81 protein-coding genes, 1 pseudogene and 3 riboswitches are annotated in these 112,346 nt (G+C 53.8%); of the genes and pseudogenes, 59 read left to right on the forward strand and 23 right to left on the reverse strand.

Going from position 1 to position 112,346, the window contains the following annotated elements; translation table 11 throughout:
- Nucleotides 1-700 precede the first annotated feature (700 nt).
- The 10 genes from AC5S16_RS21480 to AC5S16_RS21525 all read left to right on the forward strand — a co-directional run bounded on the left by AC5S16_RS21480 (nt 701) and on the right by AC5S16_RS21525 (nt 15,507).
- Nucleotides 701-4,108 (forward strand): TonB-dependent receptor, encoded by a 3,408-nt coding sequence (locus tag AC5S16_RS21480; protein ID WP_493932168.1) that lies wholly within the window; start codon nt 701-703, stop codon nt 4,106-4,108.
- A gap of 352 nt (nt 4,109-4,460) precedes the next feature.
- Nucleotides 4,461-6,878, forward strand: a complete 2,418-nt coding sequence (gene mnmG, locus AC5S16_RS21485; RefSeq protein ID WP_493932169.1) for a tRNA uridine-5-carboxymethylaminomethyl(34) synthesis enzyme MnmG — start codon at nt 4,461-4,463, stop codon at nt 6,876-6,878.
- Between the two features lie 147 nt (nt 6,879-7,025).
- Nucleotides 7,026-7,292 carry a UBP-type zinc finger domain-containing protein gene (locus AC5S16_RS21490; protein WP_493932170.1) on the forward strand — a complete coding sequence of 89 codons (267 nt, stop codon included), beginning with the start codon at nt 7,026-7,028 and terminating at the stop codon, nt 7,290-7,292.
- A gap of 9 nt (nt 7,293-7,301) precedes the next feature.
- Nucleotides 7,302-7,958, forward strand: coding sequence for a CDGSH iron-sulfur domain-containing protein (locus AC5S16_RS21495; protein ID WP_493932171.1), 657 nt, complete (start codon nt 7,302-7,304; stop codon nt 7,956-7,958).
- Between the two features lie 54 nt (nt 7,959-8,012).
- Entirely contained in the window at nt 8,013-9,368 is a 1,356-nt protein-coding gene (locus AC5S16_RS21500; RefSeq protein ID WP_493932172.1) for a pyridoxal phosphate-dependent decarboxylase family protein, read from the forward strand.
- Nucleotides 9,320-10,264, forward strand: coding sequence for an aldose epimerase (locus AC5S16_RS21505; protein WP_493932173.1), 945 nt, complete (start codon nt 9,320-9,322; stop codon nt 10,262-10,264). The genes AC5S16_RS21500 and AC5S16_RS21505 overlap by 49 nt, the downstream gene beginning before the upstream one ends.
- Before the next feature lie 35 nt (nt 10,265-10,299).
- Nucleotides 10,300-11,496: a galactokinase gene (gene galK / locus AC5S16_RS21510; RefSeq protein ID WP_493932174.1), complete on the forward strand. Its 1,197-nt coding sequence runs from the start codon at nt 10,300-10,302 to the stop codon at nt 11,494-11,496.
- Between the two features lie 533 nt (nt 11,497-12,029).
- Complete coding sequence (glgP, locus tag AC5S16_RS21515) at nt 12,030-13,784, forward strand: alpha-glucan family phosphorylase (RefSeq protein ID WP_493932175.1); 1,755 nt, start codon at nt 12,030-12,032, stop codon at nt 13,782-13,784.
- 30 nt (nt 13,785-13,814) lie between these two features.
- Complete coding sequence (locus AC5S16_RS21520) at nt 13,815-14,114, forward strand: hypothetical protein (RefSeq protein ID WP_493932176.1); 300 nt, start codon at nt 13,815-13,817, stop codon at nt 14,112-14,114.
- 265 nt (nt 14,115-14,379) lie between these two features.
- Nucleotides 14,380-15,507 (forward strand): glycoside hydrolase family 18 protein, encoded by a 1,128-nt coding sequence (locus AC5S16_RS21525; protein WP_493932177.1) that lies wholly within the window; start codon nt 14,380-14,382, stop codon nt 15,505-15,507.
- A gap of 174 nt (nt 15,508-15,681) precedes the next feature.
- Here the strand turns inward: AC5S16_RS21525 and AC5S16_RS21530 are convergent, their stop codons facing one another.
- Entirely contained in the window at nt 15,682-16,623 is a 942-nt protein-coding gene (locus AC5S16_RS21530) for a nucleoside hydrolase (RefSeq protein WP_493932178.1), read from the reverse strand.
- Nucleotides 16,624-16,768: 145 nt separating this feature from the next.
- On the opposite strand from AC5S16_RS21530, the gene AC5S16_RS21535 reads away from it, so the two are divergent.
- Complete coding sequence (locus AC5S16_RS21535) at nt 16,769-18,010, forward strand: DUF5009 domain-containing protein (protein WP_493932179.1); 1,242 nt, start codon at nt 16,769-16,771, stop codon at nt 18,008-18,010.
- 27 nt (nt 18,011-18,037) lie between these two features.
- On the opposite strand, the gene AC5S16_RS21540 is transcribed toward AC5S16_RS21535, so the two are convergent.
- The 5 genes from AC5S16_RS21540 to fdhD form a co-directional block, all read right to left on the reverse strand.
- A complete protein-coding gene (locus AC5S16_RS21540; protein ID WP_493932180.1) occupies nt 18,038-18,727 on the reverse strand; it encodes a DUF4386 domain-containing protein in 690 nt (229 codons plus the stop codon).
- Nucleotides 18,728-19,750: 1,023 nt separating this feature from the next.
- The gene (locus tag AC5S16_RS21545; protein ID WP_493932181.1) at nt 19,751-20,950 is read right to left on the reverse strand and encodes an L-lactate MFS transporter; all 1,200 of its coding nucleotides are present in this window, start codon (nt 20,948-20,950) and stop codon (nt 19,751-19,753) included.
- Nucleotides 20,951-21,054: 104 nt separating this feature from the next.
- Complete coding sequence (locus AC5S16_RS21550) at nt 21,055-22,305, reverse strand: cupin domain-containing protein (protein ID WP_493932182.1); 1,251 nt, start codon at nt 22,303-22,305, stop codon at nt 21,055-21,057.
- A gap of 197 nt (nt 22,306-22,502) precedes the next feature.
- The gene (locus AC5S16_RS21555; RefSeq protein ID WP_493932183.1) at nt 22,503-22,886 is read right to left on the reverse strand and encodes a DUF7009 family protein; all 384 of its coding nucleotides are present in this window, start codon (nt 22,884-22,886) and stop codon (nt 22,503-22,505) included.
- Nucleotides 22,883-23,785 (reverse strand): formate dehydrogenase accessory sulfurtransferase FdhD, encoded by a 903-nt coding sequence (gene fdhD, locus AC5S16_RS21560; protein ID WP_493932184.1) that lies wholly within the window; start codon nt 23,783-23,785, stop codon nt 22,883-22,885. Before fdhD ends, AC5S16_RS21555 begins: the two co-directional genes overlap by 4 nt.
- 313 nt (nt 23,786-24,098) lie before the next feature.
- Here fdhD and fdhF point away from each other — a divergent pair, with 313 nt between their 5' ends.
- Complete coding sequence (gene fdhF / locus AC5S16_RS21565; RefSeq protein WP_493932185.1) at nt 24,099-27,104, forward strand: formate dehydrogenase subunit alpha; 3,006 nt, start codon at nt 24,099-24,101, stop codon at nt 27,102-27,104.
- Between the two features lie 13 nt (nt 27,105-27,117).
- Nucleotides 27,118-27,564: a helical membrane plugin domain-containing protein gene (locus AC5S16_RS21570; RefSeq protein ID WP_493932186.1), complete on the forward strand. Its 447-nt coding sequence runs from the start codon at nt 27,118-27,120 to the stop codon at nt 27,562-27,564.
- 8 nt (nt 27,565-27,572) lie between these two features.
- Here the strand turns inward: AC5S16_RS21570 and AC5S16_RS21575 are convergent, their stop codons facing one another.
- Nucleotides 27,573-28,487 carry a helix-turn-helix domain-containing protein gene (locus AC5S16_RS21575; protein WP_493932187.1) on the reverse strand — a complete coding sequence of 305 codons (915 nt, stop codon included), beginning with the start codon at nt 28,485-28,487 and terminating at the stop codon, nt 27,573-27,575.
- Nucleotides 28,488-28,724: 237 nt separating this feature from the next.
- Between AC5S16_RS21575 and AC5S16_RS21580 the strand changes: the two genes are divergently transcribed.
- The 4 genes from AC5S16_RS21580 (at nt 28,725) to AC5S16_RS21595 (ending at nt 34,953) form a co-directional block, all read left to right on the forward strand.
- Nucleotides 28,725-29,102, forward strand: coding sequence for a hypothetical protein (locus AC5S16_RS21580; protein WP_493932188.1), 378 nt, complete (start codon nt 28,725-28,727; stop codon nt 29,100-29,102).
- A 108-nt stretch (nt 29,103-29,210) separates the two neighbouring features.
- The gene (locus AC5S16_RS21585; RefSeq protein ID WP_493932189.1) at nt 29,211-30,428 is read left to right on the forward strand and encodes an efflux RND transporter periplasmic adaptor subunit; all 1,218 of its coding nucleotides are present in this window, start codon (nt 29,211-29,213) and stop codon (nt 30,426-30,428) included.
- Complete coding sequence (locus AC5S16_RS21590; protein WP_493932190.1) at nt 30,428-33,595, forward strand: efflux RND transporter permease subunit; 3,168 nt, start codon at nt 30,428-30,430, stop codon at nt 33,593-33,595. Before AC5S16_RS21585 ends, AC5S16_RS21590 begins: the two co-directional genes overlap by 1 nt.
- A 2-nt stretch (nt 33,596-33,597) precedes the next feature.
- Complete coding sequence (locus AC5S16_RS21595) at nt 33,598-34,953, forward strand: TolC family protein (RefSeq protein WP_493932191.1); 1,356 nt, start codon at nt 33,598-33,600, stop codon at nt 34,951-34,953.
- A 79-nt stretch (nt 34,954-35,032) separates the two neighbouring features.
- Here AC5S16_RS21595 and AC5S16_RS21600 read toward each other — a convergent pair whose 3' ends face one another.
- Nucleotides 35,033-35,605: a CGNR zinc finger domain-containing protein gene (locus AC5S16_RS21600; protein WP_493932192.1), complete on the reverse strand. Its 573-nt coding sequence runs from the start codon at nt 35,603-35,605 to the stop codon at nt 35,033-35,035.
- A gap of 178 nt (nt 35,606-35,783) precedes the next feature.
- Here AC5S16_RS21600 and AC5S16_RS21605 point away from each other — a divergent pair, with 178 nt between their 5' ends.
- The 16 genes from AC5S16_RS21605 (at nt 35,784) to AC5S16_RS21680 (ending at nt 55,774) form a co-directional block, all read left to right on the forward strand.
- On the forward strand, nt 35,784-37,943 hold the full coding sequence (locus tag AC5S16_RS21605) for a sigma-54-dependent Fis family transcriptional regulator (protein WP_493932193.1): 2,160 nt from the start codon (nt 35,784-35,786) through the stop codon (nt 37,941-37,943).
- Nucleotides 37,944-38,187: 244 nt separating this feature from the next.
- Nucleotides 38,188-39,459 (forward strand): ergothioneine biosynthesis protein EgtB, encoded by a 1,272-nt coding sequence (gene egtB / locus AC5S16_RS21610; RefSeq protein WP_493932194.1) that lies wholly within the window; start codon nt 38,188-38,190, stop codon nt 39,457-39,459.
- 66 nt (nt 39,460-39,525) lie between these two features.
- A complete protein-coding gene (locus AC5S16_RS21615; RefSeq protein WP_493932195.1) occupies nt 39,526-40,023 on the forward strand; it encodes a DoxX family protein in 498 nt (165 codons plus the stop codon).
- 263 nt (nt 40,024-40,286) lie between these two features.
- Nucleotides 40,287-41,219: an alpha/beta fold hydrolase gene (locus tag AC5S16_RS21620; protein WP_493932196.1), complete on the forward strand. Its 933-nt coding sequence runs from the start codon at nt 40,287-40,289 to the stop codon at nt 41,217-41,219.
- 11 nt (nt 41,220-41,230) lie between these two features.
- Nucleotides 41,231-42,607 (forward strand): LLM class flavin-dependent oxidoreductase, encoded by a 1,377-nt coding sequence (locus tag AC5S16_RS21625; protein ID WP_493932247.1) that lies wholly within the window; start codon nt 41,231-41,233, stop codon nt 42,605-42,607.
- A 47-nt stretch (nt 42,608-42,654) separates the two neighbouring features.
- Nucleotides 42,655-43,200, forward strand: a complete 546-nt coding sequence (locus tag AC5S16_RS21630) for a flavin reductase family protein (RefSeq protein WP_493932197.1) — start codon at nt 42,655-42,657, stop codon at nt 43,198-43,200.
- Nucleotides 43,201-43,229: 29 nt separating this feature from the next.
- Complete coding sequence (locus AC5S16_RS21635) at nt 43,230-44,174, forward strand: alpha/beta fold hydrolase (RefSeq protein ID WP_493932198.1); 945 nt, start codon at nt 43,230-43,232, stop codon at nt 44,172-44,174.
- Nucleotides 44,171-44,887 carry an alpha/beta fold hydrolase gene (locus AC5S16_RS21640; RefSeq protein ID WP_493932199.1) on the forward strand — a complete coding sequence of 239 codons (717 nt, stop codon included), beginning with the start codon at nt 44,171-44,173 and terminating at the stop codon, nt 44,885-44,887. The genes AC5S16_RS21635 and AC5S16_RS21640 overlap by 4 nt, the downstream gene beginning before the upstream one ends.
- On the forward strand, nt 44,884-45,657 hold the full coding sequence (locus tag AC5S16_RS21645; RefSeq protein ID WP_493932200.1) for an SDR family oxidoreductase: 774 nt from the start codon (nt 44,884-44,886) through the stop codon (nt 45,655-45,657). Before AC5S16_RS21640 ends, AC5S16_RS21645 begins: the two co-directional genes overlap by 4 nt.
- Nucleotides 45,632-46,384, forward strand: coding sequence for a TMEM175 family protein (locus AC5S16_RS21650; RefSeq protein WP_493932201.1), 753 nt, complete (start codon nt 45,632-45,634; stop codon nt 46,382-46,384). Before AC5S16_RS21645 ends, AC5S16_RS21650 begins: the two co-directional genes overlap by 26 nt.
- Nucleotides 46,385-46,464: 80 nt before the next feature.
- Nucleotides 46,465-47,040, forward strand: a complete 576-nt coding sequence (locus AC5S16_RS21655) for a DUF417 family protein (protein WP_493932202.1) — start codon at nt 46,465-46,467, stop codon at nt 47,038-47,040.
- A 23-nt stretch (nt 47,041-47,063) separates the two neighbouring features.
- The gene (locus AC5S16_RS21660) at nt 47,064-48,464 is read left to right on the forward strand and encodes a dihydrolipoyl dehydrogenase family protein (protein ID WP_493932203.1); all 1,401 of its coding nucleotides are present in this window, start codon (nt 47,064-47,066) and stop codon (nt 48,462-48,464) included.
- 78 nt (nt 48,465-48,542) lie between these two features.
- A complete protein-coding gene (locus AC5S16_RS21665) occupies nt 48,543-50,306 on the forward strand; it encodes an MOSC domain-containing protein (protein ID WP_493932204.1) in 1,764 nt (587 codons plus the stop codon).
- 279 nt (nt 50,307-50,585) lie between these two features.
- Nucleotides 50,586-53,654: a TonB-dependent receptor gene (locus tag AC5S16_RS21670; protein WP_493932205.1), complete on the forward strand. Its 3,069-nt coding sequence runs from the start codon at nt 50,586-50,588 to the stop codon at nt 53,652-53,654.
- Between the two features lie 497 nt (nt 53,655-54,151).
- Nucleotides 54,152-54,874: a class I SAM-dependent methyltransferase gene (locus AC5S16_RS21675; RefSeq protein WP_493932206.1), complete on the forward strand. Its 723-nt coding sequence runs from the start codon at nt 54,152-54,154 to the stop codon at nt 54,872-54,874.
- Between the two features lie 162 nt (nt 54,875-55,036).
- A complete protein-coding gene (locus AC5S16_RS21680) occupies nt 55,037-55,774 on the forward strand; it encodes a hypothetical protein (protein ID WP_493932207.1) in 738 nt (245 codons plus the stop codon).
- 146 nt (nt 55,775-55,920) lie between these two features.
- Here AC5S16_RS21680 and AC5S16_RS21685 read toward each other — a convergent pair whose 3' ends face one another.
- Genes AC5S16_RS21685 through AC5S16_RS21695 form a run of 3 tightly spaced genes read right to left on the reverse strand, consistent with a single transcriptional unit; the run spans nt 55,921 to nt 60,629 of the window.
- The gene (locus AC5S16_RS21685; protein ID WP_493932208.1) at nt 55,921-56,871 is read right to left on the reverse strand and encodes a metallophosphoesterase family protein; all 951 of its coding nucleotides are present in this window, start codon (nt 56,869-56,871) and stop codon (nt 55,921-55,923) included.
- A gap of 15 nt (nt 56,872-56,886) precedes the next feature.
- Complete coding sequence (locus AC5S16_RS21690) at nt 56,887-60,246, reverse strand: TonB-dependent receptor (RefSeq protein WP_493932209.1); 3,360 nt, start codon at nt 60,244-60,246, stop codon at nt 56,887-56,889.
- Nucleotides 60,243-60,629 (reverse strand): hypothetical protein, encoded by a 387-nt coding sequence (locus AC5S16_RS21695; protein WP_493932210.1) that lies wholly within the window; start codon nt 60,627-60,629, stop codon nt 60,243-60,245. The genes AC5S16_RS21690 and AC5S16_RS21695 overlap by 4 nt, the downstream gene beginning before the upstream one ends.
- 226 nt (nt 60,630-60,855) lie before the next feature.
- Between AC5S16_RS21695 and AC5S16_RS21700 the strand changes: the two genes are divergently transcribed.
- The 18 genes from AC5S16_RS21700 (at nt 60,856) to AC5S16_RS21785 (ending at nt 81,611) form a co-directional block, all read left to right on the forward strand.
- Nucleotides 60,856-62,202 carry an alkaline phosphatase family protein gene (locus AC5S16_RS21700; protein ID WP_493932211.1) on the forward strand — a complete coding sequence of 449 codons (1,347 nt, stop codon included), beginning with the start codon at nt 60,856-60,858 and terminating at the stop codon, nt 62,200-62,202.
- A gap of 568 nt (nt 62,203-62,770) precedes the next feature.
- Nucleotides 62,771-63,991, forward strand: coding sequence for a glycosyl hydrolase family 18 protein (locus AC5S16_RS21705; RefSeq protein ID WP_493932212.1), 1,221 nt, complete (start codon nt 62,771-62,773; stop codon nt 63,989-63,991).
- Nucleotides 63,992-64,369: 378 nt separating this feature from the next.
- A riboswitch (Fluoride riboswitch) is annotated at nt 64,370-64,455 on the forward strand.
- Nucleotides 64,456-64,514: 59 nt separating this feature from the next.
- The gene (locus AC5S16_RS21710; protein WP_493932213.1) at nt 64,515-65,723 is read left to right on the forward strand and encodes a cation:proton antiporter; all 1,209 of its coding nucleotides are present in this window, start codon (nt 64,515-64,517) and stop codon (nt 65,721-65,723) included.
- Nucleotides 65,720-66,154 (forward strand): universal stress protein, encoded by a 435-nt coding sequence (locus tag AC5S16_RS21715; RefSeq protein WP_493932214.1) that lies wholly within the window; start codon nt 65,720-65,722, stop codon nt 66,152-66,154. Before AC5S16_RS21710 ends, AC5S16_RS21715 begins: the two co-directional genes overlap by 4 nt.
- Before the next feature lie 36 nt (nt 66,155-66,190).
- A complete protein-coding gene (eno, locus tag AC5S16_RS21720) occupies nt 66,191-67,498 on the forward strand; it encodes a phosphopyruvate hydratase (protein WP_493932215.1) in 1,308 nt (435 codons plus the stop codon).
- Between the two features lie 3 nt (nt 67,499-67,501).
- A riboswitch (Fluoride riboswitch) is annotated at nt 67,502-67,564 on the forward strand.
- Between the two features lie 17 nt (nt 67,565-67,581).
- A complete protein-coding gene (locus tag AC5S16_RS21725) occupies nt 67,582-69,666 on the forward strand; it encodes a dynamin family protein (RefSeq protein WP_493932216.1) in 2,085 nt (694 codons plus the stop codon).
- Between the two features lie 13 nt (nt 69,667-69,679).
- Nucleotides 69,680-70,057 (forward strand): fluoride efflux transporter CrcB, encoded by a 378-nt coding sequence (crcB, locus tag AC5S16_RS21730; RefSeq protein ID WP_493932217.1) that lies wholly within the window; start codon nt 69,680-69,682, stop codon nt 70,055-70,057.
- Nucleotides 70,054-70,614, forward strand: a complete 561-nt coding sequence (locus AC5S16_RS21735; protein ID WP_493932218.1) for a hypothetical protein — start codon at nt 70,054-70,056, stop codon at nt 70,612-70,614. Before crcB ends, AC5S16_RS21735 begins: the two co-directional genes overlap by 4 nt.
- 22 nt (nt 70,615-70,636) lie before the next feature.
- Entirely contained in the window at nt 70,637-71,350 is a 714-nt protein-coding gene (locus AC5S16_RS21740) for a DUF190 domain-containing protein (protein WP_493932219.1), read from the forward strand.
- Nucleotides 71,347-71,682: a DUF190 domain-containing protein gene (locus tag AC5S16_RS21745; protein ID WP_493932220.1), complete on the forward strand. Its 336-nt coding sequence runs from the start codon at nt 71,347-71,349 to the stop codon at nt 71,680-71,682. Before AC5S16_RS21740 ends, AC5S16_RS21745 begins: the two co-directional genes overlap by 4 nt.
- Nucleotides 71,683-71,686: 4 nt before the next feature.
- Entirely contained in the window at nt 71,687-73,405 is a 1,719-nt protein-coding gene (locus tag AC5S16_RS21750; RefSeq protein WP_493932221.1) for a dynamin family protein, read from the forward strand.
- Nucleotides 73,406-73,520: 115 nt separating this feature from the next.
- Nucleotides 73,521-75,152 (forward strand): MutS-related protein, encoded by a 1,632-nt coding sequence (locus tag AC5S16_RS21755; protein ID WP_493932222.1) that lies wholly within the window; start codon nt 73,521-73,523, stop codon nt 75,150-75,152.
- 133 nt (nt 75,153-75,285) lie between these two features.
- Nucleotides 75,286-76,692, forward strand: coding sequence for a MutS-related protein (locus AC5S16_RS21760; RefSeq protein WP_493932223.1), 1,407 nt, complete (start codon nt 75,286-75,288; stop codon nt 76,690-76,692).
- Nucleotides 76,693-76,772: 80 nt separating this feature from the next.
- Nucleotides 76,773-76,842, forward strand: a riboswitch (Fluoride riboswitch).
- A gap of 49 nt (nt 76,843-76,891) precedes the next feature.
- Nucleotides 76,892-77,446, forward strand: coding sequence for an inorganic diphosphatase (locus AC5S16_RS21765; RefSeq protein WP_493932224.1), 555 nt, complete (start codon nt 76,892-76,894; stop codon nt 77,444-77,446).
- 118 nt (nt 77,447-77,564) lie between these two features.
- Nucleotides 77,565-78,206: a P-loop NTPase family protein gene (locus AC5S16_RS21770; protein ID WP_493932225.1), complete on the forward strand. Its 642-nt coding sequence runs from the start codon at nt 77,565-77,567 to the stop codon at nt 78,204-78,206.
- Between the two features lie 15 nt (nt 78,207-78,221).
- Nucleotides 78,222-78,941: a metallophosphoesterase family protein gene (locus tag AC5S16_RS21775; protein ID WP_493932226.1), complete on the forward strand. Its 720-nt coding sequence runs from the start codon at nt 78,222-78,224 to the stop codon at nt 78,939-78,941.
- Nucleotide 78,942: 1 nt separating this feature from the next.
- A complete protein-coding gene (locus AC5S16_RS21780; RefSeq protein WP_493932227.1) occupies nt 78,943-79,914 on the forward strand; it encodes a HEAT repeat domain-containing protein in 972 nt (323 codons plus the stop codon).
- A 2-nt stretch (nt 79,915-79,916) separates the two neighbouring features.
- Complete coding sequence (locus AC5S16_RS21785) at nt 79,917-81,611, forward strand: dynamin family protein (RefSeq protein WP_493932228.1); 1,695 nt, start codon at nt 79,917-79,919, stop codon at nt 81,609-81,611.
- Between the two features lie 123 nt (nt 81,612-81,734).
- On the opposite strand, the gene AC5S16_RS21790 is transcribed toward AC5S16_RS21785, so the two are convergent.
- Nucleotides 81,735-83,069, reverse strand: coding sequence for a hypothetical protein (locus tag AC5S16_RS21790; protein WP_493932229.1), 1,335 nt, complete (start codon nt 83,067-83,069; stop codon nt 81,735-81,737).
- 351 nt (nt 83,070-83,420) lie between these two features.
- Between AC5S16_RS21790 and AC5S16_RS21795 the strand changes: the two genes are divergently transcribed.
- Nucleotides 83,421-86,588 carry an outer membrane beta-barrel protein gene (locus AC5S16_RS21795; protein ID WP_493932230.1) on the forward strand — a complete coding sequence of 1,056 codons (3,168 nt, stop codon included), beginning with the start codon at nt 83,421-83,423 and terminating at the stop codon, nt 86,586-86,588.
- Between the two features lie 254 nt (nt 86,589-86,842).
- Here the strand turns inward: AC5S16_RS21795 and AC5S16_RS21800 are convergent, their stop codons facing one another.
- The 4 genes from AC5S16_RS21800 to AC5S16_RS21815 all read right to left on the reverse strand — a co-directional run bounded on the left by AC5S16_RS21800 (nt 86,843) and on the right by AC5S16_RS21815 (nt 91,963).
- Nucleotides 86,843-87,331 (reverse strand): hypothetical protein, encoded by a 489-nt coding sequence (locus tag AC5S16_RS21800; RefSeq protein WP_493932231.1) that lies wholly within the window; start codon nt 87,329-87,331, stop codon nt 86,843-86,845.
- On the reverse strand, nt 87,328-89,577 hold the full coding sequence (locus AC5S16_RS21805; protein ID WP_493932232.1) for a tetratricopeptide repeat protein: 2,250 nt from the start codon (nt 89,575-89,577) through the stop codon (nt 87,328-87,330). Before AC5S16_RS21805 ends, AC5S16_RS21800 begins: the two co-directional genes overlap by 4 nt.
- 24 nt (nt 89,578-89,601) lie before the next feature.
- Nucleotides 89,602-91,536: a CRTAC1 family protein gene (locus AC5S16_RS21810; protein WP_493932233.1), complete on the reverse strand. Its 1,935-nt coding sequence runs from the start codon at nt 91,534-91,536 to the stop codon at nt 89,602-89,604.
- A gap of 136 nt (nt 91,537-91,672) precedes the next feature.
- Nucleotides 91,673-91,963 (reverse strand): hypothetical protein, encoded by a 291-nt coding sequence (locus AC5S16_RS21815; RefSeq protein WP_493932234.1) that lies wholly within the window; start codon nt 91,961-91,963, stop codon nt 91,673-91,675.
- A 354-nt stretch (nt 91,964-92,317) separates the two neighbouring features.
- On the opposite strand from AC5S16_RS21815, the gene AC5S16_RS21820 reads away from it, so the two are divergent.
- The 4 genes from AC5S16_RS21820 to AC5S16_RS21835 are packed head-to-tail and all read left to right on the forward strand — an operon-like array spanning nt 92,318 to nt 98,550.
- The gene (locus AC5S16_RS21820; RefSeq protein ID WP_493932235.1) at nt 92,318-95,617 is read left to right on the forward strand and encodes a TonB-dependent receptor; all 3,300 of its coding nucleotides are present in this window, start codon (nt 92,318-92,320) and stop codon (nt 95,615-95,617) included.
- A 9-nt stretch (nt 95,618-95,626) separates the two neighbouring features.
- Nucleotides 95,627-96,913 carry an MFS transporter gene (locus AC5S16_RS21825; RefSeq protein ID WP_493932236.1) on the forward strand — a complete coding sequence of 429 codons (1,287 nt, stop codon included), beginning with the start codon at nt 95,627-95,629 and terminating at the stop codon, nt 96,911-96,913.
- A gap of 22 nt (nt 96,914-96,935) precedes the next feature.
- Nucleotides 96,936-97,484: a carboxymuconolactone decarboxylase family protein gene (locus AC5S16_RS21830; protein WP_493932237.1), complete on the forward strand. Its 549-nt coding sequence runs from the start codon at nt 96,936-96,938 to the stop codon at nt 97,482-97,484.
- A 22-nt stretch (nt 97,485-97,506) separates the two neighbouring features.
- Nucleotides 97,507-98,550 carry a 4Fe-4S dicluster domain-containing protein gene (locus AC5S16_RS21835; RefSeq protein ID WP_493932238.1) on the forward strand — a complete coding sequence of 348 codons (1,044 nt, stop codon included), beginning with the start codon at nt 97,507-97,509 and terminating at the stop codon, nt 98,548-98,550.
- Between the two features lie 57 nt (nt 98,551-98,607).
- Here the strand turns inward: AC5S16_RS21835 and AC5S16_RS21840 are convergent, their stop codons facing one another.
- Nucleotides 98,608-100,854, reverse strand: a complete 2,247-nt coding sequence (locus AC5S16_RS21840; RefSeq protein ID WP_493932239.1) for a hypothetical protein — start codon at nt 100,852-100,854, stop codon at nt 98,608-98,610.
- Nucleotides 100,855-101,380: 526 nt separating this feature from the next.
- Here AC5S16_RS21840 and AC5S16_RS21845 point away from each other — a divergent pair.
- A complete protein-coding gene (locus AC5S16_RS21845; protein WP_493932240.1) occupies nt 101,381-104,386 on the forward strand; it encodes a TonB-dependent receptor in 3,006 nt (1,001 codons plus the stop codon).
- A gap of 85 nt (nt 104,387-104,471) precedes the next feature.
- Nucleotides 104,472-105,593 carry a glycerophosphodiester phosphodiesterase family protein gene (locus AC5S16_RS21850; protein ID WP_493932241.1) on the forward strand — a complete coding sequence of 374 codons (1,122 nt, stop codon included), beginning with the start codon at nt 104,472-104,474 and terminating at the stop codon, nt 105,591-105,593.
- A gap of 679 nt (nt 105,594-106,272) precedes the next feature.
- On the opposite strand, the gene AC5S16_RS21855 is transcribed toward AC5S16_RS21850, so the two are convergent.
- From AC5S16_RS21855 to AC5S16_RS21880, 6 genes and pseudogenes are all read right to left on the reverse strand, one after another.
- On the reverse strand, nt 106,273-106,701 hold the full coding sequence (locus AC5S16_RS21855; protein ID WP_493932242.1) for an MGMT family protein: 429 nt from the start codon (nt 106,699-106,701) through the stop codon (nt 106,273-106,275).
- 21 nt (nt 106,702-106,722) lie between these two features.
- On the reverse strand, nt 106,723-107,007 hold the full coding sequence (locus AC5S16_RS21860; protein WP_493932243.1) for a methylated-DNA--[protein]-cysteine S-methyltransferase: 285 nt from the start codon (nt 107,005-107,007) through the stop codon (nt 106,723-106,725).
- A gap of 52 nt (nt 107,008-107,059) precedes the next feature.
- Nucleotides 107,060-107,224: pseudogene (locus AC5S16_RS21865) on the reverse strand (methylated-DNA--[protein]-cysteine S-methyltransferase); the annotation flags it as partial.
- Between the two features lie 242 nt (nt 107,225-107,466).
- The gene (locus AC5S16_RS21870) at nt 107,467-108,435 is read right to left on the reverse strand and encodes a ComEC/Rec2 family competence protein (RefSeq protein WP_493932244.1); all 969 of its coding nucleotides are present in this window, start codon (nt 108,433-108,435) and stop codon (nt 107,467-107,469) included.
- 101 nt (nt 108,436-108,536) lie between these two features.
- Nucleotides 108,537-108,884 (reverse strand): sigma factor, encoded by a 348-nt coding sequence (locus tag AC5S16_RS21875; protein WP_493932245.1) that lies wholly within the window; start codon nt 108,882-108,884, stop codon nt 108,537-108,539.
- Between the two features lie 998 nt (nt 108,885-109,882).
- Nucleotides 109,883-110,446, reverse strand: a complete 564-nt coding sequence (locus tag AC5S16_RS21880) for a TetR/AcrR family transcriptional regulator (RefSeq protein WP_493932246.1) — start codon at nt 110,444-110,446, stop codon at nt 109,883-109,885.
- A 254-nt stretch (nt 110,447-110,700) separates the two neighbouring features.
- On the opposite strand from AC5S16_RS21880, the gene AC5S16_RS21885 reads away from it, so the two are divergent.
- The gene (locus AC5S16_RS21885; RefSeq protein ID WP_493932248.1) at nt 110,701-111,969 is read left to right on the forward strand and encodes an amidase; all 1,269 of its coding nucleotides are present in this window, start codon (nt 110,701-110,703) and stop codon (nt 111,967-111,969) included.
- The last annotated feature ends 377 nt before the right edge of the window (nt 111,970-112,346 follow it).

The raw sequence follows: 112,346 nt of genomic DNA on the forward strand, positions 1-112,346 counted from the left end.
GCAGTCGAAGGACCCGCAGCATAAACTGCACCCAGCCGCGCGCTGTCATCCTGAGCGAAGACGCGCACAAGCGCGTCGCAGTCGAAGGACCCGCAGCATAAACTGCACCCAGCCGCGCGCTGTCATCCTGAGCGAAGACGCGCACAAGCGCGTCGCAGTCGAAGGACCCGCAGCATAAACTGCACCCAGCCGCGCGCTGTCATCCTGAGCGAAGACGCGCACAAGCGCGTCGCAGTCGAAGGACCCGCAGCATAAACTGCACCCAGCCGCGCGCTGTCATCCTGAGCGAAGACGCGCACAAGCGCGTCGCAGTCGAAGGACCCGCAGCATAAACTGCACCCAGCCGCGCGCTGTCATCCTGAGCGAAGACGCGCACAAGCGCGTCGCAGTCGAAGGACCCGCAGCATAAACTGCACCCAGCCGCGCGCTGTCATCCTGAGCGAAGACGCGCACAAGCGCGTCGCAGTCGAAGGACCCGCAGCACAGCTGCGTCCCCGTCGCGCGAAGCGCATCCTTCCCCTTTAAGGTTTTCTTAAGGTTTTACAGCCCTGTAACCCAACTATGGGAAGCTGGATACTGGCTGGTTTCGGTTTTAAAGCGTTCTGCGTGGTCTCCCTGAGCGCCCGGACAGCAAAAACAAATTGCGCGTCTGCCCCCACAGGCGCCCGTTAAATCGCAACCTTTTTAGGAGAGTCCAGTTATGCTACAACGTCTTCGCCGGGGCGCTCTCGCTGCCCTGTGTCTGTTTGCCTGCGCATTTGCCTTGTTACCCGCAGCCTCCGCGCAGAGCACCACAGAAGGAGCCATCGCCGGAACCATTGTCGATTCGAGCGATGCTTCCGTCGGCAAAGCTGCCGTCAACATCCACAATGACGCTACCAACGCCGAATTCAAGGTAACCGCTGATGACAGCGGATACTTCAAGGCGCCGCTCGTGCCTCCAGGCACTTACACCGTCACCATCACTGCATCCGGATTCAACGATCTCCGTCTCACCTCAGTCCTTGTGACAGTTGGCCAGCTCACCACGCTGCAGCCGCGTCTTGCCGTCGGTTCGGTATCGAGCACTGTCACCGTTTCCGGGGCTGCGCCGATCATCAATACTGAATCGCCCGACTTCACCTCCAACATGTCCCTGCAGACCATCAACAACCTGCCCGTGAACGGGCGCCGCTGGTCTGATCTCACCCTGCTCACTCCCGGCGTTGTTGCCGACGCGAACGGATTCGGACTCCTCAGCATTCGCGGCATCAGCCCCCTGCTCAACAACGTCCAGATCGACGGCGCCGACGACAACCAGGCCTACTTCTCCGAGGAGCGCGGCCGCACCCGTGAAGGCTACTCCACGCCGCAGGTCGCTGTGCAGGAGTTCCAGGTTAATACCGGCGTTTATTCGGCTGAATATGGACGTGCCCTTGGCGGCGTCATCAACTCCGTCACCAAGAGCGGCTCCAACCAGCTTCACGGCCAGCTTTACTTCTATGACCGTGACAACGACTGGGGCGCGAAGAATCCCTTCACCAAGCTGACCACCTTCGACTCCTCCACTGGTACGACCTCCACCATCCAGTACAAGCCCAAGGACTGGCGCAAGCAGTGGGGCTTCGGCGTAGGCGGCCCGCTCATCAAGGACAAGCTCTTCTGGTTCTATACCTATGACGGATTCCGCCGTAATTTCCCCGGTACCGCCGTCGCCTCCAACCCCGGAGCCTTCTTCCAGGCCCCTGACGCTGAAGTTCCCAGCGGCTTCAGCTGCTCCACCATCATCTCCACGCAAGGCAAGACCGCTCCCAAGAACCCCGTTGATGCTCAGGTCTGCGTTCTCCAGGCCCGCCTCGGGCTGCCCAGCTACGCGGCTGCCGTGAGCCTCTATAACACCGATCTCTCTGCGGTCGCGACGAACCTTGGCCCTGTCCGCCGCACCGGCGACCAGACCATCAACATGCCCAAGATCGACTGGCAGATCAACGAAAAGAACCATGCCAGCTTCATCTACAATCGCCTGCGCTGGGATTCTCCCGGCGGTGTGCAGACACAGGCCACCAACACCTATGGCATTGACGGCTTCGGCAACGACTTCGTTAAGCTCGACTATGGCCTTGCCAAGCTCGACTCGGTCTTTACCGCAAGCCTCGCCAATGAAGTCCGCTATCAGTACGGTCGTGAATTGAATGACGAGAGCTCACAGCCGCTCAGCGCTTATGACGCACAGTTCGTGAACTCAACGTCATTTCAAGGTCTGCCGCCGACCATCTCGCTGCAAAGCTCGAACGGCTTCAGCAGCGGTGTCCAATATTACGCATTCCGTCCCGCGTTTCCCGACGAGCGTAAGTGGCAAATCGCCGATACCCTGAGCTGGATCCATGGCAGGCATGCTTTCAAGTTCGGTGGTGATGTAGTCCACAACTACGACTTCATCAACACCCTCGGCCTTGCTTCCAGCACGCCTAACGGCAGCTTCAGCTATACCTATCTCGGTAACTTCTTTGCCGATCTGGCACAGCCCAGCGGAACCTGCGGCGCAAGTGCTAGCGAGTACAATACCGGCACCTTCCCCTGCTACTCCACTTTCAGCCAGAATTTCGGCCAGGCAATTTTCAATCTCAACACTGTCGACTACGGCTTTTTCGGGCAGGATGACTGGAAGATTCTCCCGCGGCTGACTCTCAACCTCGGCCTGCGCTGGGACTACCAGAGCATCCCGGGCCCCTACAAAAATCTGCAGCAGACCGTCGGGTCCTATTCGCCCATTCCGCAGATGCTCGAGCATCCGTCCGACAAGAATAACTTCGGACCGCGCGTCGGCTTTGCCTGGGACGCCTTTGGCAGGGGCACGACTGTTCTGCGCGGCGGCTTCGGCATGTACTACGGCCGCATCGTCAACAACATCATCACGACTGCCTACTCCTCGACCGGATCTCCGAACTCCCAGTTCTCGGCCAGCTTCAGGAACAACCAGGGTGGCCCGCTGTTCCCGCAGATCATGCCGACCAGCTTTACGCCGACAACTCTGGCGGCCGCGTCCGTGCAATACCTCGACAACCATCTGCAGAACCCGCAGGCCATGGAATACGACCTGACTCTGCAGCAGCAGGTCGGTTCGCAGACCGTGTTCTCGCTCAGCTACCTTGGCACGCAGAGCCGAGAGCTGACGAACTTCGTCAATACGAACCTCATCAACACGCCGGCCCAGAACAACAACACCAATACCTGTTCCAACGCCTTTGACTGCGGCTATACCACTGTCAACTTTGCCATTCAGCCTGACAGCACCGGTAACTGCGGACCGCTGCAGTGCGGAAGCGTCTATCCGACAAAGGTCTATAACGGCTACGCCAATCCCAAGTTCGCTGCCATCACTGATGTTGTCAGCAACATCAACGCCAGCTACAACGCTCTCGTAGCCGAGATCAACAACCAGTCCTCGCGCTACGTGACCTTCGACGCCTCTTACACCTGGTCTCACTCGCTTGATTTCAATCAGAACCAGTCGACCCAGGCATCGACCAATCAGCCCCTCGATCCCAACTCAAGCCTGAGCTCTCAATACGGAAACTCGAGCTTCAACGTGCCCAACCGCTTCGTAGGCTATGCCTTCGTCAAATACCCGAATTATTTTCGGGGATGGCAGCATTACCTCGCAGACGGCTGGAGGCTCAACCCGCTGGTTCAGCTGCAGAACGGCCTGCCTTACAGCGCCACGACCAGCAGCTTCCCCAACGGCACGTCGCCCGGGTCAGGCTGGAACGGGGCTGGCGGCAGCCCATCATACCTCCCGGTCTTGGGCCGCAATACCTATACCTACCGCCGCGCAGCCGTTTTTGATCTGCGCGCTGAAAAGGACTTCACTTTCAATGAGAAGTACAACCTCGAGTTGATTGGCGAGTGCTTCAATGTCTTCAACCATGAGAACGTTACTGGCGTGAACACGTTGGGTTACACCTTCGGCAGCTCAGCCACGGGCACCTCCGGAAGCAGCTACACCGGACCGCAGACCTACACCACGCCGCTGACCTATAACCCGTCGTTCGGGACTGTAACGAACGTCAATAGCAACTATGCCTACAGCCCGCGCCAGGTGCAGATAGCACTCCGCCTGGAATTCTAAGTGCAAACCTGAACACCGGATACCCACCCTGCCACAACAGGGTGGGTTTTCTTTTTCTACGTCTTGCTCGGAATATCACACCACTTTCCAGTTGCCGTCATTCTGACGACCGAAGGAAGAATCCATGCGAAGACAAGAGAACCACGGCTGCAGAAAGCTTTCTTCCGTAAACCCCGCTGTCAAGCCACCAAATCCCTGAAAATCCAAATAAATTTGACATGTTCCCCGCGTCGAACTGCTATCCTGAAACAGGGGCAAACTCACCTGAAACCTGAGCACTGAGCCCTGTATCAGATTCCCGCTAAATGCTTGAAAATAAGGAATCGATAAGGATCCCAGGGAAGTTACGACTGTGCCCTTCACTGAACAGTACGATGTCGTCGTCGTAGGAGCCGGACACGCCGGCTGCGAGGCGGCTATGGCTGCGGCCCGTATGGGTCTGCGCACCGCCCTGTTCACCCTGAACCTCGATCTCATCGCCCAGATGTCTTGCAACCCGGCCATCGGAGGCATTGCCAAGGGCCATCTTGTCCGCGAAGTCGACGCCCTCGGCGGCATCATGGGAGAAGTAGCCGACGCCGTAGGCATCCAGTTCCGCCTCCTCAACACTTCCCGCGGCCCGGCCGTCTGGTCCCCTCGCGCCCAGTGCGACAAGCAGCAATACCGAATCAAGATGCGGGAAGCCCTCGAATCCCAGCCCAACCTCTTCATCAAGCAAGCCGAAGTCGCCGACGTCGTCTTCGAGCAACCTTCCAGGGATTGTCATTCCGAGCGGAGCGCAGAGTGCGCAGCCGAGGAACCTGCAGTTTTAAACGATGTCATCCTGAACAAAGCGAAGCGGAGTGAAGGACCTGCTTTTCTAAACGATGTCATCCTCAACGAAGACGCGCCTAAGCGCATCGCAGTCGAAGGATTAGCGGCATCTCAAAATAACGATGTCATCCTGAGCGAAGTGACCAACGGGAACGCAGTCGAAGGACCCGCAGCGCAAGCTGCGTCCCAGTCGCGCGAAGCGCATCCTTCCGAGCCCTCAACTTCACGCCGAGCAATCGGCGTGAAGTTAAGAGACAACCGCATCGTCCACGCCAGTGCCGTCATCATCACCACCGGAACTTTCCTCAACGGCCTCATCCACTGCGGCGAGGAGAACTACCCTGCAGGACGCAGCGGCGAGCCGCCCTCCGTCCTGCTCGGCGAAGCCCTGAAGCGCCTCGGCCTGCGCGGCTGCCGCCTCAAGACCGGAACACCCCCGCGCCTCGATGGCCGCACCATCGACTGGAGCCGCTTCGAAGCCCAGCCCGGCGACGCCGACCCGACGCCCTTCAGCTTCCGGACAAAGGAAATCAAGCAGCGCCAGATCTCCTGCCACATCGCCTACACCACGCCCGAGACGCTGCGCCTCATCCGGGAGAACGTCTCGCGCTCGCCCATGTACTCCGGCCAGATCACAGCCACCGGCCCGCGCTACTGCCCGTCGATCGAGGACAAGGTCGTCAAGTTCCCCGACAAGGAACAGCACCAGTTCTTCCTCGAGCCCGAAGGCCTCAATACCCACGAAGTCTATGTCAACGGCATGTCCACTTCGCTGCCCATGGACGTCCAGTGGCAGATCGTCCACTCCATCCCCGGCCTCGAGAACGCCGAGATGCTCCGCCCCGGATACGCCATCGAGTACGACGCCATCGACCCCACCGAGCTCGACCGCAGCCTGCGCGTCAAGAAGTTCGAAGGCCTCTACCTCGCCGGCCAGATCAACGGCACATCCGGCTATGAGGAAGCCGCCTGCCAGGGCCTGATGGCCGGCATCAACGCCGCTTTGTATGTAAAGCAGGAAAAGCCCTTCACCCTCGACCGCACCGAGGCCTACACCGGCATCCTGATCGATGACCTCATCAGCAAGGGCACTAACGAGCCCTACCGCATGTTCACCTCGCGCGCCGAATTCCGCCTGCACCTGCGCATCGACAACGCCGACCGCCGCCTCACGCCCTACGGCCGCCGTCTCGGCCTCATCAGCAATGAAGCCTGGCAGGACTACGAAGCCAAGCAGGCCCGCGCCGTGGCCCTCGAAAAGCTGCTGTCTACAAAGAAGGCCAGCCTCGAGCGCCTGGCAAATCTGCTCCCGGAACTTGCCGCCCAATTGGGCAACATCGCCGGGCAGACCTGGGCCCAGCTCCTGAAGCGCCCCGAAGTCTCCATCGAAAAACTCTTCCCTGCAATCCAGGAAGACCTGGCTGATCCCATCTTCGCAAACTGGCTCACCCCCGAATTGTCATCTCGGCCGGAACCGGGGTCCCCAGGCTGGGGTGGTGAAGCGGAGGGACCTGCAGTTCCAGCGATTCGCCAGGAGCCAGACACGCTTATAGCTTCCAACAGTCTTGTGCAGCAAGACCCGGTAGAAGCGCCGGCCTTCAGGCCGGTGAAATCAGGCGCGAATGACAAAGGGCCTTCAGGCCCGGCGCTCTCAGCCCAAATCCGCAACGAGCTCAAATCCGTAGAAACCGAAATCAAATACTCCGGCTACCTCGACCAGCAGAAGAAAGCCATTGAAAAACTGAAGAAGGCCGAAGAGCGCATCATCCCCGGCTGGTTCGACTACCAGAACGTCAGCGGCCTCTCCCGCGAGATGCAGGAGAAGCTCATGCGCGTCCGCCCACAGACCATCGGCCAGGCCAGCCGCATCCCCGGCGTAACCCCCGCAGCGCTCTCGCTCATCAACGTCTACATCGAAATCCAGGCCAAACGAGTCCTCGTCCAGACCACAAATTAGAAACATGGGTGCCCCAGGTTCGCGGAGCTAACCTGGGATATTCGCAGGACGAGAGACTCAGACTAACTCCTGAAGAGAAATCTCGGAAGTTCGACACTCCCGCACCCATTGATGCACAATGACAGGTCAAGACAACGGAGGTAACTGATGGCGCAATCATCCTGTCCCCACGTAAAAGACCACGAAAAGAGCGTAAAGCCCAACACCAAAGGCTGCGAAGAGTGCCTCAAGACCGGAGACACCTGGGTCCATCTGCGCATGTGTAAGGAGTGCGGCCACGTCGGCTGCTGCGACTCCTCGAAAAACCGCCACGCCCGCGCCCACTTCCAAACGACCCAGCATCCAATCATCCAATCCGCCGAGAAAGGTGAAAACTGGCGCTGGTGCTACATCGATGAAGTCTATCTGACCTAGGGGCCCCTCATGAGCAAAGTCAGGGAGTACGAAGGCAACGACATCACCATCCTCTACGACGTGGCCCGCTGCTATCACGCCGAAGAATGCATCCACGGAGCCCCTGGCATCTTCCAGAAAGATGCCCGCCCCTGGGTCCAGCCCAATGGAGAGAGCGCCGAACACGCAGCCTCGGTAATCCAGCGCTGCCCCACCGGGGCCCTGCATTACCGCGCCAAAGATGAATCTCTGAACGAAAAACCGCAGGCGGAAAACACCGTCACCGTCACCGCCAACGGCCCTCTGCTTGCTCACGGCCACCTCGAAATCGCCCTGCCGGAAGGCCCTCTCGACGAGACACGCGCCGCCTTCTGCCGTTGCGGGGCCTCCAACAATAAGCCCTTCTGCGATGGCTCCCATGCCCGCGTCGGATTCACCGACCCCGGTCCGAAAGCAGCCCCGAAATCAGCAGCAGGCCCCCCAGCCGCAGCGTCATCCGACGGCAAGCTCGCCGTCACGCCTGCTCCTAACGGCCCCTTGCTCGCCTCCGGAAGCATGACCATCAGGAACTCCGCCGGAGAGGTTGCAACGCGCATGCAGCAGGCCACCGCCTTCTGCCGCTGCGGAGCATCCGCCAGCAAGCCCTTCTGCGACGGCTCCCACGCCAGCATCGGGTTCACCGGCTGACGAAAACAGACCAGGGCTCGCAGAACGCGAGGTGCGAGGTATCCTGTTTCTCGGATGAATCAGGATCAGGCGCTCGAACTCCTCTCTGAAGCTCTACCCGCGCTGCAGAAAACTTTCTCCAACCTGCCCGCCATAAAACCCGAGCCCGGAATCGACACCATGCGTGCCGTGCTCACTCAGCTCACCGAACGCATGGCCGAGGAGTACCCGCTCTTCCATCCCCTGTATGCCGGCCAGATGCTCAAGCCGCCGCATCCCATCGCGCGCGCCGTCTACGCCATGGCCATGTGGATCAATCCCAACAACCACGCGCTCGACGGAGGCCTCTCCAGCTCGCGCCTCGAGGTCGAAGCCGTGCGCGAAATCGCCGCCATGTTCGGCTGGAAAGAATATCTCGGCCACCTCACCAGCGGAGGCACCGTCGCAAACCTCGAAGCCCTATGGGTCGCGGGCCGGCTCGCCCCCGGCAAGAAGATCGCCGCCTCTGAAAACGCGCACTACACCCACAGCCGCATCAGCGGCGTGCTCGCCCTGCCGTTCGCCAGCATCCCCGCCGACACGCGCGGCCGCATGGACATTGCCGCTCTCGAATCCGCCCTCAAGACCAGAGAAATTGGAACCGTCGTAGTTACATTAGGCACAACCCTCATGGGCGCCATCGATCCGCTGGCCGAAATCCTCGATCTCCGCAAAAAATACAGCTTCCGCGTCCACGTCGATGCAGCCTACGGCGGTTACTACAAGCTCGTATCGAACCTCGCTTCTGACGCCGCCCGCGCCTTTGCAGGAATCCACGAAGCCGACTCCATCGTCATCGACCCGCACAAGCACGGCCTCCAGCCCTACGGATGTGGCTCAATCCTCTTCCGCGACCCAGCCGTGGGCCGCTTCTACAAGCACGACTCACCCTACACCTACTTCACTTCCGACGAGTTGCACCTGGGCGAGATCAGCCTCGAATGCTCGCGCGCCGGAGCCGCAGCCGCAGCCCTCTGGGCCACGCAGAAACTGCTTCCCCTCGTACCGGAAGGCGAATTCGCCGAGCGCCTTGCCCGCAGCCGGAAGGCTGCCTTAAGCGTCTATGAAAAATTAGTCGAAGATTCGCGTTTTCTCCCCGGACCGGAGCCGGAACTGGATATTCTGATATGGGCAATGAAAGCGCATACATTGGAGGAATCCTCGCGCCTCGCCAAGACCGTCTTCGACCTTGCAGCAGAAGAAGACCTGCATCTGGCCCTGGCACAGATTCCAGCCGCTTACTTCGGCCCTCATGTTTGGCCCGACGCGCAGCCGGAAAGCAAAGTCACCTGCCTGCGCTCTGTACTGATGAAACCCGAACACCTGGAGTGGGTAGACGAGATATGGCAGAGATTGAGCAGGGCAGCAGCAAAGGCGAGCCGGCGACCGTAGTACTGGGAAACAACTTCCTCCGCGTAACCGTGCTGCCTGAACTCGGCGGAAAGATCGCATCCATTCAGCTGAAGCCGGATAACGCGGAGCTCCTGCAGCAACCGCTCCGGCCCTATGCCCCGCGCACCCGCTACATGCGCTTCGATGCAGGAGACGCCAGCGGCTGGGACGAATGCCTCCCCTCCGTAGCGGCAATAGAAGGCGAACCCCGCATCCCCGATCACGGCGATTTCTGGCAGATCGAGTGGCAGGTAGTTTCACTGAGCATACAATCCGCAACTCTCTCAGCCGATGGCTTCAGCCTCCCGCTGCGCTTTATCAAAGCGCTTCATCTTGAAGAGAATAGGCTCCGCATCGCCTACAGCGTCGAGAACACCGGCGATCAGCCAGTCGAATACATCTGGTCCGCACACCCGCTCTTCGCAGTCGACCCTGAAGACCGCATCGTGCTTCCTCCTTCGGTAAAAGAAGTCACCGTCGAAGGTTCTGCAGCAAACCGTCTCGGCCCCGCAGGAACAAAGCATCCATGGCCGCAAGCAATGTTGAACGGCACTTCATCCGATCTGAGCATCGCCGGCAAACTCACCGATGGCATTGGTGACAAGCTTTTTGCCGTAGCCCCCGCCGAAGGCTGGTGCGCCATCGAGCGAAAGCAATTAGGCCATCGCATCACCCTCCATTTCGATCCCGGAATCTCCACGCACCTCGGGCTCTGGATCTGCTATGGAGGATGGCCCGAAAACCAGCCGAATCGGCAGTACTGTGTGGCGCTTGAGCCCTGCAGTGCCATCGGCGACTCGCTGGCGATAGCCGCAAAAGAGGGCCGCGCACGGTCACTGGCTCCCGGCGCCAGAGATAACTGGGAACTAACCTTCGAAGTAAGTGGTGTACATTAAAACTATCGCCTGCTTTTATTCGAAAAGGCCCACCAATGAAAGATGTAAGCGGTATCAGGAAAAATCACGAAGAGCGGTTTCAGGCAACGCCCGAAATCTTTGCCGCGCCAGGCCGTGTGAACCTTATCGGCGAACATACTGATTACGCCGACGGCTTCGTGATGCCGGCCGCCATCGATTTCGCTACCCTGGCCGCAATTTCCCCGCGTCCAACGGCTTCTTCGATCACAGACCGTCAGGTAGCCATCTATTCCATCAACTTCAATGAAGGCATCACCCGCAGTCTCGACGAAGTCGGCACGCACGGCACGCATCATTGGAGCGACTACCCCCTGGGCGTGCTCTCCATCCTTCAGCAGGAAGGCATCGACGTGCCTGGATTCAATCTCACGCTCGACGGCGACGTTCCGCTCGGCGCAGGCCTGAGCTCCTCTGCCTCAATTGAAGTTGCAAGCATGCTTGCCATGCTGTACATCGCCAAAGCCTCTTTGCCGCTTGAAAAAATCGCCCTCCTCTGCCAGCGCGCTGAGAATGACTACGTCGGCGCTCCCTGCGGCATCATGGACCAGTTTGTCTCCTGCTGCGGCGCCGCTGACCGCGCCCTTCTGCTCGACTGCCGCAGCCTCGCCTACCGCCTCGCCCCCATCCCGAAGCATCTGAGCCTCGTCATCGCGAACACCATGGTGAAGCATTCGCACGCCGGTGGAGAATATGGAATTCGCCGCGCGGAAGTCGAAGAGGGAACCAGGATCCTGCAGCAGCATCGTCCGGAGATTCGCCTCCTGCGTGACGCGACAGTCGAAGATCTAGAAAAGTGGGGCCACGAAATGCCCCCCAATGTGCTCAAGCGCAGCCGTCACATCATTACGGAAAATACGCGCACCGTCGCCGCCGCCGATGCTCTTGAAGCCAACGATCTCTCAACGCTCGGCCGCCTGATGGCCGAAGCACATGCCAGCTATCGCGACGACTTTGAAGCCAGCGTAAAGGAAGCCGACATTATGGTGGAGCTGGCCATAAAGCTTCCGGGCTGCATAGGCGCGCGCCTCACCGGAGGAGGCTTCGGCGGATGCACCATCAACCTCGTCGAGTCGTCACAAGCGCAGGCATTTGCAACAGCGCTGGCCAATGACTACGAGAACGCAACCGGCATTCATCCGGAAATTTACTTGAGCCACGCATCCGCTGGCGCGCACGCAGTCGAAGAACCAGCGAAGATCGATAACCGCTGACTCTTGATCCAAAACATGTTTTTTGGGGTAGAAGAACATGTTTTTTGGGTAGAAGCACCGGCCTTTTAGGCCGGTGAATACGAATCGAAGATGAGGGGCTTCAGCCCCGATTTCATGTACGCGCGCCATCCGTCATTCTGACGACCGCGGCGGGGTCTACAACGCACGCGGTGTTCGCGCGGTACGGTAAGTAGCCCGCGGTTCGCGTGATGGATGATTGAGACGGGGACGAATAACTTCTCCGAACGCCTTGCGGAAGCAAGGCCCGGTAGAAGCACCGGCCTTTAGGCCGGTGAATACGAATCGAAGATGAGGGGCTTCAGCCCCGGAACCGCATGAACACATGAACCACACCGCTGTTTCCCCTCTGGAAAAAATTTCAATCAACACTTGGTAAAATTTCTTCACTGTCCTTATGTGCTCTGGCCTGTTAGCAGCCGAAAGAAGAAAAATCGCATCCATTTAAAAAACATCTGCCAGCAGACTGAACGTAACCATATCCACGCCCGGGTCGATAAGGGAGTTGAGGCTGAATGAGCGTTTCATCATATCGGATTCATCCATCACAGAATTCACGCATTGCATACTTCTCCATGGAGATCGCAGTCACGCCCTGGATGCCCACCTACAGCGGTGGCCTCGGCGTGCTCGCAGGTGACACTCTGCGCTCCGCTGCGGACATGGGCCTGCCGCTCGTCGCCGTCACCCTCGCGCACCGCAAAGGCTACTTCCGCCAGCATCTTGACGCGACCGGCGTGCAGACCGAAGAAGCGCTGCCGTGGCATCCGGAAGAAAAGCTCGTTGCCGAATCTCCCATCGTGACTGTAAACATCGAAGACCGCGATGTTGCCGTGCGCGCATGGCGCTATGAGCTCGAAGGCGCGACCGGTCACAGAATTCTCATTTACTTCCTTGATACCGACCTTGAGCAGAACGACCCTCAGGATCGCACCTTGACCGATACGCTCTACGGCGGCGACGGCGACCATCGTCTCTGCCAGGAAATTGTTCTCGGTATCGGCGGCGTCCGCATTCTCGATGCGCTCGGATACAACGCCGCCGTCTATCACATGAATGAAGGCCATGCCGCGCTGCTGACCGTCGCGCTGCTGGAAGACCAGTTGCGCGGCGCCACTCTCGCCTCCGCCGGCCCGCAGGACATCGAAGCCGTGCGCGAGCGTTGCGTTTTCACCACGCACACTCCCGTGCCCGCCGGCCACGACCGCTTCTCCATCGAACAGGCCTACCGCATCCTGGGCCACGAGCGCTCAACATTTCTCGAGCAGAACAAGTGCACCCACGAAGGCCTGCTCAACATGACCTACATTGCGCTCGCCTTTTCGCGTTTCGTGAATGGCGTAGCTATGCAGCACGCCAAGGTCTCGCGCGCCATGTTCCCCGAGTACGACATCCGGGCCATTACCAACGGCGTGCACGCCGCCACCTGGACTGCATCTTCCTTCCAGTCCACTTATGACCGGCACATACCGACATGGCGTCTCGATAACGTCAAGCTGCGCTATGCCATCGACATTCCTGAAGAAGAGATTCTCGAGGCGCATAACACCACCAAGCAGCGCCTCATCGAAGAAATCGCAGCGCGCACCGGCGCCCAGCTCGATCTCGGCAAATTCACCATCGGATTCGCCCGACGCGCCGCGACCTACAAACGCGCCGATCTCCTGTTCACCGACCCCGACCGTCTCGCGCAGATCGCGCACCAGCACGGCGGCCTGCAGATTGTTTACAGCGGCAAGGCGCATCCCGCCGATGAGCCCGGCAAAGCAAAAATCCGCCATGTCATCGAGCTCGCGCACCAGTTGAGCTCCGATGAGCTGCGCATCGTCTATCTCGAGAATTACGAATGGGAGCTCGGCGCGCTGCTCACCAGTGGCGTCGATGTCTGGCTCAACACACCCAAGCGCCCCTATGAAGCCTCCGGCACCAGCGGCATGAAGGCCGCGCTCAACGGCGTGCCCAGCCTGAGCATTCTTGATGGATGGTGGATCGAAGGCTGGATCGAAGGCGTCACCGGATGGGCCATCGAAGACAACGACGATGAAACCGATGAAGCCGGTTCGCTCTACAACCAGCTCGAACACACGCTGCTGCCGCTCTACTATCAGCAGCCCCAGCAATGGCGGCGTATCATGCGCTCCACCATTGCCCTCAACGGCTCCTTCTTTAACACGCAGCGCATGCTCGAGCAGTATGTGGTGAACGCCTACTTCCCGGAAAAGCCGGTAGGCAAGCCAGTTGAAGTACTGGAGCCCGCCCTGGCACAATAGCTGTTTTGATTTCTCCACAACGCTTCCTCTTTGAAGAAGCAACAAAACAGCCGCATTTCGTGTCTTTATAAGATGAACAAGGAGTATGCGATGGAACAGGACAAGATCGAGAAATTTTCCATGGCCGAGCTCTCACGCCTGCGCAACGAACTGATGCAGTCAGGAATTGACTCCCGTCAGGCCGCTGAGCTCGTCACGTCCTTTCTCACCATACACGGCTACGGTGTTGACGCCCAGCTCGTCCCCGACGTTCTCCCCCGCATCGAGCAGGCAGGCTGCTCCGTAGACTGCATCCAGGCCGAACTCGAACGCGTCGCCCTGGTCATGTAACCCCAAAAAAGAGTTGTCATCCTGACCGATAAAAGAAGCGACGAAAATTAGCTTCTTATCCTGAGCGATTAAATTAGGGTTGTCATCCTGAGCGGAGACGCGCACAAGCGCGTCGCAGTCGAAGAACCTGCTTTTCGCCAGTTCCTCCACAACAATGGGTGCCCAGGTTCGCGAATCGGGGTCCCCGGCACGCGCGATTTTCGCGTGCTGGGGTGAGAAGCTAACCTGGGGTTTTTATAATGAACCTCATCTGAGGATTCACACCTTGAACACAGCGCGTCGTCTTTTTTATAGCGCCTTCTGCCTCGCACTCTTACTCCTCCACCACATCGCATCAGCCGAGACAAACCAGGTCATCGCCTACGTCTTCCCCCAGAACCGGGTACTCCAGCCAGGCGAGATCGCCGCGCAGAAACTCACCCGCATCAACTACGCCTTCGCCAATATCCAGGACGGCAAAATCATCGAAGGCTTCCCCACCGACCCACAGAACTTCGCCGTACTCGAAGCCCTCAAGCAGCAGAACCACTCGCTCACCGTGCTCGTCTCCGTTGGCGGATGGCTCTGGTCAGGAAACTTCTCCGGTATGGCTCTGACCAAGGAAAGCCGCGCTACATTCATTGAGAGCGCAGTCGCCTTCATCCACCGCTATCACCTCGACGGACTCGACGTCGACTGGGAATACCCCGGCATGCCCGGCGCCACCAACAACTTCCGCCCCGAAGACCAGCAGAACTATACCCTGCTGATGAAAGAACTGCGCGAGCGCTTCAACAGCGAAGAAAAGAAGCTGCATCGTCACCTCTATCTCTCTGTCGCTGCCGGCAGCCAGTCCTCATTCCTCGCGCATACCGAGATGGAGAAAGTCGCGCAATACCTCGACACCGTCAACCTGATGGCCTACGACTACTACGAGCCCGGCTCTGAAAAGACCACCGGAAACCACGCGCCGCTCTTCACCAATCCCGCCGACCCCAGGAAAGCTTCCGCCGACGAGTCCGTGAGCGAATACGAGCAGGCCCGAGTCCCCGCCGCAAAGATCGTCCTCGGCGTGCCCTTCTACGGCCACATCTGGGGGGAAGTCCCCGCTATCAACCACGGCCTCTTCCAGCCCGGACAGCAGGTCCCGAACGCCTTCGCCCACTACGGCAATATCTCCGCCACCATGCTGGGCCACGGATTCACGCGCTATTGGGACACATCCTCCTCCGTGCCCTACCTCTACAACGCGGAAACCAAAACCTTCGTCACCTACGAAGACCCTGAATCACTCCAGGCAAAATGCAAATACATCCATGAACACAAACTCGCCGGCATCATGTTCTGGGAGTACACCGCCGACCCCACCGGCACTCTGCTGGACACCATCCACACCCACTGCCTCCAGCACTAAATGGTTAGTGATACCCAACAAGATTTGTCATCCTGAGCGCAGCGAAGGACCTGCTTTTCTGCTTGTTCTTCCGTAACTCCCGATGCCCCAGAGACTGCGAAATGAACAGCACGAAGGGTGTAAAGGACTTTGTTTAGCGAACCTTGGCGCTCTTCGCGCCTTGGCGGTAGATTTTCACTTCCCCAAAACCGCAGGAATATAAAAATGAAAGAACCGGTCTGCATCCGATTCAAGACACACATTCGCGTTCGGCTTGCCTTCCACCACGCGCGTATACCCCTTGTCATCCACCTCAATCCGCACCGGCTTTGTCGGACAAAGGTTAGGCTCAATCACCGAAGCCACCGCCATCGCGTCATACAGCGTAGGCGTGGGACTTCCCGTCGACGCTGACCACTCGTGAGTCAAACCCATCAGCGCATTGGTGACATGCGTGTCCTGGCTGAACAGCACACTCCGCAGCACCTCATCCAGTTTCAGCTGCGTTGAATCAAGCGGCATCACATCCAGCGGAACGCCCGCCGCAAACAGCTTCTTCGCCGAAGCAACATCGCTCTCGATGTTGTATTCCGCATCCGGGCCATGATTCGGCAGGTACCCAAGGTCGCCATATCCGCGCCGTATCGAGCCGCCCATAATCACAACCCTCTTCAGCTTGCGAAACGTCTCCGGATCCTTATCGATCAGCGCTCCCACCGTGCTGAACGGCGAAACCGAAATCAGCGTAATCTCTCCCGGATTGCGCCGTATCTCGCCTAGAATAAAATCCACCGCATCCGGCCAGCCTTTTTCAGGCTCGGGAAATCCCTTCGCCCAGCGCTCCTGCGTAAAAACCGACACCGCATGCGTCTTCGGCCCGGCAGCCACCGGAACATCCTCATGTCCCGTTTCTTTCAGGAAGCGGGCAATCAGCCGCGCGCGCAGGTCAGTATTGCCCCACGCCGCCGTCACGCCTAACACATGCAATTTCGGCGACGACAGAGCCAGCGCCAGCGCATAGGCATCATCCACGTCATCGCCAATGTCGGTATCAAAAATCACCTTCTGCGCAAAAGCGCTGCTGCAAATCAATGCGCTCATCATCGCCAATGCCACACATAAAAAAACGTTCTTCATCGAACCGGCTCCCGTTCCACCACAACAATCGGTCTTTTCATGAATACAGCCTGCTCAAAATCGCCTCTGCGAAACTCTGTGCTCTCTGTGGTAAATGTAGTAAAACTTTGTTCAATCTCTTCTGCCGGCTGGAAAGCAGCCCACCATGAGCACAACCATCAACTCCCCATCCCGTGAAGCCACTTCCACCTTACCGGAAACCTCCGCGCCCGCGCGCATCGCCTCCATTGACATCTTCCGCGGACTCACCATGGCCGTCATGATCTTCGTCAACGATCTCGACAGCGTGCACGGTCTGCCCTGGTGGACCTACCATGCTCCCGCAAAGATTGACGCCATGACCTACGTCGACATGGTCTTCCCCTTCTTCCTCTTCATCGTCGGCATCGCCATGCCGCTCGCCATCGCGCGCCGTCTCAAAAAGAACCCATCCATCCTTTCGCTCTGGGCCCACATCCTCGAGCGCTCCTTCAGCCTTCTCGTGCTCGGCCTCATCCTCGCCAATGCCAGAAAATTCGATCGCTTCAACGGCAGCGTATGGGCGCTCATCGGCCTTACGGGCGGTGTCCTGTTTCTCGGCGTTTACACCGGCAAGGGCATCAGCCCAAAGATGCTGCGCATACTCAAAGTGACCGGCCTCGTGCTCGTCGCCCTCATGTTCGCCATCTACCACCGCACAACTCCCACAGGCCAGGGCGCATGGATCAATTTCTCTTACCCGGAGATCCTCGGCCTCATCGCCTGCACCTATCTCGCCGTTTCCATCCTCTACGTCCCCACGCATAAATGGAAATGGGCGCCGGCAGTCTGCTTCGCCGCCCTGATCGCCCTGTGCGCTTTCTCAACAGCGAAATATATCGACTTCCCCCGCCACATTCCCATTTACTTCTGGCCCTTCGGAAATGGAGCCCTGGCCTCCATCACCATGGCCGGCGTAGTCACATCGCAAATTTTCTTTGCCGAGCCATCAGGAGAGCAGTCCTCAACCAGAAAAAGATTCGCCGCCGCCCTCGCCTTCGCTATAGTTGCATTCGTCGCCGGCTATCTCCTCACGCCGCTCGGCATTTCGAAGATACGCGCCACGCCCACCTGGTCGCTTTACTGTATCGGAGCAGCGGTTCTGATCTTCGCCGCCCTCTACTGGATCTGCGATCTGAGGAAGCACACAGCCTGGGCCTTCTTCGTCCGCTCAGCCGGATCCAACACCCTGCTCACCTACCTGGCGCCCGACTTCTACTACTTCTTCACCTTCGCCACCGGTCTCACCTGGCTTGAAACCCGCTTCAACCACGGATGGCCCGGCATAGTCCGCGCCCTCGCCTTCACACTATGCATGCTGGCCGTCGTCGCCGCCCTGACCCGAGCCAAAATAAAACTCCAGCTTTAATGTGTAGGCTTCATGCACCGAACAAAATCAAACTGTAGAAGTGGGGATCGCTCCGCGGACCAGCAGCCATAGCATGAAGAGCATTTCGGCAAGCTGGATGGGACTGAGCCAGCGCGACACGAACGCCTGGTATTGCGGGAAAACCAAAGAGGTAAAACTGTTCCCCAGATAGGCGAAGCAGGCAATCATCAGCAGGACACCGAGAAAGCGCGGCAGGAAGCCGGAGCGGTAAACCAACATGCCGAGAGGAAACAGCCAGAGCCCCCAGAAGATGCCGGCGATGTCGAAACCATATCCGCGCAGATGGAGAAACAGAATGGCCAGCGCGTTGCGCCGCGGCTCATCGAGGTCGGAGAGAAAGTCGCCTCCACGCGCGAGCAACAGGGCAGCGACAGAGTTCAGTTCATTGAGGAATGCAATAGGAACCGCGACCAGAATCAGGACGAGCATGCAAAGAGCATGCCGCCGATTGACCTGCTTGAGCAGGTGATAGAGAGCTAAAGCCACGAAGACAAATGTGGCCTGCCCCGCGAGATCGGCAACAATGCCGAGACGGAAAAGAGACTCGGAAGCGGCGATATTGCGTGCCGTGGCGACGGCATTGCCGTGCACGATGATGCGGCTGGGAACGTAGAGCAGCGCAAAAAAGCCTGGAATTGACCCGAGCAGGTACAACAAGCCTGCAACTCGACCAGGATTGCGAGTGAGTCTTATCAAGAACCGTATCTCCGATGCAAGAAGGATACGGTGTCGGCTGTTCAAAAGTGCCAAACCGGACAAACAAAGGCTTCTCCTGGCCGGGTGCCCCATGTTCGCGCCCGATTTTGGGCGCTAACGTGGGGTAGTTCGCCTCGGTAGCCACCGAATTCCAGCTTGTCATTCTGACCCTGACCCTGAACAAAGTGAAGGGGAAGGGGAAGGACCTGCTTTTCGCCTCGATAGCCGCTACCTGGGTGCCCCATACTGTGGGATCTGGGATGCTGGACTTGAACCCAACGCTATTCTTAAGTCTCAATCCCCAATTAAGTTGTCATCCTGAGCGAAGCGAAGGATCCATGCATAAGCATCGAGCGCCACAACATCCAGCAGCTTTCAGCCACGAATATCCTGGCATCCCATGTCATCCTGAGCGAAGTCGAAGGACCCGCACGAACAACGTTCGTGCGCTTTTTGCCTTGCGCAGCAAGGCCCCTCTGGTTCTCTGCGTTCAGAGCCTGCCCTGAGCGCAGCCGAAGGGTGATGAAAAATTCCTGGCGAATTCCTGGCGACCTTAGCGTCTTGGCGGTAGATTTGTTTTCCTCGAAAGGCAGAAACTCCTGTCAAGCCTCCCCAAAAGTAACAAATCCTCACAACTAATAGAAAAACAATCAGATACAGGCCAAAGAAAGTTGGCGTACTATTACCGCCCAAAATGCTATCCTGAAATTAAGAAGAGAAAAAGAAAAGCGCCTCCTGAGATAGGGGCGCTTTTCCATTTTCCGGGAGGCAGCACCCGGGCTCTCTCTTCAACCATCACGCGACGTTTTGTGTGATGGGATCCCTGTTTTCTGTGCCCTGAGCCCTGTACTGCGCCCTGAAGAAGGTAATACCCAAAATAGATTACCCTCTAAATATTTGAAAACACTGGAGTAGTGTACAAGCAATAGAAGAATCAATCACTTAGCAGGGGGTAACCCCTCCGTAAGTTATTGAAAACAAACAAACCCATCTGCTACATAGGAGGAGGGGGGTACCCCCCATCTACCCCTGTCTCGCCGGAGGCCGCACAATCAGCGGCAGCAGGATCGACACCAGCACAATCCCGGCCAGAGCATGGAACCCGCTCGCGTAGCTCCCCGAGCTCTGCCGCATATGGGCCACCAGCAGGGGCCCAAAGGCGCTGGCAAAGCCCCACGCCGTCAGCATCAGCCCATAAATCGAGCCCACATTCTTCGACCCGAAGTAGTCCGCTGCAAATGCCGGCATCGTCCCGAACCCGCCGCCGTAGCACATCAGGATGACAAAGGCCACGCCCGTCAGCACCGGAACAGAGGCGATCCCCGGCAGCAGCCAGAAGAGCGCCACCTGAAGGACGAACATCGTGATGAAGGTAAAGCGCCGGGTGATCGCATCCGAGACAAACGCCCAGAAGACCCTCCCCACCGCATTGCCGATGCTCACGATGCCGACCATGCCCGCAGCCACAACCACCGTAACCTTGGCCAGCTCCTGGAAGACCGGGGACTCCTGCGAGATCAGTGAAATGCCCGCCGACGTATTCAGGAACAGGATCAGCCACAGCGCCCACCATTGCCAGGTCTTGAGCGCCTCGCCCACCGTGTAGTCCTTGACCGAGCGTTCAGAAGTCTGCCGCGCTGAAGGCGTCCAGCCGGCAGGCAGCCATCCCTCGGCCGGGTTCTGCATGAACCAGGCCATCACCACGCCGATCACCAGGTAGGCGATGCCGAGATAGCGGAAGGTCGCCATCACCCCGCTGGCCTGAATCAGACGCGTCGCCGTCGGCGCCACCACCAGCGCGCCGGCCCCAAAGCCGCCCACGGCTACGCCAGTGATCAGGCCTCTGCGGTCAGGGAACCACTTCACCAGCACCGCAATCGGAACGATGTACGCAAACCCCAGCCCGATGCCGCCGATGAAACCATAGCTCGCATAAAGCCACCAGAGGTTGTGGCCGGCAAAGCCGGCCAGGAGAGTCCCCAGGCCGTAAAGAAACGCGCCCGTCACCGCCACCGTGCGCGGCCCCACCCGCTTCATCCACAGGCCGCCAAAATACGACGCAAAGCCCAGCGTGAGAATGCAGATGGTGAACGTCAGCGTCACCTCGGAAATGGTCCATTCAAATTGCTTGGTTAAAGGAGTGCGGAAGACGCTCCACGCATAGACTGAGCCTAGAACAACCTGCAGTATGACGCCGGCAAGGGCGATACCCCAACGTTTCATGAATTAACCTCAAAAAGTCCCAGCAGACAGCAAAACTGCCCGCTGGATGATGAACAGATCAGGAAAAGTGGATACCTGTCAACACGAGTATCCATCCAGTAAAGCTACTCAGGTGTAATGACGGTTTCTCGTTTGGAGATCTTATGGAGGAAGTCCTCACCCGTCCCCAGGTGCTGATCGACCAGGCGGGATGGCGTGTGCGCCAGCCACTCGCCCAGCGAGATGTCCTCATAATTCGGCGTCGGAAACACCTCAAGGAAGACCAGGTCTTCATCCCCAGTGTTTTCGATAAAGTGAGGAGCGGATTTCTCAATATAGCCAACATCGCCCGCCTCGAAATCCATCGTGCGGGCACGGCCTCCGGCAGCAAACACGCACATGCGGCCTTTGCCCTTCACGTAGTACTGCCACTCATCCTCGTTAGGATGCCAATGCAGCTCACGCAGGCCACCCGGTTTGAGCGTAACAATGGCCGCAGCAATATTGGTGGCAGGAAAATTCTTGGCATCCACGATCTTCACTTCGCCGCCCTTGGTCACTTTGCTTGGCTGCATCCGGTCAGTAAAAAAGGCAAATGAGTTGGGCAGCGGGCCGTTGACGGCTTCGACCTCCCGCTTCTCTTCCTCCAGAGACCGCGGCAGGTCACGCTTGAAGATAAATAGCTCCTTCGGCGGAACCCTGGCGAAGGTCGAGGCCGGCACATTGAAGTTCTTCGCCAGCACTTCCTTTTCTGTGTGGTGCAACCAGTCCGTCAGCAGAAAGGTCTCGAATTCATTGAAGTTGCCGTCGTCAAAGACAAGCAGGAAGAAGGCCCCGTCATCGCCAACACCTTGGATCGAATGCGGGATGCCGCCCGGAAAGAGCCAGAGGTCTCCGGCTTTCACATCCTCCACAAAGCCGCGTCCATGCTGGTCAACCGCCGTAATGCGGGCCTTCCCGTCGATCATGAAGGCCCACTCCGCGCCGACGTGCCAGTGCAGTTCACGAACGCCGCCTTTGATGAGCCGCATCTGTACGCCAGCCATCTTCTTCGAGACCCCAAGATCGCGGACCGTTACCTGGCGCGTCCAGCCGCCTTCTTCAATGCGCTTGTGGCTGAAGGAAAATGGATATTTAAAAGGAGGCTGGCCGCCCGAATCCGTTTCTGGTGACCAGTTCGATGAAGGATTCTGGTCATCCAGCACTCTGTTCTTAGGGCCCGGCTCCGATTCATTCGGCTGACTGTGGTCCGTTGAGCGGATCTGCTTCGCTTCCTGTGCAGAAGCTACAGACAATCCCGTTGCCGCAATCAAAGCCGCTGAGCCGCCTCCTAGAAATCTGCGCCGGTTGACCAGATTTTGCTTCTCATCCGACATGGTTTCTTCCTTTCAACCCAATATGTAACTGTAGACATTATCAGGACGCGGCAGCTCCATCACCTTCGCCATGGAGCAGGGTACAGTGAGGCTTATAAATCCGAGGTCGAGATTGACCCTTCGCTGTTTTAAAGTTCTGGAAATCGAACAGACCTGCCGATCCCAAGGCACCTGAAAAGTAGATCAGCATCTTTTCTTCAACAGACTCTGCCTGCATGCGGATTCGCAAAAGTATCCGCATTGTCTTCATCACCGCGGTCCAGGCAGGCAAAGTCCTTTTCGACGATGACTTCCATAGGAGAGGTAGCGCCGCGGTTCAGGCTGGCGTAAACACCCACCTGGTTTTCGTCGCTCCACGCTCTTATCTGTTCTGGAGAAAGAAAAACAGTGATTTTCTGTGAGTGATAGTGGACACTTACGGGCTCCGCCTGGGATCTGGGAGCCAGCGTATAACTCAGGATTTCTTCCGGGCTGGAGCCGAAGTAAATAGTTTCTTCTATCTCATGCCCGGAAATTAAGCGGTCAAGCTCCGAGCGCGTCACCCGCAACCGTAATGAGTTTCCCTTGATTCGTAACTTCATGCTGCCTCTCCCATGCGGACATGCTCTGCACCGTGATAAATGTTGAAGCGGTTGTCCCGCAGAAAACCAATCAGAGCTATATCAAACTCCTTCGCTACCTGCACAGCAAGGCTCGATGGAGCGCCGACAGCAACAACCATCGGCAATCCGGCCATCACGGCTTTCTGTAACAGCTCAAAGCTGGCGCGCCCTGAAAGCAGGAGCAAGTTGTCATGCAGCGGAGTCCGGTCCGCAAGAAACTCCGCGCCCAGCAACTTATCGACAGCATTGTGACGGCCTACATCTTCGCGCAATGAGCGGAGTTTCCCCTCAGTATCGAAAAGACCGGCTCCATGGAGTCCGCCCGTCTTATCAAAAACAGACTGAGCATGGCGCAATGCATCCGGTAACTTATAAAGAGTCTCTGCCGCAATCGAAATAGTGTTCTTATAGCGCGGCGGGCAGACTGAATGTAAAGCCAGAAGTGATGCCTTGCCACAGATACCGCAGCTTGAAGTGGTATAGAAGTTCCGCTCCAGGCTGGAGATATTTACTTCCACATCGGGAGCAAGTTCTACCTGCACCGTATTCAATCTGGCAGTAGATGACTCCGATGCTGTCCTGCTTTCCATCTCTGCCTTATCAGCAACATTCCGTATCTCCACAATATCGACCGCATCCCGAATCACGCCCTCGGTTAATAGAAAGCCCGCAGCTAATTCGGAATCATGCCCAGGTGTCCGCATAGTAACGGTGATGGCCCGTAATGTCCGGGCCTTGGATGGCCCATAGAGCAGCTGGATTTCGAGCGGCTCTTCGATTGCTACAGCATCGCCTGCCCGCATGGAAGTGAGTCCTTCCACTCTCTTGATAGCAATATCAAGAAAAGGTCGGCTTATTTCAGATTGGGTCCCGCTCATGATGACTCTCACCGATACAACTGTTTTACAGAGGTGGAAATTTCCCAATTCTCGACCGGTTTAGACAACCGGAAAATTTCAAAATTTTTCGTGCAAATTGAATATGTACACTGCGTTGGCACCTTTCGGATAGGCCGGAATCTGTTTCAAAGCTTGTCTTTCTTAAATCAATATGTATTTTTCAAAAAAAAGCGCGAAAAATCACAAATAATAGGTAGGTTGTTTCGAGAAACTGGAAGGTTGCCATGGCAAAGATGTAAGTTACATACGACGAAATAAGGAAGTGTTCCGCTGAACAGAAGGGCTGGGAAAAATGAGCTTGACGGTGAGCGTACTTGAGACAAAGCGGGAAGAAGCACAGGCGGAAACAAAAATTTCCATCAATGGCGAGTTGGTAACCGCCAAAGAGGGCGAACTGGTCCTCGAAGCAGTGCTCCGCAGCAAAGAGATTCCACACATCTGCTACCACTCTGAATTGATGGGTCCTATCCAGACCTGTGACACCTGTATGGTCGAGGTAGATGGTGAGTTGGTCCGCTCCTGCGGCAAAAAAATCGCTCCGGGAATGCAGATCACCACTGACTCCAAACGGGCTGTGGATGCGCGCGCTGAAGCCTTCGATGTGATACTCGGCAATCACATGCTCTACTGCACGGTATGCGACAACAACAATGAGAACTGCCGCGTCCACAATACCGCGCTCGCGTTGAATGTCCAGCACCAGGAACACCCCTTCAAGCCCAAGCCGTATGAAGTGGACATGTCCAATCCCTTCTACCGTTACGATCCCAGCCAGTGCATTCTTTGCGGCCAGTGCGTACAGGCCTGCCAGAATGTGCAGGTCAACGAAACGCTTTCGATCGGCTGGGAGCTCGATCATCCACGCATCCTCTGGGACGGAGGCATGCAGATCGGCGGTTCCAGCTGCGTCTCCTGCGGACACTGCGTTACTGTCTGCCCATGCAATGCCTTGATGGAAAAATCCATGCTTGGCGAAGCGGGATACCTCACTTCATTGCCGAAAACAGCGCTCGACAAGATGATCGACGTAGTCAAAGCCGTCGAGCCTGAAATCGGCTATGGCGCCATCATGGAGGTCTCGCAGACCGAAGCGAAAATGCGTGAAGAGCGCGTCAAGAAGACCAAGACCGTCTGCACTTATTGCGGCGTAGGATGCAGCTATGATGTCTGGACCAAGGACCGCAAGATTCTCAAGATCGTGCCAATGCATGGAGAATCCAATGCGATCTCCACCTGCGTGAAAGGCAAGTTCGGCTGGGACTACGTCAACCACAAAGACCGCTTGCAGAAGCCGCTGATCCGCGAAGGCAGCACCTTCCGCGAAGCCAGCTGGGAAGAAGCGCTCACCCTGGTTGTCGAGAAGCTCGGCGGCATTAAGCAGCAGTATGGCCCTGACTCCATCAGCGTAATTGTCTCTTCCAAGGCGACCAACGAAGATGGCTACCTCATGCAGAAGTTTGCGCGCGCTGTCATCGGCACCAACAACGTCGATAACTGCGCCCGCTACTGCCAGTCGCCTGCGACCATCGGGCTCTTCCGCACAGTGGGATACGGCGGCGATTCCGGTTCCATCGAAGACATCGCAAAGTCTGCGCTGATCATAGTCGTAGGCAGCAACACCGCAGAAAGCCATCCTGTGCTGGCGACGCGCGTTAAGCGCGCCCACAAGCTCTTCGGCCAGCGACTGATCGTAGCCGATCCGCGTGAACACGAAATGGCGCGTCGCGCTGATATTCACTTCCGTCCTCGCCCAGGTACTGATCTCGTCTGGCTCTCAGCGATGAGCCGCTACATGTTCGACCATGGCCATGCGAAGCTCGATTTCCTTGAACAGTGGGTGAACAGCATCGAAGAGTACAAGCAAAGCCTGGCCCTCTTCACCATGGAGTATGCCTCGCGCATCTGCGGAGTGCCGCTCGAAACACTCGAGCAGGTCGCTGAAGAAATTGCCAAGGCAGACAGCATGTGCGTGCTGTGGGCCATGGGCATCACGCAGCACACCATGGGCTCGGATTCCTCGACGGCCATCTCCAATCTGCTGCTGACGACGGGCAACTACATGCGTCCTGGTTGCGGCGCCTATCCTCTGCGTGGACACAACAACGTGCAGGGCGCCAGCGATATCGGCGGCATGCCCAACAACTATCCCGGCTATCAGGCTGTAACCGATCCCGAGGTTCGCGCAAAATTCGAAAAGGTCTGGGCTGTTCCGCTTTCCCCAGACAAGGGTCTCGATAACCATCAGATGGTGGATGCCATCTATGCCGGCAAGCTGCGCGCTATGTATCTCGCCGGTGAAGACATGATCTCGGCCGACTCAAACGCGAACCACGTAGCCGGCGCTTTTGAGAAGCTCGACTTTTTCGTAGTGCAGGATATCTTCTTCAGCGAGACCTGCCGTTACGCCGACGTGGTTCTGCCCGCTGCGCCTGCCGTAGAGAAAGACGGCACATTCACCAGCACCGAGCGCCGCGTTCAGCGCCTCTATCAGGCGCTTCCGGAACTGGGTGACAGCCGCGCCGACTGGAAGATCACGCAGGAGATCGCCAACCGCATGGGCGCAAGCTGGAACTACCAGCATCCATCCGAAATCATGGATGAGATGGCGTCGCTCACTCCGCTTTATGGAGGTGTTTCCTTTGAGCGTCTCGAAGGATATAAGACCCTGCAATGGCCGGTAGCTCCTGATGGAACCGATTCGCCGATTCTCTATCTTGACGGTTTCGCCTTCCCCGACAAGAAAGCGCGTTTCTATCCGCTTACATTCCATGAGCCACAGGAGCAGCCAGATGCTGATTTCGATCTCTTCCTGAATAATGGTCGCCTGCTCGAGCACTTCCACGAAGGCAACATGACATTTCGTGTCTCCGGCATTCATGAAGAAACACCCGAGCGTTTCCTCGAAGTTTCTGAAGAACTGGCTAAAGAGCGCCAGCTTGAATCGGGCCAGTGGGTGCGTGTTAGCAGCCGCCATGGTTCGCTCGTGATTAAAGTCCTCGTCACCACCCGCGTTCTTGGCAAGCAGGTATACCTGCCTCATCTTTCACAGGAAGGCCCGATCAATGTCCTCACTGGTTCGCATACTGATCCCGCGACCAATACACCCGGATTCAAGGAAACCGCAGTCCGCATCCAATTGTTGCCGAAGAAGGGAAGCAATCCGCTCAAGCCGCTGAACTTCCGTTACTCCGGCAAGCCCACTCCGCAAAACGGAGTAGAAGTTGAGCGCAAATGGAAGCGCGCCGACTATCGCATGCCCGGCTCGCAAAAGCTGGTCCAGATTCAGACGAAACATTAAGAGGAAGATCCCTATGGCAGTCGCCGTCGATTTCAGAACGTTCCATCCGGTAGATTCACGGGAAGACCTCATTCGCCGAGTGCAGGAAGCTCCCGCCGAGCATGCAGAGGCCATCCTCGCTGCCTATGACCTGCTCCAGCAACTGCATGAGAAGAATGTCCTTCAGCTTCTCACCGGACTTCTCTCTGCCGGCGATACCGTAGTGAATCACGTCGTGGATCTCATCTCTTCGAAGGAAGCAGTCTCGGCGCTGCGCGTTCTTCTCATCCTGGGCAACACTCTTAAATCTGTCGACCCATATAAGATTCACGCCGCGCTGAATAAGGCGAATGAGAAAGCGCCATCCTTGCTGGCCTTGGGGAAGCAGGCTACCTCAGAAGAGGCAAGACGTGGGATGGCCGCTGGACTGGCACTCTTAAATGTCTTTGGAGAAGCTCTGGCCCAAAAAAAGTCAGAATGAACAGCTGCCTATAGCTGGCGTCTGTACTGCCCAGGAGTAATCCCGCAGAAGCGGCGGAACGTCGTCGTAAACTGGCTCTGGTCCTGAAAGCCGCATCGCTGCGATATCTCAAGCAGCGTCAGTTCACGCTGTTCGAGCAGCTTCCTCGCGCGCTCCAGCCGCAAGCGAATAACATACTTGTGCGGAGTCACCCCTATTGTCTGCCGAAAGAGTGCAAGAAAATAATTAGGGCTGATCTCAACCACGCGCGCCAACTCTTCAAGCGAAAGCGCAGCGCTTAGATGCTCCTGAATATAGGAGCGAATCTTTTTCTCCCGCGCCGGTCCCAGCCCTCCGCGATATACCGGCAGATTGCCGAAAGACTGACTGTATTTCCGTACCAGATGCGTTGCTGTCAACGTAGCCATCGATTGCGCATACAGCTCATTTACTGTTCCGGCCTTCATTTCCTGATAAAGAGACTTGCCCAGTTCCACCAGAAACGGATCCCGTACCAACAGTGATGGAATCAGCTGCTGCTGCGCATCCTCGCGACTGTTCTCAACCATCGAGCGGAAGAACACATCATTCAGATAAAGATGAATCAGAGGAGCGCGGCGATCGAAATGGATCACGTGCTGCACTCCGGGTGGAACAATCCAGACCGTATCGCCATACATCTCGCGCTTTTCCTGGCTGCCGCCCGTACCTTCCCATTCGCCCCGCACCTGGGCCGGGCCGGTCGCAACTGTAATCTGCGTACAGTTATGAGTATGGTTTTCCCAGATGGAGCGATGCTGCTCTGCGATGTAAATACTGTAGTTGTCGTATTCCTGCCATTTATGGCCTGGAGAAGGCCCCGGATGCAGACCAACCAGGAAATGCCTGGTGTCATTTTCTGGAATTATGTGCGGCGGTTCTGTACTGTGCTCGACGTAAGCCATGCTACGGCTAAAGGGAATTACTTCCTTTAAAAATTATAGTTCACAGCAGAATAAATGGCTGTATCCGCTCGAGTAGCTGGAGACTGAATCGAGCACCAACCCGACATTTGAGCCCTTAAACAACATGTAATTAAGGCAGTTTAGGCAACACGGGTGGCGCCTTAAAACTTTGAAAACCGCTGATTGCTACAATAGAAATACGCTCGATTTTTTTCTACGAACCTGCTGATGACCGACATGCCCGCAAAACAGAAGCTTTCTATCTGGCTATTGGCTGGATTGCTCTACCTTGTGTGCGCGGTTTTTGCCTGGGGATTGCAATACAAGCTGTCTCTCTATCAGCATGCCGACGGTTCTACTGATGTTCCAGCAGCAAAGCTCTTGACCGGTGCCGATAAGTCTTCTGTGCAGCGCAGTGTGCAACAGAATGCACACAATCCTTATCTGGGACAACCACCTGTTCTCTTGCTTTCAATTGCCCTGTTTTTGTCTCTGAGATTCTCCGCAATCTATAGAGCGTTGCAATTCTCTTTCGCAACAGAACTCTGTACTGTTCCCGGGAAACTCTCCTGGCGTCATCCATTTTTCTTCCGTCCCCCTCCAGTTCTCTTCTAATCAATCCAGCTTTTTCAAGACAGTGATTGAACACTGTCGCGGCATGCGCCAGAAATGGCAGTGCGCCGATTTATCCAAATTTTCATGACATGACAGGATTGAACGTCGATGAGCCATCGCCTTCGTCTGGGTCCAGGAGTGATACTGGGCCTGATTCTCGCTCTGCCGGGATGCCGCAGAACTACTCCTGCAACAGCATCAACCATCCCAAATGCCGCAGTAGTCACAGTAATGCGCGGCGATCTGGCAAGCCATCTCACCGTGGCTGGACAGCTTCAGCCTTACCAGGAAGTAGACCTGCACGCAAAGGTTTCCGGATATATCCGCCAGATTCGCGTCGATATTGGCGATCGTGTAAGGAAAGATGAGGTCCTGGCCATCCTTGAGGTGCCGGAACTCGACGCACAGTTGCAAGGCGCACAGGCTTCTGTAAGGCACAGCCAGGCAGAGATTCTCCGCATGCAGGACGAGGTGAAACAAGCTGAATCTTCACATGCGGCACTGCATGCGGCGTATCAGCGACTCTCACAAGCTTCTAAAGCAAGACCGGGATTAATTGCAGAACAGGAGCTGGATGATGCTCTGGCCAAAGACCAGGCGTCGGAGGCGCAGGTAAGTGCTGCAAAGTCGGCTCTCGAAGCAGCTCACCAGCAGCTTGACGTGTCACAGGCCGACAGCACCCGTGTAAAAACGCTGGCCGGTTATTCAACCATCACTGCGCCATTTACTGGCGTGATCACGATGCGCTATGCCGATACCGGAGCGCTGATTCAGGCCGGCACCAGCTCAGCTACACAGTCAATGCCTGTCGTGCGCATTGCCCAGAGCGACTTGCTGCGTCTGCGAATGCCTGTGCCTGAGTCCGATGTTCCATACATTGAGCCCGGCGGAGAAGTGCAGATACATATTGACGCAACGGGAAAGACATTTACCGGAAAGGTTGTGCGCTTTACGCGCTCCCTCGACAGCTCAACACGCACCATGTTGACGGAGGTCGACATCCCGAACCCCACACTTTCACTTAGCCCCGGCATGTACGCCGAGACAACCATCCAGTTGCAGCAACGCAAAGGCATCTTGATCTTGCCCGCGCAGGCCGTGATTCAGAATGGTGACCACGCTCATGTGCTGGCTTTGAACGCGCAAAACCAGGTGGAACAGCGCACCGTAACGATAGGACTTCAGGCTCCTGATCAAACTGAAATCACGAGTGGACTCGAAGAAGGGGATCGTGTAATTGCATCTGGACAATCAAACTATCAGTCTGGACAGACTGTTCATCCAAAACTCATCTCGCCCATCACGATGAAGGAGGACAGCAACTAATGTCCTCCTTTGCGATCAAGTATCCATTCTTCATCCTGATGATGTGCCTCATCATCATTGTTGTCGGTGTGACCGCGGTAACGCGCATGCCGGTCGATCTGTTCCCTGAGGTCAACATTCCCGTAGTAGTTGTGGCCACATTTTATGCTGGTATGCCTCCGCAGCAGATCGAATCAGACATTACTAACACATACGAGCGCTTCTTTACCCTGGGCAGCAACATCGACCACATCGAATCGCGCTCTCTCCCGGGCGTCAGTCTCATCAAGATTTACTTCCAGCCCGGAACAGACGCAAATACCGCCACCAGCAATATCTCAAACCTGGCTATGGCCAATCTCCGCCGCTTGCCGCCAGGAACACTGCCACCGGTAGTGTTGAAATTCGATGCGTCGAATTTGCCTGTATGCCTTATCACGCTGAAGGGCAAAGGGCTGAACGAAACTCAGCTGAAAGACCTGGCACAATTCACCGTGCGCAATCAGGTTGCAAATGTACCCGGAGCATCCGTGCCTCAGCCATATGGCGGACGCTACCGGCAAATCATGGTCTATGTCGATCCTGTAAAGCTGGAGGCTCACCAGATGAGCGTCATGGATGTGGTCGATGCTCTCAACGCATCAAATCTCATCCTGCCGGCCGGTGACGTACGCATAGGTCCTAAAGATTACAACATCTACGCGAACAGTCAGGTGCCTATTGTGGATCAGATCAACGATCTGCCGCTCAAAACGGTAGGCAATGCATCGGTGATGGTAGCAGACATAGGCAAGGCTCTTGACGCTGGACAGCTGCAGACAAATATTGTTCGTGTGGATGGACAGCACTCCGTCTATATCCCAATCCTGAAGCAGGGCGGCAACTCAAACACCATTACGATTGTTGATGGAATCAAGGAAGCAGTCTCTCACCTGCTTGACATCCCCGAAGCGCTGAAAACAGACGTGGTCTTCGACCAATCTGTATTCGTAAAAATAGCGGTCAAGAATGTGATCAACGAAGGTGCGATTGGCCTCTGTCTGACTACCATCATGATTCTGCTGTTTCTGGGAAATGTGCGGGCTACCATCGCCGTACTGATATCCATTCCCACTTCGTGCCTCGCAGCATTTCTCGCGCTTAATCTTGGAGGCACTTCAATCAACACGATGGTGCTTGGCGGGCTTGCACTGGCTCTCTCTCGATTGATCGATAATTCAGTTGTGGTGCTCGAGAACATCTTCCGGCACATGGAGATGGGCGAGCCACCTGCAACCGCTGGAGAACGCGGTGGAAAAGAGGTGCAGTTAGCTGTGCTGGCAGCAACGGTGAGCACATCCATAGTCTTCTTTCCCGTTGTGCTTCTTTATGGAGTCAGCAAATATCTGTTCACGGCTTTGGCCCTGGCCGTCGTGCTGGCCCTGTTTGCTTCTTACCTTGTGGCGATGACTGTCGTGCCACTCTTCTGCGCGCGCTTCATAACGCTCGACCCTGAGCATATGCATGCAAGCCATCAAGAGATCGAAAAAGATCTTTCGCCTTCTATCGATACCTCAAAAAAGCACAATGTCTTTCGCCAGATAGTGTCTGGTTTTAACCACCTCTTCTCCAGACTGCAGGAGACATACGATAGCGCTATTACGAAATGCCTGGCACGTCCAGTGTTGGTCATTTTGATTTTCTCTGTATTTGTCGGACTGAGCTTTGCCCTTTATCCGTTGCTGGGGAAGGCCTTCTTTCCCAGAACAGATCCGGGACAGTTCGTTCTTAACATCAAAGTTCCCGCCGGAACCCGCATCGAATTGACCGATGTGTATGTCGGCCGAATCGAGCAGGATATTCGCAGCATTGTTTCTCCGCATGATCTGAATATGATCGTTTCCAATATCGGGATCACGCCTGATCTATCAGCCATCTATACCTCGAATTCAGGCATGCATACTGCTTTTATCCAGGTGAGCTTGAAAGAAGATCACAAGGTTGGCAGCTATGCCTACATGGAGAAAGTAAGGCGGAAACTTGCTGAAGACTTTCCAGAAGTGAATACCTATTTCCAGGCTGGTGGCCTCGTTGATTCCGTAGTAAATCAAGGCAAACCTGCTCCGATCGACATTCAGGTGAGCGGCAACGATCTGGACAAAAGCTATAAGTTCGCACAGGACCTCGCCAGGAAACTTCGCCGTCTGAACTCGGTCAGTGATGTCCTTGTTCCTCAGGATCTCGACTATCCCGGAATTGAACTGAACATTGATCGCGAGCATGCGGCGCTCGCAGGCATTACCCCGAAAAGTGTTGTGGACAACGTCATTACCGCTTTAACTTCCAACGGCATGATCGAGCCAAGTTACTGGATCGATCCAAAAACCGGCAACAGCTACATGCTCACCGTGCAGTATCCGGAGCAGCAGATTCAAACCATGACAGATTTCAAACAGATTCCACTGCGCTCGCCGGCAAATAACAACACGACCCCGCTCGAATCTGTTGCCAGCGTAACGCCAATCAATACGCCGACAGAAGTGGACCACTATCAACTACGCCGTCTCTTCGATGTCTTCGTATTGCCGCGCACGGAAGACCTTTCAAAAGCCAACAATGACGTGCATGGCGTCCTTTCGAAAGTTCAGAAGCCCCGGGGAGTCATTTTGACTGTGACCGGAGCCGTGCGTGACATGCAGGCGTCTTTTTCAAGCTTTGGAGTCGGTCTCTTACTGTCAGTAGTTCTTGTTTATCTCATCCTGATGGCGCAATTCGCTTCTTTCTCCGATCCATTCGTCATCCTGCTGGCTGTGCCTCCTGGATTATCCGGTGTACTAATTTTCCTGCTGCTGACAGGCACAACTCTGAACGTAATGTCTTTGATGGGTGTAGTCATGATGACCGGAATTGTTGTCTCCGACAGCATCCTGATCGTGGAATTCACCGGCACTCTACGCAAGGATGGCTTGCCGCTGCGTGAAGCCTTGGCCACAGCCTGCAAAGTAAGGCTGCGGCCAATCCTGATGACAACTCTTGCCACTGTGCTTGGCTTAATTCCCATGGCGCTCGCCCTTGAGCCAGGCAGTGAGCAATATGCACCACTGGCAAGAGCGATTCTCGGCGGCCTTACTGTCTCAGGCATAGTGACAGTTTTTCTCGTTCCCTCGGCCTATTTGTTAGTCCACCGCAAAGAAGAAGGGAGGGCATAAGAATGCGTCGATTTCTTTTTCTTGCAATGTGCTTAGCCGTACCTTCCGCAGTAGCGCAGACGGCGTTGCCCTCTGCGCCTCCAGTCTCACTCTCATTCAACGCGCAGGTGCAGAATCAATCCGCGAGCCAGCCCATACAACTCACACGTGAACAGGCCGAGCAGATCGCGCTCAAAAACAATCCGCGTGTCAGCGTGGCACAACTACTGGCTCTTACGCAGCATGAGGTAGTGCGTGAGACGCGTTCCGCGATGATGCCGTCTATGTCCGGAAATCTTACTGCAGTCGAAGCCAACGAGGGCAGCCGCATTTCTTCAGGAACACTGACAGCATCGCGTCTCCTCGAACATGCAGGACTGGGCGTGCAGTTAAGTCAACTCATCACTGATTTTGGCAGAACGAACAATCTCATCTCTTCTTCAAAGCTTCTGGAGAAATCACAGCAAGCCAATGCTGAAGCCACGCGCCAGCAGATTGTTCTGGCAACAGACTTCACTTTCTATAACACCCTTGAAGCGCAGGCAACATTGAATATTGCTAAACAGACCGTGAACGCGCGCCAGGACGTAGCTGACCAGGTAAGCCAGCTGGCGAAGAGCAATCTGAAATCGGATCTTGATCTGAGTTTTGCGCAGGTAAATCTTTCTCAGGCAAAACTGTTGCAGCTGGAAGCACAAAGCAATTATGAAAGCGCAATCGCAAGTCTGACCACTGTCCTTGGATCAGATGCGCAGCAACACTATGAACTCATAGACGATACCACTAATCTGCCTTCCGCTCCGTTAGATGAAAGTTCACTCGAGGCAGAGGCACGGCAGCAGCGTCCTGATTTACAGGCGCTCAGCCTTAAGCATCAGTCTGATCTAAAGTTTGCGCGCGCACAACGCGAGCAGTTGCTGCCGACCTTCAGCGCACTGGGCACTGTGGGCAAAACCCCGATCGGCTCAAGCCAATACTTTGACAGCAACTGGTATGGCGCGATCGGTGGAAACATCAGCATTCCCATCTTCAACGGATTCCGCTACACAGCGGAGGCCAATGAGGCCGATTTCCAGGCAAAAGCCTCGGCAGAACAGACACGCGATCTTACCAACCAGATTGTGCGTGACGTGCGCACGGCATGGCTCAAGGCAAATACCGCATATCAAAAAGTAGTTGTAGGCCAGGAGCTTCTGCGCGAAGCAAACATGGGTCTCGATCTGGCGCAGACACGCTACCACCTCGGATTAAGCTCCATTGTCGAACTCAGCCAGGCCCAACTACAACAAACAGAAGCCGCCATAGGAGACGCCAACGCACGCTATCAATATCAGTTCGCGCTTGCGACTCTCAACTTCCAGATCGGAGCGCACCCATGATATCGACCACGATGTAGGTCGACTCAAGGCGAAAGACTCTGCGACGGTCCTCGCGAAGCAATTCTGATAAGCTCTCAACTCATCGACTAAAAGATTGCTGGTTACGGCGGCGTGCTCGATAAGCTGCTACCTTATAGCGGTTTCCACATATTTCCATACTGCACCAACGGCGGCGATGTGACTTGGTCTGATCAAAGAACCAAAACAGGCAGGTTTTATCTTCACAGTGTTTTACTAAATCGAAATCCGCTGTTGCGAGCAATTCAGCAGCCGCTTCTGCAATCGGCGCCAGGATGGACTCTGCCGCCTCCTGTCGTCTCACTGTGTCAATTGCCAGCCTATTTGATTTGCTCCATATCAACTGCGAATAGCTCGGACTGGCCGCCAAAAAGCTATTGAGTACGGAAGGATTTCCCAATCTACCCGTTTTCCGCTTTTCAACAAGAGCTCGAATGCTTTCTCGCAATTTTCGTGCGGAGGGCAGCAGTCCCACGGACCTTGTTTTGCGATCGATTGTTGAGAGGGGAAATCCAGCTTGCTTGAGCCAGCTGAGCACATCCTCATCGCTTTGCAGGACGTCCACAATACCTTCACTTACTCTCATTCGAGTATTCAGAAAATCCAGGACAGGATGGCCTGCTAGAAAAAGCACGCGAAGTTTTCCGGATTCTCTCAGACTCACAGTTTGCGCTCGTAATTCATATCGAGTGAACTGTAACTGGAAAAACTATTGTTGACAAGTGTCGCAGGTAGATTCCACACTACCACTAGAACCCTCCGCACGAGTGGCACGTTCTCCTTTACGGAGTGGCGTTAAGAAAGGAGAACCGATGGAGTCAACAACACCATCCCCGCAACTGATATTGAGCACAAAGGACTCACTGCATGAGTCGGGTCTGTTTTCCTCTGAATCCGTTCTTAACATTCTCCGGTTGATCTTTGCAGGAGCTCCGTTAGCTGAGGTGCTTGCAATCATTGCTCAACTGGTCGAATCCCGGGGTAACGGTACATTATGCACCATCTGGCTTCCGACCGATGACGGAAGCCAGCTTTATTGCGCCGCAGCTCCCGGTCTTCCAGGATTCAGCGCCTCTGTTGGGTCAATGCTTATCGGGCCCCAAGGGGGGTCCTGCGGCACAGCTGTTTATCGAAGAGAGCCAATATATGTGACCGACATCCTCAATGACCCCGTCTGGGATCATTATCGTCACCTGCTTTTGCCTTACGGAATTCGTGCAGTGTGGTCGCGTCCTTTGTTTACGAGCGATGGTGAAGTACTCGGGACTTTCGCGATTCATTATCGCGAAGCACGCAGCCCTGGTGCGACTGACCTGGAGTTGATTGAGAACGCCAGCCACATCGCGGGAATCGCAATTGAACGTCATCTCAACGAAGAAAGATTGCGGCATGAGCGTGACAGGCTCCGCCTGATTCTGGAAATTACAAACAGCATGAGCTCAAAGCTAAACCTCCGTCAATTAGTGGAGACACTTTCAACTGATTTGTTGAGTGTAACGCGATGTGATTTCTGCGCTTTGCTTCTGCCCGATGCTGATAGTGGCGAACTACGGCTGACTACTCTGTACAACCCGGAAGCGCGAGGTTCTCTGAGCGATGGAACGATCATACCAATTCACGGTTCGATCTGTGGCAAAGCTTTCTGGACCGGCAAGACGCAACATTTCGATAGCTTTGAAGATGTACGCTACGACCCCGAGAGCTTCGGCAACAGCGTAGGTCGACGTTTCTATCAATGTGTTATGGATGAAGGTCTGATGTCGGGGTGCGATCTCCCGCTTATCGGCAGAAGTCGCGTGGTGGGAGTGTTGGCAGCGCTAAAGAGGTCAAAGAGAGCGTTTGACAAAGAGGATGTCGCCTTTCTCGAGCAGGTTGCCCGTCAGGTAGCTATCGCGGTCGAAAACGCATTGGACTACGAAAGGGCGATAGTAGACCGGGATAAAGAGGCGAAACAAAGACTTTATCTCGAGGAAGAAATTCGCTCTGAGTTTGGGGCAATTGTCGGAGAGAGCCCCGCCTTGAAAACTGCGTTGGACATGGTGTCCATCGTGGCGCCTACAGATTCAAGTGTGCTGATCCTGGGCGAGACTGGAACCGGCAAGGAGCTGATTGCACGTGCAATCCACAATCTGAGCAGCCGCAGGGAACGGGCTTTTGTCAAATTGAATTGCGCAGCGATCCCACTCGGGCTTCTCGAAAGTGAGCTGTTCGGACATGAAAAAGGAGCATTTACCGGAGCCATCGCGCAAAAAACAGGACGCTTTGAACTCGCGAACAAGGGCACGCTCTTTCTTGATGAAGTCGGCGACATTCCTTTGGAACTTCAGGCGAAATTACTGCGAGTCCTGCAGGAACAGGAGTTCGAGAGGCTCGGAAGTAACCATACCCGCAAAGTAGACGTTCGCGTGATCGCAGCGACCCACCGTGATTTGGCGTCTATGGTGAAGCAGACGACATTTCGCGAAGACCTGTACTATCGGCTGAAAGTATTTCCGATCCACGTCCCCCCGCTGCGGCAACGAACTGAGGACATTCCGAAACTGGCCTGGCACTTCACCAAACTCTATGCCCGGCGAATGAACAAGAAGATTGATGACATTCCCTCAGACACGATGGACGCGCTGGTGCGATACCGCTGGCCAGGAAACGTTCGTGAGTTGCAGAACTTTATCGAGCGAGCGGTCATTCTTTCTCCGCACACGGTCTTGCGCGCGCCAATCTCCGAGCTGGAACTGTTCCGTACTCACAAGGCATTAAATATGCCAATGACGGGACTTGATGAAGTAGAACGCGACCATATCCTCCGTGCGCTCGAGGCAAGCAATTGGATTGTAGGTGGTCGGAATGGTGCTGCAGAACGATTAGGAATGAAACGCACATCCCTGGTTTACAGAATGCGCAAGCTTCGCATAAGCCGACCCGCGGGCTCCTCATTAAATGATGTCGTTGGCAATCGCGCACCCAAAGACTAGGCCTCGCGACAATGATGGCGACAAGAACCCGCCAGTGACGGACATCAGTCACAAATCCGTCACTCGTAACGCAACAATGTTCGCGCTTCTGAAATCCCATCTTCCAACAGCAGAATCACTTACATCTTGTTTCTTACTACGTTTCGAGGTGGGCCTTTTGGCAGGCTGTTTGCCTGCAAGTGTCTATGACGAGAAATTCTTAGCTTAATGTTTGCGTTAGAGTCTCGGTGCATGGAATAAGGCAATGTCTACTCTCTCTGCTCTCATCTTGAAATACCAGGCTGTACGCTCCGTGACGTCTTCTCTTGTCGCTAATCTATCTGCTGAGGATCAGATGGTTCAATCATGCCCAGAGGCCAGCCCCGTCAAATGGCATCAGGCGCATACTACATGGTTCTTCGAGACGTTCGTGCTGCGGCCATTCTTCGCAGACTACAAACCCTTTCGCGAAGAATTTCATCGCCTCTTCAACAGCTACTACATCTTGCTCGGTGAGGAGATTCCCGAGAAGAAATTGCGTGCTTCCTTTTCCCGCCCTTCACTCGACCAGGTCCTGGCCTTCCGTGCGCACGTCGACTCTGCGATGGAAAAATTCTTCACTCGTTCCATGGATGAGGAATCGTCGCGACGCATTGTTCTAGGACTGAACCACGAGCAGCAACACCAAGAACTGGCACTGACCGATATTAAGCACGCATTTTTCTCCAACCCATTGCGTCCTTCGTATGAGGCAACTGCACTTCCGGAAAATAGCCATCATCCAATCCCCAAGCTCAAATGGCACAGCTTCGATGGAGGCCAGACTGAAATTGGTCATCCGTTGCACACGGACAATCATCTCGATTTTTGCTTTGATAACGAAACGCCTCGCCACAAGGTTTACCTAGAGCCCTTCCAGATTGCAAACCGCAAAGTCACGTGTCGTGAGTATCTGGAGTTTATGTCGGATAACGGATATATGCACCCGGAGCTCTGGCTTTCAGACGGTTGGAATGAGGTAAGAGAGCTGGGTTGGCAAGCGCCGCTCTATTGGGAACGTGATGCCGATGATGAGACTGGCTGGCGGATCTTCACGCTGCGAGGTTGGCATGGACTATCCATGTTGCTTGATACACCTGTATGTCACATAAGCTTCTTCGAAGCCGATGCTTTCGCACGCTGGCGCGGTTGCCGCCTTCCGACAGAAGCAGAATGGGAGTCCGTGGCGATGCAGGCTCCATCGCATGGGAATCTACTCGACACGGGCAGGTTGCATCCTGCAATCGCAAAAGGTGATGATGTTGACCAACTTTTTGGAGACTGTTGGGAGTGGACTGCCAGTCCTTACACCGGTTATCCGGGATATAAGCCTCTCTCCGGCGCACTGGGTGAATACAACGGAAAGTTTATGTCCGGTCAGGTGATTTTGCGTGGCGGATCCTGCGCCACACCTGCGGATCATGTGCGCGCTACCTATCGCAATTTCTTTCAACCGGAAACGCGTTGGCAATTCACTGGAATGCGTTTGGCAATCTGAAATGGCTACATACGAACGAGGCAATCAGAATGCTCTCCGCGATTCAGGCTTCGAAATCAGGGAGACATGGAAGGATTAGGCACGAACCGCACTTCAGGAGCGCAGTTGTTTGCTATGTTTAGCCGGATGAAATCTACCACTTGGGCTCCTGTTCCATTGCGCCTTATCGTTGGATTTGGTTTCATGGAGCACGGCTATGCCAAGCTTCTCAAAGGACCGGAGATGTTTGCCTCTATCCTCCATGTTTTGAATGTACCTGTCCCACACTTGATGGCGTGGTTAACCATTCTGATTGAATTGCTGGGAGGCTTCGCTGTATTGCTCGGCACATTTGTTCCATTGGTCAGCATGCCGATGGCCGCCGTGCTGCTAGTAGCCATGTTTAGTGTGCACTGGCGCTACGGTTTCAGTTCGATCAAGCTCGCAGCGGTAACTCCGGAAGGACCCAGTTTCGGACCGCCCGGATACGAATGTGATTTGCTCTACCTGGCATGCTTGGTTGCGCTGGTGCTATCGGGTCCTGGTCCGCTTTCCCTCAATGGAATCTTCTCGCGAAAGCATTGACCACATACTGCGCAAATCCACCACGTAAAAGCGCGACGAACATCGCGACCAACTTCCGCCAGTGTTAGCCATCCGTCGCACCTTTTGTCAGGTGATAGTGGTGCCTGCCTCTCCTGTGGAATTGATCCTGCACACTGAGAAGAAGTTAGCTCCAGCGGCGGCCACGGAGTGGAAATCGGTGTTTGGCATTGCGCTTGCACTCAAATGCGCAGCGTTCGTTGCTCGCCGCGGGATGACGGACGACGAACAGGAGTGAAGTTGTCATGAGCTCTCTTAGTCCAACACAAAATCGTCCGGAAACATCGACGATTCATGGAAGGATCGTCCGATATCGCGCTGTCGATATTGACGGGATCAGAATCTTCTATCGCGAAGCCGGTGTGGAAGACTCACCAGCACTTCTCCTGTTACATGGATTCCCGACAGCCAGCTATATGTTCCGTGATCTGATCCCGCGGCTCGCTGACCGCTTCCGGTTGGTAGCACCCGACCTGCCTGGCTTTGGGCAATCGGACATGCCCTCCCGCGATAATTTCCAATATACATTCGACAACCTGGCCCAAATCATCGATCAGTTTACTGAGGCGATTGGCTTATCCCAATTCGCCCTGTACATCTTTGACTATGGCGCGCCAGTCGGACTGCGCATTGCCTTGAAACACCCGGAACGAATAACTGCGATCATTTCACAAAACGGCAATGCATATGAAGAAGGACTGAGCTCAGGATGGAGCTCACTCCGAGAATATTGGAAAAAACCTACAAAAAAGGGACGGGAGGCGCTTCGTAGCACATTCACGTCGGAGGCAACACTCTATCAATATACGCAAGGTGTGGCGGATACATCTCTGGTATCGCCGGATGGACTGGCTCTCGACAATTTCTATCTTGCACGCCCCGGCGCTCACGAAGTGCAACTCGATCTGTTCCTCGATTACGCAAGCAATGTCGCTCTCTATCCGAAATTCCAAAACTACTTTCGAGAACACAAACCGCCGCTGCTTGCCGTGTGGGGACGCAATGATCCTTATTTCCTGCCAGCAGGAGCCCAGGCATTCAAGCGCGACATTCCGGATGCCCAGGTACACCTGTTTGATACCGGGCATTTTGCCTTAGAGACGCACGGCGCAGAAATTGCAACGGCGATTGCCTTATTCGAACCACTTCGCCAGTTGCTGGAAGGAGCCTTGTGGTGAATCGCCCGCCCATGATTCTCAGTGCCTTCTTCTTTAATCCGCAAGGAGACCATCGCATGTCATGGCGTCACCCACGTGCGCCTGGCCATGAGATCTTCAGCCTGGAATACTATCGCCAGTTAGCTATCGCTGCTGAAAATGCATTGATGGATATCGTCTTCATTGCGGATCATGTGGCCATCTGGGACAGCTTTCAAAGCACGGTTTCCCATTACGCAAACGCTCGACTGGAGCCCATTACACTCCTCTCCGCACTTGCTGCCGCCACAAAGCATATCGGTTTAATTGGAACTGCCTCAAGCTCCTACAGCGAGCCTTACAACCTGGCGCGCGCGTTTGCATCGCTCGATCATCTCAGTAATGGGCGAGCAGGCTGGAACGTAGTGACCTCTGGGATGAACGAGGAGGCGCTCAATTTCGGCAAAGATGGCAACATCGAACACGCAATTCGATATGAACGCGCAGCCGAATTCCTGGATACGGCCAAGGCTCTTTGGGACAGTTGGGAAGACGATGCCATCCTGATGGATAAGGCATCGGGATATTTCGCCGATCCTGCGCGAGTCCATCGAATCGATCACTCTGACAACTACTTTAAGGTACGCGGCCCGCTGAACGTCCCTCGCCCAATCCAGGGTCATCCTGTCATTGTTCAGGCAGGCTCTTCAGAAGACGGCAAGAATCTGGCGGCCGCCCATGCTGATCTTCATTTTTCACTTGTCCGCAGCATCGAAGAAGGCAGGCAATACCGGCAGGATTTAAACGAACGATTGGCAAAAACTGGTCGCACTCCCGACAGTTTCAAGATCCTTCCAGGAATTGTCCCTATTGTCGCGGAGTCGGTGTCTGCTGCTCGTGAAAAACAGGAGCAGCTTGAAGCACTGATGCCGATACAAATCGGAGTCGATCTCCTGTCTAGCTGGTGCGGCGTCGATCTTTCGAAGTTTCCGCCCGATGGTCCATTGCCGCCACTCCCGGCAGAAGAAACGTTTGATGGCCAGCGTACAAACCTTGCCAGGGTCAGAGCATTTGCCGAGCAAGGCCTGACAATCAGACAGACTGCGCAGAAAATTTCCCATGCGGGAACGGCTCCCCTGATGTTAGGCACTCCCGGGGAAATTGCAGATCAACTTGAAGCATGGTTCACCGCAGGCGCTGCGGACGGCTTCAACCTGATGTTCCAACTCATACCGGAAGATTGGACGAACTTTGCCAGCCTGGTTGTTCCCGAATTACAGCGGCGCGGTTTCGTCCGTAAGGAATACGGAATGGGTACTTTGCGCGAAAGGCTCGGTCTATCCCGTCCCGCCAATCGGTTTGCCGCAAGCAAAGCAACTGAGGATATGAGGCGAGAAAAATCCGGCCAGCTTGTTTCGAGCGCCAATTAACTGAATTCACGAACAGTAGTTCTAACGCGCAATAAAAAGGTGTGGCTATGTCAGATGCCTTGAACATCTGTGCCGCTGTTCCGGCGGATCGCATTCAGCGTGAAGTGACGGTCGATTGTTTTCGCCGGGCGATGCGAGAACTGGCCGGAGGTGTCGCCGTCGTCACAGTTGGGCTGGGTCGGGACCGTACCGGATTCACGGCAACCTCTGTGGAATCACTATCAATTGAGCCGCCTCGTCTGCTCTTAAGTGTGAATGAGGATTCATCTTCATGGAAGCAGCTGCAAAAACGCCCATATTTCGGCGTAAATATCCTTGGATCCAATCATCAAGGCCTTGCCGACCAGTTTGCAGGTCGGGGTGGCCTCGAAGGTGAGGGCCGCTATCTAGGAGCAAATTGGATCAACCTTTCGAGTGACGGTGCGGCGATTCTCTCAGATGCACTCGTCGGCGCTGATTGCATAGTCGAGGAAGTTCTGCCGCGATATGGCCACGCAATCATCATCGGTCGGGTAAGAGCCATCCTGCTCCACGCTGATGGGCTGCCGCTGGTGTATTGGCAAGGCACCTACCAGCAGATCGCCAACACATAACCAGATCAGCTAAAGTGAGGAGAAGATTAATGAGTCAAATTCTTTCAGCACAAACAGCAGATAACGCCACAATCTCTGTGCCTGTGACATCCATCCATAAAGTTGAAGCAGACGGAATCCAGGTCTTTTATCGAGCAGCAGGCAACCCGAGTGCTCCAGTAGTTCTCTTGTTGCATGGTTTCCCAACATCATCCTTCATGTTCCGTGATCTCATTCCACGCCTCGCTGATCAGTACCGCGTAATCGCGCCGGATCTGCCTGGATTCGGATTCACGGAAGTCCCGGAAGGACGAAAGTATATGTATTCATTCGACGCGTTAGCTGGCACGATCCAGGCCTTCACAGATGCGCTCAATCTCAAACGCTATGCAATCTATGTGTTTGACTATGGAGCCCCAACAGGTTTCCGCCTCGCAATGCGTCATCCGGAACGAGTGACAGCCATCGTTTCGCAGAACGGAAATGCATACGAGGAAGGTCTCGGCGATGCGTGGGGGCCAATCAGAACCTATTGGTCTGCACCCACAGTGGAGAACAGAGAAGTACTCCGGCAAAATATTCTGACTTTCGAAGGAACTCGCTGGCAGTACACGCACGGCGTAGGCAATCCGGAATCCGTTGCGCCTGAATCGTACACCTTGGATACAGCGTTGCTGGAACGGCCGGGAAACAAAGAGATTCAGCTCGATCTGTTCCTGGACTATGCATCGAACGTGAAACTCTATCCGAAGTTCCAGGAGTATTTCCGGAAATCGAAGCCGCCATTGCTGGCGATCTGGGGCAAGAACGATCCATTCTTCATCCCTCCCGGCGCCGAAGCCTATCGAAAAGATCTGCCGAATGCACAGGTCAAATTCTTGGACACAGGCCACTTTGCCATTGAGACACATGCAGTCGAAATTGCCGCCGCAATGAAAGAATTCCTCGATGCGAATGATGTTCTCCAACTTGCGGATAAGGTGGCTGCACGATGAGTTCTCCTGTTCGAAGTGCTACGGTTGTGTTGGTTCATGGCGCATGGGCTGACGGATCGTGTTGGAACAACGTCATTCTGCCCTTGCGAAACCATGGGCTGCACGTCATCACGGCACCCATTCCTCTTGCATCGCTTACCGATGACGCCGCCGCTCTTCGGCGAGTGATCGAGAGGACGGCTGGGCCAGTCATTCTCGTCGGGCATGCATATGCTGGCGCAGTGATCGCTGCAGCTCATGATGATCGGGTGAAGGCGCTGGTGTTCGTAGCAGCACTGGCGCCAGATGAAGGTGAAACAGTCGCAGATGTTTTCTATCGCACTACCCCGCACCCGAAAGCTCCAAAGCTGAAACCAGACGTGCACGGGATCATCTGGATGCCAGAGGAGGGCTTTGGCGACGCGGTTGCTCACAAGGCCTCGCCTGACCAACTTGCCATCATAGCTGCAGTGCAGAGGCCAATTGCAGTGAATTGTATTCAGGAGAAAGCACCGACGCCTGCATGGAAGACGACCCCATCGTGGTATTTCATCGCTGAAGAAGATCGCATGATCACTGCGGAAAACCAGCGTTTTATGGCTGACCGGATGGGCGCAGCCATCCGGTCGCACGCCGTAGACCACACCCCGATGCACACCGCCCCGAATCTAGTGATTGATGTTGTTTTGGAAGCTGCACAAAAACAATCTGGAAATGAGTTGAGGAACCTGTGAACAACAGTTCTGTTGCTATCGTAACCGGCGCAAGCCAGGGAATCGGCCGCGCGACTGCTTTGCGGTTAGCGCGCGATTTCTCTGCTGTCGTGCTGGCTGCGAGAAATAAGGATGAGTTGCAGAGAACGGCTGCAGCCGTCGATGCTGCGGGTGCAGAGTCGCTGGTCTGCGCTCTCGACCTGCGCGAGCCTCGGTCTGCGGAAGTCCTCGTCAAAAATACCCTTGATCATTTCGGCAGAATCGATGCCTTGTTGAATATTGCCGGGGCTGTGCCACAAATTGATTTGTTTGAAATGACCGACGCGCAATGGGACGACGGTGCCGCTCTCAAGCTCCACGGTGCGCGTCGGCTGACCATCCAAGCCTGGGACGCATTGAAAGCTTCAAATGGCTCCGTCGTTCTGATCTCCGGAAGTGCTGCTCTCGATCCGAAACCTGGGTTTGCAGCGGTCGCTGCTATTAATGCCGCGATTATCGCACTCGCAAAAGCATTCGCAGAACAGGGCATCAAGGACGGCGTACAAGTCAACAGCGTTGTTCCAGGAGCTGTCATGACAGGCCGCAGGCAGGTTTTTTTTGAGAAGTGGGCGCCTGCTCACAACCTGACCGTGGAAGAAGCAATGAAGAAGTTCCCGGAAGAAGCCGGCATCGCTCGTTTCGGCAAACCGGAAGAGATTGCCGACCTGATGGCTTATATGGTGTCACCTGCAGCGAAGTGGATGACAGGAGCTTCTGTGCGAATGGATGGCGGCGAAATTAAAGGCGTCTGATTTTGCAGCTGGTGTGCTGAAAAAGCGAATGTCAGGAGTAAGTATGCCTCGACGAAAAGCGACTATAGACCGGCTGGCAATGTTTTCAGACGGAGTATTTGCAGTAATCATCACGATCATGGTTCTGGAATTGAAACCGCCTGAGCACCCCACGTTTGCAGCCCTCCTGCCATTATGGCCGACTGCGCTGAGCTATGTGGTGAGCTACACATTCATCGCAATTGTCTGGCTCAATCATCATCATCTCCTGCACTTCACCGATGAGCCGACACCACATCTCATCTGGATCAATTTTGCGCATTTGTTCGCGGTATCCCTCGTGCCTTTTACAACGGCATGGGTTGCTGATACGCGTTTAGCGGCAGTCCCTGTCTTTGTATACGCAGCTGTGTTTGTCCTCGTCGAATTGGCCTACCTTCGATTTGAGCATCACGCCCTGGCTCATGCGGTAGTTGAGGAGATCTCGCACCGCGCCCGTCGGCTCGCAAAAATACGCTCATTCATTGCCTTTGGGCTCTTTCTCATTGCTATGCTCGTATCGCTCAAGTTCCCCCTGTGGGGCTTTGGATTAGTGTGCTGTGCAGTCCTGCTTTATCTGCAACCGGAGCCTCCGGGCACACGCACAGTTGCGGAAACGGACGATTCGTCCTCCCCAGAAGAGACAGGCCCATCAACAGCAGTAAATACCTCCGTTCGGAAGGTACTGGAAACATCATCAAAGAGATGAATTCCGGCCTCCAGAATGAAAGTACCCAATCGGTAGATCAACGATGCAGATACATCGACCACAGTAAGGGGAAGTAAATTATGAGTCAGACTCTATCAGGACAAGCAACTAATGCAGAGAAACAAGACTTGATTTCTTCTGCTGACCTCTCCCCAAAAGCCAAAAGCAGCTTAACCAAATTGGCCGCATGGGTAAATGATCAAAATCTTCCTTTTCTAGTCACTAGTATCGGCATGATTATGATGCTCCTTTGGGCTGGCTCTTACAAGATGACCGCTCCCGGCGCCGAAGGTATAGTTCCTCTGGTTTCTAACAGCCCATTGATCAGCTGGCACTTTAAATTGTTCGGTCCATATGTAGGCTCGGACTTAATCGGTCTTACCGAGATCACTACCGCCCTGTTGTTTATCGCAGGCTATTTGAAACCTAAAGCCGGTATAGTTGGCAGCCTCGTCGCAACAGTCATGTTCTTTACAACCAGCACCATGCTCGTAACTACTCCCGGAGCGATTATTACCGTTCACGGAATACAGCACATGAGGTATATGAGTTTTTTGGGCCTTTTCCTTTTCAAAGATGTCATATCTCTCGGAGTATCTTTTTACCTGATCAGCTATTTCGGTAAGAAAGCCATTTTTTCTGAAAACCAAAGCTGATAACTGCAAGGAGTACAGCATATATGAATCTTCAAGGAGAACCGGAAGCTTACGATTTCCTCATTCTTGGTAGTGGCGCCGGCGCGAAACTACTCGCCTGGACATTCGCAGGACGAGGTCAGCGTGTCGCGGTTGTAGAGCGCAAGTATGTTGGCGGATCCTGTCCGAACATTGCATGTCTGCCAAGCAAGAATGTCATTCATACGGCGCAGTTCGCGCACGACGTTCGCCGCAGCGAGGAGTTCGGAGTCAGCATCGACGGCTTCCACATCAATATGCCTGCTGTAAGAGATCGAAAACGCAGAATGGTCCAGGGACTCATAGACACGCATCTCGCTCTCTATAAAGAAAGCGGAGCGGAACTGATTATGGCATCAGGGAGATTTGTAGGACCAAAGCTACTTGAGGCCACGCTGCCGGACGGAACAAAACGATTGCTGACCGGCAAGAATGTGGTGATCGGCACAGGCACACATGCAGCCATCGATAGCATTCCCGGACTTGCATTTGCAAATCCTCTGACCCACGTCGAGGCCCTGGAACTCGATGTCGTGCCCGAGCACATGATCGTTCTCGGAGGTGGCTATGTCGGACTTGAGTTCGCACAGGCAATACGCCGATTCGGCAGCAAAGTCACAATCATAGATCGTAATCATCAGGTGATTCATCATGAAGATAACGACGTTGCCGAGGGCTTGCAGAGCCTCTTTCAGGATGAAGGAATAGATCTGGTTTTGAACGCCAAGGTGAAAAGCGTCTCCGGAGCATCGGGACAATCGATATGCCTCACTCTCGAGCAAAACGGGGCTGAGAGGACCGTGGAGGGCACACATCTTTTAATCGCAGCCGGACGCGTGCCGAACACAAAAGATATCGGCCTGGAACTCACGGGGGTGGAGCTGACAGAGCGCGGATATATCAAAGTAAATGAACGTCTGGAAACGAGTGCTCCAGGCGTGTGGGCAGTAGGTGAGGTCGCGGGAAGCCCGCAATTCACGCACATTAGCGAGGATGACTTTCGCGTCGTCCGCGACAATCTGCTCGGCAGAAACCGGGTGACTACCGGCAGACAGGTACCCTTCTGCCTCTTTACAGATCCGGAATTCGCACGCATTGGAATGACCGAAAAAGAAGCGAAAGCAAAGAGAATTGCCTACCGCCTTTTTAAGACCCCAATGGCGGCCGTGCTGCGGGCGCGTAGCCTAATGGAGACGCGTGGATTCCTGAAGTGCCTGGTAGAGCGAGACAGTGATAGCATCCTCGGGTTCGCGGCTTTCGGCGTTGGCGCAGGAGAAATTATGGCATGTGTGCAAATCGCGATGCTCGGCGGGATGCCTTACACCGCGCTCCGAGAAGCAGTCCTGGCACATCCGACAATCCCGGAAGGATTAATCGCTCTGTTTTCCACTGCTGCATCTTCATAAGTACTCAGCGAGATCAGGCTCTCTTGCATTCAGTTTTGATTGCGAGTATTCCCTTCGAATCAGCAAAACGAGGAGCCCATGTCGAAACTCCTGTCAGTCAATGTCGGCCTTCCACGCGAAATCGAATGGCAGGGCAAGCTGGTCCGCACGGCAATTTGGAAGCGATCCGTACCCCGCCGAGTCTTCGCCCGGCGACTGAATTTAGATGGTGACGGCCAGGCAGATCTCAAGGGGCATGGAGGTGAGCAGCGCGCTGTGATGGTCTATCAGCTCGAAGCCTATCGCCATTGGGAATCCCATCTCGGCCGAAATGATTTTGAGTATGGACAATTTGGAGAGAATTTCACCGTCGACGGCCTGCTTGACGATGAGGTCTGTATTGGAGACCGTTACAGAATCGGCAGCGCAGTTTTCGAGGTGACACAACCACGCGTCACCTGCTATCGGGTTGGGATTCGAATGAATAATCCTCAGATGCCGGCCCTGCTTGTCACACATCGGAGGCCAGGGTTCTATTTTCGCGTGCTCGAAGAGGGGGATGTCGGCGCCGGGGATGAAATTCAGAAAATTGCTAACGGCCCGGGAAGGATCACGGTCGCTGAAATTGATTCACTGTTGTATCTACCGAATCACGACTCCAGCCGCATCGTAATTGCAACAGGTATTCCTGCACTGAGCCCAGGATGGAGAGACTCTCTTGAGGCATTGCGCAAAGCAAACGAAAGCGGACTTCACGATGGAAATGCCGGGCTCACTCCTGTAACTTCATCGCCGCCCGCATGGAACGGCTTCCGAAAACTGAGAGTAACGGTAGTTCATCAAGAGACGAGCGAAGTAACGTCGATCATGCTGAGATCGATGGATGGGGCGCCTCTTCCTGCCGCGCTGCCTGGTCAGTATCTTGTGCTACGCCTCTACCCGGACAAATATTCCCAGCCTGTAGTGCGTAGCTATTCCATTTCTGGCCCTTCGGATTCCGGTGTCTATCGCATCAGCATAAAGCGAGGTACAGGTCCAGGCAGCGTGTATCTTGCGGACTCCACACAGATCGATGATCTATTTGAGACCAGTGCGCCGCGCGGCAACTTCATACTGCAATCCGGTATGCGACCGGTCGTGCTACTGAGCGCTGGAATTGGCGTAACCCCGGTGCTTTCGATATTGCACGCCCTCGCATCCGCGAGTGCCGAACCTTCTCGAGAAGTGTGGTGGATTCATGGCGCGCGTAACGCAAGAGAGCATGCTTTTGCCAAAGAGGCCCGTACCCTTTTGGATGCGATTCCCATGAGTCATTCGGTGATCATATATAGCAAGCCAGACTCAACCGATCGGCTCGGCACAAACTTTGATATAGAGGGACACTTGGATTTTGCGAGCCTGCAGAAGCTTGGCATTCCTACTGAAGCTGACTTCTATTTATGCGGCCCCACAAGGTTTCTAGCGGATATGAATCGTGACCTGGCGTCGTTGGGAGTTCAGCAGGCTTCAGTACATCAGGAGGTTTTCGGACCTGCCGACTCCATCAATCCGGGCATAGCGAAAGCAGAAGCGAAGATTCCGCATCTTCCCGCTCATTCTTCAGGTAAAGGACCTCTCGTGTCCTTCACCCGAAGCGGCCTGGCCGTCCCGTGGGACAACCGGTTCAGAAGCTTGCTGGAGCTGGCCGAGGCATGCGATGTTCCGGTGAAATGGTCCTGTCGCACCGGTGTATGCCATATGTGTGAATGCGGACTTCTCAATGGCACTCTTCGATACGCACCCGAGCCGCTCGACCGGCCTGCAGAAGGCAACGCTTTGATCTGCTGCTCCATACCAGAAATACAAGTCGACTTAGACCTGTAATTCCGCAACGGATAAGAAAAGCATATTCCACCACCGAATCTGACCGGTGCAATAGATGAACGATCTTTGCTTTGTAACCAAGAGATAACAATTGGTTGCTACAAATTATTCTGACATTTTTTAAAGGGCCCTGTTTCTATAGGTCTCCTTGTTTACCGTTTCCTTCACAATTTCACTCTGGCCAATCTCTTCACATTGGTACAAGGGATTTGAGGTGCCGTGGTCATAGGACGCGGCAGGTGTTATTTGCTCGAAAGTTGATTTTTACCTGGAGTTAGCATGCATCTTAAGTTGAAAAATAATCTCCCATCCATCGAGACCCCTTTTGCGCACCGCGGCTTTTGTATTTTGATTGGTTTCAGCGTCGGCATCCTTTTTACTGGTATTTCCCAGGCGCAGGTCGACCGTAGCGGATTAAGCGGCACGATCACAGATTCCTCTGGACGTCTCCTGCCGGAGACGCACATTACGGCAGTGCAGAATTCCACGCAGTTGAAGCGCGAGACGGTATCGCGTTCCAACGGAAGCTACAGCATTCCCGAACTGCCGGTTGGCACATATACGATTACCTTCGATCATGCCGGTTTCAAAAGTATGACGTTTGTCGATGTCGAAGAAGTAATCGGGAGAACGCGCACTCTGAATGCGACGCTGCATGTATCGGGCAGCGAAGAACACGTGAATGTTTCGTCCAGTTCTGAACAGATGGATACGAGCAGCGATGCGCTCGGCGGGCGTATTGAAAGGAAGCAGGCACAAGAGTTGCCGCTCAACGGACGCAACTGGGCCTCGCTGACAGCGCTCGTGCCTGGTGCAGTGGATACCGGAGGCAGCAATCAACGATCGATTCGCTTTGCAGGACGAGGCCGCGACGATGACAACTTCACCTACGACGGCATCGACGCGACCAACGTTATCAATCAGGCGCAACAGCCCTATGTGCGTCTTTCCATCCCTCTGGACACCATCGAAGAATTTCGTATTGACGCAATGCTGGCGACCGCCGAGGCCGGCGGAACAGGAGGGCCGCAGCTGGCCGTCATCTCGCCTTCAGGTACGAATCAATGGCATGCGCGCGCCTTTGAGTATCTGCGCAACAACGTCTTTGACGCCCAGCAGCCTGTGCCAGTCACAACCGCGCCGCAACCGCCACTTCGCTTGAACCAATTCGGCGGGTCGCTAGGCGGCCCTGTTGTGCGCGGAAGAACGTTTTTCTTTCTCGCCTATGAAGGCTACCGCCAACGCTGGGGATTTCCGCTGAGCGGCTATGTGCCGAGCAGCGCGTTCCGCGCCCAGGCTCTGAAAGATTCGCCAATGCTGGCGCCGATTGTGAATGCTTTCCCGGTGGGCCAGGCGCCGACCAGCGACCCCAATGTGGATCAATTCTTAAGCGAAGGAACACAGGCGGTCAACGAGAACTCGGCTATGGTGCGATTCGACCAGCGCTTCTCCGAGAAAACCACGGGGTTTGTGCGCTTTAACTTCGACCGCGCGGTCAATACGCAGCCATTGGCGAGTTCAGGCCAATATCTTGAGGATCTACAGCAGCTGACATCAGCTCCAGTCAATGGCACCATCGAGTTGCTGCATGTCTTCAATCCCAGCCTGGTGAATGAGTTCAAGTTCGGATTCAACCGCAGTACAGCCAACACGATCGACATCAATCATACAGGCATCCCCTATGCAGTTTCGGTTTCGAACTTCACCACGCTGAACAATAACCGTGTCAGCATAGGCGTGGGCAACTCGTTTTCAGAAATCGACAACTTGACCTGGAGCAAAGGCCGGCAAACAATCAAGGCAGGGGTAGAAATCCGGCGGATTCAACTGAACCAGGGGAACACCGAAGCCGGAACAATCGCCTTCGCTTCGACAGAAGCGTTTGATGCGAACCAGGTGAGCACAGCGAGCCTGAATGGTACTTTGCCCGTCAATGGCCTGCGCAAAACTCAATATTTCGGCTATGTTCAGGATGAATTCAAATGGACCCCGAGCTTCAACTTGAACCTTGGTGTGCGCTATAGCTTCTTCAACATATTTCATGAGGTACTAGGCCGCGCAAACCCATTTGATTTCCCTACCTGCGGACCGCAGGGATTCTGCGGCGTCGGCGCTAGCTTCGGCCAGCCTAACTATGGCGACATCGACCCGCGAGTAGCATTTGCGTGGGCTCCCACAAAAGACGGAAAGACCGTGGTTCGCGCGGGATTTGGAATCTATCACGAAGACGGGCAGCTGGACGATCAGAACCTGCCCATCAGCAATGAGGTTTTCGCATATTCACTGTCAAACAAAACAACTCCAAATCTCAGCTATCCGATCGACCCATTTCTTTCTACTACGCAGGGGATTATTTCGCCGCGCAATGACGACAGGCTGCGTAAAGACACCTATGTAGAGCAATGGGGCCTTTCTGTGCAACGCGAACTGCCGGCGGACCTTGTAGGCACTATCTCGTATGTCGGCAGCAGAGGTGTGTATTTGTTGGCGCTCTCGGAAGTGAATGTTGTTAATCCGCTCACGGGAACTCGTCCATATCCGGATTTCGGCATGGTGAGCTGGCGCGGCAATCACGATAGCAGTGAGTACCAGGGATTTTCAGCAGCGATAAAGCGGTCGTTCTCGCGTGGACTTCTGCTGTCGGCAAATTACATGTTGTCGCATGAGATCGACGACGGCTCAAATGGTAGTGGTGACGGTGACTCGCTTGTGCCGCAGAATGTGGCCTGTTCGGCGTGCGAATGGGCCAGCGGCATCTGGGATGTGCGCCATGTTGTAAATGCCAATGCTATTTATCAATTGCCTTTCGGTACGGGCAAACCATATCTGAACCAGCCTGGGATCCTGAATAGGATCTTTGGTTCCTGGCAGTTGAGTTCGGTGGCGGTAGCTCGCACCGGTTTTCCGATCAATGTGCTGGTCAACCGCTCCGCGTCCAGCGTGCCCGACGGCAACACCAACAGTCAGCGTCCCAATCTGGTGCCAGGCGTATCACTGACGCCCCCTGGCGGCAAGAGAATTGGGCAGTGGATCAATCCGGCAGCGTTCGCCACGCCTGCTCCGGGAACATTCGGAAACGCGCCGCGAAACATTGGCCAGGGTCCCGGCGCCTGGCAGGTCGACTTCGGCGTGGCCAAGCAGATTCCTTTGTCTGACAGCGTGAGGGTTCAGTTCCGTTCGGAGTTCTTCAACATATTCAATCATCCGCAGTACGGGCTGCCGCAGTCCACCTTCGGTGCTACCGGCTTCGGTAGCATCATCCAGACAGTAAACACCACAACCCCTGTAAGCCCCGTAGGATCGGGAACGCCGCGAGAAATACAATTCGCATTACGATTTGAATTCTAATGCTGTCGACTCTATGAGGCGTAGCAGAGGAGACTGCCTCGTACATTTAAACGCGATTGCAAACAGGAAAGAAAGCAAAGCTGATGCATGGCCGCCTGCGAACCTGCCTTAGTCTTCTTTCTCTCAACGCTGATGGCCACCGCGCGGAGCGTGTGGAAATTAGCTCTCTCGTTAAGAAGAACTTTGATCGATCTTAACCATGGGATCATTCGTTGTCCGAAGTGCGCACGGCTGACACTGCCCGATATACTAAGGTTACCTACACTTGGCGGGTCGTCTCACTAAGCATAGACACGGGACGTGCCGTCAGACGCGTAATGAGCGGCTCAGCAAGTGAGTTGACTGTCGCGTTACTCAACACCATACGCTTAGACTCAGGTCCGTGACGTCGACCTCACGGTGTGGCTCAAAAGCGAGGTGCGGACGACGACGGCTTAGACTTTTTACGCTTCTCGATGGCCTCGCGCTGAGTCAGGTGGACTCGACTGGAGACTCGAATGGATGCGTTGTGCAACATAACAGGTTCCGATCTCATTTTGTTCTTTCGCTCGTTGATCTCGAATCCTCGCCGTGTTTCCGCAATAACTCCGTCCGGAAAGAGACTCGCGCAGATCATGACACGCGAAATCTTTCCGGGACACGGTCCCATCCTCGAACTGGGTCCCGGAACAGGTGTCTTTACACGCGCCTTGCTGGCCCAGGGGATCAAGGAAGCCGACCTGACCCTCGTCGAATGGGGCTCCGATTTTGCTGCAGCGCTCAAGCAGCGGTTTCCTCGCGCAGAAGTCATCGCGATGGATGCCGTGAGGATCGAAGAATCCGGATTATTCAAAAACGCCCCCTTTGGTACCGTTATTAGCGGGCTGCCGATTTTATCGATGTCCCCGGCTGCAATGATTAGCATCGTGGGCGGCGCGTTCGGTGTGCTCAGACGCGGTGGTACGTTCTATCAATTCACGTATGGTCCGGGCTGCCCTGTCCCTCGCCATATCCTGGCTCGTCTTGGTCTCAAGGCTGTCCGCATTGGCGGGACGTTACGCAACTTGCCGCCGGCAAGCGTCTACAAAATCACACGCCGCAATCCGCTATTGATGCCAGCCCCTTATAGATATCCGTGTAATCGGATAGATAAAGAGACGGCTGCGCGTGCCGCGGTTCTCGCAGCTAGAAGCCTCGCGATTGAGACAAGTCATCATAATTACTTGGCATTCAGACGGTAACAGTGAAGTTCCACCTTCGAATAATTTTTGTAGTGAAACTGATAAAGATGACCTCGTTCAGGGGCATGCATCGGTGCGCAATCAGCTGAAAAGGACGCGGATAGACATCCCTGCTCGGCAGACGTTCATGATTTCTTTACATGCCGCTGATAGGCTCGGAGCATGGTGAACCGGCAGGAAATACGCGAGCATGTAACCCGATTGCTCGATTCCGAGCAGTTCGTCACTTCGCGGAGTGTAGCTAAACTGCTCGCATTCTGTGTCGATGCTGCTCTGGCAGGCAACGAGGAGACTCTTAAGGAGACGACAATTGGCGTTTTCTGTTTCGGACGCTCTCCCGGCTACGACACGAAACAGGATCCCATTGTCCGAGTCACTGCCCGCCGTCTACGGAACAAACTGGAACTCTTTTACGGGAATCAAGGAGCAAACGACGGACTTCAGATTATGCTCCCCAAGGGCACGTATATTCCCAGATTTCATCATCGGTCGAATCAGGCTGCAATCGCAGAGTTGTCGCCCGACGCAAAGTCGATGATTCCCGATCCTCTGCCTGCGGCAGATGCAAAGCCCGGCTCAATTCAGAAGGTTCCTGTTGAGACCCAACTTCGTGTGATCACAGGAAGCAGTTGGCTCAGACCCGCGATCTGGAGCTTTCTGGTCTTCCTATTGATGACTTCCGGCGCTGTCATCCTGACGCGTTTTCACCAGGACGTGAAAGACGTAGCACCCCAGGACAATCCCTCGCATCTGAATTCATTGGCTGCGGATTCGAGCGTTGAACCTGGAGCCCCGGGCACCGAGAGACAGAAGGCCGCAGCGTCAAGCGAAAAGTCCCATGTGCATCCGATTGAGGTCAGCACCGATGATATGGTGGCCTCCGTCGAGCCTCGTCTATAACGGTCCCACCTCATAGCAGATTGTCTGGCGGCTGTTCTGCATCCACGCCGAACCTGCGTGCTCGCAGCACCTGGAAGATAACCTCGCAGGTTGCGATCTGAGTGCTCGTTGCCCCCCAAAAACGGGACTGGGATGGAGATAAAGAATTAGACAGAGTGATAGGGCTTGCTATAGTGCGTGGCCCATTCCACGAGATCCGAGTTCAGAAAGCGCCATGTGCCATGATCAGGATCGATTTCGAGAAGCATGTAGGCGTTAGGATCGTAGCGAGTTGCGGCCATGATGTAGTGCTGCGGACCATAAGTATGTGCAAAGTCGATCCACTTGTGCAGGTGACCGCTGACGACAAGCTGAATCGTGTCCTGGTAACGCCGCAGAAGAGGATACAGTCCGTAGTCGCGGAATTCCGTGGGCTGGACAGTGATGAGTGGATAGTGCACGAAGACGAAGGTGGGCTTGTGCTGCCGGAGTTGGTCTTCGAACCAGTGCAGGTGTTCTTCGCCGAATGATCCGATGTTGGGATTGAAGTCCGCGGAGGAGTGGTCCTGCGTGCTGCCAAGAAAATTGTTCAGATGAATGAACTTGTAGCCTTTGTAGTCGAGGACCGAATAGGGGTCGGTGTGGAACTTGGCTTTGAAGAGACGATGACTCGTCTCGCGCGGCACTCGCTTCACATCATAGTCGTGATTGCCGAAGCCTAGGTGAACAGGCATGTGGAAGGCATCAGTGATGGTTTTGGCATTGTCGAGCCGCGTGGTGTTCTGGAAGTAGAAGTCATAGTCAGTCGAAGGGTAGTTGTGGAAGTAATCGCCGATGAGGAAGACCTGCTCAATAGCGGGCGAGAGGGAGTTGATGAAGTCGCGTGCGGAGATGAGGCGCGGCGTGGTGACGAGGATGCTTTCGTTGTCCTCGACACCGTTCTCGCTGCCTTTGACGTAGAAGTTATCGATGATGTGGGTATCGGCGATGAGCGCAATGTAGAAGCGGCGTCCGCCCGCATGCGATGCAACCTCACGCGCCCAGAGCGAGCGCGTGAGGTTAGCAATTGCAGCAGCAGCGGTGAGCGATCCGAACTGGCGTCGCGTTATAAGAGTCATAAGTAGAACTTTCCCCTAGAAGCTGAGCTTACCGGCTACCTGTAACTGGCGTGGCGGCAGGTTACTGGTGATGGAGCCAAAGTTACTGTTGCTGGCATTGGAGTTTGGAGCCGAGTAGTTGACGTGGTTGAAGATGTTGAAGGCTTCGCCGCGAAGATCAAAGGACGAGCGCTCGTTCCACAGGCGGAAGCTTTTGTGCAGGCCGAGATCAAGCTGGTTGAAGGTTGGGGAACGCAGCGAGTTGCGGCTTGCGTTTCCGTAGGCTTCATCCGCACTGGTCGGAACCGTAACAGCAGCAGAGCTGAGATAGCCATTCAGAGCCGTGGCTGTTTTGGTCCATTTGCTGGACGGATTGACCGGATTGCCCGAAACATTGGGGCGCTGATTCAGCAAAGGGCTGAGCTGGTACGCAGCTGAAGGGCTGTAGATCAGGTTGACCGGCTGGCCGCTTGTATCCGTATTGATGGCGGTAAGCTGCCAGCCTCCGATTACGGCATCGAGACCGCGAGACATGTGGCTGCCGAACTGGCGCCCGATGCCGAACGGGAGATCCCATACGACGCTCAGAGTCTCATTGATTGGCTGGTTGTAAGCGGATTGGCCGCGTTCGCCATTGAGATTTGCGAGGTTCACACGAGAGTTGTCGTTGTTGGGCGTGTCGAGGTGGCCCGATGCATTGTCAATGGCTCGAGACCACGTAAAGGAATTCAACACGTAAAGGCCGCCTGAGAAGCGATGTTCGAGCTTCGTCTGCAGAGCGTTATAGCTGAGGAAGCCTGCCGGGATCGATTCTTCGATGGTGGTGAAGCTCGCAATCGGACGACGAGCCTGGACGCTGAGCGTGCCTCCGGCTGCATTGGCTCTTGCCTGGTTGTAGTCGGCAAGCACCCAGATGTGTACGCCGTGTTCGCCCAAGTAGGAGACTGTGAACACGGTGTCCTTCGCGATCTCGCGCTGTACGTCAAGATGCCATGACTGTACATATCCGGTAGGAATGTCCTTGGGAATGTATCTGCTTTGTGCCAGCAAAGTACTGAAATTGCTGGCGTCGACAAAGTTGCTTGGGTAGCCTTGCGCCACGGTGCGGAAGCAGTTGTTGTAGGCATCGCCCGTGCATTGCTGCTGCGTTGTGCCGGTAAAGGCAAAAGGAGCAACCTGGTTGACTGTGGAGTTGATGATGTAGGGTCCGTTGTAGGCCAGCAGGTTTTCGCCGCCCTCACGATTGTACTGATCGAAGCTGAGGCCATAGGCAGCGCGGATGACCGTTTTTGGATCGACCTGATAAGCGATGCCAAAACGAGGCGCAAAGTCGAGTTTCGGAGTGTGGACCAGGGCGCGATTGTAGAGCGAGCCGCCGGAAGCCTGAACGAGTTGATTTGTATCCGGATCGAAGTTGGCCAGATGGTTTCCATCCACATACTGCGGCGTGACGAGCTCATAACGCAGGCCCATGTTGACAGTCAGATTCGGAAACAACTTCCAGTCATCCTGGATGTAGAAATAATCCATAAGCTGGTGATAGTTGACGATGCGGTAGTTGTTGAGCTGGTAGCTGTCACGCGCGCCGGTCAGGAAGTCGGTCAGGTAAGCAGCCTGCGCCGCACCGGCATCACTGGTTCCACCACCGTTTTGGCTGAAGCCCTGGTTGAAGGTCTCACCGCCATACACCGGGTTGAAGTCATCAATCTCGGTATTGATCGACAGGAATTCCCAGCCGTATTTCATGCTGTGACGTCCCTTGAGCCATGAATAGTTGACCTTGGGGTTGATCACGAACGGATTCTGGAACTGTGGGTTCGAGGTCTGTGCGCCCCATGCGTTGAAACCTTTTACGCTCTCGGAGCTGAGACGACGGATAACGGACTTGTCAGTTGGAAGGCCAGGGATGCCCGCTTCCGTATTCAGACTCTCTTGGCCGGCCAGATACGGTGTTTTGCCGCCTTGCGTCCACGTAAACCCGATGCGGGCGTCGAGCGTCTGTGTGGGGGTAAAGGCATGGGTGACGCCAGCTGCAATCTGTTTGTTATAAGCGTGAATGGTGCCATTGCCGCCGTCACCTGCGTCGCCGGGAATAGAAGTGGCGTCAACGATGTTGCCCTGATGTTCGCTGTAACGACCGAAGATTGTCGTCTTGTCACTCATGATGTAGTCAAGACGCCCATCGCCCTTGTCATCCGTCAGGGTTGCACGCGGAAACGAAGCATAGTTATTGGAGAAGCCAGGAACGTTGGGAGAAGGAAGAGCGCCAATCACCAGTTTGGCCAGAGGAGTCCAATCGGAGGTGGGCACAACACCATTCGCATATACCGTGCCGGTAACAGGGTTACGCAGCGGAACAGGTGTGCCGGAGGTTGTTTGGAAGATGCCCTGGCGCTGCAAGGCATTAGGAATGGTTGCCGTGGTGTAGGTAGCCTGCACCTGGCGGTTGCCTTCGTAATCGGCAAAAAAGAAAAGTTTGTCCTTCAGAATAGGTCCGCCAATAGCTCCACCAAACTGGTTCCGGATCAGCATGGACTTCTGCGCCTGGCCTGTGACCGCATTTGTCGGCGCCGCGAAGGGGCCGATGGCATTAAAAATCGTGTTGCGGTGGTATTCCCATACCTTGCCGTGAAGCTCATTGGTTCCGCTATTGATGGACACATTGATGACAGCGCCCGAAGCGCGGCCATACTCGGCGCTATAGTTGTTTGTCTCCGAGCGGAACTGGTTAATGGCGTCAGGCGAAGGAGGAATCGCCTGGTTGGAAAAGCCCTGGTTGGAAGTGCCATAGGCGTTGTTGTCCAGACCGTCGAGCAGAAAGTTATTGAACTCGGAGCGCTGGCCGTTGACGTTGAACGAGGCATCACGGCTGGTGACGGACTGGTTTTCAAGGGTATTGCGGCGTACGCCCGGAACCAGAGCCATCAGGTCGCCGTAGGCGCGTCCGTTGAGCGGCAGGTCCTGTACCTGTGTCTGGGAGATTGTAGTGCCGTTGCTGCTGGTCTCTGTTTCAAGCTGCGTGGCTGCGCCGGAGACGGTCACTGTCTCAGAGACACTGCCCGCTTTGAGGGCCACGTCCACACGCTGGCGGGTGTTGACGTCGACGGCGAACGGATCAGTAACAGAGTCGTTAAAGCCGTTGGCCGTAGCCGATATCTTGTACCGGCCTACGTGCACATCGGGAAACTGGAAATGGCCCTGGTCATCTGTTTGCGTTGAAACGGCAGCGCCAGTTGCGATGTTGGTCAGTGTGACTGTGCTGCCAAGAACCGGGGCTCCGCTGGTGTCGCGGACGAAACCAAGAACCGCCGAAGTTTCAAATTGTGCGAAACTGAGCGCTCCTTGAAACCATAGAACGACAGCTATGGCCAGAATGAATAAGGACTTGCCTCTCATAATTTCTCACTCCAAAAAGTTATTTTTGCTGTTGGTCGGAAATATTTCCCTATGATCGAACCGGCGTTAGCTTGCCCAAATGCCTTTAAGCAAACTGCCATTGTCAAAAGAAAACGCAAATCGCTGTTCGGGATTTTCATCCCCAAATGTGAACCCGCGATTCGGTTTGCATTTCTGGTCTCCTGAATCTGCGCAAAAGGGGAGTCGGCAATATTCTCAGAAATGCGTCTTGCAGGTGTTTCATACTCTTTGTATAACCTCTCGGCTGGCCAAACACCCGTATCAATGGGATACAAAGGGAGTCGCGCTGCCTCTTTTCTGTTGCAATGACAAAAAAATAAAAATATTTGTAACAATCGGAATGGCAGATGATAATCCCACACGGCTTCTTCCCGTGTGCATTCATCTGTTCTTCACATAGCCTCGTTAAACTTAATTTCACAAACTGGTGCACACGTTGCGACGCTCACAGGCCGCTCCTTTGGAGCGTGAATTGTTGTTCTGGGTTCGTTATGTTCACCAACCCGTTGGCTCCCTGTGTTCTCTCGGGTTCCATTACCTTATGTCCGCTCAGGTCTGAAAATACAGGACATGAGAAAGTGAGTCGGCATGAGGCTGGTGGTACTTGTACTGATTGCGGTCTTTTCTCTGCTTCCCCTGCAGGCACAGCATCGCAAAGTTGTCATGATTTCCATCGACGGGCTTCGGGGCGTCGAACTGGCATCTGTCCCAACCCTGAACTGGGATCTTCCCAACCTGACTGAGATCGTGACTCGGGGTGCTGTTTCAGAGGGAATGATCGGCGTCTTGCCTACGGTAACGGCTCCTAGTACTGCTTCGATTGTTACGGGCGTGTCTCCTGCTGTTCATGGAATTCCTACCAATTTTCTCTTCGATCCCGAGCACAAGATGACCACCGATGACAGTGGAAATGAGTATGCGGAGCTCATCCACGTGCCGACTTTATGGACTCTCGCTCATGCAGCTGGCCTGCGAACTGGCAGTGCGTATTGGCCGACCACGATTGGAGCTCCAATCGACGCGGATTTTCCCAACCACGCACCCATGAAGAATGACCGTGACCGGATGATCTACCGGGCCATCAGCACCCCAGGACTCGTAGCCGAATATGAAAAAAAATATGGTGACCTGCCTGTTGGAGCCAGAGCCTTCGACGACCACGTCGTCACCCAGATGGCCCTCTTCCTGCTGCAGTCGCGAAAGCCCGATTTCCTGCTCGTCTACTTTCAGGACTTTGACCATGCCGAGCATAGATATGGTCCGGATAGTCCCGAAGCAATCCAGGCTCTGAAAAGTATCGACACCGATATCGGGATATTGCGGAAAGCCATCGCAGCGGCCGGATTCGAAAAGCAGACAGATATAGTGATTGTGAGCGATCACGGATTTTTGCCGCTGAGTCAGTCATTCCACCCTAACGCGGTACTGGCGAGCCTGAAGCTGTTGGGCCCAAAGGGGCACCCGGAGCAGTGGCGGGTCACTTCCTTCGGTGGTGGAGGGTCCTTCGGCCTGGTGGTCCACGATCCTAATGACCATGCGGCAATGGATCTTGCCACCAAAACTTTTCAAAAGCTCAAACAGCAAGGCTCCTACGGAATCGACCAGATCTTTGATCGCCAACAGCTGAAAACCGCAAAGGGATATGCCACTTCGTTTCTGGCAATCGGCATGAAATCGGGATTCTCAGCTGATGGCGGCAACGATAGCCCCTGGATAACGCCTGCGCAGGGAAAAGGTGCGCACGGCTATCCACCCGGTCCGAAAAATATGGATGCGGCGTTTGCCGTAATTGGACCCGGAATCCCACATTTGCGTCTACCCAGAGCTCATATTGTCGACGTGGCCCCGACCGTCGCTGCACTTCTCGGACTACGGATGACAAACGTTGAAGGAACCAACATATTATCCGTAGACAGCAAGAATGCCATGAAATAGCCCGTCCCGATTCACGCATTGAATCACGAGTAGTCGATTCAATTGCTCGATATACCAGGAAAAGCATGGCGAGGCAGGATGCCTAATGGGCGACCCTATTTCCAGTAGAACGTCGCCATGATAGCAATAGGGGTCTGAAAATAAGCGTAACGGTATTTTTATACGATCAATTGTCTTATTGATAACAATAAAGCTGTATAGACTGGTCTACAACTTTTCTATTGCATAGGCTCATGCCGGTCATGCAAAGTCATTGGCGATCGAAATAGCAAATACTTCTCGTTGAAAAACTGATAACAGAGCCTTCGAGAACCTGCTCTGTGACTCCTTAGAACGTTGATTGCGCCGATAGGTATCTTCGGTTGCTTCTTTCTTTTGACATTTTCCCTTCTGCTTTAGCAGTGGTTTTTTCGCATGCATATGTGGCAAAGACGATTGCCCTCTGCAAGCCTGCGCGTTTTCTGTGCTCCTCATCTGTGGAATCGCTTGACCTATAGGACAACTCTTGCTTGCACAGAGTTAATTTCGACGTGCTGTATCCGCGACTGCAATCACAAAGGAGAATTGTATGTTTCAGCTCAATCTCAGGATGTTCAGCAAGTTCTTCTATCAATTTCTCTGCGTGGCAGGACTTTTGCTTGTCACCTCACTTCCAGGCAGATCTTTCGCGCAAACAGCTTGTTATACCGCCTGGAGCGCCAGTCAGGTTTATACAGGCGGACAGACTGCCAGTTACAACGGTGAGAATTACACCGCAGACTACTGGACGCAGAACCAGAATCCATCGACAAATAGCGGCCCGGTGGGAAGTGGTGAACCATGGATTCCGGACGGAAGCTGCAACTCTTCTTCCAATCCACCACCGCCACCTCCGCCGCCTCCTGGTTCAACAGCAAATCTTTTTGCTCCCTACGTAGATATGAGCCTTACGGCGGATGAAAATCTGGTAAGCATACAGCAACAAGCCGGATTCAACGCAGTAACGCTGGCTTTTCTTGACAGCACAGGTGGCTGCTCAGCGGGTTGGGGAGGGCTCGGAGGTACATTGCCAACGGATAATCTCCCTAATGGGACCTCTATTCAAAGCATTGTGCAAAGTTTGCAAAGCTCCGGCGTTCAGGTCATCATCTCTTTTGGCGGAGCAAATGGTTCCGAACCCGCGCTCAATTGCACAGACGCGTCGCAACTGCAGGCAATCTATCAATCCGTGATTGATCGCTATAACGTCACGATGCTTGACTTCGATATTGAAGGTGGAGCTGTGTCTAATCAAGCTTCCATCACGCTTCGCGATCAGGCACTTGTTGGCTTGAAGGCCGCAAATCCCAATCTCGTCATTTCCTACACATTGCCGGTATTGCCAACGGGTCTCATTGCTTCGGGTGTGAATATCCTGAACAGCGCAAAGGCTGATGGTCTTGCACTGGATGTAGTCAATGTCATGGCCATGGACTATGGATCATCGTCAGACAACGGAGGACAGATGGGGCTGGATGCGACGGACGCGGCAGCTGCAACTGAGTCTCAGATTCAGGCAGCCGGTCTCTCCGCAAAGGTGGGTGTCACGCCAATGGTTGGCGTGAATGATACGAATACTGAGATTTTCCAGCTTAGTGATGCACAAACATTGTTAAATTTCGCCAATGCAAATAGCTACATCGGACGACTCTCTATGTGGTCTCTTGCCCGCGATAACGGCAATTGTGCAGGACAAGGATATGCGTCTCCTACTTGCAGTGGAATTTCGCAGTCGCAATATCAGTTCTCGCAGATCTTTGAGCCTTTCTGAGCCTGGGATCAAAATGTGGAGCTACGACCACTGGCCGGAGCTCCACAAGCGAGTCGAACCAATCATGTCTGCTGTAGTACCAGCAGCCACAACACTTCGCATAGCTGACGGCCCCCGTCAAAAAGATGGGAAGAGATGTTTCTCTGGGTGCTGAGTACAAAATCTGTGCCAGAACTTTGAAGCCGAAATGGAATTATTTACCTCCCTGCCGCAACGGAGAGGAATCCCTTTAGGACATCGATTGCACGGTGGAATCTGCCTTAAACCAGGAATAAATTCGGCGATTTGCACCAGGTAAGACGATGGCATCCTCTTCGATACCTCTGAAGCATGCTTGCGGAAACTTGACATTTAGATTCATTAGGTGTGAGATGTTGGTGTTGTTGCGGTGAAGGAGTTCACCCTTAACCGCTGCCCATCAAAAACATTTCCATAAATGGGCAGATGATGACTCCTAACAGGGAATCCTGTTGCGGAGTCATGTCCTCGACGCGATCCCTCATCAAATTGGAGTTTTGAGTCCATGACGAATACATGGGTTCTTTCCGCTTTATGGGTAGGCCTCGCGCTCGTTGCGACACTGCTCGCTATCTGGTTTCGCGTTTCGACCGCGTTGTCGGAAATCGTTGTCGGCACTGTTGCGCAACTGATCATCGGCGCTGTCTTTGGCCGCGGCGGGTTGCTCGGCAATACTGAATGGATCTCCTTTCTGGCCGGAACTGGGGCCATTGTGCTCACGTTCCTGGCTGGAGCAGAACTCGATCCAACTATTTTCCGCAGCAAGTGGCGAGAAGCCCTGATTATCGGGCTGACTGGCTTCTTCGGGCCATTTCTCGGTTGCACCCTCATCGCGCATTTTTTGTTGCATTGGTCGCTGATGGCGAGCTGGCTCTGCGGAGTCGCGCTCTCGACAACTTCAGTCGCCGTCGTCTATGCCGTGATGCTGGAACTTGGCTTTAATACAACTGAGTATGGCAAGGCGATTCTGGCCGCATGTTTTGTCAATGACCTCGGAACTGTCATCGCGTTGGGACTCATCTTTTCCCCATTCACGCTCAAGACTCTGGCCTTTGTCATTATCAGTGTTATTGTCTTCGCAATCCTGCCTTTTCTGACGCCGTGGTTTTTCCGCAAGTACGGCGGACGCGTTTCAGAACTTGAAGCCAAATATCTGCTGTTTCTGCTTTTCGCGCTTGGTGGGCTGGCGCTATGGGCAGGAAGCGAAGCCGTGCTTCCCGCTTATCTGATAGGAATGGTGCTGGCAGGCACTGTGGGCAAGGACCACGCATTGATTCGCAGGTTGAGAACGCTCACCTTCGGATTCCTTACACCGTTCTACTTCATCCGTGCAGGTTCGTTTGTCTCTGTGCCTGCATTGCTTGCCGGCCCGGTCGTTTTGCTCGTTCTTTTCTTCGCCAAGATGTTGACCAAGGTGGCGGCTGTATTGCCTGCTGTCCGAGGACATCGATACGAAGGTTCCGCCGGGATCTACTACACGCTGATGATGTCGACCGGGCTGACTTTCGGAACAATTTCCGCCCTGTTTGGACTGAATCACAAGATCATCACGCAGGCCCAGTATTCTTATGTCGTCGGCACAGTCATTGGGAGCGCGGTGATTCCAACTTTGATTGCCAATATGTTCTTCCTGCCAAGGCATCTTCTTCCCAAGAAACATGAAGAGAGCAAGTCGAAGCAAGCATTGCAGCAGCCAGTGGAGTCCGAGCTATGACAGATGCAAAGCAAGTATTCAAAACTATTCTGGTCGCCTATGACGGTTCTCCTCAGGCGCAACGGGCCACAGACACCGCATTTTCCCTGGCGCAAGCAATGCAATCGAAAGTGCTCATCTTTGCCGTGATCCGTCCGCCTGAGCCGGCAGCCCGCGCCGAATTGAATGCAATTCTTGAGGCTGCCCGCGAGCATTATGAGCAGAGCTTTGCTCATTTGCGAGAACGGGCAAGAAATGCAGGCGTAGAACTTGAGACAGAAATTGAGGTTGGGCATCCTGCGGAGCACATCGTGCACCGGGCTGAGCAGATGGAAGCGACTTTAATCGTGATGGGAAGACGCGGCATCTCCGCGTTTCAACGCTGGATGCTCGGATCGATTTCCGAGCGAGTACTTCGTTATGCGCACTGCCCCGTCATGGTTGTGCATTGAAGTAAGGGATAACTACGACTTCAGGAGAGTCTGAACATGGCAGAAATTCAAAAGCTCGAAGCATTGGAGATCCTCGATTCCCGCGGGAACCCAACCCTGGCCGTGACAGTTACGCTGAATAGCGGTATTCAGGCAACAGCCAAGATTCCATCAGGAGCATCGACAGGCAAGCATGAGGCTGTCGAATTGCGCGACGGCGACAAAACCCGGTATGGCGGCAAGGGCGTACTGAAGGCGTGTTCCCATGTCGAGAATGAGATACAAAAGGGCGTGCGCGGCATGGACCCGAGCGAGCAGGAAGTCTTCGATCGTAAGCTGTGCTTGCTTGATGGCACACCGAACAAATCACGCTTTGGCGCGAACGCAATTCTAGGGGTTTCGCTGGCTGCTGCGCGCGCAGCAGCTCTTGATCGCGGTATTCCGCTGTATGCGCATCTGGCTGCGAATTCAGATTTCCTTTTGCCGACGCCGATGTTGAACGTTTTGAATGGCGGACGCCATGCTGACAATAACGTGGATTTTCAGGAGTTCATGATCTCTCCAATCGGCGCCCCGTCCTTCTCTGAAGGTCTGCGATCTGCGGTAGAAACATTCCACTCTCTCAAAGCCATTCTGCAATTGAAGGGTTATAGCACAGCGGTAGGTGATGAAGGTGGTTTTGCTCCTGAGCTGCAATCGAATGAAGAAGCAATTGAACTCATTCTCGAAGCTATCCACAAGGCAGGTTATAAGTCCGGTGAAGATATTGCGGTGATGCTTGATCCTGCTGCCAGTGAATTCTTTGAAGACGGTGTGTATGTCTTCCGCAAGTCAGACCAGAGCCGCCGGTCGCCGGCAGAGTTGGTTGCGTTGTGGAGGGACTGGCTCAAGCGCTATCCGGAAATATGGTCACTGGAGGACGGCATCGGCGAGGAAGACCGCACGGGATGGCAACAGATAACGAAGGACCTGGGTGATGAAATTCAGTTGGTCGGTGACGATAATTTTGTGACGAATCCCGATCTCTTCCGCCAGGGAATCAAGGACGGGATTGCCAATGCAATTCTCATCAAGCTGAACCAGATTGGCACCGTTTCTGAAACGCTCGAATGCATCGCCATTGCGAAGGAACACGGCTACGGCGCAGTAATCTCGCACCGCTCTGGTGAGACAGACGATACGAGCATTGCCGATTTAGCTGTAGCGACCGGAGTTGGCCAGATCAAGACAGGATCGGCGAGCCGGGGGGAGCGTATCGCAAAATACAATCGGTTATTGGAAATTGAAAAAGAACTCGGGGCGAAAGCGCGGTATGCAGGCAGCAGCAGTTATGCGCGGTGGAGGCATCAGGAAGCAATGAAGTAACAAGGTTCATCAGGTGTTGGAGTTCACCTTAAACCGCTCAACTGAGCAAATGACTCCTCGAAGAAATTCATCTTGGAGGAGTCATGCCCGGGCAAAACCTGAATAGTGATATGACACGATTTTCCGGAGAACTGAACGAATACCAGAAAAGCCGCCTGCGGATTACGTGTCATTACATCGACAAGCTGCTTGCCGACATCGACGACATTCTGCACGCAGCCACATCGCAAAGCCCATTTCCACGATATATCGTTGATGTCAACCCCGCGCAGATTCGCGTCGTAGAAGACTATATTCGGAGGTTTCGCTCTGAGCTGGTGCATGCCATTGCCTGGCAACACCTGAAACCGGACCCTCCTGACATTCCTGCAACGCGCGCAGTGTTGTCCAGTCTAGCTTTCATTGATATCTCACTGGAAGAACTGAAACCGAGTTATATGCGCGGCTACGGACCGGTTCCTGAAGACGCAGTCACCGAATTGAATGGCGTGATTCATGAACTGCGATCCCTGGTTACGGGCATGGAACGTTATCTCAAGCAGGAACTGACTGCCGATCTTGAAAAGCGGCTCAAACGGCTCGAAGCAACCGGTTTCGATGTTGACCTGCTGCGGTTGCTCGAACAGATTGCCACACGCAACGGCCTGGTGGAATTTCGGCCCAGGATTGATTCGCTGGCCTCCCGCCTTGAGGAAGACAATTTTGAAGTCGCTCTTTTTGGTCGGGTCAGTTGTGGCAAATCTTCGCTGCTGAATGCTTTGCTTGGAACTGACGTGTTGCCAGTGGGCATTAACCCGATCACTGCCGTTCCTACTAAACTTCGGTACGGCCCAACACTCAGGGCAGCGGTAGCCTTCGGAGATGGCCGAAGCAAGGCGGTGTCGATCGATGAACTGTCCAGTCTCGTCACAGAGCAGGGCAATCCAGGCAACCTTAAGAATATTGTACGCGCTCTGGTAGAAGTCCCATCCCAACGACTTAAAGAAGGCATCTTGTTGGTGGATACGCCGGGACTTGGCTCCCTCGCGAAGCGCGGCGCTCAGGAAACACTCGCTTACCTCCCTTCCTGCGATCTCGCGCTTCTGCTGATTGATGCCGGCGCAACTCTGAATGAAGAAGACGTCGGCACGCTGCGACTGCTGTACGAAGCCGGAATCCCAGCGCTCATTCTTTTGAGCAAGGCGGATTTACTTGCCGAAGGCGACCTTCATCACGCAATTTCCTATATTCAGGAGCACATTCAGCGCCACCTGAATCTTCATGTGACTGTCCATGCGGTGAGTGCGTTGAAGGAATATTCCATTTTGCTCGACCAGTTCTTCGAGCGTGAATTGCTTCCGCGCTTTGAACAGGCGCGGGCGCTGCGGGAGGCTTCGGTTGCCAGAAAGATCGGCTCACTGCGAGAGGCAGTTCTTGCCGCTATGGAGAGCAGCCCGCACCGCGAAGAACATGCGAAGACAGAGATACACAAAGACAAGGATGGTGCTGAACTCGAGTCTTTGCTCCATGTGGTGACTGGAGAAGTGGCAGAGCAGCGGACGAAACTCGATCATGCCTTCCGGCGGTTTGGCGAAATGCCTGATGCTGTGCTTGACGCAGTGGCACAACAGGCAAGCGCGTGGGTGCGCACCGCTTCTGAAGACCGGATTTCCTCCCTGCAGCTTTCAGAATGGATGCATGATTTTGTCGCCCGTTCTATCCAGGCGCCGATCGACGATTTGCGCAGCGTGGGCAAGCGTGCTGTCAGCTCTCTTGAAAAAGTAGCCAGGAATATGGGTCGCAGGGATACTCCATCTCAGGAAGACTTTGAATTGCTTGTGCGCGACCTGCCGCGATTCGAGATGGCAGTCCTTCCCACTCCCATGAATGTTGGGCCGTGGAAATTCTGGGGAGAGGGAGTGCTACGGTCACGCATCCGTTCCAGTCTGCGAAACAGCATAGGCGTCTATCTCAAAGAGGAACTGCATTTATACGGAATGGCCCTGTCCCGTTGGAGTGAGCAGGTTGTCCGTAAACTGGAGGCATTGGTGAATTCCTATGCGGATGCTTATCGGGTTCAATTGCACCGCACGAGTGGAGCCCCAACAAAAGTGATCAATCTTGAACAACTGGAATCTGACTTGGAGCTGTTGCAGCGATGGGAAGCTGAGACGGCAGAAAGAACCTGAAGGAGAGCAGCGATTGCAAAAGTACCTTTTTATCGCACTGGGCGGTTCACTTGGATCCATTGCCCGTTTCTGGGTAGGCTCGGCGATTGCCAGCCGATTGGGCACTAAATTTCCTTATGGAACGTTCGTGATAAACATCAGCGCTTGTATCATTATCGGCTTCTCTCTGACCTTCCTCAGCAGGCGCGCGGAACTGAATCCTGCATGGAGGTTTCTTGTACCCGTGGGATTTGTAGGAGCTTATAGCACTTTTTCTACCTTCGAGTGGGAGACGTTCTCGAATTTGCAGAGCGGAGCATTTTTCATTGCGGCCTCTTATGTCGTGCTGAGTTTTATCTTTGGGCTGATTGGGGTTTGGTGCGGCGTTCTACTGGCGAGGGCTGTGTCATGAGAACCAACAAGATTCAGAACTATGAGTCCATCCTGCAGGTGTTGGGAGAAAGCGGCTGCCCATTTTGTCATTTCATGAAAAATTTTCAATCCGCGCTGCTCCAGGACCCGGATGAAAAAGATATCCATCACCTGTGCAATTTTCATGCGTGGGGCATGGCCGCGAAGCAAAGAGCGACTTCTGCCGCCTCGCTCTTTCTGAATCTTATTGCCCAGGAGACCGAAATGCCTGTTTCGACTCCATGCGACATTTGTATGCTTTTGGAAATCGAAGAAGATCGTCGCATCCGTGAGTTCGTTAGCTGTCTGAATCACAAACTTGTCGTGCAATGGCTGCGGTCGCAGGCAATCCTCTGCCTGGCTCACGGAACAAAGCTGAAACAAATCGTGTCTCCTGTTATGGCTTCCACCATTGGTGGTGTCATGGAGAGATATCGGAGCCAGCTTATGGAAGACTTAGCACGCCTCCGCAAAGAATATCAGCAGGATAGCGCAGAGTGGGGACTATTGGGGCATGTCGCAGAGTTCCTGGTATCGCAGCGCGGGTTGCGCCCATAGAAAAGGAGCGTGAAGAAGAACTATGTTGTCTCCAGGTAAAGCAGTAAAGGTTTCTATTTATTTAAGTGAGGGTTCGACTCACCACGGAGTCTCGACCTACTCAAGCATCCTCGATTTCTTATTCTTCCGCGGCGTCGCAGGTGCAACAGTTCTGAAGGGCGTTGCCGGATTTGGTGCTGACCACCACATCCACTCCACGAGTTCAGTTGAGATATCCGATCATCTGCCTCTGAAGGTTGAATTCATCGAAACGCGAGAGAAAGTGAACGAGTTGCTGGGCAAGTTAGAAGAGATGGCAGGTTCGGGAATGATCGAAGTTCAGGAGACTACGATCGCAAAGCCAGCGAGGATTTCAAAGCCAAAGAAGACCATCGCTCCGGAGCATGTCAAGATTGAGGGCAAAGCCAGGATGATGCGAATCTTTATCGGCGAGAGCGACCGCTGGAATGACCAGCCGTTACACGAGGCTCTTGTCCGCGCCCTGCGCGCCAATGACCTTGCGGGGGCCACCGTCTACCGGAGCATTCTCGGATACGGAGCACATCGCAGAGTTCACAAGGAGAAAGCGCTGCATCTCTCGCACGACTCCTCCATCATGATTTCGGTCATAGATACAGAAGAGAAGATCAAGGACATTTTGCCAATCGTGGACAAGATGGTGCAGGAAGGATTAGTGGTCCTATCCGACGTTGACATCATCAAATACGCCTATCGTGCACTGGAGGTTCAGTCATGAAAAAGCATTTTCAAGCACGCATGCTGCGTATTCATTTCACAGAGGCCGATAAATGGCAGGGCGAGCCGCTTTACAAAGCCATCGTTGCCAAGTGTATGGAACTCGGACTGGCAGGCGCTACCGTTTACCGCGGCGTGGAGGGATTCGGCGCAAGTGCCCGCATCTATCACGCGCGCAGTTTGTCTGTTTCCAAGAATGCCCCCGTAATGGTCAGCGTGATCGATACCGAAGAGCAGATCCAAAAACTCATTCCTCATCTTGATCAAATGATCGGTGGAGGTCTGGTTGCAAGCTCTAAGGTAGAAGCAATTCGTTACACCAAAGCTGAGTGATTGAATGGCTGCCATAGGCCAAATTGCCGAATCTCATTCCATCGAGGAATCACTGCGGATACTGCTCGCGACGGAAGGATTTACTAGTAGCAGTAAGGACCTGTTTGACAAACTGACAGCGCTTGAAAAGAAATTGGCGACCGGGCAGCTTCACCTGGCTGTCTTAGGCCAGATGAAGCGTGGCAAAAGTTCCTTTATCAATGCGCTTTTAGGAGCGGAAGCCCTGCCGACAGGAGTTCTCCCGGCGACCGCGATCATCACAGAAATCAGATATGGTCCTGCGCCCGAGGCAGTTATTGTGTATGCGACAGGCGGTCTCCGCAAAAATGTTCCTCTGAGTTCGTTGCCGGATTACATTACGGAAGCCGGCAATCCTGGAAACAAAAAGCAGGTCGGTTCGGTTGAGATCGCTTATCCTTCACCGTTCCTCGAAAGCGGCATTGTCCTGATTGACACTCCCGGAATTGGATCTACGCACACCCATAACACACAAACTACTGAAGGCTATCTGGAGCAGATCGACGCTGGCATCGTCGTGCTCTCTGTGGACCCGCCCATCACGGAAGTGGAGTCGCAATTCGTGCGGCGAATCAGAAACGACATTCCAAAGCTGTTCTTCGTCTTGAATAAAACTGACGTTGTATCCGCGGACGAAGTCAGCACAATTAAAACCTTTCTTGAGAATGAGCTGGAGCGGCTCGAAATAGCATCGCCGGAAATATTTGCCTTGTCAGCCCGGCAGGCCTTACGGGATAAACTCGATTCCCACATCAATAGCATTACTGCTGTCAGGATGGAAAGCTTCGAGCGACGCCTGCAGACTTTTCTTGTGAAAGAAAAGCGCCAGGTATTAGTGCAGTCTGTCGCTCTTGATACATTGCAGATCGCGCATACGCTCAAGTTCGCCGCATCGCTTGGAACGCGAGCCAGAGAACTGAATGCGGCGGAATTGGAAGGCAAGCGGGTCGCTCTTGATTGTCTGTTGGAAAAAACTGCAGAAGAATTACAGGAGCTGCGCATCCTGCTCCATCAACGTTCCGCAGACATAATTTCGCGCGTCGAACAGGATCTGAAGATAAGAGTAGAAAGCTCCGTATCTGAAGTTCAGCAACACCTGGAAAATTTTGAATCGAAACATCCGAAAGAGACCGGGCGACCTCTCGGCAGGCTTCTCGAAGATTTTCTTATGCAGGAAGTGGAAGGAGTATTTCGAAAATGGCGTGTCCAGGAAGATGACGGAATTCAGGCACAACTGACTGAGTTGTCGTCACGCTTTGCGACGCAAGCCAACGTTATTCTGAAACGACTGGAAGAATCCGCCGGATCGCTCTTCGAGATACCAGTGGAGCATCTTTCATTCTCATGCCCTTTGCGCGTGGAAAGCCGCCTGCATTATCGGGTAGAACCTGTGTTTTATTCACTGGATTCGTTCCTGCTCATACTGCCTCGCTTTCTGCTGCGCCCGATTGTGTTACGCCGAATGCGCGACAATGTGCGGATTCTTCTGGACATGAACGCCGGGCGCATACGTTATGACTACGTCGAGCGCCTGGAGGCAAGTATGAAACGATTTGAGAAAGAACTGTACGATGGCATCCAGATAGTGACAGATACGATCGAGTCTGCCTTACATAAGCCGCAAACTTCAGCATCGCAACAGGCAGGCACAGTTGATTATCTGGACGCGGTCATACGGCAGTGTTCTCAGTTGCTGCACGATTGACGGGCGGCTGCCGGCTAGCTCTAGTTGCTGAGAGCGGGTGTTGGAGTCCACCCTGAACCGCCTCTCTGTCTGAGGGGAAGATGACTGCTACGAGATCAGAACTCGGAGGAGCCACGTGTCCGTTCAGTCTGCAAATTACTCCGTCTCTGCCACACAGAGACAGCAAGTTCCGAATGCGTCACAACCCAATACGTTTACTCCTTTCAACAGCATCCTGTTTGACGACCCCGAAGACAGCGTGGATATCGACCAGCAGACGATGCCGGAATATTTCACCGATCTGAATCTTGACCAGGTCATCACATCCATTACTGCCGGTCGCGATGAGTATAACCTGCAGCCATTCTTCTTCAGGCCACTCCGGCACGTTAGCTCGATCTACTTCCGCCACGATATCCTGCATGACCTTGAGAACCCTGTCCTGCTCGGTCCTGTTCAGTCGTTCGCAGAAGAGATGCGGCAAATGCGAAGCCATCTCGTCCAGGCAGACAAACTCTACTACAAACGCCAAAAACAGAGCTGGTTCCTCGACGCGGTAGAGATTTATTGTAAGGCCGTCAAAAGCCTTTTTAGCCACTTGACATCGATAGAGCTTCGCTCTCAAGGCTTCGTTGCATTGCGTGAATTCCTGATGGCTTACACAGACGCTGAAGACTTCCACACTCTTGTCGTCGAAACTGAGAAGGTCCGAGTTGATCTTCACACGATCCGGTATTCGCTTCATATTCAAGGAAAGCGCATCACGGTCATGAAATACGATCTGCTGCCTGATTACAGCGCGGATGTACTGCAGACATTTGAGAGATTCCGGCAAGGCACACCGAAGGAATACCGCTTTGGATTTTCCTCTGACCCGAACATGAACCATGTGGAGGCTGCCGTGTTAGACCTGGTTGCGCGGTTATATCCCGAAATCTTTCAATCTCTGGATGAGTATTGCGAGCATCACATCACCTTTCTGAACAGCACCATTGCGAGATTCGACCGCGAAGTGCAGTTCTATATTGCCTGCCTTGAATACATACGGCGTTTCAAACACGCTGGCTTGTCCTTCTGCTATCCAGCTGTGCATAGCCATTCCAAAGAAATTCTTGGTCGTGATATTTACGACCTCGCTCTAGCCGACAAACTCATCCGTGAAAACATCTCACTCATAACGAATGATTTTTACCTGAAAGATCCCGAACGCATCTTCGTAGTATCTGGCCCAAACCAGGGAGGCAAAACGACCTTCGCGCGCACTTTTGGACAGCTCCACTATCTGGCAAGCATTGGCTGGCCAGTTCCTGGCAAGGAGGCCGGCCTTTTCCTCTTCGACAAGCTATTCACCCATTTCGAAAGAGAGGAAAACATCAAAAACCTGAGCGGCAAGCTCGAAGACGATCTGCTCAGGATTCATCACATCCTCAAGCAGGCAACTGCAAACAGCATCCTCATCATGAATGAGAGCTTCCTGTCCACAACACTGCATGACGCTCTTTTTCTTAGCAAAGAAATTATGCAGCGCATAAATGATCTGGATGCGCTTTGTGCCTCCGTGACCTTCCTTGATGAGTTGGCATCATTCAGCAACAAGACAGTAAGCATGGTCAGCACGGTGGATCTCGAAAACCCGACAAAGCGGACATTCAAGATCATCAGGAGGCCTGCTGATGGCCTTGCTTACGCAGTGGCGATCGCACAGAAGTACAGGCTCACGCAAGAAGCAATCACAGAGCGTATCGATCAAAGAGTTGCGGACACATGACATCATGAAAACTTTCCTCATGTTTCAAGACCAGGACTTCAGTGTGCAGAGCTTGCCTGAGCTTGCTGCCAACCTGACTCAGGACCTGGCCCTGAACACGCTCTTCCACACGATGGCTTCCGGAGATGGGTTTTTGCTGGAGGTAGCAAAACAGGCTGTGCTTACAAGCCTTCACGATCCGGAAACAATACTCTATCGGCAAAACATTCTCAAGGACTGCCTGAAGCAGTCTTCTATCGTGAGGGAAATCTATGGAGTCGCCGTCGAAGCCATAGAACGCGAGCGGAAAGTCTGGGGATGGATGCTGGATAAATATCCAGAGAGCACGCTGCAGCGTGCCGTGGAGGTACTGGAGATATTCTTCGAACTGCTCAAAAAGCTGCGCCGGATTGCTGATTCGCGGGAAGAGAAATTTCAGTCAGAAGGTTTCCGGCGGTTCTTTGCGATGCTTAGCGAAGAACTTAATGATGACTACCTCAAAATTATCGCTGATCATCTTCGCCGTCTTCGGCTCCGCGATGGCATCCTGATGAGCGTCGCGCTTGACAAAGGGAATAAGGGCACTCATTACATACTGCATAAAGTGCCGAAAATAAAACAGACCTGGATGGAGCGAATCCAGAACTGGCTTGAGCAGGTGCTAAGAAAGGACGGGGGAGTTTATGTCTATGAAGTCGCTGATCGTGATGAGGCCGGTTTTCGTGCATTGTCAGAATTGCGAGGCCGGGGAATCAGCCAGGCAGCAACGGCTCTTGGTCAATCGACCGATCATATTCTGAATTTCTTTCGCATGCTGCGACTGGAATTGGGTTTCTATATCGCATGTTTGAACCTGCATGAGCATCTCGAACGAAAAGGTGCGCATGCATGCTTTCCAGAGCCATTGCCTATATATCAGTCCCAGCTCGCGTGTGCCGGACTTTATGATGTGTGTCTCAGCTTAAGCACGGAAACTAAAGTTGTCGGGAACAATATTGCTGCGGATGGCAAGTATCTGGTGATGATTACCGGCGCGAACCGTGGCGGTAAATCTACTTTCCTGCGAAGCATAGGCTTGGCTCAGTTAATGATGCAATGCGGCATGTTTGTTACAGCAGAGTCATACCGAGCCAGCATCAGCAACGGCATTTTCACTCACTTCAAGCGGGAAGAAGATGCCACGATGAAGAGCGGCAAACTCGACGAAGAACTGAGCAGAGCGAGCGCAATTGTGGACGCAATTTCTCCGCACAGCCTTATTCTGTTCAACGAATCATTTGCTTCCACGAATGAGCGAGAGGGATCAGAAATCGCTCGACAGATTATTGGCGCATTGCTCGCAATGAAAATCAGAATGTTCTATGTCACCCATTTGTTTGATCTGGCGCAAAGCATCTATCAAACGAAGACTGCTACAGTGCTTTTCCTTCGCGCAGAGAGGCTGAGTGAGGGCCGACGGACATTCCGTCTTATCGAAGGCGAACCGCTGGCTACAAGCTTTGGCCAGGACTTGTATCAGCGCATCTTCGATATGGATCGGCCAGCCATTCAAACGAGCTGAAGCATCTATGCTGCGCTTCCATTTGTTTCGTGGCGACCATCTCGCTGACGGCGGTTGATCCGGGATTTCCGTTATGCGAATATAGATATGGCGAGGGAATCCGCCATCAAGCGCCTCCGCATACGGAAGGCTGATGACTCCTACTGAAAGCGTAGGAGTTTTCTTTTTGCTCCTGCGCCGGAACTTGCAAAGGAGCAAAATGAGCGACTATCTCAACATACCTATTGGTGAGCTGCAGCCGGAAGTTGTTACCGCCGTCATTGAAATTCCCCAGGGCAGCGTCAATAAATACGAGTACGATAAGCAGCTTCATGTCTTCCGGTTAGACCGGAACCTGCACTCGCCTGTTCATTATCCTGGCGACTATGGCTTTGTTCCCCGCACTCTGGCCGAAGACGGCGACCCATTAGACATCCTTGTTCTGGGCGACGCACCCACATTTCCCGGCTGTATTTATTCGGCTCGCCCGATTGGGCTCTTTGAAATGCTCGATCAGGGCGTCCCCGATGAAAAGATTCTGGCTTATGCCACGGGCAATCCACGCTTCGCCAGCATCCAGAACTATACCGATGTAATGGCTCACATTCTCAAGGAAGTTGAGCATTTTTTCTCAATTTACAAAGACCTTGAGGGCAAGCGCACAAAAGTATTGGGCTGGAAGGACCGGAAGAGCGCCTACAAGATCATCCGGTCAAGTCATGAGCGATTCAACTCAAGTAAAGCGCAAGCCATAAGCAGCGCCATTTGGGAGTGAGACTCTTACTGTGGCTTTACTGGCTACCCAACACGCACCTGGTTCGCAATATTTGACCGTTGTGGAACGGGCCGAAGAGAGGGCGCGTTTAGAGGAGCAGGCGCGAAAGCGAAAGTGCATGTTGATCTTTGGCGTCGAAGGAGTTGGAAAAACGCGCCTGCTGGAGAGCTTTGCAAAATCGCACCCGCTCGCCCTCTATGTAAGCCAGACTACCTCGCCACGTGACCTTATGCTTGCACTTGTTGAAAGCCTGCGAAACAGCGGCAAGCGGGAGTTACATCTGCCAGCTCTTCCAAAGACGCTGAGCACTTCTTCTCTCAAGGGCATCGTACAACGCGCATTGAGCCAGCTACCCTTCTTTCTGGCGCTCGATCATCTTACTGGCCCTTCCCGCATCGTAACCGGCATGATCAAGGAAATGCACTACTATGGGCGAACGCCTGTATTCTTCGCCGCCCGCACTCCCCATATGGAAGACATCGGTGCGCTGCAGCCGATGTGCGCAGACCGATCGGAGCGAACAGAAGTAAAGAATTTCTCGTTCTCCATTGCTTTTGAGTTCGCACAAAGAGAAGCAGACAAGGTGGGACTATGTGCTTCCAACCTGGAACAGGCGCTGCATTCGTTTGCCGAGTGGAGCGAAGGCAATCCGGGGAGCATTCTTTACATGCTCAAAATGGCTCAAGGCCCTAAATACCGATTGGGTGATCAGATCAAGGCCCACGTTTTGTATCTCGACTACCGTATGGGACGCCGATAGTGGCATGAGGACTTTATGAAACTCGTCATCATCTCCGATGTTCATGCAAATCTTGCAGCGTTAACTGCTTTGCCTGAAGAGCAATGTGATCAGCTTTGGTGCACAGGAGACCTTGTTAACTATGGCCCAAGGCCACATGAGGTCGTCCAGTGGATGAGGCAGCACGCTACGGTGGTGATTCGTGGAAACCACGACAATGCGGTTGGCTTCCACACAGACCCGCAATGCTCCGCGCCATTCAAAAAATTGGCAGAAGAGACGCAACGCTTTACGCAGGAAGTCTGCACGAAAGAAGACGTTGCATACCTGAGAACTCTTCCCATCCAAAAAGAACTGCGCTTCGATTCGACCAGTTTTTATCTCGTCCATGCCATTCCCACGGATCCGTTGTTCGGTTATTGTCCGGAGAAGTCAGAGCGCTGGCAAAAAGAAGTCGAATGGGCAGGTGCCGATGTCCTTGTCGTGGGTCACACGCATACGCCTTTCATCCGGAAACTAAGGAGGACTACTGTCCTGAATCCTGGCAGTCTCGGTCAGCCTAAGACTGGAAGGTCGTTGGCATGTTATGCCGTCTGGCAAGATGGTGAGATCTCTCTCAAAGAATATGAGTATCCGTTGCTGGAAACCATAAGAGATATCCGCACGATGCCTATTCCCGCAGACGATCAGGATGAGTTGATCACTTTGCTAAAGACAGGTGTTGTACAACCTCGTTACTACACGAAGGGGGCGTGAAATGAGCGCGCCTTTGCCCGGAATGGCGGATGCGCAGATCGAAAAACTGATCGCAACAATCGATTCGCTCACAGATGGCGACTTCGCAGTACCTCTACTAGTGGCCTGCGGCGACCGGGCGGTGCCTTACCTTGAGCAATTCCTCCTTGCCGGACCGCCAAGGACCATCGCTCTGCCACGTTGCCGTGCCGTTCGCGCGCTGGGAGAGCTTGGCGCACTTCAGGTACTCATCTGCTATTTCCATCAATACGAACCGCCAAACGATGCAGCAGTTCTGTTCGCCGAAGATGCAGTACGCAGCGTGGTGGCTGAGGAGTTGCTTCGATGGAAGTCGGAAGAAGTCTTCCGGGTTCTGCTGGACGCTGCAAGACAGAGACCCACGGCCGGCTTGATTTTCGCATTGGGAGAATTTCGCAAGCCAGAAAGCCTGCCTTTGCTTTTCCATGTGCTCGAAGATGATTTCTGCCGCGAAGAAGCAAAGCAAGGACTCAGAAGGATGGCGAGACCTTCCCGTGAATACGCCATCCTATCGGTTCGCAATCTGACCGAGACGCAGCTTTATGGGCCATCCGCGCTGCGCCGACGCAGAGCTGTGCTCGAATTACTGGGAGAATTTGGCGTTTCTGTCGAACAATGGAAAGACTTGCGGCATTTCCTTTCAGAACCGGATGCAAATGTCGTGATCGCAACAGCTTCTATCGGTTCTCACGTAGCCCCAGATACCGATCAATCCGAAATATTCCGCGCTCTCTTTCGCATTTCCGGTCAGCTCAATTGGGTACAGGAAGATACAGTCATACAGCTGCTCAACCGCGATCATAACCTCGCCCGTCAAATCGCTGGCACGATAACCGAAGAACGCAGAAAGCGCAGAGAGAAACCCAACTGGCTTACACCGTTCTGGCGAGTCTTAAGGCATGTTCTCGGCCCGGAACTCGAACGAGATACAGAGCCGCTTAATAAAGCAGGATAGGAATGGATCTGAAGCAGTACGAGCAAAAGAAATTTGCCCTTGCTGAAATTGTCCGGTCAGCCCAGGCCGTCGATACTAAGGACGACACCCTGCTTACGGAATGCCGCAATCTGCTGGTGCGGCTTGCCGAAAACCGCTTCAATCTGATGGTGGTGGGCCGGTTCAGCCGCGGAAAATCAACCCTCATGAATGCCCTCCTTGGTCAAGACTACTTGCCCACCGGCATTGTGCCCCTCACATCCGTGATTACCACCGTCCGCTATGGAAGCCGAAAACAAGTGGTGCTTCACTTTATTGATTCAAGGCTGAGTCGCGAAGTGCCTCTGTCGCAGCTTGCAGCCTATGTCACACAGAAGGAAAATCCAGGAAACATCAAGAGAATCGCGTATGCGGAAATCCAGCTTCCGGTGGAGATTTTGCGCCGGGGTTTCTTCTTCGTGGATAGTCCTGGACTCGGCTCCTCCATTGTCGAAAACACATTGACCACTGAGCGCTTTCTTCCCGAGGCAGATGCTTTCATTCTGGTAACAAGCTATGAAAGCCCGCTTTCTGAGGAGGAAGATCGCATCCTGCACCGCATTCGTAACACGAACAAAAAGCTCTTCGTCGTGATCAATAAACAGGACACGGTAAGTCCCCGGGAGCGAAAGGAAGCGCTGAGCTTTGTTACAGAACGACTGCAGCAGTTCATGTTTGCTGATGCTTCACAGATATTTACTATCTCCGCGCGCCAGGCGCTGGAAGCTAAGCTATCGCATAACAATGCAGCACTCGAGGAAAGCGGCATTCACGCCTTCGAATCAGAGCTCATGCGTTTTCTCATCGAAGAACGCGCAGAATCGTTCCTCATGAATATGTATGAACGCACGATGAACTTTCTCACCCACAGATCACAGTCGCCGGAGAGCCCCGAAAATGCAGAATCCTACAAGGAACTCATAAGCAGACTGCATGACCTGGGAGATGCACTCTTAGGTAGCACAAACCAATCGAAGCTTGCGATTGTGCCAGAAGAAGACGCGACAAATGATGCTTATACGCTTCAGGTTGATCCAAAGACGGGGTGCAGAATTTGCGGTGAGATATTGAACGCAATTTTTCGCTTTTTGAGCAAATATCAATATGAACTGACCATTAACCCTCAAACTCAATTGGAGCACGCCAGGCGTGGCGGCTTTTGCCCTCTTCATACCTGGCAGTACGAGGGAATCTCTTCTCCGCAGGGTGTATGCGAAAGCTATCCTAAGCTTGTATATCATCTCGCAGCGACGCTGAAAGAGATTGGACTTCATCGAGTAGATACAGGCAACATGCACTCCCTATTCCCAACCCCGAAAGTATGCCCGGCTTGTGAGGTTCGGGCCAAAGCAGAGAAACAAGCTGTTGAAGATCTTGCTATGCAGGCACAGCGGGCAAGTGCATCAAGAAACGCGAATGTGCCCGCGTGTTGCCTTCCACATTTAAGAATGGTCACAGAAGCTCTCGGGCCCGGCGAGGCCGCCCAGGATTTATTGCAATCCCACGCGAGCTTACTCGAAAGAACCACAGAAGATCTGCAAAGATATGCTCTCAAACACAATGCACTGCGGCGTTATCTTACGAGCGAGGAAGAACGCCGCGCATCCCAACTTGCGCTATTACTCATTACTGGTCACCGCAATATGTGTGCACCTTGGGCTATCGAATATATTCTGTGATGGATCGCTCAATAGGTGGCATCAAGACCGTGATCCCTCTCCACTCATCGAAGATCTGAACGAACTGTCTGTAGATAATATGCTGCTGATACAAGATTTGCCGAACACGCCGCCGCTAAGAACTCAGTAGACTCTGTATGTAATTACCTTCGCTGAGACGGCTTGTGAGGAAAGATTCGTCGTCTGAAGAAGTGCCTCGAATGGTCGGAGCATACCGTCTGATCGTTTTACTTTTTGTAGGAAAGGGCCTGGGTCTTCATCCAGCAGAAATTCGATACCAGCTTCAATACCAGTCTCACGCAATCCCTCGACAATCAAAACCCATCCTGATTTCGTTGGATTCGGGAGCAGGGCAATGACGGCATAGGTGGCATAGGGAGGAATATCGCCTGTGTCCTGATATAAGGGCCGTTCTCCTTGCTGGGGATGCACGTTGACGATGTGCGATTGATTTTGCACCAAGTCATACACGAGACGAAAATTCATCTGCGGCTCGAATACGGACACCCAAGGATCAGCATAATTGGAACCCAGCAGAATGGTGTTGTGTTGTTTGATGTCGTTGAGGCTGAAGACGCGCGCATTGCGTACAGAGACCAGTTTACCTTTTGTCTCGGGCAAAGAAGTTAACAGCCGGGCGGCTTCTTCATCCGGCGTATTCGTTAATCGCTCTCCACTGATCCGATGAAGGCGGATGCTTTCTTGCGTGCCAGCTTCCTTGAATTGGCTCAAATAGCTGCCATCAATATATTGAGTCAGCGTTGACTGGTGTCCTGTGATGTCTTGCAGGACTTGTAGCCCAGCATCCTCCATCACAATCGTCGTAGGATCATTCGAGAATATCTGTTTCCAGAGAACATTCGCCTGCGAGAATTGATCTGCGTGATTGTGAATGAGACGAATGCCTGCCCAGACTGCAACCGCCAGAATGGCACCAGCCAGCAGAAGCGAAACAAGAAGCCGCGATTGTGTAATCCAAGAGCCTCTTGTGGCCAGTGCAGACATGGTATGCGATGCCTGTGGAAGACCAGAAGCACCGTCCGCCTCTACGGGAAGCGAGGCATCCTGAAGCCTTGGCTCAAAGACAGGAATGTACCCGCGAGGAATCGTAATTCGGTAGGCGTCATTCCTCCCAGGTCCATCGAAATACTGATCCAAGCGCTGCCGTAGCTGCCGCGTGTAGTTACGGACTATGTTGTCTTCGCTTGTTTTGTAATCGGAGCGCCGGCGAAAAACCTGAACGCCAATCTTATGTTCGGTTAATTCGTCAGCTTTTCCCAATAGAGACTGTTCGGAGATAAACAGCAGAAACTTTGCTAACAATGGTGCGCGAGCAAAATCAGGGCTTTCACTGACGCGATTTGCCAAAAGCCATCTCGGGTCATCTCCCAACTTATGGCTTTGAGATTCAACAGCGGAAGGCTGCACGATTTCCCGTTGTACAACCTGGATGCTCATTAAATCACACCACTCCTCTTTAGGAGTGAAACTCTCCCGCTACCGTCACTAACGTATTTTCATCAGGTTAGAGGACTTGTGTAAACACGAGATGAATGGATGTTGAGTTTATACACGCGTCTACCCTATGTGTATTCCCTTTTCCCTTCACCAGGCAGGCCCCACACTCAAGACGAAAGCGCCAAGTGATTGTAGGCAGACCCTATCAATCGGCTTCGCCCGTCTGGGGTGCGATAGACAGTCGCAGGCGTGTCTTCGCATAACTTGCCCAACTTTGGCATAAGCCATGAAGGAATGAAGGCCATGATTGGAATGGAAGCAGTACGGAAACAAACAGGCAGTTTGAACCGGATGAGAGGCCTTCTTTGCCTTCTGATCCTGCTCGCTACTGCAGCAGTGATAACTCCCAGCAGCTTTGCCCAGGTCACAACTGGCTCTGCTACAGGAATTGCTACGGATACGACCGGCGCGGCAATCCCAGGCGTCAGCCTTACGCTGATAGCCAGAAGCACCGGAATTAAAAAAACGGCTCAGACCAATGCGGAAGGCATCTTCAACGTTCCTGCCCTCCAGCCCGATGAGTACGTGGTCAAGGCGGAAGTGAATAACTTTACCTCTGAACAAACCACCCTAATTATTTCCGCCGGCAAGATCAGCCGATGGGACTTTGTGTTGAAGCCTGGATCTGCATCCGAGATCGTGACGGTCAGCGATGCGCCCGCGCGCTTTGACACGGAGAGTCATGAGTTGACGGAGACGCTCAGCGTCGAGCACATTGAGAACATGCCCGCTAACGGACGCACGCTTTTTTCCACGCTAACTTATGCCGCGGGCGTTGAACCGTATACCGGATCGGGCAATGGCGGTAGCGATGTGGATTATTACAAGGCAAACAACAACGCACTGGTCATTGGAGGAAGCGTCTATGGCACTACAGGCTACCTGCAGGATGGCGTGACGAACTTCAATGTTCTTACCAAGACGGCCAACTTTCAGCCCTCTATTGAAGCTGCGCAGGAAGTTTCTATCGTTCGTAACGGCGCGCCGGCGAAGTTCGATTCCCCGAATAACGTCAACGTCATCAGCAAGAGCGGCAGTAATCAGTTTCACGGACGACTGTACGACTACCTGAAGAATGACGACCTCGATGCCATAGGCGAAATCGCCGGTGCGAAACCTCCGCTACGCTACAACCAGTTTGGCGCAAACATTGGTGGTCCCATTCTGCACAACCGGCTCTTCTTCTTCTTTGACTATGCCGGCCAGCGTGAGTTGGACAGCTCGATTTTATCTGCCACCATTCCTACTCCTGCGGAATGCGATGGCGATTTTTCCGCTATTTCCGCGAAAATCTACGATCCAGCAACCTACAACCCGACGACGGGCGCGATCAGCCAGTTTCCCGGCAACATCATTCCCAGCAACCGGATCGGCGACTTTGCGAAAAAGTTCTGCACGTACTTTCCCGCGCCGACGAAGAGCAATGTCTCGGGAACCAATTTTCAGAAAACGGCAAGCGGAACCAACAACTACGACTCCTATCTGGGACGAGTTGATTATGCAATCGGGCCGAAGGACTCGATTTATGGCGCGTTCATGACCTCGCAGCCGGAGCAGACCAGTCCCGATTGGACAGCCACGAACTACTTTGTACGGCAATATATCCTGGGCGGCAGAAATGCCTACATCCAGGAGGCTCATTCGTTCAGCCCGTCGTTCACGAACATTGCCCGCGTGGGTTACAACAGGAGTAGGGTCTTTTACACACTTTCTAGCGCCGGCATGGAGAACTTCGCGCAAGACTTCGGCATCACTGCGCTTGAAAATGCGCCGAGTTCGCTTTGGGCTCCTCCGACCGTCAGCTTAACTTCCTACACTACGGTTGGTACAGCGACAATTCCGAGCGGTTCCATCCAGAATCTCTTTCAGTATTCAGATGAAGTTACGTTAGTAAAAGGCCGCCACACTCTGTATTTCGGCGCTGAGCTGGATCGCATTCAATTTGACGCGAACTGGACGATTTATAACAACGGTGCATTCTCGTTTACGGGGCAATACACGTCCGATCATACGTCCAAACTTGCAGGCGGCAATGCGGTGGCCGATATGCTGCTTGGCTTTGCGAAGGGAGTGGAAGGAGGCATCGGACACACGAATGCTTACTTCCGCCAATACAACTTCATGCCCTATATTCAGGACGATTGGCGTATCAATAACCGGCTGACGTTGAATCTTGGTTTGCGTTATGACTATTACGAGTCTCCTGCCGATGCGGCCGGTCACTCAAATGTCTATGACGTGCCCACGAATACAAACCATCCAGGCTCATTCCACCAGAACTACCTGAACTTCGCGCCTCGAATCGGTTTTGCATATGCAGCGCGGCCCACGACGATTGTTCGCGGAGGCTATGGCATTTACTACGCCATTCCGCTGTACAACAACTTTCAATTCTTGATGGCGAATGCGCCGAACTATATCCAACAGAACAACACCTACACGGTGCAACAGGCAGTCCCCCTGGAAACCGCTCTTTCCAGCAATCCGAGCAGCAGTTCGCAGGCTCCATTTACCACCGCACTTGTTATGCCGACTGAGTATGTGCAACAGCGCAACTTCTCGATTGAGCAAGGAGTTGGGCGGCACATTACGACGGAGTTTGATTATCTCGGCGCCAACTCGTTCCATCTCCAGATGCGGCGCAACGGAAATCAGGCTTATGTTCCGGATGATCCGAACCATCCCGGAACCCTTCAGAGCCGCCGTTCTTACCAGTGGGTTGGAGATGTCTACCAGATCATCAACTCTGGAACGGCCAACTACAACGCTCTGAATGTCTCCGTTCGCGGCACTTATGCCCCCGGTTCCTTCTTCAGCAGCTTCACCTTCGGGAAATCGCTCGACACTGTTACCAGTGAAGAAAAACCGCCGTTGAATGGAAATGACATCAATCAGGATTATGGCCTTTCTGACTTTAACCGCAAGTACATGTTCAAGCTGGGCGGAACAGTTGTCCTTCCTTTGGTTGGACAAAGTGGCTCCCTGATTAGAAGCAACAACATGATTCTGAGGGAAGCTCTTGGTGGGTGGAAGGCGAGCATGGTCCTTCAGGTGCATGGCGGCCTGCCGTTCTATGTCAACACGACGGACAATTCCAATACCGGCTCATACCATGCAGCGCGTGCGGATCGGGTCTGTAATGGAAACAACCTGCACGGTAAATCCCGTAATGAGTGGTTCGATACTTCCTGCTATGTGCAGCCCGCAATCTATACGCTTGGCACGGAGCCCAGGAATGATTTAATTGCACCACGCAATACATTGACGGATGCTTCGGCTTTCAAGTCCTTCACGTTTGGGGACGTGAGGTCGCTTGCAGTTCGAGTGGATGCCTTTGGATTGTTCAATCATCCGCTGCCAAGCCAGCCCAACGCCTCAACATCGGCCACGAACAATGGCATCATCACGAGTTGGGGTGGGGCGCGTGTGCTCCAGACTTCGCTGAAGTTGACGTTCTAACCAGCAATCCACAACCTGAATCTTGTTTCAGCCTCCGGCTCCAATGTATGGAGGCTGAAGCTTTGCGCACTCACCTCAAAGACAGCTCTACCTTCTTTTAAGAATTCCGACATACAAGGATGAATACGATGCTATCAATTCGATTTCGAACCTTCTGTAGCTGGCTGGTCGATAAATCTCTGAAAAGCATTAATGACTTTCTTCATCGTTGGTTCGATTTTGTATTGCATAGTTCGATCGCTCGCACAATCCAACTAGAAGAGATTTCCTGATACCTGCTCAGCAACCAGATCTGCCTTCTGCATGAGAGTTTCTTTGGACATGAATGGGTCGTTTGCGGTGCTGGTGTCGATAACGATTGTGAACACATTGTCCCGGACGCGGCCGATGATCTTCTCAGCGTGTCCTTTTTTGTCTTCGAAACACATCACAGCTTCGTTTCCAATGGCACGCAACGGGCTGGCATCCTTAAGGCATTGGGACTTGTATGTGTTGTAGGTCTGCTTCGGATCCTTTGCTTGCTCCACGGTAATACGCAGCTCACGGATTCCACTCTCGGCATGGTAGGTAAAAGCGCAGGCAGTGGCGCTTATTTCAGTAACGTTTGCCATGGGTGAGTCCTCGCTGCCGCCAAGTGCTCCAATTGCCGTGGCTTTATTGATCCATGGGCAGGAATTGTCCGCATGGCAGATTGCCGGCAGAAATATCAGCACTGCGAGAAGGACAAGCCTTGAATATGTCATTGGTAAGTCCCGCCGCTCCGGCTGCCATAGCTTGAGCCTGCCTGTGGAGCCATGGGAACCATCATCTTTTCATCGTGAGGATTGTTTGTGTGCATGTGCCAGGGAATGCTCTCGCTCGATATTTCAGGATGCTGTCGCAGGAAGGAGAGTGAATAGGCAGGCGAGCTAGGGTCAAATTTCTTGGTAACGAACATCGCCTGCTGTTCTGCTGCCTTCTCTTTCCATCCCATGCGGCGGTAGAGAATCGATAGATTGTAATGCGCAGCCAGATCGTCGGGATCAATCTCCTGCAGCTTTTCAAACTGCTCCATTGCCGCCTCATAGTTGTGCTGCTGGTAGTAAGTGATTCCAAGGTCGCGGCGTGCATCGCGTGATTGAGGATATTGCTCGACTACCTTCTTGAGGTCGGCCATCTCCGCTTCAGGATGGCCCATACGCCGTTCCACGAGCGCCGAGTAGTACAGAGCACGGGCATTGTCCGGGCTCAGAGACAACGCCTTGTCGAGAGCGCTCCTTGCCGAGCTATATTTCTCCCACTGGATATTGGTCAAAGCGATGTTGGTGTAGCCATCCGCATAATCCGGTCTCAGCTTGATGACTTCAGCAAAGGCCTGTATCGCAGATGCGTACTGCAGCTGGTCCAGATAGGAGATGCCCAGATTATTCCAGCGCATCCAGTCTGGGTTATCACCAGGATCAGCCGGCCCTGGCTGGTTATCGCCGATATTCAGCACGCGAGTGCGGGATGTTATTTCAACAACCGGATAGAGAGGATGGTCTTTGCCGAAAACATTGTTGAGATAACTCTGGCGCAGGTGGCGATAGTTTACTTTTGCCATAATTGCGACGGGGCCTTTTAAATTGGCTGGGAGATGGAACTGGTAGCGGATCAGCGTGGATCTGCCTGCCTGTACAGTGTTGTCGAACGCCACGGAGCGGATCGTCCATACTTTATGGTTGTCGACGAATTCTCCTTTTTCGGTAACAGGGCGGTTTGTGAAGCTGTGAGCGCGCTCATCCAGCATTCCATCAGGCTTGATGAAGCCGCTGTGGTAGATATCCTTTCCTTCGGCGTCCTTCACCGTGAATTCGACCCAGGCTTCGTAGAGATCGCGGACCTCGGGCAGCAGTGAATGCCCGATATTCTTGTTCTGAATGACGACGACGGCTTCCATCTGATCATTCGGTTTCAACTGAAAAGGAACAGACCCGAGAGGCGCAATCAGTTTGTCATCGCCGGCTTTCCTGAGGGCGAAGATATCGACATTGAGATAGTTGCCTGAGCGCAGAAATTGAATTGTCTTTTCCAGTTGCTCGTCAAAGCCGTAGTAAAACGGAACAGCCGTATTTCCCGCCAGCCATCGGTGAGAAGCGAAGGTACCATTCTTTGCGCCATAGTCGGGTAGAGTGTTGGGCGCGCGCTTCATGTGACATCCCTGGCAGGTGGTGAAGTCGCCGGGATAAAACGTTAGCGGGTTGCGTTGAGAGAACTTCGAGTTTTGCCACTCGTCATAAGCAGTAAATGCGCGAACAAACTTGTAGTCGTTCAGCGTGGCAGGTAGGTTGGCTTTGTGGCAGGCTGCGCAGAATTCAGGCGTATGCAGAAAATCTTTCATGACAGCCTGAGAATGGCGGTCTGTATGCTTCAGGATTTCATCGTAAGGCACTTCGCCCGGAATGCGGTTGCCCTTTTCATCGACCATGACCGCAGGAATACCCATGACAAAGCCGCCATTGCCATTCGTAGATTGCAGACTTTGAATGGAATGGCACGTCATGCAGGTAAGTCCGTCTGAATCCATCTTGCGATCGACATGCGACTCCTGCGTCAACCCTCCGGCAAGCACTGCTATCGGGTTATGGCAGCTGTCGCAATGACGCGCAAACTCGATGCCCTTAGTGCGAATTAGGATGTTTACGCTGGCACGGTAAAAAGGCGTGCGGAAGGCATTGGAGTGCAGCGCCTGCCGCCATTGATGGTAGGCCTCCTGATGACAATGAGCACAATAAGCCGCATCCGGGAAAGCCCCCGGCTGAACAAACTCATCGCCTTCGACCTTTGCGTTGCCGGGAATGAAAGGCTTGTCTTTGCCAAAGCGAAAATTGTAGCTGCTGCCGATCCGCTCTGAATATGCTTTGCGGGTGCTCTCTGTATCCTGTTGTGCGTAAGCAACAGGTATTCGTGTGACTCTGCCTGTCAGGAGCACTATCCCTGCAATGGTGAGAATGCTTGCAAGTTTTCTCATACACATGGCCTACCTGATTTATGGCTATTGTTTTGCAGCCTGATTGTTTGTCTTTGCCTGCGCACTCTTCTGAGCAATGCTGTCGTATACGCTGGCTATAAGGCCCTTTCCTTCCTCGATCATGAAAAAGCGATCCACGCCGGGCAGAGAGACGTGCTCTACCGCGCCATCTGACCAGTGAATCTCAACTGCTTCGACTGCCGTGGCCTGTCCCAGGCCGAAATGGAGGCGCTGGTCATTCGACGACTCATAGCTGCCGCCGCTCATCACATCACCGCGCTGCTTGATGCCGCCCGCTGTGAGATAAACTGCCGTCCCAATGGCGTCACGAGGACTTTTCGGGCCACCTATCAGAGCAAGTCCGACCCAATGATTTGTATCGGCATTCACGTTGCGGAGCAGCACTGGCGTGTGATCGATGCAGTTGATCACGACATCGATCTTTCCGTCGTTGAACAGATCGCCGAAGGCAGCGCCGCGGCCAGGAATGACATCAGCTAGCCCGGTGCCTTCCACTGCAGGAACGACTTCAAACTTTTTCCCCTGATTGAGGTTGTGAAACAGCATGGGACGTTCAGCAAACGTAGTGCCCCAGTCGTGTTGATCGACCTGTGGGTAGACGTGTCCACTGATCGACATAATGTCCTTCCATCCATCGTTGTCATAGTCGATAAACTCAGTGGCCCAACTTAGAAATGGATAGGTGACCTCAGCTATCCCCATTTGTGGCGTGATCTCAGAGAAGTTCCCATTGCCTTCATTGCGGAACAGCGTCTTGTAGTCATCAGAGAAGGTCGTGGTGTAGAGGTCTACCCGGCCATTGTTGAGATAGTCTCCAACGCCTAACCCCATGGAGGCTGTTTCGCGCGCATCCTGATTCAGCGCGAAACCGGAATAGAAGCTTGCGTCTTCGAAGGTGCCATCGCCTTTATTGATGTAGAGATAGTTGGGGGTTGAATCGTCGGCTACAATCAAGTCGACTTTGCCGTCGTCATTCACGTCCACGAACGTTGAAGAGAATCCATAGTAACGAGACTTATCGTTCACGCCAGCTTTCTCGCTGACATCGGTGAACGTGCCGTCTCCGTTGTTGTGGAAGAGATGATCTGGTTCACCCTCAAGGCCGCGCGGGCCGCACATGACATTTGCTCCGCGATACTGACAGAACCCGTAGCCTACCGCTGCTGAACCCGGAATGGGAGGATGGCTGATGTCGTAATGGATATATCCAGGGACAAAGAGATCTAATCGTCCATCGCCATCATAGTCGCCAAAACTTGCTCCCGTGGACCAATTGCCAAGCGTGACGCCGGCGTGTTCAGCAACATCGGTGAAGGTGCCGTCGTGATTGTTATGGAAGAGGCGATTCTTTCCGAAGTTGGTTACATAGAGATCAGGCCATCCATCGTTGTCGTAGTCTCCAACCCCACAGCCATATCCCCAGCGGCCATTGGTGACACCCGCTTTGGCGGAAACATCTGTGAAGGTGCCGTCGTGATTATTGTGGAAGAGCGCTGCGTGAGGTGGTTCTGATTTTCCATCCAGCGCCTCATAGGTCGAGCCATTCACAAGATAAATATCGAGCCAGCCATCGTGATCGTAGTCCAGGAGACAGGCCCCGGAACCTGTCGTCTCTAGAATGAATGGTTTTTCCGGAGTTCCCATCTTGTGATGCCATGCGGTCAGACCGGATTTCTGTGAAACATCCTGAAAGATGATCGGCCCCGTCTTTACAAATCCTCCGGCTGTAATCGGCCGCTTCTCTGCATCGAGAACAGGAGCAAAGGTGCCGGCCGTCGCGGAGCCTCCTTGTGGACGCGTATTTGAATTTCCGCCGTAGAGGGGCGAAGCGGTTGGTTGCTGAGCATCGGCAATGGAACATGTGATGAAAAGAACCGGTGCGAGCGCTACAGCGTGAAGTGCGTTCCGATAAGAGCGCGGCAACAGACGCAAAGGCATGAGAAAAGTAACCCCAGGATGAATGTCAGCTACGGGCCCTCATTATCAGGACTGCTTTGAATCGTTGTCTTCAACCATACGATGGATACGTAGATCAACCTCCGAACAGAACAGCCAGGAAGAAACCTGTATTGCGTCAACTATCCGCGCGCTCGAGGCCTCGAGATTCCAGGTCCTGCAGTGTTGCCCTCACATCATGGAGAGCCGCGTACTGGTCCCGCTCAAACGCCTCTCTTACTTGAAGCCAGTCGATGCTTGAAGTGTCGGCGTGCGGAAGCCCCTTCACCAGGCGGATACATTTCGACCATGATCCCAGGCTTTCATACACAACCGGTTCGCCAGTTATGGCCACCCAAAGCATACGTACTCTGACCGCGCGTCGACGGCTAGGCATGGCGATGAAGTGAATACGGAAAGGCTGTTCCATCAGCTCCAAGGGCTTATCCATCACAGGAGTCAGCAACGTTCTTAGCAGAACTAAAACATCAGTATAGGAACGAACCAATCCCAAAAGCATAGCCTAAAGGGATGAAGCTTAAGTCCACCTAGAGTGCTTTATAGTAGGTCTCCTAACATCAACTCTCTGACAACGGAAGTTGGATCGGATCAAACTTTCCATCCATAGGTGGATATCAATTCCCACCTGGAGTCCGACGACAGCATTGCTGTCAAGCGTCTAAGGTGGCTCACACACAAGGTAGCGACAATGCATTCGTAAGCAGATGCCGGCCAGAAGGCTGATCCTGAGCTGCCGCTTTCAACTTTGTCTGAGGCCACATCCATGCTTGTAGATTTTTCGCGTCATTTTCGTGTCAGACTGCATATCGCCGGTCTTCTTTTCATCAGTTTGATTGTGTTCTCTTTTTCTCATGCACATGCCCAGGATGCAGTCGGCGCACTTGAGGGCCTTGTCAGCGACAGCAGTGATCGGCCGATCACCGGCGCTACGCTCACTCTGAAGAACCTCGATATGAATTCCGTGCGCACACAGACATCGAACGAAGATGGGCGATACCGTTTCACACTGTTGAGCATCGGCCATTATTCACTCGCCGTAGAGGCTCCGAGCTTTGCGCATTTCTCGCAGTCTCCCATTGAGATCACCGTCAGCCAGACGACACAACTGAACGTCGCACTGGTCCTGGCCACGGTCCAGGAGTCGATTAAGGTAGAGGGTACTGCGCCACCGATCGACACATCCACAAATACGCTGGGCAAAGTGGTCAACAGCAAGGAAGTATTGGACCTGCCGTTGAATGGCCGAAACTTTGCGCAGCTCGGGTTACTGCAGGCAGGTGTAGCTCCGCTTTCAGCGGGACTGGCAACAGAGGGCGGCTCCTTGCGCTCCGGCCAATCATACGCTGTGAACGGGCAGCGCCCGGAGGCGAATAATTTTCTGTTGGACGGCGCACAAAATGTCAATCGTATGGATGGCGGATTTGCGCTGAAGATTCCTGTAGATGCAATCGCCGAGTTCCGTATCCTGACCAATACAGCGCCGCCGGAATATGGAGCGAACACCGGATCGACAACCAGTGTAGTGACGCGGGCAGGCGGGAATGAATTTCACGGAACGGTTTATGAGTTCTTTCGGAACGATGCGCTGGACACGCGCAATTACTTTTCTTCCGAAGTTGAACCCTTAAAGCAGAACCAGTTCGGCGGCACCATTGGCGGCCCCATTCGTACCGACCGGCTTTTTTTCTTCTCATACTATGAAGGCTTCCGCAATCACCAGGGGATCACGACATCAGCGACCGTTCCCACCACGGCAGAACAGAATGGAGATTTCTCAGGCTTAGGATATCCACTCGTTAACTATGCGGCGGGTGGCGTGCCTTATCCCAATAATCAGCTTCCACCAGGGAGCTTCAATCCAGTATCGCTGAATGTTGCAAAGCTCTATCCTGCAGGCAACGTGACGCCATCCATCTATACGGCGACCGTAGTAGGAACAAACGATGATGACCAGGTTGGCATCCGGCTTGATCTCCATGCATCCGACAAGAGCCAGTATTTCGGGCGATATTCGTATTTCACCGGATACAACATCAATCCGGTGTCAGTCCGTGGTTCGGACCTTCCGGGATATCCGACACGCGATGATTACACGGCGCACTCTGTTGTGGGTTCCAATACGTATCAGTTGTCGTCCTCGATGACCAACGCATTCGAGGCCTCGTTTTTCCGCTACGAGTTTCTATTCGATCAGCGCCTGAACAAAACGCCGCCGCGAGTGCTGGGATTCGATTATGATTCCTCTTCCGCAATCGGGCAGGGCCCTCCATTCTTTAACCTGAGCGGCTACTCTCCGGTAGGCGGCGCGATTACCGGCCCGCGAACATCTGTACAGAATACTTATGAAGTCCACGATGGTTTGTCGTGGTTTCATGGAAATCATTCCATCAAGGCAGGAGGCGAGTTTCGCCGCAACCAACTGAACCTTTTCCAATCGATTGCACCAAACGCTTTCTTTATATTCGCGTCGACCTTTCCGACGAATGATGCTTTCGCAAATCTCCTGCTGGGCAGCCCCGTCGTGTTCTACCAGGGCCGCGGAGACTTTACCCGTTACGTTCGCAACTGGGGCATGGGCGTCTACTACCAGGATGAATGGCGCATGCGGCCAAGGTTCGCATTCAACTATGGCCTGCGCTACGAGATCATCAATCCAAATACAGAGACGCGCAATCGCCTGAACGCATTTATTCCGGGCGTACAGTCGCATATCGTACCCAATGCGCCGACCGGAGTGCTGTTTCCCGGCGACCCTGGGGTTTCGAGCGGAATTGCACCCAGCTACTACAAAGGCTTCATGCCGCGCATCGGGTTTGTGTGGGATCCGACGGGAACAGGCCACTGGTCGATTCGCGCAGCCTATGGAATCTTCTACGATCCGTTTGCCAATGGTTCTGGCCTAACCTCGCAAGGGCCCATCAGTTCGCTCCCGTGGGCGCAGTTCGAGCAGATTACTCCTCCGACGCTGAACTTCACTTCTCCATATAGCAATGTGCCGATTCCTGCGCCGAACACTTTTGTGAGTCCTTCCACGCCGTTTGTGATGGATACGAAGGCGCGCCCATCCAATGCACAGGACTGGAACCTCTCTGTTCAACATGAGTTGTGGAAGAACTATGTGCTCGAAGTTCGCTATGTGGGAACCAAGGGCACGCATCTGCCGCGCAATATTGATGCGAATCCTGCGGTATACGGCCCGGGAGCTACCGCACAGAATGCCGACCGCCGCCGCATCTACGCGGGCTGCCAGCCGAATAACGGCCCATGCACCTATGCAACCATCGCCGATCTTACCTATGGCCAGAACTCAACCTACAACGCAGGGCAGGTGAGTCTCACTCATCAATATACAAACGGACTGTCGTTCAACGTCTCCTACTGGCTTTCAAAGACACTCGACTACCTTTCAGCCATGAATCTTCAGGGAGCGTCGGCAAAGCCACTGAGCGGAGAAAACGATCTTGCGCAGAATCCCTTCGATCTGAAAGCCGAGCACGGGCCGTCGATCTTCGATGGGCGGCATCGATTTGTTGTCAGTGCTTCCTGGGAGATTCCCTTTGCTCGTAAAACGCAGGGCCTGACGAAATTGTTCCTGGATAAATGGCAACTGAACGGCATCGCCAACGCGAATTCTGCTACGCCATTCACGGTATATGACAGCACGAATGTTTCTTTGCAGGCATCAGCGCCGCCTATCTCGGGTTATTTTGCCAGCCGGCCGAATCTCGTAGGGAATCCCAGCCAGGGTCCGCACACAGTGGCGCAATGGCTTGATCGCTCTCCATTCCAACGGCTCAATCCGCAAACGCAGGCTGGGCAATTCGGCAACGAAAGCAGAAATGCTTCACGCGGCCCGGCATTCGCTGATGTTGACCTGTCCGCATTCAAGACGTTTGATCTGACGGAAAGATTTCACCTGCAATTTCGAGCGGAGTCGTTCAACGTTGCAAACCATCCGAATTTCGGATTGCCCATTGCCGACCTGGCTTCAACGGATTTCGGAAGAATCCTGCAGGCCGGCCCCGCGCGGCTGACACAGTTTGCGCTCAAGATTCTTTTCTGAGGTAAAGAAATGTTTTTCGGAAAAACAACGGATCAGGAGTCCAGCCTCAGTTATCCAGGATGGAAAGTGGTGCTCGCCGGCTTTTTCGGCGTCATGGTCAGCTTCGCGGCCATCGTGCCATATACCTTCGGGCTCTATCTCAAACCTTTGGCTTCCTCCTTTGGCTGGGGCAGGGAATCGATATCTGCTGCCTTCAGCATTGCAGCTTTGACTGTGGCTGTCTGCTCGCCCGGTCTTGGATTTCTGCTGGATCGATACGGTCCGCGCCGCATCATCCTGCCCTGCATCGTTGTCTTCGCTTCGGCATTTGCGTCCCTGGCTTTTCTCACGAAACACATCGCGCATTTCTATGCTGTCTTTCTCGTGCTTGGGATTGTCGGCAACGGCACCGCTTATCTGGGATACTCGCGTGCCATTGCCACATGGTTTGTTCGGCAGCGCGGCATGGCGCTTGCGTGGATGCTCGCCGGTGGTGGCTGCGGGGCGATGCTGCTGCCGATCTTTTCGCAATCGCTGATTTCAAATTATGGCTGGCGAGTTGCATTTGCTGGAGTCGGGTTGACCGCCTTCATTGTCGGCTTTCCCCTGGCGGCTTTGTTTGTACGGGAACAGCAGGCGGCCGGCCAGGATGCGCTCAACACAGATTACAGCGGGAAGTCTGTGAGTCATGCTCTGCGCGGGCGTATCTTCTGGATTCTGCTGGCCACTGTCTTCCTCTATTCGATTAGCGTGAATGGAGCCATCGCGCATCTTTCCGCTCTGCTGACCGATCGCGGCGTATCGACGCGCGCTGCGGCTTATGCCGTCTCTGCCGTCGGAGGCGCAGGCATCATTGGTCGTCTTGTGGCCGGAGCATTGCTGGATCGCTTCTTCGGGCCACGCGTCTCGCAAGTGATGCTTCTGCTCACCGTCTGTGGAGTTCTGCTCCTGTCGATTGCCTCAACACTGAGCGCGGGCATTGCTGCCGCTCTCCTGATTGGCTTCAGCATGGGCAGCGAAGGCGACGTGACGCCGTACCTGTTGAGCCGTTACTTCGGGCTGAAGCGATTTGCAACGCTCTACGCCCTTACATGGACAGCCTTCGCCGTTGGCGGCGCAGTCGGCCCACTCATTCTGGGTAGAGTCTTCGACGCTCTTGGATCGTACCGGCCACTGTCGATTCAGCTTCTCGCGGTCCCCGCGCTGATTCCGTGCCTTCTCATGTTCCTGCTTCCACGATACGGAGAACTCGCACAGCCTGTTCTTGCACCGCCCGATGTCCTCACCGGGATATCAGCAGCCGACACAACTATCTAACTCTACGAAAGAGAGATTTTTCATGGCGCATATCGATCTTCCAGAAGGACTGGCAGGACCTCGTGGACTCATGACCTTCCGCCCGGAGGTTGCCGGCCCTCTCGGAGAACTTGCCGAAATCCTGCTTCGCGGCGAAAGCACCTTAACGCGTGCGGAACGGGAATTGATCGGCACCTTTGTCTCTGCAGAAAATGATTGCCAATATTGTCAGACCATTCACGGCGCCCTGGTCGCGCATTACCTGGGCGGTAACGACGAATTGGTCTGCCAGGTCAAGACGGATTTCATGACGGCACCAATTTCGTCGAAGATGAAAGCTCTGCTCGTCATTGCCGGCAAGGTGCAGCGAGGCGGAAAGCATGTGACACGAGAAGATATCGAGAATGCACATGCATTGGGCGCGACTGATCTCGAAATCCACGACACCGTCTTAATCGCCGCGAATTTTTGCATGATGAACCGCTATGTCGATGGGCTGGCTGCGTGGACACCGACAGATCCTGAATTCTACCGACAGCGAGCCGCCATGCTCGCAGAACATGGCTATGTCGGCTCTGCGAACCGGCGTTAATGCTCTCTCCAACTTTTGATGGATGTCGTTTCAGCAAGACCCAACCTATACTGATGCGGTTCAACCGGTGAACATGATGAATCAGCCCAATCCGCGGCGTCCGAAACGGCGAAGCTACCGCCCAAAGCCGGAGACACTGGCACTGCTCAAAGTATCAGGCAATCCCATCAACGGTCTTGGAGAAGCAACGCCCCGTAGACCGTCGCCCTTCTTCTGGCATCCGCCAGACAGGCATCCTTGGGGAGAACTGCAGGTCGTCGCACGGCAGAATTCACGCAAGTGCCCGGGTGCGGGCCCGGCATTTATGGCAGCTAACACCTATCCTGAGCTCGCTCCCGTAGCTGCAGAGCAGCGCAAAGCACCGGCTGAACAATTGTCAGCCGAGTTGAAAGCCTTCGCACTCACTCATGAGGCAGATGCGGTGGGCATCGCGTCGATGGATCCGCTGTACGTTTTCGAGGGATACACTGTCGACGAACCCTGGGTGATTGTTCTTGCTCTCGCCCACAATTATGAGCGGCTCAAAGAAGTGCCTTCCGATGAAACGAATGGCATAGGCGTCACTGATGTCGGCGATCAATACGCGCGCGGCACACGTTCGTCGTATGCGCTGGCTAATTGGATTCGTTCCCAGGGCTATAACGCACATGCGTATCCGGGGCCTTCTGCCAGTGCGATTGTCTTGATTCCCCCAGCCATCGCGTCGGGGCTGGGTGAGCTAGGCAAGCACGGCTCCTTGATCAGCCGTCAATTTGGAGCAGGTGTCCGTCTAGCTGGAGTCACCACCGATATGCCGCTCATTCCTACAATACCCGATCACTTCGGCGCAGACGAGTTCTGCAAAACATGCCAGGCATGCACCAACGCTTGTCCTCCTGGAGCTATCTCCGAGCACAAGCAGATGGTGCGCGGCATAGAACGCTGGTATGTAGACTTCGATAAGTGCATCCCTTATTTTGTTGAAGCGTCATCCTGCGGCATCTGCATCGCAGAATGCCCCTGGACGCGGCCAAATGCCCGTCCGAAACTGCTGGCCACGATGGCCTCGCGGCTGGGCTTGAGTTGAAGTGATATCCCCTTCTTAGTTTATTGACTGGACCCTGGCCGGACGAACGTAATCGAACTAGAAAAGTCTTCGGATTTTCAGATTGCTATTCGTCGATACTGCCTCTGCTACCACGATGTATCGACCATCTGGAGAGGCTGTGATGTTGCTGCCAGGTACTACTGCTCCATCAATTCTGCCCAGCCGAGTCAGTGTGCCGTGAGCATAACGCATGATTTCGTATGGCGACTCTGCAGTCTCGCGAGTCGTAAAGTACAAGCCGCTTAGAGATACCGACCAATTGAGAACCGGATCTGGTTTTATATGCTGTGATATGGCGGGCATAGGGACCCAGTTAGGAGCGAAGACATTGAAATTACCTACGTTGTCGCCACCGAATATTAGATTTTGATCAAGCGATTCGCTCGCACTGAAGATGTTCGGGAATAAAGGACTCACCTCATGGGTTTGCATGTCAAACCGATAAAGTGCGAGTGAGCCATTTCGAGTCGAACTGAAGTATATGCTTCGACCATCTTTCGACCAGCGAGGCACACGATCCTCATATGGAGAATCGATGAGATGGATCAACTTGTGATCGGAGATCTGTATCATAAAGATATTTGAGTTTCCATTTGGTCGAGCGTCGAAGACTAACCTCGTTCCATCTGGAGACCACGACACGGCTCCCATCCAATGTCCTTCGAAACTGGTAAGCTGCGTTGGGTTCGTGCCGTCTGAGTCTGCCATCCAGACAGCCCAATGGCCTGAACGGTCGGATACAAAGGCAATATGCTTTCCGTCCGGAGAGTAAATAGGCTCGTGGTTTCTGGCATTAGTTGGGAGAATCCAGGAATCTTTCTGCAATCCCGATGACGTCACTTCATAGCGCCTGAGCGCCCAATTCTCTGCTGAATCGACATATACCAGCCAATTACTCGACGGTCCCGATGCTGGCTCTAAGACGTGCGCACTGTCCGAAGGTAAAAGGCGTAGAGTATCATCCGAAAAAACGTTGATTGTCCATAGAAGAGAAGACCCCTCGCGGTCAGAAGCAAAGACCAGATGCTTTCGATCCGGCATCCACGTCACTCCGCGAATATCGGACTGGTCGTAGGTTAGCCGCCGAACCTTCCCAGTGCTCCTGTCGAGAACGTATAGATCACCGCTGCCATGGGAGGTAAAGTGCGCGTAGGCTATATGTTTGCCATCGGCAGAATACCGAGGGTAGAAGTCTCGAATGTCCTTTGTGAGATCGTAAGGCGGCGTAAGGCGTTGGGTTCTACCCGTTTCAATTTCTACTTCAACGAGTGCATGCTGATCAGTGAGGTCGGAATAGACAAGATGCCGCCCGTCCGGAGACCAGACAGGACCAATGTCATCGAAAACGGGGTCCAAATAACTTACCCAACTCCCGGCAGCCGCCCGGAAAGCTTTCACCACCCTTTCGGAATCGCCGATCAAGGGTTTGATAATAATGGCAGCCTGATAGTCTTTTACTCTTACAAAAGCAATTTGTTTTCCGTCTGGTGACCAAGCTGGCGAGAATTCAGGATCAGGTGAGTCGGTCAGACGTTTTAACCCCGTACCGTCGGCGTGAATAAGATAAATATCGTAATTTTTGCCGTTTGCATCCCAAACAAAGGCTATTTCATGCCCATCGGGTGAGATTGCTGGTCCTGACTCGCGCCCAGGAGCCGAGGTAAGAGCAGAGGTGATGTAGGACCTCTGCTCGAAGGGTGGAATGCGCTGACGCAAATGAAAAAATGCCCAAATTGAAAAGGCCAGCAGCGCGCCTATAGCCAGGTATACGATCACATGCGGATAGCGATCCGCCCTCACTGTTTGTTCGCGTGGGACTTCTGGGAGGTCAACTTTGGTTTGTTTCGGCGGATTCCCCTCATCGCGAAAAATGAGACGAGGAACGTAGCTGCCTTTAGACAATTCGATCCGGACAGAATCGCTGTCACCCGAAAGAGCATAGTATCGATCGAGCTTAGCCCGGAGGCGACCGACAGTAATTCTTATGCTTGGGTCGACTTTGGGGTCCCAATCATCAGGAGATTCTAGAATTTCGGCAGCAATATCTCTTTCGCTGAGGCCAATTCCCGGCTTGGCAAATGAGTGCCGAACGATAAATTGGAGGATTTCCTTTGCTCGGCCAGCCTTCGCAAACTCTGCGCTGATGCAGATTCGTTGCAGGGTCTGATCGAGATCCTCTCGTTTTCTTTCGTCAGGCTGGGTCTGTTCTACTGGATTGCCCGAGCGTAAAGGACCTGTGTCTCGGGAGATATCTTTGGATGGTTTTGCCTCTTTCAGCAACACAAAAAGTCATTCGCCTCCGAGGAACACCCCAAAATAGCTTGATACGTAACATTAATTTTATTTGACCTGAGGTGAGCGACTATTACAGTAGTGCAAATTCGCTGCACCTGGAACGCATCGGAGACTTGTAGCACTTCTATTCATCAAACATTGACATTGGAAACGCCGGCGTCTTGGTGTCAATAAAAACCCCTATAAATCAATTACTTGTGATGATGTATATCGGACGTGATACACGTCTTTGGCATGGGTGTAGCTTGCCTCTGCAACTTGGTTGCACGTTCTGTCCCTCCCTACTGTGGCCTTCAGGGATCGCTTCATGCCGCTACTTCTGATCGGATGAATTCAACAGTCCTTTCTTAGAACGTTTGCGATTTGCTAGCGCCAAACTTTGTTGACAACCTTTGGAGGTAGGCCAATTTTCATGGACACGCGTGGACGTTTTTGTATAGAACCTCACCGTTTTCAAAACTCAATCTGCGCCCTATTCGGATTCTTATTATTTCTGCTCACGGGGCTTCCTGCCTTGTGTCAGGTTGCAGGCGGCAGTATCAGTGGTACGGTGGTCGATCCTTCGCAAGGCGTGATCTCGCAGGCGCAGGTGACGGCTCGAAATACCGCGACTAGTGTGGAATCGAAGGCGACAACCAACCAGACGGGGTACTATGAGTTCCCACTGGTCGTGCCAGGAACCTACGCCATTACTGTCCAGGCGCCTGGTTTCGGAGACGCGGTGACCTCCACATTCGCCGTGATCACGGGACAGCGCTCCCAGGTCAACGTGCAGCTTAAGTTGGGCTCGACATCCGAGGAAGTTCAGGTATCTGCCACAACTCAGCTCTTGAATTCGGTATCGGCAGACCTGGGAACTGAGGTCGAGCCGCAGAAAATCAACAACCTGCCTCTGAATCAGAGGAACTTCTTCCCGCTCATCGGTCTTCAACCCGGAGTCAATGCGAATTCCGCTTCAACGACACTCAATGGACGCGGTGGTTTCGAGGTAAATGGCGCCCCAGGATTGGCAAACAACATTCTTATCGATGGAGTGGATGCAACATTCGGTGAATCGAACTCTCTTGGATCTGCGATTGGAGGCACTGGAAGCAACATCAATACCATGAGCGTAGATGCGATCGATGAATTCCGAACCACGAGCAGCGTTCCTTCTGCACAATATGGGAGGGCGTCCGGCGGAATTCTGACCATGACGACCAAATCCGGGTCTAACAGCTTCCATGGAAATCTCTACGAATACATTCGAAACGACGCCTTCGACGCGAATACCTGGAACAACAAGCATGTCGCTTCTGTGGTCCCGATACCCAAGCTTCGCTACAACGATTTTGGAGGAAATGTCGGCGGACCGATACTCCACGACAAGGCATTCTTTTTCTTCAATTATGAGGGCGACCGCCAGTCAAGCGCTCAAACCATGACCGGCGATACGGCGACGGCAGCCATGATAACTTCTGTCAGTAATCCGGCGATAGCGACAGAACTGTCGCTGATGCCAAAGCCGAACTCAACAACCTCGGATCCTCTCATTGGTTTCTACACAGGAAATCGTTCCATCACGCTCAACGAGAACGTATATCTGGGGCGGGTCGACTGGAATCTGAAGTCCCACCACTTGATGTTCCGATACAACTACAACGATCAGGCGCACGAGATTCAGCAGTTTCGAGCTGACGACTTTCAGGGCTTCCCGCTGACCTCTCAAAACGCAGCCATCGAGGATGTCTGGACACCAAGTGGGAGCCTTGTGAATGAATTCCGCCTGGGGATGAATCGAAATATTTTGAACCGCAATACGACGGGTTACGACACGGACCCGACTCAATCTTGGGTCATATTAACGGGCTTTTTCCAAAGCGACACGACGCAATCACATCTCTTTTTTCAATCCACAACGTATGGACTCGTCGATAACCTGACATGGCTGCACGGTAAGCATACTCTGCGCTTTGGCACCGATGACCGCCTTGTTCCCAGCCGGAGAACGCAGTTCACCAGCCCCCGTAGCACCTATGCTTCTATCGCAGACCTCCAGACAGATACGCCCCAATCGCTTGCCGTGAGCTTTGGCGGGCCGAAACATCTCATCAGCTCACAGTGGGCTGGTTATGCGGAAGATTCCTACCGTATGTCTTCACGGCTGACTTCTACCTACGGTGTTCGTTATGACTATTTCGCTCCGATGAGTGGCGGATACAACGTTGACGGCGATAGCCCATTCGGCCCACTCTTCACGGATAGAAACCATCCATTCATGACTGCGGGGCACTACGACATTGCACCGCGTGTAGGCTTAGCCTACCAGGTAACTCCTAAGCTCGTGATCCGCTCAGGCTTTGGTCTCATGTTCGTACCTCCGCAGGCTTTCTTCATGTTTTCGTCTGCGTTTGCCAGCCCGCTGCTGCCCTTTGATGCAAGCTTCTTACCGAGCCAGGTCCCAGCAAGTTTCTCAGTGAAATACCCAATTTCTAGAGCCCTTATTGCACAGTACACAGCCGATCCGAGCCTCATTCCCCCCGGCCTGACATTTGGCCGATTCATCGCTCAGTACCACCACCCGGAAGAGTATTCGGAAAACTGGAATTTGAATGCCCAATACCAATTCACGCCCGATCTCTATTTACAGCTAGGCTATGTTGGGATGAGTGATCGTCATGAATTGAGTACCACTCTTCCCAATCAGTACCTTGCCGGAACATGCTCCACGCCGTCATGTCCTGGCGGTACGATTCCCGACTCGAGCATTGGGGTCATTGACTACAACATCTTTGGGGGGTATACCCACTATGACGCCCTGCAGCTCACGTTCAGCTATCGCCACAAGAACAACTCCGCTGACGTTTACTACACATACGCAAGTCAGAACCAGACCTGGGATAGTTCCGGCACAATCGGAAATGCAGCCGCCGCCCTCCAAAATCCTAACGATGGCAAGTCTGCGTCCGGCCCTTCCGATGGTTTTCAGAGGCATCGTCTCGCTGGAGATTTCCTGTATTCGCTTCCTGTCCCCGCTTCGATCCTGACAAACCGGTTTGGGCGCGCCATCCTTAGTGGCTGGTCCCTGCAGGGCATTCCTGGGTTCTCTAGCGGCGCAGCGCTCAACGTCCTTGCCAATCGCGATCTCGTACGAAATGGCTACACTTCCGGAACGCGACCGGATCATGTCTCTAGAAGTTCCTACTATGCGGCGGGGCATCCTCTCAATAGTTCGGGGTACAAGACGTGGCTGAATACAGCGGCGTTCGATGCAACAACTCCGTACAATGCTCATCGCTATGGGAATCTGGGCTACAACGCTGTGAGTGCTCCCTCTGTGTTCACCTTTGACGCGGCGGTCCATAAACAGATTCCGATCTATGGAGAACATCACCTGGACTTCCGCGCAGAGGCGTTCAATGTTCTGAACTACTCCTACTGGGGCGCTCCAAATGTCACCGTGGGCAATCCGAACTTTGGAATCAGCACGACGAAGAGCAATCCGCGCAATATGCAATTTGGATTGAGATATTCGTTCTGATACTCCAATTGTTCACGCTCAAACTCAAGCGGGCGCTGACATCTTCATCCAAGTACCCGCTCATTCTTTTCTCAGGACGGTAATCTTGCGCGTTTTTTTCTTACTTCTTGTATGCACACTCCCGCTCAATCTTCCCAGCCAGGAACCGAACGTCTACATAAAGCTAATGCAGTCGGCACAGGCGAGAGTATCTTCGCATGGAGGCCATGTTTACCCTGCAATCTCAGATGGGAACGATGCGATTCTCTCAGGAGAGGTACCCATCGAAGAGCTGCATCGTGGCGGCTATAAAGTGATCGGTGGCATATCGGACAATCCCGGGCAGTTGCAAGATCTGATACGTGCAGGGATCGATGGCTACATCACGGATCGCCCCGACATACTCATTGGCGTTCTGCAGAAGCAGATTTCGGTTGCAAAGAGCAACGAAGAGAAGCGACGATTGAAAAACTTTGACGTGGAAGCTCATCGTGGCGGACGCGGTCTTCGTCCGGAGAACACACTGCCATCCTTTGAAAATGGCTTGGACTTGGGAGTGACTACTCTGGAGATGGACACCGGTGTATCCGCGGACAACGTCTCCATCGTCTGGCACGATGAGTATTTCGACTCAAAGATGTGCAGACGTGTTGATGGAAGACCATATACCGACGAGGATCGCTTCTGGATCCGCGACAAGTACGCCGCTGATATCCAGAAGCAACTAATCTGTGATAAGACACCGTTCAGCACCGCTCAGAAGAACGATTTATCGCTTTCCCCTGTATCCGTCGCATTTGCTCGAAGGGAACATCTAGCAAGTCCCTACTCGCCGGTCACTATCGATCAGATCTTCCGATTTGTGCGCTTCTACGCTTCTTACTACCAATCTGGTCCAGGCAGAGAAGATCGTCATGCTAAGGAGCGGACTGCAGAGGCTGAACGTGTCCGTTTCGATCTCGAAACAAAACTGATACCCAATTTTTTGCCCGGTAAGAACGGCGAACTGCAACGAACCAGGAATCACACAGCGGAACCGATAGCTTTTGTACAAGCGTTATGCCCGGCAATTCTTCGCAATCACATGCAAGAGCGATCGGAAGTACAGAGCTTTGATTTCCGCACGCTGAGACTTGTCGAGGAACAATTCCCATTTTTGCCAACCTATTACTTAACAAGTAACCCCACATTGCTCCAGTTTCAAACGAAAGTTGTGATGGGTTTGTAATTTGCTTTCTTCTTCCATGAAGGCAGTTCTATATTCCCCGTAGAGTCTCGTCGGGTCATCTCCTGAATCTCGCGGCAGGCACATGAAAGAATCGTCAGCCAGCTTTTCGCTGCGCAGCACGAGCAAGGACAACCTGATGCTGAAATTGCTCTGTGAACTGAATGTGGGTTAAGTGTGGGGTCGCATTTTTGAAGCTAAAAATCCCGTAAGCTCTTTGAAATATGATGGCCAGGGACAGCTTTGTTCAGCATTACACCTCTTTGGTAATCCCAGTTAGTGGATTAGTTCTACAGATGGCACTTGATACGACCGAACAAATAGAAAAAATAGGATCGAATTGCCGGTCTTAGATTGTGAACGAGCACTAACTGATTGATTTAAGGGTCTTGGTCGCTACAGAACTCCGCTAAGTTTTCCCAACTTCTGTCCCAAGTGCCAGCCGGTTCTGTCTCCTTAGCCGTGGAGGAACTGGTCTTACAAATTTCGTCGCAGTGATCTGCCGCAATTTCGAAATGGCTGTAGGCTTTTGCAACCAGAACACGCAACCAATAGACCGTGATCAAACTATAGAGAGCGCAGGACGCAACAAAATCTAATCGGATTGGGCAAAGACAAATCGCCGATGCAGACCGAAGTAAGCAGCGATGGAACGGCGGATGAACATGCCTCTGCGGTGCATTCATCTATAAACTTCCCAAGGCTTAAGAGAATGCTCAAACTCTTCCATATCTATTCGTTTCCCATTGAAGCGAACACCTTCTATCTTGAGTCGCCCCCGTTGCTCCTGCGCAGCGATGCCATGCAGCTTTATCTCGCCTCCTGAGCCGACGACACGATGCCACGGTAACTGATCTACGGGATCGATACGTAACAGCCGAGCAACGGCCCGGTGGTAGCGTGGATAGCCGGCAGCTGCAGCGACCCGGCCATAGGTGCTCACTTTCCCAGGAGGGATGGAAAGAATCATGCGGCAAAACGCAAGATCACGCTGCTCGTTCGGACGCAAGGCGTCCCGCAGGAGTCTTCGTTTCGCTTGTTCGACTGAGAGTTGATCAAACGCGAGGTGTTTTCTGGGTGCTTTTCGTTCGGACTTGCCTTCGGGGCTCATCTATTCTCCTCACGGGTGAGCTCAGAGTGGTAACAGATCGTCCCTGGATGCCTCCAGCTTGAGAAGGTGTGCCTTCGCTTCGAGTCCTCCGGCGAAGCCAGTCAGCTTTCCAGACGCTCCAATAACTCGGTGACAGGGGACGACAATTGAAATTGGATTTCGACCGTTTACCGCTCCAACAGCTCGTGTAGCTGTTGGATTTCCGAGTCGCTTCGCGATGTCGCCGTAAGTACGCGTCTCTCCAAATGGGATAGCCAGCAAGGCCTCCCAAAACCCGCTTTTGGAAATCTGTCCCTCGTATATCAAGGGGGATCGAGAATATAGTTTTCTTTCTTGCGAAGTAATCCTTTAACTCAGTCTCCGTTTGAACGAGTAGCGGATGAAGTGGCTTTTCGACAAGCCCTTCGAGGCGTACACGTCGCGGATCATCGTTCTCCCAGAGAATGGCCACCAGGCCTTTCTCGCTAGCAATGAGCTTGAGCTGGCCGACAGGAGAGCTCACAAATTTATAGGACAAGCTCATACGCAAATTACCTCGAGTGAGCAAAATCTTTCCAGAGAGCCATCGTTGCACAGGCACGCCATGGCCTCACCTTCTTGACACTTATTGAACAGCTTCGTTCAACATTACACTCCTCTAACTCATTGCAATCGTGGGTTCGGCGTCCAACCAGTTGCATAAGCACGGGTTTGGGAAATGATTCAGATGACATACATAAACCTATTCCTCATTTGATAAGTCCCCTCAGGGGGTTTCTTGAGCAATTAACTGCAGCGATATGGCCCCGAAACGACCTTCACCCGATCTGAATCATCCGCATTGTCCGTGACGACGACCTGAAAGGTCTCCCCACCCGGCGCAACGCGAACCACAATGTGGCCATCCATACTCTTCATCTTTGAATTGAATTGGTTGTTGAAAACTCTGTTTTCTTTCATCGTGCATGTTGCAAAAACGTCATGGTCCCCCGGATAGAGCTTTCGACTGAACATTCGCTGCAGTGGTAAAGCCGCTGGATGTGAGACGTACCAAGCCGGGATAATGAACGCCTCGGGGCGAAGCTCACGGACGAAGCTTGCGCCAACTGCATCCAGGTATGCGTGATGATCCGCTACGGCGACCTCTACCGGCCCTGCAGCTTTGGCCACGGTTGTCTCGATATCGCGCCATGACTCTCCCGATTCTTCCGTATCCGCGGTGAGATCCCCGCCAGTGAAGTAATCGAATTTCCCATAGCTGAGGCGAAGTGCAATCGAGCACATATTTTCGGTTGGGTAATCTTCCTTTCGCAGGTCTTTCAAATCTGGGAAAGTTTTATGAGTCTGATCTCCGCTCCCTGTCCATACCTCTCCGTTGGCAGCGAGATTCCGTACTGCGAAATTTCTATATTGTTCAGAACTTTGGAGGAGATGGATCTGAGTCGAACTTCCAACCTTGATGTGCTCCGTAGACTCACCGAGTCTCTGTCGAGACTTAACGTATCCGAAATAATTTTCGGCGAAAGCCTGCCATTCTGCGAAAGGAGCCTGCCAGGAGACTGGATAACTGTAGTCTGGAAAGCCCCTGTCAATGAGTTTCCGAATCGGCACCTTCGCATCGACATCCGTAATGCCGGTGAGCCGATAGTTTCCTTTAGGGGATTGCGGACTTTCCGGGCCCGGATCGCCCAGATGGTCTGGGTGAATATGGGTGATAAGCGCATAGTCCAACTCCCTACGCCCCGCAGGCTTCATCTGCCTTAAAACATATGAAGCGATCCAGTCCCCCGGTCTAACACTGGAATCTGGCTTCTGAGCACATGAGACTTCCGTAGAGTCTCTTGTTACCCCCGCATCTATGCACGCCGGTCGAAAGCGCGACGATAGATCATCTGGATAATCCACGTCCGCGCGGAGCCTTTCTCGCCATCGAATGAATTTGTCTCGCTACAGAGGCGTATGAATATCTCCTGGACCAAGTCCTCTGCTTCGCCCTCGTCCTGGAGAATCCTGAGTCCCACAGAAAAGGCCAGTTTGTCATAGCGGCGGAAAAGGGTCAGCGCCGAGCTCTCATCGCGCTTTTGGATGCGTTCAAGTAATTCCTCATCAGTTGGACCAGTAGATGCTGTTATGCACTGTTCGGACGCAAGGGCGCGCTTCGCTCGCATGAGCGGCAAGAGGAGCGCTCGTTCTGTTCCATCCATTGGCAAATAGGTTCGTCGCCTTCCTATTGATTCGAGACGATTCGGTGTTTACAGAATTGTTCAGAGGACTGCGAAAAGTAAAGGCATTCGCCTCATTACGCATCGAAAAATAATCTTGAAATTACGTGGTACAAATCTGCGTTTTCGCACGAAACAGCATGTTGCAATGCTTTGCACGGTTGCGCCGCGAAGTCGGCCCGCTGGACGTCAGATGATCGTCGTGGAACCGGGCGCTGTGCGTACGAAAATCGGTGACCGGACGATTGCTAGCGCTCATAAGGTAGCGTCAATCATGACCCCCAAGCAAATCCAGCACAACGGTGGGTTGGGGCAAGCCGTCACAGCACAGGCCGCCTTGGCTATGGAACCGGGCGTATCCGCTGACGCCGCCGTGAGGCGGCCCTGCTACCCCTTTCACGATCCTGCCCGACCGGATACTTGATTGCTTTCTTGCCGCCGCTCTGCGTCCTCACCTTCCCAAGGAGAGCATATGAGCATCAAACGCCGCTGCTTTCTGCTAAGTCAAGAGGTCATGAGCAAGGAAGAGCGACCGCCGATGCACGAGCCAATCGGGACTGGATTTTGGACGTGGCACTCGACTTATTGATTGCCGCCCCAGAAGGACTAATGGGGATACTGAGAACTAAGCCTCCAACTCCCCATCGGGGGCTCGGTAAGATCGCTCAACTGAACCTCCGACGCTATCACGCGTGACGAATCGCAGGGCCATGTAGCTTCCCGTGTTGGATGCGAGGAGTTCTATCTCCGGAATATCGAACAAGGGAAAGAGAAGCTATTGATTCGCATGGAACCCGCGGGCAATGAATGTCGTCTGAAATTACAGCCACTTAGCGAACAGGCAATTGGGTCAAACTTCGGCGGTTCGATTCGACTTTGATCTTGAAGCTCGTTTGCGCTCGCTCGTGGAAGATTAAAACTGAAAGTGCCTCAGCTAATTATTCGTCAACACAAGCGCATTTTTTATTACTAAGTTGTCTTCACGCGGGAAGCAAGCCTGCTGTGCGATAACCCTCGATCAGGCTGTCGTAGAGGGCTATGTCTGCCCGGCTTCGCGCCACCAGTTGGGCGCCCACAATTCCAGAATAGATAGCACGTGCGCGCTTCTCAGCTTCCCTGGGGCTGGAGACCTTCGCGGCAACCAGGGTCTTTTTCAACCAGGCAACATTGACGTCCGCAAAAGCCTGAACTTCCGTCTTGACTGCATCAGGTAAGTCGTCGAACTGCGCAGACATGAAGCTGCAAAGGCAGATGCGGTTATCGTTCTCAAGCGCCCAGCGAAAGGTCTCCGGGTAGCGGCGCAGCGCGTCCAGTGGCTTTGCCGAGCTCAGCGAAAGGGATTCAAGATAAGCTGCAGCATCCTCCCAGTAGCGCTTGGCCACCGCCGTTGCCAGGTCGGCTTTGCTTGGAAAGTGATAGTAGATACTCGCGGCTTTGATGCCGACCTGTTCTGCCAGATCCCGGAAGTTCAATCCCGCGTAGCCGTGAGCTTGAGCAACGAGCTTCGCGGCAGCCAGGATGTCTTCTCGAGCGTTTGCACTCATCACCCACCTCCGCCCATGCGTGGAAGTAAACTCTTCGATTTTCTGAATCTACCATGTGACAGGTAGAATCTCAAGACTATTACCTGCCAAGTGGCAGGTAGAGAGGTGGTCCATGAGTACCGAACTGGTTTATTCCGATGCAACGAAGCTGGCCGAACTGATCCGCACACGCAATGTCTCTCCGGTCGAAGTCGTGAAGGGCACATCTCGATCGCATCCAAGCCGTTAATCCAAAGCTGAATGCGATCGTAACGATTGCCGAAGATGCCCTGAAATCCGCCGGAGAAGCAGAGGCGGCAGTCCAGCGTGGAGACACGCTGGGACCTCTGCACGGCGTGCCATTCACAGCCAAGGATTCGATCGACACCGCGCAGGTGCCGACCCAACGTGGAACGCCGATCTTCAAGGGACGAACGCCCGACACGGATGCAACCAGCGTAGCGCGCCTGAAGAAGGCAGGCGCCATTCTGCTTGCGAAGACCAATCTTCCTGAATTCTCCTACGGCATCGAAAGCGACAATCTGCTCTCCGGCCGAACGAAGAACCCCTGGAACCTCGATCTCACACCGGGTGGTTCGAGCGGCGGAGAGTCCGCGGCAATTGCGGCAGGCATGTCTCCCCTCGGCCTTGGTACGGACCTTGCTATCTCCGTGCGTGGACCTGCAGCCCATACCGGCATCGTCTCACTCAAGGCGACCCACGGACGGATCCCCATGACCGGCATCTGGCCGCGTGAGCCGCGCCGTCTCTGGCATGTAGGCCCGATGGCGCGCAGCATCCGTGATCTGTCATTGGCCTTTTCACAACTCGCTGGACCGGACGGACAGGACGGTTACTCCAGCCGCGCCGTTCCGCTGGATAACGGCATTGGCAATCCCACCGAACGTCCGCTTCGTGTGGGGTGGCTGGTAGAGCCTGGCTTTGGGCCAGTCGACCGCGAGGTCGCGGCCACGGTGCAAGCTGCCGCGGAAGCGCTCAGGCATTTCGGACACGGCGTTGAGTCCGTGCGCATCCCGGCATTAGAACGCGACTTCGCGCTGGATGTGTTTAGCCGTCTTCATGTTCTCGAGATGAAGCCCGGCTTCGTGAAGACAACAGCGGGCCGTAGCGAGGACGAAATCTCTTACATGGCCAGGTTCATGCTCTCCCTGCCCGATACGCCCGCCGCGGATTATATCGACGCCGTGCAGGCTGCGGAGCGCCTGAAGGATGGTTATGCCGATTATTTCCAGAGGTACGACGTGCTGCTCACCCCGGTCCTGCCCACTCCCTCCTTCAAACACGGCCAGGCGGAGTTGCTGATCAACGGTCAGACTGTTGATGTTATGGGCATCATGTCTGCGACGTCGCCACTAAACGTGACTGGCCTGCCCGGCATTTCCATGCGATTCGGCACAAGCCATGACGGCATGCCGATCGCCGTGCAGATTGTCGGCAACTGGCAGGCCGAGTTCACGATTCTCCATGTCGCGTCTCTCTTGGAACAGGTAAGTCCTGTACGGGACTTACACCCGAATCTCTAAGTGGCACCGATCACGGCCTGAGCGGATAAGCAGGAGCGGCTCGTCAGCTCCTGCTTGTCCGCTCTGCTTTGAAGATCAGTTAATGATAATGTATGGTCCGCCGCGCGACTGCAAGGTTGAGTTTGGTCGAGAGACAAGTCTGCGGCAATGTATTCGGCCTTTGGTGGAGCCGCGTGCTCCTGGCCAGGATGAGTTCCGCTGCGTGTCTGTCCTTACAAGTCGGTCGGTCGTTGAAGACCCTTATCAGGAGCAGGTTTCAGACACGCTGTTGTGACTGTTCTTTCGTCCTTACAGTTCCCATGCAGACCTTGGTGGAAAAAATCGTTGCTGTGCTACTTCATGCTGCTGCGACACCGACGGTCGGCCTGTAATCCTCT

This window comes from Acidobacterium sp. FHG110202_01, assembly GCF_059115305.1.

Excerpts from the sequence above, each read along its gene's own strand:
- AC5S16_RS21480 (WP_493932168.1), top strand. The coding sequence starts at position 701 with ATGCTACAACGTCTTCGCCGGGGCGCTCTCGCTGCCCTGTGTCTGTTT.
- AC5S16_RS21490 (WP_493932170.1), top strand. The coding sequence starts at position 7,026 with ATGGCGCAATCATCCTGTCCCCACGTAAAAGACCACGAAAAGAGCGTA.
- AC5S16_RS21495 (WP_493932171.1), top strand. The coding sequence starts at position 7,302 with ATGAGCAAAGTCAGGGAGTACGAAGGCAACGACATCACCATCCTCTAC.
- AC5S16_RS21500 (WP_493932172.1), top strand. The coding sequence starts at position 8,013 with ATGAATCAGGATCAGGCGCTCGAACTCCTCTCTGAAGCTCTACCCGCG.
- AC5S16_RS21505 (WP_493932173.1), top strand. The coding sequence starts at position 9,320 with ATGGCAGAGATTGAGCAGGGCAGCAGCAAAGGCGAGCCGGCGACCGTA.
- galK (WP_493932174.1), top strand. The coding sequence starts at position 10,300 with ATGAAAGATGTAAGCGGTATCAGGAAAAATCACGAAGAGCGGTTTCAG.
- glgP (WP_493932175.1), top strand. The coding sequence starts at position 12,030 with ATGAGCGTTTCATCATATCGGATTCATCCATCACAGAATTCACGCATT.
- AC5S16_RS21530 (WP_493932178.1), bottom strand. The coding sequence starts at position 16,623 with ATGAAGAACGTTTTTTTATGTGTGGCATTGGCGATGATGAGCGCATTG.
- AC5S16_RS21535 (WP_493932179.1), top strand. The coding sequence starts at position 16,769 with ATGAGCACAACCATCAACTCCCCATCCCGTGAAGCCACTTCCACCTTA.
- AC5S16_RS21545 (WP_493932181.1), bottom strand. The coding sequence starts at position 20,950 with ATGAAACGTTGGGGTATCGCCCTTGCCGGCGTCATACTGCAGGTTGTT.
- AC5S16_RS21550 (WP_493932182.1), bottom strand. The coding sequence starts at position 22,305 with ATGTCGGATGAGAAGCAAAATCTGGTCAACCGGCGCAGATTTCTAGGA.
- AC5S16_RS21555 (WP_493932183.1), bottom strand. The coding sequence starts at position 22,886 with ATGAAGTTACGAATCAAGGGAAACTCATTACGGTTGCGGGTGACGCGC.
- fdhD (WP_493932184.1), bottom strand. The coding sequence starts at position 23,785 with ATGAGCGGGACCCAATCTGAAATAAGCCGACCTTTTCTTGATATTGCT.
- fdhF (WP_493932185.1), top strand. The coding sequence starts at position 24,099 with ATGAGCTTGACGGTGAGCGTACTTGAGACAAAGCGGGAAGAAGCACAG.
- AC5S16_RS21570 (WP_493932186.1), top strand. The coding sequence starts at position 27,118 with ATGGCAGTCGCCGTCGATTTCAGAACGTTCCATCCGGTAGATTCACGG.
- AC5S16_RS21575 (WP_493932187.1), bottom strand. The coding sequence starts at position 28,487 with ATGGCTTACGTCGAGCACAGTACAGAACCGCCGCACATAATTCCAGAA.
- AC5S16_RS21580 (WP_493932188.1), top strand. The coding sequence starts at position 28,725 with ATGCCCGCAAAACAGAAGCTTTCTATCTGGCTATTGGCTGGATTGCTC.
- AC5S16_RS21585 (WP_493932189.1), top strand. The coding sequence starts at position 29,211 with ATGAGCCATCGCCTTCGTCTGGGTCCAGGAGTGATACTGGGCCTGATT.
- AC5S16_RS21590 (WP_493932190.1), top strand. The coding sequence starts at position 30,428 with ATGTCCTCCTTTGCGATCAAGTATCCATTCTTCATCCTGATGATGTGC.
- AC5S16_RS21595 (WP_493932191.1), top strand. The coding sequence starts at position 33,598 with ATGCGTCGATTTCTTTTTCTTGCAATGTGCTTAGCCGTACCTTCCGCA.
- AC5S16_RS21605 (WP_493932193.1), top strand. The coding sequence starts at position 35,784 with ATGGAGTCAACAACACCATCCCCGCAACTGATATTGAGCACAAAGGAC.
- egtB (WP_493932194.1), top strand. The coding sequence starts at position 38,188 with ATGTCTACTCTCTCTGCTCTCATCTTGAAATACCAGGCTGTACGCTCC.
- AC5S16_RS21615 (WP_493932195.1), top strand. The coding sequence starts at position 39,526 with ATGGAAGGATTAGGCACGAACCGCACTTCAGGAGCGCAGTTGTTTGCT.
- AC5S16_RS21620 (WP_493932196.1), top strand. The coding sequence starts at position 40,287 with ATGAGCTCTCTTAGTCCAACACAAAATCGTCCGGAAACATCGACGATT.
- AC5S16_RS21625 (WP_493932247.1), top strand. The coding sequence starts at position 41,231 with ATGATTCTCAGTGCCTTCTTCTTTAATCCGCAAGGAGACCATCGCATG.
- AC5S16_RS21630 (WP_493932197.1), top strand. The coding sequence starts at position 42,655 with ATGTCAGATGCCTTGAACATCTGTGCCGCTGTTCCGGCGGATCGCATT.
- AC5S16_RS21635 (WP_493932198.1), top strand. The coding sequence starts at position 43,230 with ATGAGTCAAATTCTTTCAGCACAAACAGCAGATAACGCCACAATCTCT.
- AC5S16_RS21640 (WP_493932199.1), top strand. The coding sequence starts at position 44,171 with ATGAGTTCTCCTGTTCGAAGTGCTACGGTTGTGTTGGTTCATGGCGCA.
- AC5S16_RS21650 (WP_493932201.1), top strand. The coding sequence starts at position 45,632 with ATGGCGGCGAAATTAAAGGCGTCTGATTTTGCAGCTGGTGTGCTGAAA.
- AC5S16_RS21655 (WP_493932202.1), top strand. The coding sequence starts at position 46,465 with ATGAGTCAGACTCTATCAGGACAAGCAACTAATGCAGAGAAACAAGAC.
- AC5S16_RS21660 (WP_493932203.1), top strand. The coding sequence starts at position 47,064 with ATGAATCTTCAAGGAGAACCGGAAGCTTACGATTTCCTCATTCTTGGT.
- AC5S16_RS21665 (WP_493932204.1), top strand. The coding sequence starts at position 48,543 with ATGTCGAAACTCCTGTCAGTCAATGTCGGCCTTCCACGCGAAATCGAA.
- AC5S16_RS21670 (WP_493932205.1), top strand. The coding sequence starts at position 50,586 with ATGCATCTTAAGTTGAAAAATAATCTCCCATCCATCGAGACCCCTTTT.
- AC5S16_RS21675 (WP_493932206.1), top strand. The coding sequence starts at position 54,152 with ATGGATGCGTTGTGCAACATAACAGGTTCCGATCTCATTTTGTTCTTT.
- AC5S16_RS21680 (WP_493932207.1), top strand. The coding sequence starts at position 55,037 with ATGGTGAACCGGCAGGAAATACGCGAGCATGTAACCCGATTGCTCGAT.
- AC5S16_RS21685 (WP_493932208.1), bottom strand. The coding sequence starts at position 56,871 with ATGACTCTTATAACGCGACGCCAGTTCGGATCGCTCACCGCTGCTGCT.
- AC5S16_RS21690 (WP_493932209.1), bottom strand. The coding sequence starts at position 60,246 with ATGAGAGGCAAGTCCTTATTCATTCTGGCCATAGCTGTCGTTCTATGG.
- AC5S16_RS21700 (WP_493932211.1), top strand. The coding sequence starts at position 60,856 with ATGAGGCTGGTGGTACTTGTACTGATTGCGGTCTTTTCTCTGCTTCCC.
- AC5S16_RS21705 (WP_493932212.1), top strand. The coding sequence starts at position 62,771 with ATGTTTCAGCTCAATCTCAGGATGTTCAGCAAGTTCTTCTATCAATTT.
- AC5S16_RS21710 (WP_493932213.1), top strand. The coding sequence starts at position 64,515 with ATGACGAATACATGGGTTCTTTCCGCTTTATGGGTAGGCCTCGCGCTC.
- AC5S16_RS21715 (WP_493932214.1), top strand. The coding sequence starts at position 65,720 with ATGACAGATGCAAAGCAAGTATTCAAAACTATTCTGGTCGCCTATGAC.
- eno (WP_493932215.1), top strand. The coding sequence starts at position 66,191 with ATGGCAGAAATTCAAAAGCTCGAAGCATTGGAGATCCTCGATTCCCGC.
- AC5S16_RS21725 (WP_493932216.1), top strand. The coding sequence starts at position 67,582 with ATGCCCGGGCAAAACCTGAATAGTGATATGACACGATTTTCCGGAGAA.
- AC5S16_RS21735 (WP_493932218.1), top strand. The coding sequence starts at position 70,054 with ATGAGAACCAACAAGATTCAGAACTATGAGTCCATCCTGCAGGTGTTG.
- AC5S16_RS21740 (WP_493932219.1), top strand. The coding sequence starts at position 70,637 with ATGTTGTCTCCAGGTAAAGCAGTAAAGGTTTCTATTTATTTAAGTGAG.
- AC5S16_RS21745 (WP_493932220.1), top strand. The coding sequence starts at position 71,347 with ATGAAAAAGCATTTTCAAGCACGCATGCTGCGTATTCATTTCACAGAG.
- AC5S16_RS21750 (WP_493932221.1), top strand. The coding sequence starts at position 71,687 with ATGGCTGCCATAGGCCAAATTGCCGAATCTCATTCCATCGAGGAATCA.
- AC5S16_RS21765 (WP_493932224.1), top strand. The coding sequence starts at position 76,892 with ATGAGCGACTATCTCAACATACCTATTGGTGAGCTGCAGCCGGAAGTT.
- AC5S16_RS21770 (WP_493932225.1), top strand. The coding sequence starts at position 77,565 with ATGTTGATCTTTGGCGTCGAAGGAGTTGGAAAAACGCGCCTGCTGGAG.
- AC5S16_RS21775 (WP_493932226.1), top strand. The coding sequence starts at position 78,222 with ATGAAACTCGTCATCATCTCCGATGTTCATGCAAATCTTGCAGCGTTA.
- AC5S16_RS21780 (WP_493932227.1), top strand. The coding sequence starts at position 78,943 with ATGAGCGCGCCTTTGCCCGGAATGGCGGATGCGCAGATCGAAAAACTG.
- AC5S16_RS21785 (WP_493932228.1), top strand. The coding sequence starts at position 79,917 with ATGGATCTGAAGCAGTACGAGCAAAAGAAATTTGCCCTTGCTGAAATT.
- AC5S16_RS21790 (WP_493932229.1), bottom strand. The coding sequence starts at position 83,069 with ATGAGCATCCAGGTTGTACAACGGGAAATCGTGCAGCCTTCCGCTGTT.
- AC5S16_RS21795 (WP_493932230.1), top strand. The coding sequence starts at position 83,421 with ATGAGAGGCCTTCTTTGCCTTCTGATCCTGCTCGCTACTGCAGCAGTG.
- AC5S16_RS21800 (WP_493932231.1), bottom strand. The coding sequence starts at position 87,331 with ATGACATATTCAAGGCTTGTCCTTCTCGCAGTGCTGATATTTCTGCCG.
- AC5S16_RS21805 (WP_493932232.1), bottom strand. The coding sequence starts at position 89,577 with ATGAGAAAACTTGCAAGCATTCTCACCATTGCAGGGATAGTGCTCCTG.
- AC5S16_RS21810 (WP_493932233.1), bottom strand. The coding sequence starts at position 91,536 with ATGCCTTTGCGTCTGTTGCCGCGCTCTTATCGGAACGCACTTCACGCT.
- AC5S16_RS21815 (WP_493932234.1), bottom strand. The coding sequence starts at position 91,963 with ATGGAACAGCCTTTCCGTATTCACTTCATCGCCATGCCTAGCCGTCGA.
- AC5S16_RS21820 (WP_493932235.1), top strand. The coding sequence starts at position 92,318 with ATGCTTGTAGATTTTTCGCGTCATTTTCGTGTCAGACTGCATATCGCC.
- AC5S16_RS21825 (WP_493932236.1), top strand. The coding sequence starts at position 95,627 with ATGTTTTTCGGAAAAACAACGGATCAGGAGTCCAGCCTCAGTTATCCA.
- AC5S16_RS21830 (WP_493932237.1), top strand. The coding sequence starts at position 96,936 with ATGGCGCATATCGATCTTCCAGAAGGACTGGCAGGACCTCGTGGACTC.
- AC5S16_RS21835 (WP_493932238.1), top strand. The coding sequence starts at position 97,507 with ATGTCGTTTCAGCAAGACCCAACCTATACTGATGCGGTTCAACCGGTG.
- AC5S16_RS21855 (WP_493932242.1), bottom strand. The coding sequence starts at position 106,701 with ATGAGCCCCGAAGGCAAGTCCGAACGAAAAGCACCCAGAAAACACCTC.
- AC5S16_RS21870 (WP_493932244.1), bottom strand. The coding sequence starts at position 108,435 with ATGAAGCCTGCGGGGCGTAGGGAGTTGGACTATGCGCTTATCACCCAT.
- AC5S16_RS21875 (WP_493932245.1), bottom strand. The coding sequence starts at position 108,884 with ATGGATGGAACAGAACGAGCGCTCCTCTTGCCGCTCATGCGAGCGAAG.
- AC5S16_RS21880 (WP_493932246.1), bottom strand. The coding sequence starts at position 110,446 with ATGAGTGCAAACGCTCGAGAAGACATCCTGGCTGCCGCGAAGCTCGTT.